Annotated in this window: 108 protein-coding genes, 2 pseudogenes and 1 riboswitch (1 of these 111 only partly in view); of the genes and pseudogenes, 59 read left to right on the top strand and 51 right to left on the bottom strand. The window is 63.0% G+C overall.

All coding sequences use genetic code 11. The features are described from left to right. From MVC20_RS16880 to MVC20_RS16850, 7 genes are all read right to left on the bottom strand, one after another. Positions 1–85, bottom strand: the 5' end (the start) of a protein-coding gene (locus MVC20_RS16880) for an iron-containing alcohol dehydrogenase (RefSeq protein ID WP_297543494.1). The gene continues 1,061 nt to the left of window position 1, outside the view; only the first 85 of its 1,146 coding nucleotides appear in the window; the start codon lies at positions 83–85; the stop codon falls past the left edge of the window. Beyond that, positions 82–1,464: an aldehyde dehydrogenase family protein gene (locus MVC20_RS16875; protein WP_297544233.1), complete on the bottom strand. Its 1,383-nt coding sequence runs from the start codon at positions 1,462–1,464 to the stop codon at positions 82–84. Before MVC20_RS16875 ends, MVC20_RS16880 begins: the two co-directional genes overlap by 4 nt. A 73-nt stretch (positions 1,465–1,537) precedes the next feature. Then, positions 1,538–2,893, bottom strand: coding sequence for a glutamine synthetase family protein (locus tag MVC20_RS16870; RefSeq protein ID WP_297544231.1), 1,356 nt, complete (start codon positions 2,891–2,893; stop codon positions 1,538–1,540). A gap of 118 nt (positions 2,894–3,011) precedes the next feature. After that, the gene (locus MVC20_RS16865; RefSeq protein WP_297543493.1) at positions 3,012–4,049 is read right to left on the bottom strand and encodes a TRAP transporter substrate-binding protein; all 1,038 of its coding nucleotides are present in this window, start codon (positions 4,047–4,049) and stop codon (positions 3,012–3,014) included. A 66-nt stretch (positions 4,050–4,115) separates the two neighbouring features. Continuing rightward, on the bottom strand, positions 4,116–5,438 hold the full coding sequence (locus MVC20_RS16860) for a TRAP transporter large permease subunit (protein WP_297543492.1): 1,323 nt from the start codon (positions 5,436–5,438) through the stop codon (positions 4,116–4,118). Next, on the bottom strand, positions 5,428–6,036 hold the full coding sequence (locus tag MVC20_RS16855; RefSeq protein WP_297543491.1) for a TRAP transporter small permease subunit: 609 nt from the start codon (positions 6,034–6,036) through the stop codon (positions 5,428–5,430). Before MVC20_RS16855 ends, MVC20_RS16860 begins: the two co-directional genes overlap by 11 nt. Next, positions 6,029–6,820, bottom strand: coding sequence for an N-formylglutamate amidohydrolase (locus tag MVC20_RS16850; RefSeq protein WP_297543490.1), 792 nt, complete (start codon positions 6,818–6,820; stop codon positions 6,029–6,031). The genes MVC20_RS16855 and MVC20_RS16850 overlap by 8 nt, the downstream gene beginning before the upstream one ends. 128 nt (positions 6,821–6,948) lie before the next feature. Here MVC20_RS16850 and MVC20_RS16845 point away from each other — a divergent pair, with 128 nt between their 5' ends. Continuing rightward, the gene (locus tag MVC20_RS16845) at positions 6,949–7,815 is read left to right on the top strand and encodes a MurR/RpiR family transcriptional regulator (RefSeq protein ID WP_297543489.1); all 867 of its coding nucleotides are present in this window, start codon (positions 6,949–6,951) and stop codon (positions 7,813–7,815) included. On the opposite strand, the gene bhcR is transcribed toward MVC20_RS16845, so the two are convergent. After that, positions 7,787–8,629 (bottom strand): HTH-type transcriptional regulator BhcR, encoded by an 843-nt coding sequence (gene bhcR / locus MVC20_RS16840; RefSeq protein ID WP_297543488.1) that lies wholly within the window; start codon positions 8,627–8,629, stop codon positions 7,787–7,789. The genes MVC20_RS16845 and bhcR overlap by 29 nt on opposite strands. A 214-nt stretch (positions 8,630–8,843) precedes the next feature. On the opposite strand from bhcR, the gene bhcA reads away from it, so the two are divergent. The 8 genes from bhcA to ugpC all read left to right on the top strand — a co-directional run bounded on the left by bhcA (position 8,844) and on the right by ugpC (position 17,547). Next, a complete protein-coding gene (gene bhcA, locus MVC20_RS16835) occupies positions 8,844–10,037 on the top strand; it encodes an L-aspartate--glyoxylate aminotransferase BhcA (RefSeq protein WP_297543487.1) in 1,194 nt (397 codons plus the stop codon). A 12-nt stretch (positions 10,038–10,049) separates the two neighbouring features. Next, a complete protein-coding gene (bhcB, locus tag MVC20_RS16830; RefSeq protein WP_297543485.1) occupies positions 10,050–11,018 on the top strand; it encodes a beta-hydroxyaspartate dehydratase BhcB in 969 nt (322 codons plus the stop codon). A 68-nt stretch (positions 11,019–11,086) separates the two neighbouring features. Beyond that, positions 11,087–12,250, top strand: a complete 1,164-nt coding sequence (bhcC, locus tag MVC20_RS16825) for a 3-hydroxy-D-aspartate aldolase BhcC (RefSeq protein WP_297543483.1) — start codon at positions 11,087–11,089, stop codon at positions 12,248–12,250. An 8-nt stretch (positions 12,251–12,258) separates the two neighbouring features. Continuing rightward, positions 12,259–13,263 (top strand): iminosuccinate reductase BhcD, encoded by a 1,005-nt coding sequence (bhcD, locus tag MVC20_RS16820; RefSeq protein ID WP_297543481.1) that lies wholly within the window; start codon positions 12,259–12,261, stop codon positions 13,261–13,263. Positions 13,264–13,401: 138 nt separating this feature from the next. Then, the gene (gene ugpB, locus MVC20_RS16815) at positions 13,402–14,715 is read left to right on the top strand and encodes a sn-glycerol-3-phosphate ABC transporter substrate-binding protein UgpB (protein ID WP_297543479.1); all 1,314 of its coding nucleotides are present in this window, start codon (positions 13,402–13,404) and stop codon (positions 14,713–14,715) included. A gap of 38 nt (positions 14,716–14,753) precedes the next feature. Further along, positions 14,754–15,635, top strand: a complete 882-nt coding sequence (gene ugpA / locus MVC20_RS16810) for a sn-glycerol-3-phosphate ABC transporter permease UgpA (RefSeq protein ID WP_297543477.1) — start codon at positions 14,754–14,756, stop codon at positions 15,633–15,635. A gap of 20 nt (positions 15,636–15,655) precedes the next feature. After that, a complete protein-coding gene (gene ugpE / locus MVC20_RS16805; RefSeq protein ID WP_297544229.1) occupies positions 15,656–16,492 on the top strand; it encodes a sn-glycerol-3-phosphate ABC transporter permease UgpE in 837 nt (278 codons plus the stop codon). Positions 16,493–16,497: 5 nt separating this feature from the next. After that, on the top strand, positions 16,498–17,547 hold the full coding sequence (ugpC, locus tag MVC20_RS16800) for a sn-glycerol-3-phosphate ABC transporter ATP-binding protein UgpC (protein WP_297543475.1): 1,050 nt from the start codon (positions 16,498–16,500) through the stop codon (positions 17,545–17,547). Between the two features lie 175 nt (positions 17,548–17,722). On the opposite strand, the gene pncB is transcribed toward ugpC, so the two are convergent. After that, positions 17,723–19,015 carry a nicotinate phosphoribosyltransferase gene (gene pncB / locus MVC20_RS16795; RefSeq protein ID WP_297543473.1) on the bottom strand — a complete coding sequence of 431 codons (1,293 nt, stop codon included), beginning with the start codon at positions 19,013–19,015 and terminating at the stop codon, positions 17,723–17,725. Positions 19,016–19,300: 285 nt separating this feature from the next. Between pncB and MVC20_RS16790 the strand changes: the two genes are divergently transcribed. The 6 genes from MVC20_RS16790 (at position 19,301) to MVC20_RS16765 (ending at position 24,983) form a co-directional block, all read left to right on the top strand. Next, positions 19,301–20,431 carry a TRAP transporter substrate-binding protein gene (locus MVC20_RS16790; RefSeq protein WP_297543471.1) on the top strand — a complete coding sequence of 377 codons (1,131 nt, stop codon included), beginning with the start codon at positions 19,301–19,303 and terminating at the stop codon, positions 20,429–20,431. Positions 20,432–20,509: 78 nt separating this feature from the next. Then, a complete protein-coding gene (locus tag MVC20_RS16785) occupies positions 20,510–21,094 on the top strand; it encodes a TRAP transporter small permease subunit (protein ID WP_037275850.1) in 585 nt (194 codons plus the stop codon). Continuing rightward, on the top strand, positions 21,091–22,509 hold the full coding sequence (locus tag MVC20_RS16780) for a TRAP transporter large permease subunit (RefSeq protein ID WP_297543468.1): 1,419 nt from the start codon (positions 21,091–21,093) through the stop codon (positions 22,507–22,509). Before MVC20_RS16785 ends, MVC20_RS16780 begins: the two co-directional genes overlap by 4 nt. Continuing rightward, positions 22,499–23,842 carry an amidase gene (locus MVC20_RS16775; protein WP_297543466.1) on the top strand — a complete coding sequence of 448 codons (1,344 nt, stop codon included), beginning with the start codon at positions 22,499–22,501 and terminating at the stop codon, positions 23,840–23,842. Before MVC20_RS16780 ends, MVC20_RS16775 begins: the two co-directional genes overlap by 11 nt. 15 nt (positions 23,843–23,857) lie before the next feature. Next, positions 23,858–24,016: a hypothetical protein gene (locus MVC20_RS16770; protein WP_297543464.1), complete on the top strand. Its 159-nt coding sequence runs from the start codon at positions 23,858–23,860 to the stop codon at positions 24,014–24,016. 1 nt (position 24,017) lies between these two features. Next, positions 24,018–24,983: a D-glycerate dehydrogenase gene (locus MVC20_RS16765; protein ID WP_297543462.1), complete on the top strand. Its 966-nt coding sequence runs from the start codon at positions 24,018–24,020 to the stop codon at positions 24,981–24,983. A gap of 26 nt (positions 24,984–25,009) precedes the next feature. Here MVC20_RS16765 and MVC20_RS16760 read toward each other — a convergent pair whose 3' ends face one another. The 6 genes from MVC20_RS16760 to MVC20_RS16735 form a co-directional block, all read right to left on the bottom strand. After that, a complete protein-coding gene (locus MVC20_RS16760; protein WP_297543460.1) occupies positions 25,010–25,474 on the bottom strand; it encodes a PTS sugar transporter subunit IIA in 465 nt (154 codons plus the stop codon). A gap of 46 nt (positions 25,475–25,520) precedes the next feature. Beyond that, a complete protein-coding gene (raiA, locus tag MVC20_RS16755) occupies positions 25,521–26,084 on the bottom strand; it encodes a ribosome-associated translation inhibitor RaiA (protein WP_297544227.1) in 564 nt (187 codons plus the stop codon). A 240-nt stretch (positions 26,085–26,324) separates the two neighbouring features. After that, positions 26,325–27,083, bottom strand: coding sequence for an LPS export ABC transporter ATP-binding protein (gene lptB / locus MVC20_RS16750; protein ID WP_037275844.1), 759 nt, complete (start codon positions 27,081–27,083; stop codon positions 26,325–26,327). Continuing rightward, positions 27,080–27,556: a lipopolysaccharide transport periplasmic protein LptA gene (gene lptA, locus MVC20_RS16745; protein WP_297543458.1), complete on the bottom strand. Its 477-nt coding sequence runs from the start codon at positions 27,554–27,556 to the stop codon at positions 27,080–27,082. Before lptA ends, lptB begins: the two co-directional genes overlap by 4 nt. A gap of 23 nt (positions 27,557–27,579) precedes the next feature. After that, entirely contained in the window at positions 27,580–28,194 is a 615-nt protein-coding gene (lptC, locus tag MVC20_RS16740; RefSeq protein ID WP_297543456.1) for an LPS export ABC transporter periplasmic protein LptC, read from the bottom strand. 3 nt (positions 28,195–28,197) lie between these two features. Beyond that, entirely contained in the window at positions 28,198–28,809 is a 612-nt protein-coding gene (locus MVC20_RS16735; protein WP_297543454.1) for a ribonuclease D, read from the bottom strand. Between the two features lie 209 nt (positions 28,810–29,018). Here MVC20_RS16735 and MVC20_RS16730 point away from each other — a divergent pair, with 209 nt between their 5' ends. The 7 genes from MVC20_RS16730 (at position 29,019) to mdoH (ending at position 38,598) form a co-directional block, all read left to right on the top strand. After that, complete coding sequence (locus MVC20_RS16730) at positions 29,019–30,641, top strand: thiamine pyrophosphate-binding protein (RefSeq protein ID WP_297543452.1); 1,623 nt, start codon at positions 29,019–29,021, stop codon at positions 30,639–30,641. Between the two features lie 10 nt (positions 30,642–30,651). Further along, positions 30,652–31,827, top strand: a complete 1,176-nt coding sequence (locus MVC20_RS16725; RefSeq protein ID WP_297543450.1) for a CoA transferase — start codon at positions 30,652–30,654, stop codon at positions 31,825–31,827. A 77-nt stretch (positions 31,828–31,904) separates the two neighbouring features. After that, positions 31,905–32,375, top strand: coding sequence for a DUF302 domain-containing protein (locus MVC20_RS16720; protein WP_297543448.1), 471 nt, complete (start codon positions 31,905–31,907; stop codon positions 32,373–32,375). 204 nt (positions 32,376–32,579) lie between these two features. Continuing rightward, entirely contained in the window at positions 32,580–33,956 is a 1,377-nt protein-coding gene (locus tag MVC20_RS16715) for a tetratricopeptide repeat protein (protein ID WP_297543446.1), read from the top strand. A 60-nt stretch (positions 33,957–34,016) separates the two neighbouring features. After that, the gene (locus MVC20_RS16710) at positions 34,017–35,225 is read left to right on the top strand and encodes an OpgC domain-containing protein (protein WP_297544225.1); all 1,209 of its coding nucleotides are present in this window, start codon (positions 34,017–34,019) and stop codon (positions 35,223–35,225) included. Further along, positions 35,222–36,727, top strand: a complete 1,506-nt coding sequence (locus tag MVC20_RS16705; protein ID WP_297543444.1) for a glucan biosynthesis protein G — start codon at positions 35,222–35,224, stop codon at positions 36,725–36,727. Before MVC20_RS16710 ends, MVC20_RS16705 begins: the two co-directional genes overlap by 4 nt. Next, the gene (mdoH, locus tag MVC20_RS16700) at positions 36,715–38,598 is read left to right on the top strand and encodes a glucans biosynthesis glucosyltransferase MdoH (protein ID WP_297543442.1); all 1,884 of its coding nucleotides are present in this window, start codon (positions 36,715–36,717) and stop codon (positions 38,596–38,598) included. Before MVC20_RS16705 ends, mdoH begins: the two co-directional genes overlap by 13 nt. A 3-nt stretch (positions 38,599–38,601) precedes the next feature. Here mdoH and MVC20_RS16695 read toward each other — a convergent pair whose 3' ends face one another. From MVC20_RS16695 to MVC20_RS16670, 6 genes are all read right to left on the bottom strand, one after another. Continuing rightward, positions 38,602–39,444, bottom strand: a complete 843-nt coding sequence (locus MVC20_RS16695) for a PHB depolymerase family esterase (protein WP_297543440.1) — start codon at positions 39,442–39,444, stop codon at positions 38,602–38,604. A gap of 97 nt (positions 39,445–39,541) precedes the next feature. Further along, positions 39,542–40,969, bottom strand: coding sequence for a sulfotransferase family 2 domain-containing protein (locus tag MVC20_RS16690; protein WP_297543438.1), 1,428 nt, complete (start codon positions 40,967–40,969; stop codon positions 39,542–39,544). A gap of 6 nt (positions 40,970–40,975) precedes the next feature. Beyond that, positions 40,976–42,676 carry a beta-1,6-N-acetylglucosaminyltransferase gene (locus tag MVC20_RS16685; protein ID WP_297543436.1) on the bottom strand — a complete coding sequence of 567 codons (1,701 nt, stop codon included), beginning with the start codon at positions 42,674–42,676 and terminating at the stop codon, positions 40,976–40,978. A 25-nt stretch (positions 42,677–42,701) separates the two neighbouring features. Further along, a complete protein-coding gene (locus MVC20_RS16680; protein WP_297543434.1) occupies positions 42,702–43,688 on the bottom strand; it encodes a glycosyltransferase family 2 protein in 987 nt (328 codons plus the stop codon). A 163-nt stretch (positions 43,689–43,851) separates the two neighbouring features. Further along, a complete protein-coding gene (locus MVC20_RS16675) occupies positions 43,852–44,403 on the bottom strand; it encodes an ActR/PrrA/RegA family redox response regulator transcription factor (protein WP_297543433.1) in 552 nt (183 codons plus the stop codon). Between the two features lie 75 nt (positions 44,404–44,478). Beyond that, a complete protein-coding gene (locus MVC20_RS16670) occupies positions 44,479–45,108 on the bottom strand; it encodes an SCO family protein (RefSeq protein ID WP_297543431.1) in 630 nt (209 codons plus the stop codon). A gap of 87 nt (positions 45,109–45,195) precedes the next feature. Here MVC20_RS16670 and regB point away from each other — a divergent pair, with 87 nt between their 5' ends. The 9 genes and pseudogenes from regB (at position 45,196) to MVC20_RS16625 (ending at position 58,296) form a co-directional block, all read left to right on the top strand. After that, complete coding sequence (gene regB / locus MVC20_RS16665; RefSeq protein WP_297544223.1) at positions 45,196–46,584, top strand: sensor histidine kinase RegB; 1,389 nt, start codon at positions 45,196–45,198, stop codon at positions 46,582–46,584. Between the two features lie 184 nt (positions 46,585–46,768). Then, a complete protein-coding gene (locus tag MVC20_RS16660) occupies positions 46,769–48,175 on the top strand; it encodes a PAS-domain containing protein (protein WP_297543429.1) in 1,407 nt (468 codons plus the stop codon). Between the two features lie 40 nt (positions 48,176–48,215). Next, entirely contained in the window at positions 48,216–48,701 is a 486-nt protein-coding gene (tsaE, locus tag MVC20_RS16655; RefSeq protein ID WP_297543427.1) for a tRNA (adenosine(37)-N6)-threonylcarbamoyltransferase complex ATPase subunit type 1 TsaE, read from the top strand. Next, the gene (locus MVC20_RS16650; protein WP_297543425.1) at positions 48,694–49,707 is read left to right on the top strand and encodes a phosphotransferase; all 1,014 of its coding nucleotides are present in this window, start codon (positions 48,694–48,696) and stop codon (positions 49,705–49,707) included. The genes tsaE and MVC20_RS16650 overlap by 8 nt, the downstream gene beginning before the upstream one ends. Further along, entirely contained in the window at positions 49,704–50,387 is a 684-nt protein-coding gene (locus tag MVC20_RS16645; protein ID WP_297543423.1) for a nucleotidyltransferase family protein, read from the top strand. The genes MVC20_RS16650 and MVC20_RS16645 overlap by 4 nt, the downstream gene beginning before the upstream one ends. Next, on the top strand, positions 50,380–53,319 hold the full coding sequence (gene addB, locus MVC20_RS16640; protein WP_297543421.1) for a double-strand break repair protein AddB: 2,940 nt from the start codon (positions 50,380–50,382) through the stop codon (positions 53,317–53,319). The genes MVC20_RS16645 and addB overlap by 8 nt, the downstream gene beginning before the upstream one ends. Continuing rightward, positions 53,316–56,687, top strand: a complete 3,372-nt coding sequence (gene addA, locus MVC20_RS16635) for a double-strand break repair helicase AddA (RefSeq protein WP_297543419.1) — start codon at positions 53,316–53,318, stop codon at positions 56,685–56,687. Before addB ends, addA begins: the two co-directional genes overlap by 4 nt. A gap of 59 nt (positions 56,688–56,746) precedes the next feature. Then, positions 56,747–57,067, top strand: a complete 321-nt coding sequence (gene trxA, locus MVC20_RS16630) for a thioredoxin (protein WP_297543417.1) — start codon at positions 56,747–56,749, stop codon at positions 57,065–57,067. A gap of 80 nt (positions 57,068–57,147) precedes the next feature. After that, positions 57,148–58,296 (top strand): annotated as a pseudogene (locus MVC20_RS16625) (amidohydrolase). Positions 58,297–58,305: 9 nt separating this feature from the next. On the opposite strand, the gene MVC20_RS16620 reads toward MVC20_RS16625, so the two are convergent. Then, positions 58,306–59,148, bottom strand: a complete 843-nt coding sequence (locus MVC20_RS16620; RefSeq protein ID WP_297543415.1) for a hypothetical protein — start codon at positions 59,146–59,148, stop codon at positions 58,306–58,308. 192 nt (positions 59,149–59,340) lie between these two features. On the opposite strand from MVC20_RS16620, the gene hslV reads away from it, so the two are divergent. Beyond that, positions 59,341–59,901 (top strand): ATP-dependent protease subunit HslV, encoded by a 561-nt coding sequence (gene hslV, locus MVC20_RS16615; RefSeq protein WP_297543413.1) that lies wholly within the window; start codon positions 59,341–59,343, stop codon positions 59,899–59,901. A 48-nt stretch (positions 59,902–59,949) separates the two neighbouring features. Here hslV and MVC20_RS16610 read toward each other — a convergent pair whose 3' ends face one another. Beyond that, positions 59,950–60,336 carry a DM13 domain-containing protein gene (locus MVC20_RS16610; protein WP_297543411.1) on the bottom strand — a complete coding sequence of 129 codons (387 nt, stop codon included), beginning with the start codon at positions 60,334–60,336 and terminating at the stop codon, positions 59,950–59,952. 167 nt (positions 60,337–60,503) lie between these two features. Between MVC20_RS16610 and hslU the strand changes: the two genes are divergently transcribed. Together hslU and MVC20_RS16600 are read left to right on the top strand one after the other, a co-directional pair. Further along, on the top strand, positions 60,504–61,811 hold the full coding sequence (hslU, locus tag MVC20_RS16605) for an ATP-dependent protease ATPase subunit HslU (RefSeq protein WP_297543409.1): 1,308 nt from the start codon (positions 60,504–60,506) through the stop codon (positions 61,809–61,811). A 161-nt stretch (positions 61,812–61,972) separates the two neighbouring features. After that, entirely contained in the window at positions 61,973–62,560 is a 588-nt protein-coding gene (locus MVC20_RS16600; RefSeq protein ID WP_297543407.1) for a hypothetical protein, read from the top strand. A gap of 33 nt (positions 62,561–62,593) precedes the next feature. On the opposite strand, the gene cobN is transcribed toward MVC20_RS16600, so the two are convergent. Beyond that, complete coding sequence (gene cobN / locus MVC20_RS16595; protein ID WP_297543405.1) at positions 62,594–66,301, bottom strand: cobaltochelatase subunit CobN; 3,708 nt, start codon at positions 66,299–66,301, stop codon at positions 62,594–62,596. Between the two features lie 92 nt (positions 66,302–66,393). Between cobN and MVC20_RS16590 the strand changes: the two genes are divergently transcribed. After that, positions 66,394–66,555 carry a hypothetical protein gene (locus MVC20_RS16590; protein WP_037270356.1) on the top strand — a complete coding sequence of 54 codons (162 nt, stop codon included), beginning with the start codon at positions 66,394–66,396 and terminating at the stop codon, positions 66,553–66,555. Between the two features lie 2 nt (positions 66,556–66,557). On the opposite strand, the gene MVC20_RS16585 is transcribed toward MVC20_RS16590, so the two are convergent. Then, positions 66,558–67,007 carry a GNAT family N-acetyltransferase gene (locus MVC20_RS16585; protein ID WP_297543402.1) on the bottom strand — a complete coding sequence of 150 codons (450 nt, stop codon included), beginning with the start codon at positions 67,005–67,007 and terminating at the stop codon, positions 66,558–66,560. Further along, positions 67,004–68,086: a cobalamin biosynthesis protein CobW gene (cobW, locus tag MVC20_RS16580; RefSeq protein WP_297543400.1), complete on the bottom strand. Its 1,083-nt coding sequence runs from the start codon at positions 68,084–68,086 to the stop codon at positions 67,004–67,006. Before cobW ends, MVC20_RS16585 begins: the two co-directional genes overlap by 4 nt. Before the next feature lie 71 nt (positions 68,087–68,157). On the opposite strand from cobW, the gene MVC20_RS16575 reads away from it, so the two are divergent. Continuing rightward, complete coding sequence (locus MVC20_RS16575; RefSeq protein ID WP_297543398.1) at positions 68,158–68,487, top strand: DUF1636 domain-containing protein; 330 nt, start codon at positions 68,158–68,160, stop codon at positions 68,485–68,487. 4 nt (positions 68,488–68,491) lie between these two features. Here MVC20_RS16575 and MVC20_RS16570 read toward each other — a convergent pair whose 3' ends face one another. From MVC20_RS16570 to MVC20_RS16560, 3 genes are read right to left on the bottom strand one after another with little or no spacing between them, the layout of a single operon-like run. Next, positions 68,492–68,980, bottom strand: a complete 489-nt coding sequence (locus tag MVC20_RS16570) for a hypothetical protein (RefSeq protein ID WP_297543396.1) — start codon at positions 68,978–68,980, stop codon at positions 68,492–68,494. A 55-nt stretch (positions 68,981–69,035) separates the two neighbouring features. Continuing rightward, positions 69,036–69,716, bottom strand: a complete 681-nt coding sequence (locus MVC20_RS16565) for a CbtA family protein (protein WP_297543394.1) — start codon at positions 69,714–69,716, stop codon at positions 69,036–69,038. A gap of 3 nt (positions 69,717–69,719) precedes the next feature. Beyond that, entirely contained in the window at positions 69,720–69,884 is a 165-nt protein-coding gene (locus MVC20_RS16560; protein WP_296637770.1) for a CbtB domain-containing protein, read from the bottom strand. A gap of 32 nt (positions 69,885–69,916) precedes the next feature. Next, a riboswitch (cobalamin riboswitch) is annotated at positions 69,917–70,142 on the bottom strand. A 187-nt stretch (positions 70,143–70,329) separates the two neighbouring features. On the opposite strand from MVC20_RS16560, the gene smc reads away from it, so the two are divergent. The 4 genes from smc to MVC20_RS16540 all read left to right on the top strand — a co-directional run bounded on the left by smc (position 70,330) and on the right by MVC20_RS16540 (position 79,379). Next, positions 70,330–73,809: a chromosome segregation protein SMC gene (smc, locus tag MVC20_RS16555; protein WP_297543392.1), complete on the top strand. Its 3,480-nt coding sequence runs from the start codon at positions 70,330–70,332 to the stop codon at positions 73,807–73,809. Between the two features lie 182 nt (positions 73,810–73,991). Continuing rightward, a complete protein-coding gene (locus tag MVC20_RS16550; RefSeq protein ID WP_297543390.1) occupies positions 73,992–76,187 on the top strand; it encodes a mechanosensitive ion channel domain-containing protein in 2,196 nt (731 codons plus the stop codon). A gap of 241 nt (positions 76,188–76,428) precedes the next feature. Beyond that, positions 76,429–76,854: a hypothetical protein gene (locus tag MVC20_RS16545; protein ID WP_297543389.1), complete on the top strand. Its 426-nt coding sequence runs from the start codon at positions 76,429–76,431 to the stop codon at positions 76,852–76,854. 143 nt (positions 76,855–76,997) lie between these two features. Further along, complete coding sequence (locus MVC20_RS16540) at positions 76,998–79,379, top strand: calcium-binding protein (RefSeq protein WP_297543387.1); 2,382 nt, start codon at positions 76,998–77,000, stop codon at positions 79,377–79,379. On the opposite strand, the gene MVC20_RS16535 is transcribed toward MVC20_RS16540, so the two are convergent. Beyond that, a complete protein-coding gene (locus tag MVC20_RS16535; RefSeq protein WP_297543385.1) occupies positions 79,366–80,199 on the bottom strand; it encodes a sulfotransferase family 2 domain-containing protein in 834 nt (277 codons plus the stop codon). The genes MVC20_RS16540 and MVC20_RS16535 overlap by 14 nt on opposite strands. Before the next feature lie 147 nt (positions 80,200–80,346). Here MVC20_RS16535 and MVC20_RS16530 point away from each other — a divergent pair, with 147 nt between their 5' ends. Continuing rightward, positions 80,347–81,399 (top strand): hypothetical protein, encoded by a 1,053-nt coding sequence (locus MVC20_RS16530; RefSeq protein WP_297543383.1) that lies wholly within the window; start codon positions 80,347–80,349, stop codon positions 81,397–81,399. Here the strand turns inward: MVC20_RS16530 and MVC20_RS16525 are convergent. Beyond that, entirely contained in the window at positions 81,389–82,180 is a 792-nt protein-coding gene (locus MVC20_RS16525) for an ABC transporter permease (protein WP_363320819.1), read from the bottom strand. The genes MVC20_RS16530 and MVC20_RS16525 overlap by 11 nt on opposite strands. 262 nt (positions 82,181–82,442) lie before the next feature. Between MVC20_RS16525 and MVC20_RS16520 the strand changes: the two genes are divergently transcribed. After that, positions 82,443–83,516, top strand: a complete 1,074-nt coding sequence (locus tag MVC20_RS16520; protein WP_297543379.1) for a sugar transporter — start codon at positions 82,443–82,445, stop codon at positions 83,514–83,516. Positions 83,517–83,529: 13 nt separating this feature from the next. Next, positions 83,530–84,204, top strand: coding sequence for an ABC transporter ATP-binding protein (locus MVC20_RS16515; RefSeq protein ID WP_297543377.1), 675 nt, complete (start codon positions 83,530–83,532; stop codon positions 84,202–84,204). Between the two features lie 46 nt (positions 84,205–84,250). On the opposite strand, the gene MVC20_RS16510 is transcribed toward MVC20_RS16515, so the two are convergent. The 15 genes from MVC20_RS16510 to MVC20_RS16440 form a co-directional block, all read right to left on the bottom strand. Continuing rightward, complete coding sequence (locus MVC20_RS16510) at positions 84,251–85,090, bottom strand: hypothetical protein (protein ID WP_297543374.1); 840 nt, start codon at positions 85,088–85,090, stop codon at positions 84,251–84,253. Between the two features lie 11 nt (positions 85,091–85,101). After that, positions 85,102–87,414, bottom strand: coding sequence for a glycosyltransferase (locus MVC20_RS16505; RefSeq protein WP_297543373.1), 2,313 nt, complete (start codon positions 87,412–87,414; stop codon positions 85,102–85,104). Between the two features lie 106 nt (positions 87,415–87,520). Next, positions 87,521–89,344 carry a glutamine--fructose-6-phosphate transaminase (isomerizing) gene (glmS, locus tag MVC20_RS16500; RefSeq protein ID WP_297543371.1) on the bottom strand — a complete coding sequence of 608 codons (1,824 nt, stop codon included), beginning with the start codon at positions 89,342–89,344 and terminating at the stop codon, positions 87,521–87,523. Next, the gene (gene glmU / locus MVC20_RS16495) at positions 89,344–90,699 is read right to left on the bottom strand and encodes a bifunctional UDP-N-acetylglucosamine diphosphorylase/glucosamine-1-phosphate N-acetyltransferase GlmU (protein ID WP_297543369.1); all 1,356 of its coding nucleotides are present in this window, start codon (positions 90,697–90,699) and stop codon (positions 89,344–89,346) included. The genes glmS and glmU overlap by 1 nt, the downstream gene beginning before the upstream one ends. Positions 90,700–91,153: 454 nt before the next feature. After that, positions 91,154–91,375, bottom strand: coding sequence for a 50S ribosomal protein L31 (gene rpmE / locus MVC20_RS16490; protein ID WP_297543367.1), 222 nt, complete (start codon positions 91,373–91,375; stop codon positions 91,154–91,156). 11 nt (positions 91,376–91,386) lie between these two features. Next, the gene (gene rplS / locus MVC20_RS16485) at positions 91,387–91,770 is read right to left on the bottom strand and encodes a 50S ribosomal protein L19 (RefSeq protein ID WP_297543365.1); all 384 of its coding nucleotides are present in this window, start codon (positions 91,768–91,770) and stop codon (positions 91,387–91,389) included. Between the two features lie 246 nt (positions 91,771–92,016). Then, positions 92,017–92,820 (bottom strand): tRNA (guanosine(37)-N1)-methyltransferase TrmD, encoded by an 804-nt coding sequence (trmD, locus tag MVC20_RS16480; protein WP_297543363.1) that lies wholly within the window; start codon positions 92,818–92,820, stop codon positions 92,017–92,019. Next, complete coding sequence (rimM, locus tag MVC20_RS16475; RefSeq protein ID WP_297543361.1) at positions 92,817–93,326, bottom strand: ribosome maturation factor RimM; 510 nt, start codon at positions 93,324–93,326, stop codon at positions 92,817–92,819. The genes trmD and rimM overlap by 4 nt, the downstream gene beginning before the upstream one ends. 34 nt (positions 93,327–93,360) lie before the next feature. After that, positions 93,361–93,990, bottom strand: coding sequence for a 5,6-dimethylbenzimidazole synthase (gene bluB, locus MVC20_RS16470; protein WP_297543359.1), 630 nt, complete (start codon positions 93,988–93,990; stop codon positions 93,361–93,363). An 18-nt stretch (positions 93,991–94,008) separates the two neighbouring features. Continuing rightward, positions 94,009–94,386 carry a 30S ribosomal protein S16 gene (rpsP, locus tag MVC20_RS16465; protein ID WP_037270315.1) on the bottom strand — a complete coding sequence of 126 codons (378 nt, stop codon included), beginning with the start codon at positions 94,384–94,386 and terminating at the stop codon, positions 94,009–94,011. A 48-nt stretch (positions 94,387–94,434) separates the two neighbouring features. Next, positions 94,435–94,731 carry a chorismate mutase gene (locus tag MVC20_RS16460; protein WP_297543356.1) on the bottom strand — a complete coding sequence of 99 codons (297 nt, stop codon included), beginning with the start codon at positions 94,729–94,731 and terminating at the stop codon, positions 94,435–94,437. Positions 94,732–94,795: 64 nt separating this feature from the next. After that, positions 94,796–95,326, bottom strand: coding sequence for a GNAT family N-acetyltransferase (locus MVC20_RS16455; protein WP_297543354.1), 531 nt, complete (start codon positions 95,324–95,326; stop codon positions 94,796–94,798). After that, the gene (locus MVC20_RS16450) at positions 95,323–95,889 is read right to left on the bottom strand and encodes a GNAT family N-acetyltransferase (RefSeq protein ID WP_297543353.1); all 567 of its coding nucleotides are present in this window, start codon (positions 95,887–95,889) and stop codon (positions 95,323–95,325) included. The genes MVC20_RS16455 and MVC20_RS16450 overlap by 4 nt, the downstream gene beginning before the upstream one ends. A gap of 73 nt (positions 95,890–95,962) precedes the next feature. Continuing rightward, positions 95,963–97,468: a signal recognition particle protein gene (gene ffh, locus MVC20_RS16445; protein ID WP_297543351.1), complete on the bottom strand. Its 1,506-nt coding sequence runs from the start codon at positions 97,466–97,468 to the stop codon at positions 95,963–95,965. Between the two features lie 155 nt (positions 97,469–97,623). After that, positions 97,624–98,172, bottom strand: coding sequence for a hypothetical protein (locus tag MVC20_RS16440; RefSeq protein WP_297543349.1), 549 nt, complete (start codon positions 98,170–98,172; stop codon positions 97,624–97,626). A gap of 120 nt (positions 98,173–98,292) precedes the next feature. On the opposite strand from MVC20_RS16440, the gene MVC20_RS16435 reads away from it, so the two are divergent. Next, entirely contained in the window at positions 98,293–99,174 is an 882-nt protein-coding gene (locus MVC20_RS16435; protein ID WP_297544220.1) for a LysR family transcriptional regulator, read from the top strand. Between the two features lie 8 nt (positions 99,175–99,182). Beyond that, complete coding sequence (locus MVC20_RS16430; protein WP_297544218.1) at positions 99,183–100,088, top strand: DMT family transporter; 906 nt, start codon at positions 99,183–99,185, stop codon at positions 100,086–100,088. On the opposite strand, the gene MVC20_RS16425 is transcribed toward MVC20_RS16430, so the two are convergent. Together MVC20_RS16425 and MVC20_RS16420 are read right to left on the bottom strand one after the other, a co-directional pair. Then, entirely contained in the window at positions 100,067–101,038 is a 972-nt protein-coding gene (locus MVC20_RS16425; RefSeq protein ID WP_297543347.1) for a glycosyltransferase family 61 protein, read from the bottom strand. The two genes, MVC20_RS16430 and MVC20_RS16425, sit on opposite strands and share 22 nt — an antisense overlap. After that, on the bottom strand, positions 101,028–101,363 hold the full coding sequence (locus MVC20_RS16420; RefSeq protein WP_297543345.1) for a metalloregulator ArsR/SmtB family transcription factor: 336 nt from the start codon (positions 101,361–101,363) through the stop codon (positions 101,028–101,030). The genes MVC20_RS16425 and MVC20_RS16420 overlap by 11 nt, the downstream gene beginning before the upstream one ends. A 147-nt stretch (positions 101,364–101,510) precedes the next feature. Between MVC20_RS16420 and MVC20_RS16415 the strand changes: the two genes are divergently transcribed. The 13 genes from MVC20_RS16415 (at position 101,511) to MVC20_RS16355 (ending at position 109,804) form a co-directional block, all read left to right on the top strand. Further along, the gene (locus MVC20_RS16415) at positions 101,511–101,924 is read left to right on the top strand and encodes a universal stress protein (RefSeq protein ID WP_297543343.1); all 414 of its coding nucleotides are present in this window, start codon (positions 101,511–101,513) and stop codon (positions 101,922–101,924) included. A 200-nt stretch (positions 101,925–102,124) separates the two neighbouring features. Further along, complete coding sequence (locus tag MVC20_RS16410; protein ID WP_297543341.1) at positions 102,125–102,466, top strand: AtpZ/AtpI family protein; 342 nt, start codon at positions 102,125–102,127, stop codon at positions 102,464–102,466. Beyond that, positions 102,456–103,238 carry a F0F1 ATP synthase subunit A gene (locus MVC20_RS16405; protein ID WP_297543339.1) on the top strand — a complete coding sequence of 261 codons (783 nt, stop codon included), beginning with the start codon at positions 102,456–102,458 and terminating at the stop codon, positions 103,236–103,238. The genes MVC20_RS16410 and MVC20_RS16405 overlap by 11 nt, the downstream gene beginning before the upstream one ends. Positions 103,239–103,338: 100 nt before the next feature. Next, positions 103,339–103,575, top strand: a complete 237-nt coding sequence (locus MVC20_RS16400) for a F0F1 ATP synthase subunit C (protein WP_008279665.1) — start codon at positions 103,339–103,341, stop codon at positions 103,573–103,575. An 84-nt stretch (positions 103,576–103,659) separates the two neighbouring features. Then, complete coding sequence (locus MVC20_RS16395; RefSeq protein ID WP_297543336.1) at positions 103,660–104,193, top strand: F0F1 ATP synthase subunit B'; 534 nt, start codon at positions 103,660–103,662, stop codon at positions 104,191–104,193. Between the two features lie 5 nt (positions 104,194–104,198). Then, a complete protein-coding gene (locus MVC20_RS16390; RefSeq protein WP_297543334.1) occupies positions 104,199–104,759 on the top strand; it encodes a F0F1 ATP synthase subunit B in 561 nt (186 codons plus the stop codon). A 349-nt stretch (positions 104,760–105,108) separates the two neighbouring features. Then, the gene (sdhC, locus tag MVC20_RS16385) at positions 105,109–105,492 is read left to right on the top strand and encodes a succinate dehydrogenase, cytochrome b556 subunit (RefSeq protein ID WP_297543333.1); all 384 of its coding nucleotides are present in this window, start codon (positions 105,109–105,111) and stop codon (positions 105,490–105,492) included. Between the two features lie 10 nt (positions 105,493–105,502). Further along, positions 105,503–105,874, top strand: a complete 372-nt coding sequence (sdhD, locus tag MVC20_RS16380; RefSeq protein ID WP_297543332.1) for a succinate dehydrogenase, hydrophobic membrane anchor protein — start codon at positions 105,503–105,505, stop codon at positions 105,872–105,874. A gap of 12 nt (positions 105,875–105,886) precedes the next feature. After that, positions 105,887–107,689 carry a succinate dehydrogenase flavoprotein subunit gene (gene sdhA, locus MVC20_RS16375; protein WP_297543330.1) on the top strand — a complete coding sequence of 601 codons (1,803 nt, stop codon included), beginning with the start codon at positions 105,887–105,889 and terminating at the stop codon, positions 107,687–107,689. Beyond that, positions 107,689–108,009: a hypothetical protein gene (locus MVC20_RS16370; protein ID WP_037270289.1), complete on the top strand. Its 321-nt coding sequence runs from the start codon at positions 107,689–107,691 to the stop codon at positions 108,007–108,009. Before sdhA ends, MVC20_RS16370 begins: the two co-directional genes overlap by 1 nt. Before the next feature lie 14 nt (positions 108,010–108,023). Next, a complete protein-coding gene (locus MVC20_RS16365) occupies positions 108,024–108,803 on the top strand; it encodes a succinate dehydrogenase iron-sulfur subunit (RefSeq protein ID WP_297543327.1) in 780 nt (259 codons plus the stop codon). Positions 108,804–108,816: 13 nt separating this feature from the next. Beyond that, positions 108,817–109,530, top strand: coding sequence for a divalent cation transporter (locus MVC20_RS16360; RefSeq protein ID WP_297543325.1), 714 nt, complete (start codon positions 108,817–108,819; stop codon positions 109,528–109,530). Positions 109,531–109,633: 103 nt separating this feature from the next. Further along, a complete protein-coding gene (locus MVC20_RS16355; RefSeq protein WP_297543323.1) occupies positions 109,634–109,804 on the top strand; it encodes a hypothetical protein in 171 nt (56 codons plus the stop codon). A 51-nt stretch (positions 109,805–109,855) separates the two neighbouring features. On the opposite strand, the gene MVC20_RS16350 is transcribed toward MVC20_RS16355, so the two are convergent. The 3 genes from MVC20_RS16350 to MVC20_RS16340 all read right to left on the bottom strand — a co-directional run bounded on the left by MVC20_RS16350 (position 109,856) and on the right by MVC20_RS16340 (position 112,472). After that, positions 109,856–110,203, bottom strand: a complete 348-nt coding sequence (locus MVC20_RS16350; protein WP_297543321.1) for a DUF2794 domain-containing protein — start codon at positions 110,201–110,203, stop codon at positions 109,856–109,858. 52 nt (positions 110,204–110,255) lie between these two features. Then, on the bottom strand, positions 110,256–111,902 hold the full coding sequence (locus tag MVC20_RS16345; protein ID WP_297543319.1) for a DNA polymerase Y family protein: 1,647 nt from the start codon (positions 111,900–111,902) through the stop codon (positions 110,256–110,258). Between the two features lie 303 nt (positions 111,903–112,205). After that, on the bottom strand, positions 112,206–112,472 hold the full coding sequence (locus MVC20_RS16340) for an I78 family peptidase inhibitor (protein ID WP_297543317.1): 267 nt from the start codon (positions 112,470–112,472) through the stop codon (positions 112,206–112,208). Between the two features lie 108 nt (positions 112,473–112,580). Between MVC20_RS16340 and MVC20_RS16335 the strand changes: the two are divergent. Then, positions 112,581–112,740: pseudogene (locus tag MVC20_RS16335) on the top strand (S-(hydroxymethyl)glutathione dehydrogenase); the annotation flags it as partial.

Here is a 112,740-nt window from a genome sequence, read left to right as displayed (position 1 = left end):
GCGCACAGGCGGCGGGCAGTTCGGCAATCCGGCCAGCGCCGAATTTGATCGCGGTCGGATAGGACCAGTTGGCAGTCAGAGTCATTTCGTCACCTTCTTGAGATGGTAGGATTTGGGGCGCGTGAGGTTGTGATAGCCGATCACCGAGAGACCGCCGCCGCGCCCGGTGTTCTTGCAGCCGGTCCAGCAGAGACCGGGATCGAGATAATCGGCACGGTTGAGGAATACGGTGCCGGTCTCGATCCGGTCGCCCACCGCCTGCGCGCGGGCGACGTCGGCGGTCCAAAGGCTGGCGGTCAGGCCAAATTCGCTGTCATTCATCAGCGCGATGGCTTCGTCATCCGAGGCGACGGGCATGATTCCCACGACGGGGCCAAAACTTTCGTCGCGCATGACGCGCATCTTGTGGGTTACATTCGTCAGGATTTGCGGCGTGAGATACGCCGCACCGTCATCCTCGGGCATGGTGGCGATGTGCGCCTTGGCCCCCATTTCGAGCGCCTCAGCCACCTGTGCGCGCACCTCTGCGGCAAAGCGCACATTCGCCATCGGCCCAATGGTGGTTTCAGCGTTCATCGGATTGCCCAGCTTGTAGGTGTTCACCAGCGCCACGGATTTCTCGACAAAGGCATCATAGAGGCTCTGGTGCACATAAATGCGTTCGATCCCGCAACAGCATTGCCCGGAATTGAACATCGCCCCGTCGATCAGCGTCTCAACCGCTGCGTCCAGATCGGCATCCTCCATCACATAGCCGGGGTCTTTGCCGCCAAGTTCCAGACCAAGCCCGGTAAAGGTGCCCGCTGCCGCCCGCTCCATCGCGCGCCCGCCACCGACCGAGCCGGTGAAGTTGATGAAGTTGAAGGCACCGCCTGCGATCAGCGCCGACGTGGTGTCGTGATCGAGAAAGACGTTCTGGAACACATCCTCGGGCACGCCTGCCTCGTGGAATGCGCGCGCCATGCGCTCGCCCACGAGGAGGGTTTGCGTCGCGTGTTTCAGCACCACGGTGTTGCCCGCGATGAGCGCGGGTGCCACGGTGTTGATCGCGGTCATGTAGGGATAGTTCCACGGCGCCACGACAAAGACCACGCCATGCGGCACACGTTTGATATAGCGCAGGAAGGTGGCATCTTCGCCCACGGCGATGTCGGCCAGCGCGCCTTGGGCAATCGTTGCCATATGGCTGGCGCGTTCGTTAAAGCCGCGGAATTCCCCACCATAGCGCACCGGGCGACCCATCATATGCGCCAGTTCCGGCACGATGTCGTCATTCATCGCCCCCACGGCGGCGACACCGGCCATCACCAGTTGGATGCGCTCTTGCAAGGGGCGCGCCGCCCATGCCGACTGCGCTGTGCGTGCCCGTTCAGCCGCCGCTTGCGCCGCAGCCAAGGACAGCACGGGACGCTCGGCATAGACCGATCCGTCGATGGGTGAGATACATTTCAATGTCTGCATGATCGCATCCTTGATCGCGGGCGTGACGCCCGTCCTTTCATCGTTCAACAAGTACTCAAGTCCGAGCGCGCGGCGCTCAGGCCCGCTCGAAACCGCGCGCCACCTCGTAATCCGTGACCACGCGGTCGAAATCCTCGATCTCGACCTCCGCGGCGCGGGCATAGTGATCTATGACCTCATCACCAAAGGTGTCGCGCAGGAATTGCGAGTCTTTCAGCGTGCGATAGGCATCGCGCAGCGTTTCGGGAATGCGGCCGCTCTCGCCGCTATAGGCATCCCCGGTCGCGGGCGGGGCCAGTTCCAGCTTGTCCTCGATGCCCTTGATGCCCGCCGCCAGCATCGCCGCCATGGCGAGATAGGGGTTGAGATCCGAACCGCCCACGCGGCATTCCACGCGCACCGCTTTGGACCCTTCGCCGCAAAGGCGGAACCCTGCGGTGCGATTGTCCACCGACCACAGGATGCGCGTGGGCGCAAAGGTGCCCTTCTGGAACCGCTTGTAGCTGTTGATATAGGGGGCGAGGAAATAGGTGTAATCGGGCGCGTATTTCAGCAGGCCAGCCATGTAATGTTTCATCAGTTGCGACATCCCGAGACTGTCCTCGGGATTGAAGAACGCCGGTTTGCCATCCTGCCAGAGCGACTGATGCACATGGCTGGATGAGCCGACGCGCCGGTGATCCCATTTCGGCAGAAAGCTGGCCGCGTGCCCCTGTTGCCACGCAATCTCCTTGATCGCGTGTTTGGCGATGGTGTGGTAGTCGGCGGTATCGAGCGCCGGGGCGTATTTGATGTTGAGCTCTTCTTGCCCTGCCTCTGCCTCGCCCTTGGTGTTTTCGATGGGCAGACCGGCGGCATGGAGATGATTGCGGATGGGCCGCATTACATGCTCTTCCTTGGTGGTCTGGAAGATATTGTAATCCTCGTTATAGCCCGCCAGCGGTGTGAGGTCGCGATAGCCGGATTTGCGGATTTCGTCATAGCTCTTCTCAAACAGGAAGAACTCGAGTTCCGTTGCCATCATCGCGTCAAAGCCCATGGCATCAAGCCGCGCCAATTGCCCCTTGAGCATGGCACGGGGACTATGGGGGACCGGCGCATGGGTGTGGTGATCGAGCACATCGCAGAGCACCATCACCGTGCCTTCGAGCCACGGCATCGGGCGCAGCGTGCTCAGATCGGGTTTCATCACATAGTCGCCATAGCCGCGCTCCCAGCTTGTGGCGGCAAAGCCCTCGGGCGTGGTCATTTCCAGATCGGTGGCCAGCAAGTAATTACAGCAATGGGTTTCTTCCCAGGCGCTGTTGACAAAATGGCTTGCGTGAAATCGTTTGCCCATGAGCCGCCCCTGCATGTCCACGAGACAAACGAGCACGGTATCGACCGTGCCGGCGGCAACCTTCGATTTGAGATCTTCGAGACTGAGGGCCATGGCGGCGTCCTTGTTTTTCATGCGGTATCGCGTCGGTATTACATCGGTATTCGGCGGGTGTCTTTACGTGACCCGGCCCCGCGTCTGAACGGGGCCGGGCGGTGTCATCGTGGGGCGATCAGCCGTTGGTATAGGGAGGACCGGCCTTGTTGATCACCTCGTTATACTCGCGGAAGATGCCGACGATCTTTGCCTCGATCTCGCCTTCTGCGGCGATCTCGGTCCAGAACTCCTTGGCGGCATTCTCGACTTCGGCCCATTCATCGGCGGGCACCGTGCGCAGTTCCAGCTTGTCGCCGCGCGCGCGCAGGCGCGCTTCGCCGCCCCAGTACCACTGGTTGCGGTAGGTGTGGCTGGCTTCGGTTGCGGCCATCACCAATTGCTTGAGGTGATCGGGCAGATCGGACCATTGCTTCTGGTTCACGAACCAGGACCCGATCCAGGCCCCCGAGATGTTGTTGGTCAGGAAGTAATCGGTCACATTGGCCCAGCCGACGGTGTAATCCTCGGTGATACCCGACCATGCCATGCCGTCCAGCTCGCCGGTTTGCACCGCCACTTCGGCATCCGCATAGGGGATGTTGACCGGCACGACGCCGAACTTGGCCAGGAACCGCCCGGCCGTGGGGAAGGTATAGAGCTTGAGCCCGTCAAGATCGGCGACAGACTTGATTTCCTTTTTCGTGTTGAAGTTGCAGGGGTCCTGTCCTGCCGAGGAAATCCACTGCACGCCAACCTTGGCGTATTCGTCGCGCCAGATGTCGGCGAGGCCGTATTGGTTGAAGAGCACCGGCACGTCGAGGATATGCTTGGTGGCAAAGGGGAAGTAGCCGCCGAACTGCCGCAGCGGCGTGGGCGAGGCCATCGAATCGTCATCGGAATGGACCGCGTCGATGGTGCCGCGCTGAAGCGCCTGAAACAGCTCTCCGGTGGGCACGATCTGATCGGCATAGAACAGCTCGATCTCCATCTCGCCATTGGCGACGGAATTGACGTAATCGACCATCGGTTTGGTCACGTGTTCACCCAAGGCGCCGCCGGCATAGGTCTGCATCCGCCACTTGATCGGGGCTTGTGCCTTGACGATGGCGGGGCTTGCCAGCGTCGCCGCGGCACCGATCCCGGCGGTGGTGAGAAACTTTCTTCTGGTGGTCATGTCTTGATACTCCTGTTGGTTGCTCTGTGAAGTTTGCTCCGTTGGTGGAGTTCTGGGGTTATTTCGTCATCCATAAACCAGCTGCGGCAGCCAGAGCGCGATCTGCGGAAAGATGATCACAAGGGCCAGTGCCAGCATCATGACAAGCACGAAGGGCAGGATCGAGCGATAGATGTCGCGCAGGGTGATTTCGGGCGGGGCCATGGCCCGCATCAGGAACAGGTTATAGCCAAAGGGCGGCGTCATATAGGCGATTTGCGTGGTGATGGTGTAGAGCACGCCATACCAGATGAGATCAAAGCCGAGCACGCCCACCAGCGGCACATAGAGCGGAGCCACGATCACGAGCATGGCCGTATCGTCGAGGAATGTGCCCATGACGATGAAGCTGAGCTGCATCAGGATCAGGATCACCCACGGATCAAGCCCAAGCTTTTCGGTGAACAGGCTCTCGATGGCCTTGACCGCGCCCAGCCCGTCGAACACCGCGCCAAAGGCGAGGGCCGCAAGGATGATCCACATGAACATGCAGGAAATGCCAAGCGTCATGCGCACCGAGGTTTCAAACACGGCCTTTGTCATCCGCCCCTTGAGCACGGCGGCCATGAAGGCCGTCATCGCGCCGATGGCCGAGCTTTCGACGAGGCTGGTCCAGCCGTTGACGAAGGGCACCATCATCGCCACGAAGATGAACAGCGGCAGCAGACCGGCGCGCAGCAGTCTCAGCTTTTCGCCGAGAGGCATGGTGCGCTCGTCCGGTGGCAGGACCGGACCAAGATGCGGCTGCACGCGGCAGCGCACATAGATGTAGATGACAAAGAGCGCGGCCATCAGCAGCCCCGGCATGATCCCCGCGAGCCAAAGTTGGCCCACGGGCTGTCGTGCGATCATCGCATAGAGCACCAGCACGACGGAGGGCGGCACGAGGATGCCAAGGCTCGACCCCGCCTGAATGACGCCTGTCACCATGATCTTGTCATAGCCGCGCCGCAGCAGTTCTGGCAGGGCAATCGTGGCCCCAATCGCCATGCCTGCCACGCTGAGGCCGTTCATGGCCGACACCAGCACCATGAGGCCGATCGTGCCGATGGCAAGCCCGCCGCGCACTGGTCCCATCCAGACGTGGAACATCTTGTAGAGGTCGTCGGCGATGCGGCTCTCGCTCATCACGTAGCCCATGAAGATGAACATCGGCAGCGTCAGCAGCGGATACCAGTTCATCAGCTTGATCGCCGAGGCAAAGGCGATATCGAACCCGCCCCGGTCGCCCCAGAGCAACAGCGCCGCGATGACCGCAACAAAGCCGATGGCACCAAAGACGCGCTGCCCGGTGAAGAGCATCACCATCATGGTCGCGAACATGAAGAGCGCGATCATTTCATAGGACACTTGGTACCTCCTCGCCGCGCAGCCGCAGAATGTCGCGACACAGCTCTGCCAGTGTCTGCAACAGCATCAGGAAAACGCCGAAGACGAGGATCGTCTTGATCGGCCAGATCACGGGGCGCCAGACGGTCGAGCTGCGCTCGAGCACGCCGATCTTGGCGCGTGCGGCCTCGAGGCCTTCGGTCAGGAGCGTTCGCAGGAGATCCCCGAAAAACGCCATGGGTTCGGTTCCGAAATACCCCAGGGAATAGGCGGTCGAACTGATCCCGCCATAGAGCAGGACGCCAAGGTAGAAGAGCAGAAAGAACACCGTGATCACATCGACCATGGCGCGCGTGCGGTTCGACCAATCGCCATAGAACAGGTCCATCCGCACATTGCTGCCCATCTGGATCGAATAGGGCCCGCCCAGAACGTAATAGGCGACCATCACGAATTGCGCTGTCTCCAGCGTCCAGAGTGCGGGGCTAAAGAATGTCTTGGAGACCGAGGACCACAAGAGCACCCCGACCAGCGCGAAAATCAGATACATCGCGATCCGCCCGATAAAGCGGTTCATCGCGTCGATGATGCGGATATAGGCGCGCATGGTTCTAAGCATGTGCGCCTCCTTTTGTCGTCTCGGCCAAGTGGCTGAGCGCCGGGCGCAGCAAGGTCAGCATCTCGTCGGCCATGCGCGCCTCGGCGGCGGCATCTTGCAAGAGGTCATTGCGGATCTCGATCATCACATTGGGCAGGTCATGCGCCAGCCCGTGCAGTTTCAAGGAGTGGGTCACGCCATCTTCGGGGCCATAGGGATCGTTGCGCCGGATCACCCGATGGGGCAGGCGGTGCGCCTCGGCCAGCATGGCATCGGCGAGCCGCGTGTCCTTGTCATGGAGGATGCCGATTTCGCAGGCGCGGGGGGTGCCGAACCAGACCGGGGTAAAGCTGTGCATTGTGATCAGCGCGGTGGCCAGCCCCGCCGCCTTGCGCGCGGCGATCACCTGACCGACAGCGCGGCAGAACGGCGCGTAGACCTGCGCTGCCCGGTCGGCGCGCTCTGCCTCGGTCAGGTTGCGATTGCCGGGCACCTCGATCAGTTCAGAGCGGTCCGGCATGGCGCTTGCCGCCTCGGGAGGGCGGTTGCAGTCGTAGACAAGGCGCGACACCCTGGCCGCCACCAGCGGCGCATTGAGCGCGCTGGCCAGGGTCAGCGCCACGGCCCGCGCGCCGGGGTCCCAGGCGGCATGGCTCTGCTGCGCCTCGGCGCTCAGCCCAAGGCCCTGAAACCGCGCGGGGATGAAGTTCGACGCATGTTCGCACAGGATCAACGCCGGGCCAGTGGCCTGCGCGTCGATCACTTCGACCACGTCAGAATCATCCCGGTGCAGATCGTTTGTCATGCGCCCCCCTGCGGCATTTGTAAAAATGTTTCCACATGAGGAAATTTGTGTCAATATATTTCCAGCGGGCATCCCCGGAATAAGATCCGGCCTGCCTGTTTCGACAGCACCCGTTCAGGAGCCGCGATGTGACCAAGCCTCCGACAACCGTGCGCGACCTGATCCGCGCGCATTACAGTGCCCTCACCCAATCCGAGCGCAAGTTCGCGCAGGCGCTCTTGGACAGTTATCCAGCGGCGGGCCTGGCCTCGATCACCATCGTCGCGGCGAATGCGGGTGTCTCTACGCCGACGATCGCGCGCATGGTGCAGAAGCTGGGCTTCAAGGGGTATCCGCAATTCCATCAGGCGCTGTTGAAAGAGTTGGAGGCCAAGGTATCCGGCCCGACGCAACGCCGCGCCAATTGGGCCTCCGAGGCGCCTGCCACCCATTCGCTCAATCGCTTTGCGCAGGCAGTGACGCAGAACATCGAACAGACCTTTGCCAATATCGACAGCGCGCAGTTCGACGCGGCCGCGCGCCTTTTGGCCGATACCGATGGGCGGCTCTATCTGGTGGGGGGGCGAATCACACGGGCCTTGGCCGATTACGCCTTTACCCATTTTCAGGCGGTGCGCGGTCGGGTCACGCATATGACCTCGTCTTCGGCGACATGGCCGCATTACGTGCTCGACATGGTCAAGGGTGACACCCTGCTGATGTTCGATATTCGTCGCTATGAAACCAGCCTGATGCGGCTGGCCGAGATCGCCACCGAACGCGGCGTGCGCGTGGTGCTTATCACCGATCAGTGGATGAGCCCGATTTCAGAGCTTGCCACGCATACCTTCAACTGTTGGGTCGAAATCCCTTCGGCATGGGATTCCAACATCTCGACCATGATGCTGTTGGAGGCGCTGATTGCCGCCGTGCAGGAAGAACGTTGGCCCGCAACCCGTGAGCGTTATGAGCAGTTGGACGAGCTGTTCAACGCGACCCGGCTGTTTCAGAAATAGCCACGACCTTGCCCGCGATCAGATGGGTGATCTGGGCCGCCGCCTGTGCCACGGCCGCGCCGAATTCCGAAATCTGCGCATCATGGAACCGGCTGCTGGGGCCAGAGATGGACACCCCGGCGCAGGGTTCGCCACGGTCGTTGAATATCGCGGCCCCGATGCAGGACATGCCGTCATACCGCTCGTTGCGGTCAAAGGACCAGCCGCGCGCGCGGGTTTCCGCAAGATCGTCGAAAAGCGCGCGCGGGGTGATCAGGGTTTCTTCGGTAAACCCCTTGAGGCCTGCGCCCTTGAGCAACGCCATCAGACGATCCTCGGGCAAGGCCGCCAGAATCGCCTTGCCGGTGCCGGATGCATGCATCGGGGTGCGTGATCCGGGCGGAAAGAAGGCGCGGATCGGGTTCTGAGTCTCGACCTGTCCGATAAAGACCACTTCGGCCCCGTCCGGCACCGCGAGATTCGCGGTTTCGCCGGTTTGCTCCATCAACCGGCGCATGACCGGGCGGCCCGCATCGGCCAGATTGGTGCGCTTGAGATAGGCAACGCCGGTGCGATAGGCCTCGATCCCGATGGTCCAATCCTGCCGCTCTTCGTCGAAGCGGACGAAATCGCGCTTTTGCAGGGTGGTCAGGATACGGTGCGTCGTGGCGGTGGGAATCCCGAGGCTGAGCGACAGATCGGTGAGGTTCACCCCCTCTTGCCGCGCCACGGCGGTCAGCACCGATAGCGCCCGATCCAGCGCCTGCATGGTGCCGGCGCTGCTCTCTGCGAATTGGGATTTCGGGCGGCCGCGCGCGCGCTTGGTCTGGATCATGGTGGTGATTCCCTTGCTGGTTCACTCGGTAGGCGATTGTATGCAGAATAAAAAATATTTTCACGCATTTCCTGAAAATGGATTTGGAAAAATGAAAATCAAATAAAATCATGCGCTTGAATATTTAATTTATAAAATGAAAATACCTTTCAAGAAAATTGCAAAGCGGGGTCGCGTTCTCCATATTACCATTATCTCAGAGGAGGATGGTGCAATGTCAGATCAGAACCCGGTTTTCATCCCCGGCCCCACGAATATTCCCGACCGGCTCCGTCGTGCCATGCAGGTGCAGACGCAGGATCACCGCTCGCCCGCTTTCGTCAACACGCTTGCCCCGGTTCTCAAGGGCTGCAAGACGGTCTTTGGCACCGACAAGGGTGAGATCATCACCTTTCCCGCGTCCGGCACAGGCGGCTGGGAGGCGGCGATCACCAACACGCTCAGCCCCGGCGACAAGGTTCTGGTGGCGCGTTATGGCATGTTCAGCCATCGCTGGATCGACATGTGTCAGCGGCATGGGCTGGATGTTCAGATCATCGAATGCCCTTGGGGCAGCGGCGCACCCGCGGACCGTTTCCAAGAGGCGCTGACGGCCGACAAGGACCACAGCATCAAGGCCGTTCTCGTCACCCATAACGAGACCGCGACCGGCGTCGTGTCCAACATTGCCGCCGTTCGGGCCGCGATGAAGGCTGCCAAGCACCCGGCGCTGCTGATGGTCGATTGCGTGAGCTCGTTGGGCTCGATGCCCTTCGAGATGGACACCTGGGGCGTTGATATTGCTGTCTCCGGCTCGCAAAAGGGGTTCATGCTCAACACCGGCATGGCCATCCTGGCCGCCAGCCCCAAGGCGCTGGCCATGATGGAAACCGCGAAATTGCCGCGCACCTTCTTTGATTTCCGTGATATGATGGGGTCGAATGCCAAGGGCGGCTATCCCTATACGCCGCCGCTGCAACTGATCTATGGTATGGCCGAAAGCCTGAACATGCTGTTCGAGGAAGGCTTGGACAATGTCTATGCGCGCCATGCCCGCATCGCAGAGGGTGTGCGCCGCGCGGTTGCGGCTTGGGGCTTGAAACTGGTGGCGCAGACGCCAGATCTGTATTCCGATACGGTCAGCGCGGTTTTCGTCCCCGAAGGCTTTGACAGCAACCGTCTGACCGAGCGCGTGTTCTCGACCTACGGCATGAGCTTTGGTGTCGGCTTGGGCGAAATGAATGGCCGCGCCTTCCGCATCGGCCACCTCGGCAGCCTGACCGAGTCGATGATGCTCTCGGGTCTCGCTACGCTTGAAATGGCCATGGCGGATCTAAATTACCCCGTTAAGATGGGGTCTGGCGTGATCGCGGCGCAGGAGTACTATCGCTCGACCGCCAAGCCCGTTTTGGCCGAAAAAGCCGCGTGAAAGGAAGACCAAATGCTGGATCAACGTAGTCCGAGCGACCTGACGATCGACGATGTGCGCGCCGCGCACGAGCGGATCAAACCCTATATCCACCGCACGCCCGTGCTGACCTCGTCTTATCTGAATGAGCTGACCGGGGCGGAATTGTTCTTCAAGTGCGAGAACTTTCAGAAGGCGGGCGCCTTCAAGGTGCGCGGTGCCTCGAACGCTGTGTTCGGGTTGACCGACGAGATGGCCAAGATGGGCGTGGCGACCCACAGCTCTGGCAATCATGCGCTGTCGCTCAGCTATGCCGCCGGGCGGCGGGGCATTCCCTGTCATGTGGTGATGCCCCGCACCGCGCCGCAGGCGAAAAAGGATGCGGTGCGCGGCTATGGTGGGATCATCACGGAATGCGAGCCGTCAACCTCCAGCCGCGAAGAAGTATTCGCCAAGGTGCAGGCCGAAACCGGCGCGGAATTCGTGCATCCCTACAATGACCTGCGCGTCATCACCGGGCAGGGAACCTGTTCGCTCGAATTGATGGAGCAGGTTGAGGGGCTGAACGCCGTGATCGCCCCCATCGGCGGGGGCGGCATGGTGTCGGGCACCTGTCTTACGCTGTCGAACATCGCGCCGCATGTCGAGATCTACGCAGCAGAGCCCGAACAGGCCGATGACGCCTATCGCAGTTTCAAGGCGGGCCATATCATCGCCGATGACGCGCCCGATACCGTGGCCGATGGTCTCAAGGTGCCGCTCAAGGAAAACACCTGGCATTTCGTGAGCCACAATGTGACCGACATCCTGACCGCCAGCGAAGAGGAAATCATCGACGCGATGAAGCTCACCTGGAAGCGGATGAAGATCGTGATCGAGGCAAGTTGCGCGGTGCCTCTTGCCACCATCCTCAAGAACCGCGAGGTTTTCGCGGGCAAGCGCGTCGGCGTGATCATCACGGGTGGCAATGTCGATCTCGACACGCTGCCGTGGATCAAGTGACCAATTCCAAGCGGCGCGCGACCCCCGCGCGCCGTAACTGAAAAACCCGAATTCTGGGAGGACCTCTGATGAAAGACACGATCAATCTCGACGCCTACGAGGTAGGCTATGACATCCCCGCGCTGCCCGGCATGGACGAATCCGAAATCCAGACGCCGTGCCTGATCCTTGATCTCGACGCGCTGGAGCGGAACATCAAGAAGATGGGCGATTGGGCCAAGGAGCATGGCGTGCGTCACCGCGTGCACGGCAAGATGCACAAATCCGTTGACGTGGCCAAGTTGCAGGAGAGCCTTGGTGGCGCCTGCGGCGTTTGCTGTCAAAAGGTCAGCGAGGCCGAGGTCTTTGCCCGTGGCGGGATCAAGGACGTTCTGGTCTCGAACCAGGTTCGCGACCCGGCCAAGATCGACCGTCTGGCACGCATGCCGAAACTCGGCGCGCGCACCATTTGCTGCGTTGACGATCTTAACAATGTCGCCGACCTGTCGGCGGCGGCGCAAAAGCATGGCACCCAGATCGAATGTCTCGTTGAAATCGACTGTGGCGCTGGGCGCTGCGGTGTGACGACAACCCCCGCCGTGGTGGAGATCGCCAAGGCGATCGACGCGGCACCGGGCCTTAAATTCGCGGGCATCCAGGCCTATCAGGGCGCGATGCAGCACATGGACAAGTACGAGGACCGCAAGGCGAAGATCGACATCGCCGTGGCCATGGTCAAGGACGCCGTTGATGCGCTCAAGGCCGAGGGGCTTGAGTGCGACATCGTCGGCGGCGGCGGCACCGGCAGCTACTATTTCGAAGGTAATTCGGGCGTCTACAACGAGCTTCAGTGCGGCTCTTATGCCTTCATGGATGCCGATTATGGGCGCATCCTCGACAAGGACGGCAAGCGCATCGACCAGGGCGAATGGGAAAACGCGCTGTTCATCCTGACCTCTGTCATGAGCCATGCCAAGGCTGACAAGGCCATTGTGGACGCGGGTCTCAAGGCGCAGTCGGTCGACTCGGGCCTGCCCTTCGTCTTTGGCCGCACGGATGTGCAATATGTCAAATGCTCGGACGAGCATGGCGTTGTGTCCGATCCCGATGGCGTGCTCAAGGTCAATGAAAAGCTGCGCCTTGTGCCGGGTCACTGCGATCCGACCTGCAACGTGCACGACTGGTATGTCGGCGTGCGGGGCGGCAAGGTCGAAAGCGTTTGGCCGGTGTCGGCACGCGGCCGGGCCTACTAAGGGCTGGCATGATGAATACCCAACAACAGGTGGCCGCCGACGGTTTCGTGATCGTCGGCGAGGAAATCTGCCAGAAAATCATCAGCCGGGCGGACGCCTTTGGCGCGGTCGAGGCGGTGTTTGCCGCGATGGCAAGCGGCGATGCCTATAACTTTCCGGTGGTCCGCGAGGCGATCGGTCATGCCGATGCGCTCTATGGCTTCAAGGGTGGGTTTGACCGCTCTGGCCTGGCGCTGGGCCTCAAGGCCGGGGGCTATTGGCCGGGCAATATGGACAAGGGGCTGACCAACCATCAGTCCACCGTGTTCCTGTTCGATCCCGATACCGGGCGGCTTTCGGCGCTGGTGGGCGGCAATTACCTGACCGCCATTCGCACGGCGGCGTCGTCCTCGGTCTCGATCGCCCATCTCGCGCGCAAGGACTCGAAAGTCTTGGGCATGGTCGGTGCTGGACATCAATCCACCTTCCAATTGCGTGCCGCCGTCGAGCAGCGCGCGTTCGAAAAGGTGGTGGCATGGAACCCGCATCCCGACATGCTGCCCCGTCTCGGTGCCGTGGCAAAAGAGCTGGGGCTGGAGTTCGAGGCGGTCACGCAAGAGGAGCTCGGTGCGCAAGCCGATGTGATCATCACGATCACCTCAGCCTTTGAGCCGCTGATGATGGCAGACTGGATCAAGCCCGGCACGCATATCGCCTGCATGGGCACCGACACCAAGGGCAAGCAAGAGGTCGATCCGGCGCTCTTTACCCGTGCCACGGTCTTTGCCGATGAGATCGCGCAGTCGATCACCATCGGCGAGGCACAGCATGCGGTGGGCAAGGGCCTGATTGCCGAAGGCGACATCACCCCCATCGGCGCTGTGATCAACGGCACCCATGGCGGGCGCGCGTCGGAGACGGAAATCACGCTCTTTGACGGCACGGGCGTCGGGCTTCAGGATCTTGCCGTGGCCTCGGTCGCGGCCAAGCTGGCGCGTGAACAAGGGCTGGTGACACCCATCACCCTGGGCTGATCCGGTTCATAACAGTTTGGTGAAATTTGCACAGGCAGCCGTTACTACGGTTGCCTGTTCGCGTTTTACGTGTAGCTTGACCGCGCAAGACGCGGCTGGACAGGATGATCCGGGCACGCGTTCCACAGGGAGGATCAGATGTCTAAATTCGCTTTTGGCGCCATTCTTGCGGCCACCACGGCCCTTGCCCCACTCACCGCCGCCGCGCAGACCGAGATTCAATTCTGGCACGCCTTCACGGGGCGGCTGGCCGAATTGCTCGATGAACAGGTTGCTGGCTTTAACGCCGGGCAGAGCGATTACAAGGTCACGGCCACGCCCAAAGGCAATTATTCCGAGGCGCTGAATGCCGGGATCGCCGCGTTCCGCGCGGGCGAACAGCCGCAAATCCTCCAGGTCTTCGAGGTTGGCACCGCAAGCATGATGGCTGCCAAAGGGGCAATCAAGCCGGTCTACGAGGTCATGGCCGAGTCGGGTCTGCCCTTTGATCCCAATGCCTACCTCTCTGCCGTTACCGGCTATTACACCACCGCCGAGGGGCAAATGCTCTCGCTGCCCTACAACTCTTCGACGCAGGTTCTCTATGTGAATCGCGACGCGCTGGAAGGGGCGGGGATCGACCCCGAGACGGACCTCAGCACATGGCAAAATGTCGATGTGGTGCTGGGCCAACTCAAAGAGGCGGGTCATGCCTGTCCCTACACCACCTCCTGGCAGAGCTGGGTGCATCTCGAGAGCTTCTCGGCCTATCACAATGTGCCGTTTGCCACGCAGGCCAATGGCTTTGGCGGTCTGGACACGGAACTTGTGTTCAACGGACCGCTCCAGGTGCAGCATATCTCGAAGCTGGGGGAATGGGCGCAGGACGGCAAATTCATCTATGCCGGTCGCCGCAACGAAGCCGGGGCCAATTTCCGCGCCGGAAACTGTGCCCTCTTCACCGAAAGCTCGGCAGGCTATGCCGGTGTGAAGGCCGAGGCACAGTTCGATTTTCAGATCCGTCCCTTGCCCTATTGGGATGGGGTTGAGGGTGCGCCGCAGAATACCATCATCGGCGGCGCGTCGCTCTGGGTGCTGGCCGGGCATGAGCCCGAGGAATACAAGGCCACCGCCGCGTTCCTCAACTACCTGTCCTCGCCCGAGGTGCAGGCGCAATGGCACCAGAACACCGGCTATCTGCCCATCACCTCTGCCGCTGCCGAGGTGACGCGCGCGGCGGGGTTCTACGAGGCCAACCCCGGCACGGATATTGCCGTGATCCAGATGACCAGCAAGGAGCCGACCGAGAATTCCAAGGGGTTGCGTCTTGGGTCCTTTGATCAGATCCGGGCGATCATCGACGAAGAGCTGGAGGCCGTCTGGTCCGGCGACAAGGACGCGCAGGCGGCGCTGGATACGGCGGTGGAGCGCGGCAATCAACTGCTGCGCCGTTTCGAGCAAGCCAATCGCTGAGACAAGGGCGGGGCCGGGCAACCGGCCCCTGACCGCGCATGGAAAAACGTGTCACCTTCAAGGGCTGGCTCTTGCCGCTCTGCCTGATCGCTCCGCAGGTGTTCATCTCTGCGGTGTTCTTCTTTTATCCGGCGGGGCAGGCGGTCTGGCAGTCGCTCTTTATTCCTGATCCTTTCGGCCTGTCGTCGCAATTCGTGGGGCTGGGGAATTTCGAATACCTGCTTGGCGATCCCTATTACCGCGCGTCTTTTGTGACCACGGCGGTGTTTTCCACGCTGGTCACGCTGGCGTCGATGATCCCGGCGCTCTTTCTGGCGGTCATGGCCGACCGGCTGGTGAAATCGGCGGGCACCTATCGCACGCTGCTCATATGGCCCTATGCCGTGGCCCCGGCCGTCGCGGGGGTGCTGTGGATGTTCATGTTCAACACCCGCGTGGGCGTGGTGTCGTGGTATCTGGGGCAACTGGGCTATGATTGGAACCATGTGCTGAACGGGACCGAGGCGATGGGGCTGGTCGTCGCCGCCTCTGCCTGGGGGCGGATCAGCTATAATTTCCTGTTCTTCTTTGCCGCGCTTCAGGCCGTGCCCCGCTCGATCATCGAGGCGGCTGCCATCGACGGCGCGCGCTTTTGGCGGCGGTTCTTTACCATCGTGCTGCCGCTCCTGTCGCCGACCACTTTCTTTCTCTTGGTGGTCAATATCGTCTATGCGTTCTTCGAGACCTTCGGCGTGATCCACACCATCACCGCCGGTGGACCGCAGCAATCCACGACGATCCTCGTCTACAAGGTGTTTTCCGATGGCTTTGTCAGTCAGGATCTGGGGTCCAGCGCCGCGCAATCGGTGATCCTGCTGGTGGTCGTGGGCCTGCTCACGGTGCTGCAATTCAAATACATCGAGAAACGGGTGCATTACTGATGGCGCGCGAGATCACAGGCATGGTGGAGCGGCGCGGTCTGGGTTTGTGGCTGACGCATCTGGGGATGATCGCGGGGGTGCTCGTGATTTTCTTTCCGATCTGGCTGGCTTTCGTTGCCTCGACCGTGACGCAGCCGGAAATCGTGCGCCCGCCGATGCCGCTCTGGCCCGGCGACCAGCTGATCGAGAATTACACCGCTGCCCTTTTCTCGGGTGTCAATGTGCCGGTGCTGAGCATGTTGGGCAACTCGCTGATCATGGCGGTGGGGATTGCCGTGGGCAAGATCATCATCTCGCTCACCTCGGCCTTTGCCATCGTCTATTTCCGCTTTCCGGGGCGCAATATGTTCTTCTGGCTGATCTTCCTCACCTTGATGCTGCCTGTCGAGGTGCGCATCGTGCCGACCTATGAGGTGATCGCGGGCTTTGGCATGCTCAACAGCTATCAGGGGCTGATCTTTCCGCTTGTCGCGTCGGCCACGGCGACGTTCCTGTTTCGCCAGTTCTTTCTTACCGTGCCGGATGAGCTGGCCGAGGCGGCGCGCGTTGATGGCGCCAGCCCGATGCAGTTCTTTCGCGATATCCTCTTGCCGATGAGCCGCACCAATATCGCCGCGCTTTTCGTGATCCTGTTCATCTATGGCTGGAACCAGTATCTGTGGCCGCTTCTGATCACCACGGATCCGTCGATGAACACCATCGTCATGGGCATCCGCCAGATGTTTCCATCGGGCGATGACGTGGCCGATTGGCCGGTGATCATGGCCACCTCGATCCTTGCGATGATCCCGCCGGTGGTGGTGGTCATCTCGATGCAGAAACTCTTTATCCGCGGCCTCGTGGACAGCGAGAAATAGACCCAATGGCAACCGTAACCTTCGACAATATCAAGAAACGCTTTGGACCGACCGAGGTGATCAAGGGTGTCAGCCTCGACGTGGCGGATGGCGAGTTCATTGTTATCGTCGGCCCTTCGGGCTGTGGCAAATCCACCCTCCTGCGCATGGTCGCGGGGCTTGAGACGATCAGCGAGGGCGAGTTGCGCATCGGCAATCGCCGCGCCAATGATCTGGAGCCGATGGATCGCGACATCGCCATGGTGTTTCAGAACTACGCGCTCTATCCGCATATGAGCGTGGCGCAGAACATGGGCTATGGCCTGAGGATCGCGGGACTGCCCAAGGCCGAGATTGCGGCCAAGGTGCAGGATGCGGCCAAACTCCTGCAACTGACCGAGTTGCTGGATCGCAAGCCCCGGCAGCTTTCGGGCGGTCAGCGCCAGCGTGTCGCCATGGGGCGTGCCATCGTGCGCGCGCCGTCGGTGTTTCTCTTTGACGAACCCTTGTCCAACCTCGATGCCAAGCTGCGGGTTCAGATGCGTCTGGAGATCCGCGAGTTGCAGGCCAAGCTCGGCATCACATCGCTCTATGTCACCCATGATCAGGTCGAGGCGATGACCATGGCGGACCGCATGATCGTGATGAATGCAGGCCGCGCCGAACAGATCGGCACGCCTCTGGATGTCTACGAGCGTCCTGCCACGCTCTTTGCGGCGCAGTTCATTGGCAGTCCGTCGATGAATGTGCTGGAAGGTGAGGGGCGGGAGGGCGCGCTCTGGCTGGGGGCGGCCCGGTTGCCCAATCCGACGGGTCATCGGGGGCCTGTGATGCTGGGGCTCAGGCCAGAGCATCTTGTGCCCGATCCCGAGGGGCCGATTGCGATGCAGGTGCAGCTTGCCGAGCCTCTGGGGGCCAACACGCTGTTGCACGGCAAGCTGGAAGCGGGCCAAGGGTTTACCGCAAGCCTGCCTGGCGTCCATACGGTTGCGCATGGTGGAGAGATCCTGCGCCTCGGTATCAAGCCCGAGAACATGCACCTTTTCGATCGCGCCACGGGCCTGCGATTGGGGTGATCGGCCGACAGGTGGCGGGGCTCATCCGTCCTTGAGAATGGCCTGCGCTGCCTCTCGCCCCGCCAGAACCGCGCGTCGGCCCAGCCGCCGGGTCATCGCATCTGCCACTGGCGCGCAGGCCTTTGCATTCGTGTTCTGTGGCAGAGGTCCATGCGCATTACCTCCGTGTCAGACGTCAGACGATAACCTCGAACTCTTCCTGTGCGCCGAGGCCAAAGACGCGCTGGTAGCGGGCGATCTGATCGGCCGGTCCCATCGCCTTGCGCGGGTTGTCCGACAGCTTGACCGTGGGACGCCCGTTTGCGGCGACGGCCTTGCACACCAGCGAAAACGGGGCCAACGCATCATCCGGCGTGAGCCCTCGGAAATCATTGGTCAAGAGCGTGCCCCAGCCGAACGAGCAGCGCACCCGCCCCGAAAACCGCTGATGCAATGCGATGATGCGGTCCACATCCAGACCATCGGAGAAGATCACCATCTTCTGTCGCGGATCCTCGCCGCGCGATTTCCACCAGTTTATCGCGGTTTCCGCCCCCTCTTCGGGCGCGCCGGAATCGATGCGGATGCCGGTCCAGCCCGCCAGCCAGTCCGGCGCCTTCTCCAGAAACCTCTTGGTGCCATAGGTGTCGGGCAGGATGATGCGCAGGTTGCCATCATGCTCTTCATGCCAGTCGGACAGAACCTCGTAGGGTGCGCGCGCCAGTGCTGCATCATCCTCGGCGAGGGCGGCATAGACCATGGGCAGTTCATGGGCGTTGGTGCCGATCGCCTCGAGATCGCGGTTCTTGGCGATCAGGCAATTCGACGTGCCGACAAAGCGGTTGCCCAACCGTTCGCTCATCGCCTGCACGCACCAATCCTGCCACAGGAATGAATGCCGCCGCCTTGTGCCGAAATCGGCGATGCGCAGCCCCTCGATGGGGCGCAGATGTTCGACCTTTTCCCAAAGCTTGGTCATGGCGCGGGCATAGAGCACCTGAAGCTCGAATTTCTTGAGGTGATGCAGCACCGCGCGCGACCGCAATTCCATCAGCACGGCCAGCGCCGGGATTTCCCAGAGCATCACCTCGGGCCACTTGCCCTCGAATGTCAGCTCGTACTGCCCGTCGCGTTTTTCCAGGTGATAGGGCGGCAGGCGCAGCGCCTCGAACCAATCCATGAATTCGGGCGTGAACATGCTGCGCTTGCCGTAGAACATGTTGCCGCGCATCCATGTGCTCTCGCCGCGCGAGAGCGACAGGGACCGGATATGATCCAGTTGTTCGCGCAACTCGCCCTCATCCACGAGGTCGGCCAAACGGATCGCGCTGCTGCGGTTGATCAGCGAAAAGGTGACGGTTGTATCGGGGCGCCGGCGAAACACCGATTGGCACATCAAGAGTTTGTAGAAATCGGTGTCGATCAGGGATCGGACAATCGGGTCGATCTTCCATTTGTGATTATGCACACGGGTGGCGATATCGACCATGGGTGGCCTCCGGCGGGACAATTGCAGCGGTTAAATCAAAGCGGGCGGGGTCGTGCAAGGCGCATCGGCGCGCGTGGTCCATGGGCTGGCCCGCAAAACTGTCTTATTGAACAGGAAATCAAGCCAATTTGGTAAATTAATCTTACCAGAATGCTTGCCTTTGCTCACATAAGCGTTACGATTGGGCGCGTGTGGCGGAAACAGGGCTTCGAATCGCCCGTGGGGGATATGCTTTGCCCGCCATCCGATGCGAACAGACGCAACAGATTTATTGGGAGGACTACAATGACAAGCAAGTCGAAGATGGATCGGCGCTCGTTCCTGCGCCGCGCGGCGGTCGGGGCGCCGGCCGTTGCTGCGGGCGCGCTCGCGGCTCCGGCGGTGTTGGCACAAGCGCCCTTGGTGCTCAAGATGCAGACATCCTGGGGATCGGGCAATATCTGGCAAGAATTTGCACAGGATTACGCCGACCGGGTTGAGGAGATGTCCGGTGGCCGCCTGAAGATCGACGTGCTGCCCGCGGGCGCGGTCGTGGCTGCATTCCAGGTGCTCGATGCCGTGAACGACGGCGTGCTCGACATTGCCCATTCGGTGCCTGTGTACTGGTACGGCAAGAACAAGGCGGCCTCGCTCTTTGGCACCGGGCCCGTGTTCGGCGGCTCGGCCACCACGATGCTCAGCTGGTTCTACGAAGGTGGCGGCAAGGCGCTCTATGACGAGCTGGTGAACGATATCCTCGGCATGGAAGTCGATGGTTATCTCGGCTTCCCGATGTTCGCGCAGCCCTTTGGCTGGTTCAAGGGTGAGGTCAACACCGTCGCCGATCTGCAGGGCTTCAAGTATCGCACCGTCGGTCTTGCGGCTGACCTTTTGCAGTCGATGGGCATGTCTGTGGCGCAGCTTCCGGGTGGCGAGATCGTTCCCGCGATGGAGCGTGGCGTGATCGACGCGTTCGAATTCAACAACCCGTCGTCGGATAAAGACTTCGGTGCGCATGACGTGGCCAAGAACTACTACCTGTCCTCGTACCACCAGGCGTCCGAGAGCTTTGAATTCCTGTTCAACAAGCTCACCATGGAAGACCTTGATCCCGATCTGCGCGCGATCCTGAAATATGGTGTGGAGGCCGCTTCGACCGCCAACACCGCCAAGGCGATGCGTCGCTACTCGGCCGACCTCAAGTGGCTGCAGGAAGAGGCAGGCGTCACCGTGCACCGCACGTCCACGGACATCCTGAACGGCCAGATCGAGGCGTGGGACAAGCTGATCCCGGTTCTCGAAGAAGACCCGTTCATGAAGAAGTGCCTCGACAGCCAGCGTGCATGGGTTCAGGACGTGACGTTCTACGAGTTGATGAACGCACCCGATTACGCGCTTGCTTACGATCATTACTTCCCCGGCAAGCTCAAGTTGTAATCACGGTGTAACAACCGGAAAATCCAGGGCCCCGGCGCAGGAAACGCCGGGGCCGCTTTCAAACAGAGGGGGCTCCGTGTGATCGGTTTCATACGTTTCGCCGACAACCTGTCGGCCTGGTTCGGCAAGGCGTTTGCCTGGCTGATTGTGCTGATGGCCTTTGGCACCGGCTATGAAGTGGTGGTGCGATATGTCTTCAACAACCCGACCGCGTGGTCGTTGGATGTGTCTTTCATCATGTATGGCACGCTCTTCATGATGGGCGGGGCCTATACCCTGTCGCGCGGTGGACATGTGCGGGGTGATTTTCTGTATCGCCTCTGGCAGCCACGCAATCAGGCCAAGGTCGATCTGGTTCTCTACATTCTGTTCTTCTTTCCGGGGATCATCGCGCTCATCGCCGCGGGCTGGAAATATGCCGCGCGGTCATGGTCCTATGCCGAGGTGTCCGTGAACAGCCCCGCAGGCATCCCGATCTATCAGTTCAAGACCGTGATCGTCGCCGCCGGAATTCTTCTCTTCATCCAGGGCATTGCCCAAGTGTGCCGCTGCATTCACTGCATGCGCACGAATGAATGGCTCAAGGCCGATGAAGACGTCTTCGAGACCGAAGACCTGCTGATGCAAAAGGCCGCCGAGGCCGAAAAGGACGCACATCCATGACCGATCCGCAAATCGCCCTGATGATGCTGGGCCTTTTCCTTATCTTCGTATTTCTGGGCTTTCCCATCGCCTTTACCCTCATGGCCATGGGGATCGGCTTTGGTTACTACGCCTATTTCGACGCTGGCCGCATGTGGCGCAGCTTTAACCGGCTGGGCGAGGATGCCGGAGCCTGGGACCAATGGAGTCTCTGGTTCGAGGGGTTCTTCAACAACCGAATATTCGACCTCTTCGTCAATCAGACCTATACGGTGATGTCGAACGAGGTTCTCACCGCCGTGCCGCTGTTCCTGTTCATGGGCTACATCGTCGAGCGGGCGAATATCGTGGACCGTCTTTTCTCGACGCTCAATGTTGCCGCCAAGAACATGCCGGGCTCGATGGGCGTGGCGGCTCTTGTGACCTGTGCGCTGTTTGCAACGGCCACCGGCATCGTGGGGGCCGTGGTGACGCTCATGGGTCTTCTGGCGCTGCCTGCCATGCTCAAGGCGCGGTATAATCCGTCCTTTGCAAGCGGGATCATTTGCGCCGGTGGCACGCTGGGCATTCTCATCCCGCCCTCGATCATGCTGATCGTCTATGCGGCGGCGTCCAACGTCTCGATCGTCAAGCTTTACGCGGCGGCGCTCTTGCCGGGGCTCACGCTCGTCGGGCTCTACCTGGTCTATGTGATCGGTCGGGCGATCCTTCAGCCGTCCGTGGCGCCCAAGCCGAGCAAAGATGAAATTCCTGACATCCCCAAGATGCAGCTTTTCCTGATGATCGTGACGTCCTTTGTGCCGCTGGCCTTTCTTATTCTCGCGGTTCTTGGGTCGATCCTGTTCGGTCTTGCGACCCCGACCGAAGCGGCGTCGATCGGCGCGTTGGGTGGTATCTTCCTCGCCTTCGTCTATCGCGCCATGACCTGGCAGCGGATGCGCGAGAGTGTCTATCTCACTGTGCGCACCACGGCGATGGTCTGCTGGCTTTTCGTCGGTTCCTACACCTTCTCGGCGGTGTTCTCCTATCTCGGTGGCGAGCATATCATCTCTGACTTCGTGCAGGGGCTGAACCTCTCGCCGCTGGCCTTCCTGCTGCTGGCGCAGCTCATCATCTTCCTGCTGGGCTGGCCGCTTGAATGGTCCGAGATCATCATCATCTTCGTGCCGATCTTCTTGCCGCTTCTGGCATTCTTCGAAGTGGATCCGCTCTTCTTCGGCATTCTGGTGGCGCTGAACCTGCAGACCAGTTTCTTGACACCACCAATGGCGATGTCGGCCTATTATCTCAAGGGGATCGCCCCGCCAGAGATCAAGCTTACGCAGATTTTCTCGGGCGTCATGCCGTTCCTCTTCTGCGTCTTCATCTCCATGGCCCTGATGTATATCTTCCCGCAGATCGTGTTCTATCTGCCGGAGCTGATGTATGGCAATTAAGGCCGATATCCTGATGCTGGATGCGTGCGCCCTGCGTGCGCGTCTGGCCTCGGGGGCGCTGAGCGTGGTCGAGTTGGTCGAGGCCTGCATCGCCCGGATCGAGGCGCGCGAGCCCGAGATCAGGGCCTGGGCGTGGTTTGATGCGGATTTTGCCCGTCAACAGGCCAAGGCGCTTGATGCACAAAGACAGGCCGGGCGCCCCATCGGGGCGCTGCACGGCCTGCCGGTGGCGCTCAAGGACATCATCGACACCGCGAAAATTCCGACGGAGAATGGCTGTCCGCTGGATGCGGGGCGCATCCCCATCAAGGACGCTGCCATCGTTGCGCGGCTCAAGGCGGCTGGCGCCGTGATCATGGGCAAGACGATCACGACGGAACTTGCCTATATGCATGCCGGCCCCACCCGCAATCCGCTCAACCCCGCCCATACGCCCGGCGGTTCGTCTTCGGGCTCTGCTGCGGCAGTAGCGGATGGCATGGTGCCGCTCGCGGTTGGCACGCAGACTGGCGGCTCGGTGATCCGCCCGGCGTCCTATTGCGGTGTGACAGGGTTCAAGCCCAGCTTTGGCGCGATCCCGCGCACAGGCGTTTTGATGCAATCGCCCACGCTTGATACGCTTGGGGTGTTTACCCGCACGCCCGCCGATGCGGCGCTATTGGCTGAGGTGCTGATGGGCCACGACGCGGGCGACCCTGCGACCACGCCTGCCCCTGTGCCGCCGCTCTTGTCGGTGGCCACCTCCGCGCCGCCGCTCAAGCCGGTATTTGCCTTTGTCCGCCCGCCGGGCTGGGACAAGGCCGATCCGCAGTTGCACGCGGCCTTTGACGAGCTGATCGAGGCGTTGGGCGAACAGGTGTTCGAAGCGCCCCTGCCCAATGCCTTTGATGAGGCGGCAGAGGTGCGGGCGCGGATCAATTTCGCGGAAATGGCGAAATACTATTACCGCTATGGCAAATCCATCGACGCGCTTGGGCCGCGCACGCAAGAGGCGTTGAAAACGGGCAATGCCACGCTCGCCCGCGACTATCTTGCGGCACTCGACTGGGCCGATGTGCTCTATGCCGGGCTGGACGAGATTTTTGAGCGCTGTGATGCGATCCTCTGTCCCGCCGCCACGGGCCCCGCACCCGAGGGGCTGGAGTATACCGGCGATGCCATTTTCAACGGGCTTTGGACGTTGACCGGCACGCCGGCGATCACGGTGCCTGCCTTTACGGCGGAGAATGGCCTTCCGATGGGCGTGCAACTTGTTGCCGCGCGCGGCAATGACGCGCGGCTCTTGCGCAACGCAAACTGGTTCACGGGCTGGCTGTCCGAGGCCACAGCATGAGAAAAGGATGACGACATGAACAGAATTCTGGCGATCTTTGCCTTCGCGGTCCTGGCCGCTTTTCTCTACATCCTCGCGGCAAAGGTCGGCACGCTGGATCTGTGGGCCGTGGTCATTCTGACCGCAGGGCTTGCCGGCTATGACTTCGTCACATCGAGCAAGAACAAAAGCTGACATGACGACCAAGAAAGTCCTCTGGATTCCGCGCCGTCTTTCGGACGCCACGCTGGCCCGCGCGCGGCGTGATTATGAGGTGATCGTCAACGAAGCGGATACCCCTGGCACCGCCGCAGAGATCATCGCCATGAGCGCCAAGGTTGACGGGATGATCCCGTGCCACTCCGAGCATTTCAGCGCCGAGGTGGTGGCGCAGCTCGATCCGAGGCTCAAGATCGTTGCCAACCACTCGGTTGGGGTCGATCATTGCGATCTGGCGGCGCTCAAGGCCGCTGGAATCGTCGTCACCAACACGCCAGATGTGCTGTCCGACGCCACCGCCGAGATTGCCATGCTCTTGATGCTGGGGGCTGCACGGCACGCGGTCGCAGGAGACCGGATCGTGCGGCAGGGGCAATGGGATAGCTGGTCGCCCTCTTTCATGGTGGGCAAGCAGATGACCGGCGCACGGCTGGGGATCATCGGCATGGGGCGTGTGGGCCGTGCCTTTGCCGCCAAGGCGCGCGGCTTTGACATGGAAATCCATTATCACAACCGCACGCGGCTTGCGCCTGACGAGGAACACGGTGCCGTTTTTCATGCCGATGTGGAGAGTCTGCTAGAAGTGGCGGATTTCCTGTCGCTGCATTGCCCGGCCACGCCCGACACGACCAATCTGCTGAACGCTGAGCGCCTTGCGCTGTTGCCTGCGGGGGCTGTTGTGGTCAACACCGCCCGCGGCGCGCTGATCGACGAGGATGCGCTCTTGGCGGCTCTGAAATCCGGCCATATCGCCGCTGCCGGTCTTGATTGCTTCAAGGTAGAGCCGGGCGGCAACCCGGCCTTTGCGGCGCATGAGAATGTCTTCATGCTGCCTCATATCGGCAGCGCGACCCGCGCCACGCGCGATGCCATGGGCTTTCGTGCGCTCGACAATCTCGATGCATTTTTCGCGGGAAAAGAACCGGGCGACCGGCTGGTCTGAGGGCGGCCGTTCGCCCGAGACAGGCGTCAGGCGGCTTGCACCGCCTGCGCCTCGGTGACGATGGTGTAGAGCGTCAAGGGATCGGTGTTGGAGCGCAGCTTGGCCCGCAGACCTGGGTCGCGCAGGGTGCGCGACACCAGCGCCAGCGCCTTGAGATGCTCAACGCCCGCATCAATTGGTGCAAAGAGCGCAAAGGCCAAATCCACCGGTTGCCGATCCACCGAGTCGAAGTCGATCGGTTTTTCCAACAACGTCAGAACGCCCACCACCTGATCCAGCCCATCCAGCCGGGCATGCGGGAGCGCGACGCCATGGCCGACACCTGTCGGACCAAGGCTCTCACGCTCCAGCAGGGCCTCGACGGCTGCGGAATGGGACACGCCATAGGCGGCTTCGGCAATATTGCCGAGTTCATGTATCAGACGCTTCTTGCTGGTTGCCCCTGACAAAACGCGCACCGCCTCTGGCTTGAGGATCATCGGAAGTTCCATGAATTGAGCCGCTCAGACAAGCGTGTCACCGCCTGCCACCCTCTCGTTATGGGTCAATCCAGCCGATGTTGCCGTCTTCACGGCGATACACGACATTGACCGTATCCTTGCCTTGTTTGCGGAAAACCAGGACAGGTGCACCCGCCAGCTCCATTTGCATGACCGCCTCACCAACCGAGAGCGATGGAATCTTGGTCTCCATCTCGGCGACGATGATCGGTTGCAGGCTGTCGGGCTCTGATTCCGTTTCCGCGCTATCTGCGGCGAGGATATAAGTGGACGCTCCAAAGAGTTCAACCGGTTCCGACCGCTCGCGGTGATGGTCCTTGAGCCGCCGTTTGTAGCGGCGGAGTTGCTTCTCCATCTTCTCGCAGCAGGCATCGAAGGCGGCGTAGATTTCGTGCGCCTTGGCGCTGGCCTGCGCCGTCAGGCCCGTAGAAAGATGCACGATGGTTTCACAGACAAATTCGCTGGCGCTCTTGGAAAAGACGACCATCGCATCGGTCGGACGTTCGGCGTATTTTGCAACGGCCGTGCCCAGTTCCTCTTTCACATGCGTTTGCAGGGCCTCGCCAATGTCGATCTGCTTTCCACTAATTTGATACCGCATCTCATCTCCTTCGATTGACAAGCCGGGGCCATGCGCGGCGCAAGCGCCGCGGGTCTGGTTAATCCCGGATGCTGAAAACTGACAGGTGGTGAAAGTGTTCCAAGACAGGCCCTTGTCGCGGGGGCCATTCAGGGAACAGCACGAGATCAACACATGTCATACTTCAATTGACGCGCTTTACGCGCATCTTGTCAATCTGATTTGAAGGGTAGGGGCATGGATTTGCCGCCGATGTCGCAGTCAGGAAATGCGAAAGCTGTCGCCCAGATAGACGCGGCGCACATTCTCGTTTTCCACCACATCGCGCGGGCTGCCGGACATGAGCACTTTGCCGTCGTGCAGGATATACGCGCGGTCAACGATTTCGAGCGTTTCGCGCACATTGTGATCGGTGATCAGCACGCCGATGCCCCGTTTCTTGAGGTCGGCCACCAGATGCCGGATGTCGCCCACCGAAATCGGATCGACCCCGGCAAAGGGTTCGTCCAGCAAGAGGTAACGCGGATTGGCGGCCAGACAGCGGGCGATTTCGACCCGCCGCCGTTCCCCCCCCGAGAGAGCAAGAGCGGGCGCGCGTCGGAGATGCTCGATCGAGAAATCCGACAGCAGTTCTTCGAGGCGCTCGCGCCGCTTGTGCCGGTCCTTTTCTGCAATATCGAGGATCGCCAGAATGTTATCTTCGACCGAAAGGCCACGGAAAATCGACATTTCCTGCGGCAGATACCCGATCCCGAGCTTGGCCCGGCGATACATCGGCAGTCCGGTCACGTCGCGCCCGTCGATCCGGATGTGCCCGCCCTCTGGATAGATCAGCCCGGCGATGGCGTAGAATGTCGTGGTCTTGCCCGATCCGTTCGGCCCCAGGAGTGCCACGACCTCGCCTTGGCGCAGGGAGAGCGTGACATCGCGAATGACCAGACGCTTGCGATAGCTCTTGCGCAGGTTCTCGACCACCAGACCGGTGCTCTCATGCGCCAGTGTCAACGCCGGGCGGCTCATGGTGTGGTCCCCGGTTGCAGGATGGTCTTGACCCGGCCGCTGACCTGCGCCGTGCCCCCTGCGGTGTCGACCAGCACGGTTTCGCCGGTGATGGCATTCGTCCCCTGCACCAAGAGCACATTGCCGCGCAATTCGATCATGCCGGTTGAGATGTTGTAATCGGCGCGCTCGGCCTCGGCGGCATCCTCGCCGCTGACCAGTGTCACGCCGCCTGTGGCCTCCAGGCTCTCGATTCCGCTGCGGTCGGGAAGGTAGACCACAAGCACCCGAGGGGCCGCCAGCCGCATCTCGCCTTGACCGATCACCACATTGCCGGTGAACGTGGCGGTATTGTCGGCCTGATTGACGCTGAGGTTGTCCGAGGTGACTTCGACCGGCAGGTTGCGGTCCGCCTGGGTCTTGCCAAATGCGACCTGCCCGGCCTGTGCCCACGCGCCCACAGGCAAAACGGCCAATGCGATGGCCGCGATCATTCTGGAAACTCTTGGCACCGGTCTCATTCCCCCGCTTCCCCTGGCTGGTATATCAGCTTGACACCCTCGGTGAAAAGCAATTCCGGCTCACCGCTCTCGGCATTGTTATGCAGCAGCATCTGTCCGGCGGTCAGCGCGCCAAGGGGGCCGGTCGCCGTGACCTGTCCCGGCGTTTCGGCATAGACCTCGTCCAATCGGGAATTCAGGCGCTCGGTGTCGATGACATAGCCGGTCGAGGTGGTGATCTGCACCTCTCCCATCAGGCTCGCGGTCATTTGCCCCTGCTGCATCTGCGCCTGACCCGATGTTATGTCGATCACGGTTCCGGCGCTCAACCGTATCTGCGCCGTCACCCCGTCCGCGATCAGATGCTCGGGCGTGTCCCGATCCGGGCGCGCGAATTCAGCGGCGAAACGGATCTCGTCGCCCTCTCGTGTGACCCCGGCAAAGCGCGGGTTGGTCGCGCCCAGATCCTGCGCGCGCTGCTCGAGGTCGATCTGCGACGAGGGCACAGAGAGCGTGGGGTCTACCGTGCGCGAGAAGAGGAACAGCGTCGAGAGCAGCCCAAGCGCGCTGAGTGGCAGGATGATCTTGATCCAGGCCACGATCCGTGAGTAGGTGTTCTTCGCGCGGGCCATCCGTCAATGTGCGAAAATGTCGATCTCGGGCCAGCCCGCCAGATCGAGCAGCGCCCGCTGCGGCAGAAAATCGAAACAGGCCTGCGCCAGGTCCATCCGACCCTCGCGGATCAGCCGCGCGTTCAATTCTTCGCGCAAGCGGTGCAAGTAGAGCACGTCGGACGCGGCATAGTCGAGCTGCGCGGCGCTGAGGCTCTCGGCGCCCCAATCCGAGCTTTGCTGCTGCTTGGAGATGTCGACGCCCAGCAACTCTTGCAACAGATACTTGAGGCCATGACGGTCCGTGTAGGTGCGGATCAGCTTTGACGCGATCTTGGTGCAATAGACCGGGGCCGCCAACGCGCCGAAGGCGTTGTGCATCGCGGCAATATCGAACCGGCCAAAGTGAAAGAGTTTGAGCACGTCGGGATTTTCCAGCAACCTGGCCAGATTGGGCGCGCGCGTCTGCCCCTTGGCCACCTGCACCAGATGCGCATGCCCATCCCCGCCCGAAAGCTGCACGACACAGAGCCGGTCGCGGTGCGGGTGCAGCCCCATGGTTTCGCAGTCGATCGCTACGACAGGACCCAGATCCAGCCCGTCGGGCAGGTCGTTCTGATAGAGGTGGTTTGCCATTGGAAATCCTTGTGGCCGGTGCGAGGCAGACCGGTGAACCTAAGTGAATTGCCTTGTGATTAGGCGCTTTTGTGCGGCCCCTCAACCCGGATTTAGGCTTGGACAGGGCGGAAAACCAGTGCCGCCCCGGTCTTTGTGCCGCGAAGCGGGCTTGCGGTTGCCCTGACGCTCGGCCACAAAGTCGGCAGAACGACAGAGGAGCCCGCCCCGTGAGCGATACCCAACAAACGCAGAACCGCGCCGCCGACTATCTTGCACGGCGTCTTTACGAGGCGGGGTGCCGTCATGCGTTTGGCATGCCCGGTGGTGAGGTCCTGACCGTGATGGATGCGCTGGCGAAAGCCGGAATCGAGGTGACGTTGGCGCGCCATGAGAATGCCGCGGCCTTCATGGCCGAGGGGGTCTGGCACCGCACCGGCGCGCCCGGCATCCTGATTGCCACTTTGGGGCCGGGGGTGTTGAATGGCGTGAACGCCATTGCCAATGCCCATCAGGACCGTGTGCCGTTGATCGTTCTCTCCGGCTGTGTCGATGCCGATGAGGCGCTGACCTATACCCACCAGATTCTGGATCATCAGGCGGTATTGGCCCCGATCACCAAGGCCACATTCCGCCTGACCGCCCAAGGGGCCGACATTATCGCCGACAAGGCCATCGGCATCGCAACCGAGGGCCGTCCCGGCCCCGTGCATATCGACGTGCCGATTTCCGTGGCGGATATGCGCGTGACCCCGCCCCGCCTGCGCCGACGCCCCGATGCCGTGCCGATGCAGCCCGCTGCGCCGCAAGCGGCCCGCGACTGGCTGGCGGCGGCCGAGCGCCCGGTGATGATCGTGGGTCTTGATGCGGTCAACGAAGGGGCGAGCGCCACAATCCTCGAGACTGCCGAGCGCCTGAACATCCCCGTCGTCACCACGTACAAGGCCAAGGGGATCATCCCCGAAACCCACCCGCTCTGTCTGGGCGGCGCGGGTCTGTCGCCTTTGGCGGACGGCATCCTCGTGCCGCTGGTGCAAGCGGCCGATCTGATCCTCTGCGTGGGCTATGACCCCATTGAAATGCGCCCTGGCTGGCGCGAGATCTGGGACCCGGCAGAGGTCAGGGTGATCGACATCGCCGCCGTGCCGAACGACCAGTATATGCATCAAGCGACGATGAATATCGTGGGCGCCTGCGCGCCCTCACTCGCGGCCATTGCCCAGGGTGTCCCCCCTCGCGCCACTTGGGCCGGGGGCGAGGTGACGGCGGCGCGTGCGGCGCTGGCGCGTGCCTTTCCGACCGAGGACGACTGGGGTGCCGCCGGGGTCATCGCCGAGGCGCGGGCAGTGCTGCCCGAGGATACCATCGCCACCGTCGATAGCGGTGCGCATCGCATCCTGCTGTCGCAGATGTGGACAAGCCACATCCCGCGCGCCTTGCTGCAATCCACCGCGCTGTGCACGATGGGCTGTGCCGTGCCGTTGGCGATGGGGGCCAAGCTGGCATCGCCCGAGGCGACGGTGGTCAGCTTTTCGGGGGATGCCGGGTTCCTTATGGTCGCCGGCGAACTCTCGACCGTGGCCGAACTCAAACTTCCGGTGATATTCATCGTGTTTGTCGATGCCAGCCTCGCGCTTATCGAAAAGAAGCAGCGCGAGCGGCAGATGGTCAATCTGGCGGTCGATTTCGGCCATCACGATTTTGCCGCCATCGGGCGCGCCTTTGGCGGGCATGGCGTGCGCGTGACCAACCGCGCCGAATTGCGCGCCGCGTTGCAGGCCGCACAAGAGGCCGACACCTTTACCGTCATCGCCGCCGAGATAGATCGCGGCTCCTACGACAACCGTATCTGAGGAGATGCCCATGCCCGGCCCGCTCGATGGTCTCGTTATCCTCGACCTCAGCCGTATCTTGGCGGGTCCCACCTGTACGCAGCTCCTGGGCGACCTCGGGGCAGAGGTGATCAAGATCGAGAGCCTAGAAGGCGACGATACCCGCCGGTGGGGGCCGCCCTTTGCGCTGGATGCCGAGGGCAATCCCACCGATCTATCGGCCTATTTCATGTCGTCCAACCGCAACAAGAAATCCGTGGCGGTGGACCTGACCGACCCCGAGGTGCAGCGCCTGCTGCATGACCTCGCTGGCCGCGCCGATGTGGTGATCGAGAATTTCAAACCCGGCGGCTTGCGCAAATACGGTCTTGATCACGAAACGCTCTGCGCCGCCTATCCCGGCCTTGTCTATTGCTCGATTTCCGGTTTCGGCCAGACCGGCCCGAACCGTGACAAGCCGGGTTATGACCTCATGGCGCAAGGCTATGGCGGCATCATGTCGATCACCGGCGAGGCCGGGGGAGAGCCGATGAAGGTGGGCGTGGGCGTGGCAGATGTGGTCTGCGGCCTCTATGCGGCGACCGGGATTCTGGCGGCGCTGCGTCACCGTGACGTCACCGGCGAGGGCCAGCATATCGACATCGCCCTGGTTGATGCCACGATGGCGTGGCTGGTCAATCAAGGGCTGAATTATCTCACCTCCGGAGTCTCGCCCACGCGCGCGGGCAATGCCCATCCCAATATCGTGCCCTATCAGGTCTTTGCGACCCTTGATGGCCATGTGATCGTGGCCGTGGGCAATGACAGCCAATATGCCCGCTTTTGCGATTATCTGGGCCGTCCCGATTGGGCCACCGATCCGGCCTATGCCACGAATACCGCGCGGCTTGCGCATCGCGATACTCTTGTGCCGATGATCGCCGAGGTGTTGGCCGCGCGCACCACCGCGCATGTCATCGACGGTCTCGAGGTGCGCAAGGTGCCTGTGGGGCCGGTCAACACGATTGGGCAGGCGCTGGAAACCGAGCAGGCGCAGGCGCGCGGCATGACCATCACCATGCCTGCGCCGGATACCGCCAAGGGCACGGTGCGTCTCATCGGCAATCCGCTGAAGTTTTCGCGCACGCCGGTCAGTTATCGCTCTGCTCCGCCTGCGACCGGGGCGGATACCGAGGCGGTGCTCGCACCACTGAGGCGCGACCTGTAACCTCACCTCGCGGCCACGTGATTTGCCGCGACTCGGGCGATGCCTTACCCCTCCGGGTGCAGCCGGAGGGCCATTTCATGCACCGTTTTATCGCAAGTCTAGGCGTTTTTCTGTTTCTGTCCCATGCCGCGCAGGCGCTGGAACCGCGTGAAGGCTGGGTGATCCACGACACCGACAAAGGCTTTGACGCATTGGTCGAGGCCGTGCGCGAAGCGGTCAAGACTGCGCCCATCGCGATTGTCACACAGGCGAGCGCCTCGGATGGCGCGCGCGGGCAGGGGATCACCATCCCGGGCAACCGTATCTTTGGCCTTTATCGCAACGACTATGCGCGCCGGATGCTGGCCGCCAGCATTGCCGCGGGAATCGAGGCCCCGATCCGTCTATATGTGACCGAAGATTCCGACGGCACCGCAACCCTCAGCTACAAGACGCCGACTGCGGTTTTTACACCCTATTTCGACGAGGGCGGCGATGACCTCCGGGCGCTTGCGTCTGAACTGGATGATGTTTTCAAAACCGTCGCCGAAACAGCCATCGCTGAATGATTTTGAGGCGGGGCGGCCGACCGTGATCCTCACCTAAGCGAAATTGCGCCTATTTTCCGGTGCATTACGTCTATTGCCCTGCCACTTGGTGGTCACAATCGTTAAGCTGGCGATAACGACTTGGTGAGGTGGGAGGTGGATGTGTTGCCGCTTTCATATTTTGCCGAAATAGCTGTGGTAAGAGCTACAAAAGGATATCGGGTCATGCTTTCAGATCAATTTGGGTACGAGTTGACCATATCATCCCCCACCGCTGTCGAGGCGTGGGACAAGATGGTATTGGCCTTTCTCGCCCATGCCGCCAAGACCCCGGAATATCTGGGTGCCGTCCTCAGCCAAGAGCCGGATTTTGCCATGGCGCACGCCACAAAGGGGCTGTTTTTCCTCATGCTGGGGCGGCGCGAATTGAACGAGACCGCGCAGGACGCCTATCGCAGCGCGACAGATGCCAGCCTGCGCAGCACCCCCAATGCGCGTGAGGCGGGCTATGTCCGCGCGCTTGGCGCATGGCTCGAGGGGCGTCCCTCCGACACCGTGCGCGAGATGGAGGCGATCCTCACGCGCTGGCCCGAGGATGCGCTGGCCATGAAGATCAGCCATGCCACCCGTTTCATCCTTGGTGATGGCAAGGGCATGCGGGCGTCGATCGAGGCGCTCTTGCCCGCATATGATGCCAAGAATCCGGCGCGCGGTTATCTCTTTGGCTGTCATGCCTTCTCGCTCGAAGAAACCGGCGATTATGCGCGCGCGGAAACCGCTGGTCGTCTTGGCCTCAGTCTCTCGCCCGATGATGCCTGGGGTCTGCATGCGGTTGCGCATGTGTTCGACATGACCGCCAATGCGCGCGCCGGGCTCAACTGGCTCGAGGGGCGCGAGCATGCCTGGGCGCATTGCAACAATTTTCGCTATCACGTCTGGTGGCACAAGGCGCTGATGCATCTCGACCAAGGCGAGATTGACGCGGTTTTCGACCTCTACGACACAGAGATTCGCCGCGACAAGACCGACGATTTCCGCGACATTTCCAACGGCACCTCTCTCTTGATGCGGCTCGAACTTGAAGGGCATGACGTCGGCAACCGCTGGGAAGAATTGGCCGAGATTTCCGAGCGGCGTAGCGAGGATGCCTGCCTGATCTTTGCCGACCTGCATTATTTGCTGGCGCTTGTTGGTGACAACCGCGACATGGCCGTCAAGGGGATGTTGGCGCGGATGCACCGCGACGCAAAACAGACCAATGCGGGCGAACTGATGGCGCGTATGGCCAATCCCGGTCTGTCGGCGGCCACTGGGCTCGAGGCCTTTGGTGAAGGCGATTACAAGACTGCCTTTCTCAACCTTGGCCGCGCGCGCCGCTCGATGCAGCTTGCGGGGGGAAGTCACGCGCAACGCGATGTATTCGAACGCCTGACCATCGACGCTGCCATTCGCGCCGGTTTTCTCGACGAGGCGGAAAATATCTTGCAAGAGCGCGCCACGCAGCGCGCGGGCCGTCTTGATTCCTATGCCAATACCCGTCTGGAACTTATCTCGCGCTCGCGCGTTGACTGGGACGACGCGGACCGTTTGCCGGCGGAATAGGTCTCGACAGATATACGAAGAGGAGTCGGCACCGTTATGACGAGTGTTGCAGATCCGTCCATGACGCATGGCCAAACCACCCATGCAGCCGTCAAGCCGGTCGCCAGCACGCGCGACATCCGGCTGGATTTCTTTCGCGGGCTTGCGATGTTCATCATCCTGTGTGCCCACACCCCGCGCAATTTCTTCACAAGCTGGATTCCGGCGCGTTGGGGTTTTTCGGATGCCACCGAGATCTTTGTGTTCTGCTCTGGCATGGCCTCTGCCATTGCCTTTGGTCGAACCTTTGACCGCGCGGGCTGGGCGCTGGGCACCGGGCGTGTGGGTTACCGCGTCTGGCAGGTTTATTGGGCGCATATCGGGATGTTCTTCGTCATCGCGACGATGCTTGCAGCTTTCGACATCCTCGGCGGTTTTGACAAAAGCTATGTCAATGGCCTGAACCTCCAGAGGTTCTTTGCCGATCCCGGCCCGCAGCTTCTGGGTCTGTTCACGCTTACCTATGTCCCCAACTATTTCGACATTCTGCCGATGTATATGGTCATCCTCGTGATGATGCCGGTCATCGTGGCGCTCAGTCGCATCAGCCTATGGGCCGTGGCGGCGGCGATGGGTCTGACCTGGCTCATGGCGCAGGAGTTTCTTCTCGACTCACTGGGCCTCGGCCAATGGCATCTGGCCTTTCCGGCAGAGCCTTGGTCGAATCGCGAATGGTTCTTCAACCCGTTCGGCTGGCAGTTGATCTTTTTCACCGGCTTTGCCTTCATGCGCGGCTGGCTGCCCAAACCGCCGGTAAACCGCGTGTTGATCGGCATCGCGGCAGCGCTTGTCATCGCGAATATCCCGCTTTCCAACATCGGCGTGCGCGAATTCGGCTTTGATTGGGCCCGCGACTGGCGCGGCGCAAACAACGGGCTGTTCAACAAATCCGATTTCGGAATCCTGCGCTATGTACATTTTCTGGCACTTGCATATCTGTGCTGGGCAGCGGCCGGAGAAGGTGGTATGCGCCTGCGCGCCACTGGCACTGGCGTCATCTCATATGTGTGGGGAGTTCTGCTCAAAATGATTCTGAAGGTCGGGCAGCAATCGCTGGCGGTCTTCGTCTTCTCCATGGTGTTCGCCCGCTTTTCGGGCTTTGTCATGGACCAGATCGGACGCACTACCTGGAACATAACGCTCGCGAATTTCATCGGGTTCGGGGCATTGATCGCGGTGGCTTACATCGCGGCCTGGTTTAAATCTCATCCATGGCGGGTCGCGAAATGATCCGCCGAGATGTTCTGAAATCCATCGCGGCACTTGCGCTTTGGCCCGGAATGGCCCGGGCCGAGGGTGGCGTGACCTTTTCCGAAGCAATGCTGCACGAGTTGGCCCGCCAGATCGCGGCCAATCCCTATGCAGAGCGCCCATTCGTGCCCGACGCATGGCGGGAACTGACCTATGATCAGTATCGCGGTATTCGCTACGATACCGACAAGGCGATCTGGGCGGGCACTGACACCACGCTTGAATTCGACATGTTCCCGCCGGGCCTTTATTTCCCGCATGCGGTTGAGGTCAACATGGTCGAGAATGGCGTCGCGCGCAGACTGCCGTTCGATTTTTCACTCTATGACCTGCATGAGATCGTGCCGGAGCTACCCGTGGACGACGCCTTGGGCTATTCCGGGATCCGCCTGCGGGCAGAGATCGAAAAGCCGGGCTTCTTTCAGGAATACGCCGTGTTCCAGGGGGCAAGCTATTTCCGCGTGATCGCGCGCGATCTGGCCTATGGGCTTTCGGCGCGCGGCTTGGCGCTCAACACCGCCTCGCCCGATGGCGAGGAGTTTCCGGATTTCACCCGCTTCTGGATCGAGAAGCCGGCACCGGGGGTCACCGAGCACAAGGTTCACGCCCTGCTCGAGAGCCCCTCTGTCACAGGCATCTATCACTTCACCCTGCGGCCCAGTGGCACCACGACAGAGGTCGATGTGCGCTGCACCCTCTGGCCGCGCACGGAGCTTGCGAATGTCGGCATCGCGCCGCTGACCTCGATGTTCTATTTCGACGAGACCAACCGTGGCCGGTTCGATGATTTCCGCCCCGCCGTGCATGACAGCGACGGGCTCAGCATCCACAACGGCAATGGCGAGTTGATCTGGCGGCCTTTGGCCAACCCGACCTTTATTCAGATTTCCAGTTTCGTCGATGATAACCCCAAGGGTTTCGGCCTGGCACAGCGCGAGCGCGCTTTTTCCAACTTCGAGGATCTCGAGGCGCATTACCATGAGCGTCCCAGCCTCTGGATCACGCCCGGCGAAGACTGGGGACAGGGTGCGGTTACGTTGGTCGAAATCCCGACGGACAAGGAAATCTACGACAATATCGTGGTCTATTGGAAACCCCGCACACCTCTTGCGGAAGGCTCTGAACACGCGTTCAGCTATCGCATGACCTGGACCGACCAGATCGAGGCGACCAAGCCGGTGACGCCGGTGCTGAATACCCGCCTTGGCAAGGGCTTTGCTCATAATGATCACAAGGTCGTGGTCATCGACTTTGCCCCGCATCCCGCCTTGCCCGATGATTATGAGGAGTTGGTCGCTTACGTCAGGGCCAACACCTTTGAAACGTCCGTCCCCCAAATTCAGCGCAATCCGGAAACAGACGGACCACGGCTGGTGTTTTCCTTTGATCCCGGCGATGTCGAGGCGTCGGAAATGCGTGCGCAACTCTATCACCAAGGACAGGCCGTGTCCGAAGTCTGGCTTTACCGATGGACAGTCTGACCCCCTTTCCCGGCACCGGGCTGATGCCCGCGCCTGCGCCTCTGGCCCATCCGGTCCAGAGCCTGCGTCACGCCTATCGAGACCCCAGTGCGCCGGTCTGGAAACCTTCTGCCGTGTTCCAGTGGCGGCGTCTGGCGGCGTTTCTGCCGGCCGTCATCACGACGGGGGCCCTGGCCTGGGCCTTTGGAGATTGGTTGTCGACCAATGGCATCTGGTGGCTGGAATGGGTGCTGCTGGCCTTTGTGGTCGCCACCTTCTTTTGGATCGCTCTGGCGATGGGCACGGCGACGCTTGGCCTTGCCGTTCATCTCAAACAGAAAGGCACCCGTATGGGGGCCACGCCCGCGCCGCTGCGCGTGGCGCTGCTTGTGCCGATCTACAATGAGGACACTGCCGAAGTCTTTGGCAATGCCAGCGCCATGATGAGCGCCTTGCGCGCGGCGCGCAGTGCGCATCGGTTCGAGCTCTTTATCCTGTCCGACACGCAGGACAGTGACATCGCCCTGAGCGAGCAGCGCGCCTACGCCACGCTGCGCGCCACCATGCCGCCCGATGCCCCGGTCTGGTATCGCAGGCGGGTGCAGAACACCGAACGCAAGGTGGGCAACATCGCGCAATGGCTGGAAAACTGGGGCGGTGCCTATGAGGCGATGCTTGTCCTCGACGCCGATAGCCTGATGAGCCCCGAGGCGGTCATCGCCCTCTCTGACGAGATGTCGCTTGATCCGACCGCAGGGCTTATTCAGTCGGCCCCGCTGGTGGTGGGGTCTGACACGCTCTTTGGCCGGATGCAGCAATTCTCGGCCTCCGTCTACGGGATGCTTCTGTCTCAGGGGCTGGCGGGTTGGACAGGCTCCGAAGGCAATTATTGGGGCCATAACGCCATCCTGCGCACCCGCGCCTTTGCGGATTGCGCGGGCCTGCCGCGCATGCCGTCGCTGCGCGGCAAGGGCGGTCTGATCCTCAGTCATGATTTCGTCGAGGCGGGGCTTTTGCGCCGTGCCGGCTGGGCGGTACGGTTCCTTCCGACCATTTCCGGCAGCTTTGAAGAGCCGCCCGCAACCCTGATCGACTATGCGTTGCGCGACCGGCGCTGGTGCCACGGCAATCTTCAACACCTCAGCCTCCTGGGAACGCGCGGCCTGCATCCGGTCTCACGCTTCCACCTTTTCCACGGCGCCATGAGCTATCTGCTCTCGCCCGCCTGGTTCGGTCTTTTGGTCATCTGGGCGATCCTGGGTAACGGACAGGACAGCGTCATCACCTATTTCTCGATGGAAAACCCGCTCTATCCGGTCTGGCCGGAAATGAGCCGGGTCAGTTCCGTGCTCATCCTGCTGTTCATGTATGGGATGCTGCTTGCGCCCAAGATGCTGGGCGCGCTGTCGCTCGGCCTCACCGAGCAGAAAATGCAGCGCTATGGCGGGCGGGCGCGGTTTGCCATGTCGCTGCTGGTCGAAGTGCTGCTGTCCATCCTCTTCTCGCCGATCATGATGGTGCAACAGGTGGTTGCGGTGCTGCGCACCGTGATCGGCATTCGTCCCACTTGGTCGCCGCAGGCGCGCAAAGGCGGCGATTACAGCCCGCGCACCGTGCTCAAGTTTCATGCGCTCGAAACCGTCAGCGGTGCGCTTCTGGTGCTCGGTATGGCGGCGGGGGTGGTGTCGCTCTGGCTTTTGCCGATTGCGGTCAGCTTGGTTGCCGCCGTGCCGCTCTCGATGGTGTCGGGCCTGCGGCTGGATCAACGACGTGGCCTTGCGTCCCTGATGGCCACGCCCGAGAGGGTCGATACCCCACCGATCCTGCAATTGGCCCGCAATCACCGGATGATGTTCCGCCATCCCGAGAGCCCGCCCATCGCCGCCGAGTAACCGCTACTGGCCCGGTCCCTTGAGCGTCTCGAACCAGTCGAGCGCCATGCTGGACCAGCCTTTCGGCACGCCATGCCCCCCGTCGAACAGCGCGAACTCGAGCGCGGAACCGGGGGTGCAGCGGGTCCAGCTGCGGCGCAGGAAATCACCTGTCGTCTCGAACCTGTCTGCGCGGTAATTGTCGCAGCCATTGGCGGCGCGCCACAGGCTCATGGCATGAAACACGTCACCCTGGGCAAAATCACGCCCCATGACCTGACGGATCACGCGCCCCTCGAGCGGCACCACTTCGTCGCGCCAGCCATGCGTATGCAAAAGCCGCACAGGCCCGGCGCAGCCAGTCGGATGCGGTCGCCAAAAGCTGCCGGACACCGGGGCATAGGCGCTGAAGGCGTCCGGCGTCGCGCAGGCGATATAGCTGGTGAGAGATCCGCCGATCGAAAACCCAGCCAGGAGACTGCGCTTTGGGTCGATATCAAAGCGTGCGGCGGCATCCTGCATCACCTCTTGCAGGAACGCCGCCTCATCGCGCTGTCCCGGAAAATCCGGGTGGAAATTCCAGCTGGGGCGTGTGCGCCCCATACGGATCAGCCCGTTGGGCGCGATATAGGCATAGCCGCGCGCGGTGGCATCCCGTGCGGTGGCACCCTCGACCATCGGTCCGCCGCGCCCGCCATGCCCATGCAAAAAGACCATCACCGGATGCGGGCCGGGTCCTTTGGGCAGGGCGATGTGATAGCTGCCTGTCGCTGTCTCGCACGGCGTGTCGGGATCACCGCAGGGCTGGGCGGCCTCTAGCGGCCCGGCGAAGAACAGGCAGAGCGCGAGAGCAGAAACAAGGCGCATCGGAGGCTCCAATCAAAGGATTGCTGCACCAAGTTTCCCATATTCCCCGGCCCCTGCACAGGGCACCGGCGTCACCCTTGCGTGAGGCTTGGCGCATTTACGCCCAATCGCCGAAGCCAAAGGTCATGTAGTCGCGCAAATAGGCTTCGCGCGTCAAAGCCTCGATTTCGGCATCGTAGATCTCGGCCAGTGGAAAGGGTGCGGTGTCGCGCGCGTCGGCTGGGGCAGGAGCCTTGGAATAGCCGAGCTGCCGGGCCAAGGCGGTCAGATACCCCGCCATCTCATTCTCTCGCACCACCATGTCGGGCGGGGCAAAGTCCGCCAATCCCTCAAGTACGGCGGCCTGAGTCGCCCAATGGGCATCCACCCTGATGCCGGTCTGTCCCGCGAGATTTGCCTTGAGAAACCGCAGAAAGGCGGCAAACGCCTCTCGATGCGCGGCGCGGTCATAGCTTGCGTCCAAATCGCCTTGCGGGATTGGCAGCTTGTGGAAATTGCGCAGCGTGCGGCGAATGTCGCGATAGCATCCCGGCCCCTTGATCAGGATCTTGTCGCAAAAGGCGGCATGTGCGCGCGCCACCGGGTGCCTGAGCACGGTAAAGCGCCGATGCCCCGGCTTGCGCCGCATCCATTGCCGCAGCGCCTTTTGATTGAGCTTGGTGGGCAATGTCTCGACCGGCACATTGTCCAGCGCCGCGAGCCACGCACAAACCTCTGCCTCGGGGCCGGAGCGCACCGGCATATAGAGCAAGGGCGCGCGTGCCGCGCTGACGAATCCGGGCACGGCCGCGCCGCGCCGCGGTTCGAAATTCGGGGTGCGCGTCAGGTTGAACGGATCGAGCCCTGCCAGCGCCCGCTCCATTTCCGCGAAATTCTCGACCTTGCTTTCCAGTGGTTCGGGGTTCTGCTTCTTGAGCGAGGCGTCAAGCGCCTCGAGCCGCGTCTCGCAGCCCAGGTAGCGCGCCAGACCGTTTATCACCTCGAGGCTTTGCAGATCCTCGTAGGCCACGTAAAACGCCGTCTGCCCCGCGGCCTGTAGCCGGTTCAGCAGCAACACCTGAAACGCCTGCAACCGGCCCACATGCAGCTCGAACTCGGTCGGATCAAACGTGATCTTGCTGTCGCGTCGGCGTTTGACATTGGTCAGCTTCCATTGTCCCGTGGCCTGCGCAATCTTCCACGACACATAGCTCTCGACGGGGTTACGCGTCAGGATGATCTTGGCGCAGCGCGGATCGTCGAGCATCAGATCCAGAATGCGCGGGTCGTGGTCGTGGAAATAGCGAAACCCGCCAATGCCCGGCGACTGCCCCTTGATCGCGCCGATCAAGCGCTCTGGCACCTCATCCCGCTCAGCCTGGGTCAACCCCAAGAGCTCTGTCTTGTTGGGATAGCCGATGAAATGCGGATTGAAGGCCTCGCCGTGACAGTCGATGCCGTCAAAAGCGTTGAGGTTGCTTTCAAGAAAATTGGACCCGGTGCGCATCTCTGCGAACACCACGAAATAATCAAAATTGCCTGTCATTCGACCTTATCGCACAAGATAGGGTTTGCGGGGATTTGCCGGCTGCTCGTTCATCCCCTGTTCGACCGGGAAATCCCCCATCAGATAGGGGTGCATGCCCTGATTCTTGAGATTTTGCAGGAACTGGCCAAAGCCGGTCAGGTCCGACATGCGCGGCACCTCGGCCAAACCGCGCAGGTTCTGCTGGCCGATTTCGTCGATGATAGATTGCAGCGGCTCCATCGGGGCCTCGATGAATTCCGCCATGGTCCAGATTCGCACCCGCGCCTTGATCCATTGCGAACGCAGCACCTCCAGATGCTTGCTTTCGACCCGCTGCAATTGCGCCGCCTCGCGCCGGATGTCAGAGAAATTGGCATTGGATTTGAAGAGCGGAACCGCCCAAGCCCCCGAAATCACCGAAACCTGCGCGTTGGGGTCGCGGACAATATCCCACTCGATATCCGTCAGCACATCGCGTGGTCCCATCTGGAAACATTGCCGCTCGCCGCGCGTGTTCCAGATCAGATTGGCCAGAAAGGCGCGCGGGTTGTAGTCGCGCAGCGCGGCACTGTCCGACAGCGCCCCGTTCATCACCGTCTGCCCATCCGAGAACTCGGCGCGTTCCGGCGCAAAGAGATGGCCATGCACCCGCATGCCGGTCATCCGCGCCAGCCACGGCTCGAAATTCTCGAAAAGATCGCTGAACCCCTCGAACACCGAATAGGGTGCGCAGGTCAGCCCGTTTTCGCGCCCTTCGACGGGAAACCGGCTCTGCATATAGAGGCCGGGGCGCCCGCGCGTGCGCCGCTCCACCGCCTTGGCGAAAATGCGGTCGATCTTGCCGGGGTTCGGCTCTGTCCGCTTCATCGCGCTGGCCTGATCGGTCAGGAATGCTTCGTAGAGGCGATCGGCAAAGGGCCATATCTTGCGCGCGACGAAACAGTCGGACCGCCGCAAGAGTTGCAGGTGGTCATCGTAGAAAATATGCGGCTTGCCCTGATAGTCGAATTTCGACAGGGTCAGCGACCGGCTCTCGATCTGGCGGGAATATTGCCGCGCGAGGGTCTGGAAATAGCTCTCGTCGGGGATCCAAACCTTGGAAAAATAGCGGTCATAGACCCGCCTGTCGGGGTCCTCCAGAATGGCCGAGAGCGTCTGGCGTGTCAGGCACCACCACTGGCTGCCCATATGCGGCACGATGCCGTTGGGGATGCGCCGCTTGAAGCGCATCAGACGTTGCAGCGCGACGTATTTGTCAAAGAGATAACGATTCTTGCGCCATGAGAATGGAAAGCGCAGCGTGAACCGCTCTTGATCCAGGCCGCCGATGGTCCATGGCACATCCGCTGTCGTGGCGCTCTCGATGAAATCGGTGTGCGGGCGCTTGCCCAGATAGTCGATCAATTCCTGCACCGGGCGCAACGGCAGGCACGAGCCAGAGGCAAGATAGACATGCCGCACCGTCTTGAAATCGCGCAGCATGATCTCTGCGGCCCCCTGCGTTGCCGCGACCAGCCCCCAGGTGCCCCATTCACAGCGATGACGCGGGGCAAAACGCACGTCGCTCATGTCCGACAGCGCCTGCACAAAGGCATTGTAGGTCTTGCGCGGGACCGCCTTGTCGACATGGATCACCAGCGGGCAGCCGGACGCGGCCCAATGGCGCGCCACCTGTTCGGCGCGGCCAAAGGCCGTATGAACCAGCATGATGATGCCGACGCTCATTCTGTCCCTGTTCCTGTTCCCGCGCTCATGCCCAGTTGCCCTTGGACATCAAGCCGAGAATTTCTAATTGTCGCCAGTTTATATATTTCTCCGACCATTTGCACCAAAGTTCGGGGTTGTCCTTCACGACCTCCGCATAGGCCTTGTATTCGACGCTGCCGGAATAATGCTGGCGGCGGGTCAGTTCCTCGGCCGCCTTGACGGTAAAGGTGTCGAGAAACTTGGCATGGAGCAGGATGCCGCTCGCCTTTTCGCCGCCCCATTCGTCATAGGTCAGGTTCAGGCCGCGCGGCAGGATCATATGGGTCGAGCTTTCGTAAGCATAGCGCCTGTCCCACCGCACCAGCGGTGTCTTGTTCAGCGCCGGTGCCTTTTTCGGGTTGTCCGGGAAAAACACCCGCGCCCGCGGCCCGCCCTGAATCCAGAGATTGCCGTAAAACTTGTTCTTTTCGATGATGTAATTGCCAGGATCGAACCAGGCGGCAATCTCCATCGGGTTTTGCCCCGGCTGATAGGGCACCGCGTCGATGCGTCCCTTGGGATACATATCGAGCAGCATCGCGCCAAAGGATTTGACCTGAGAGGTATCCAGCCAGTCGGTCAGCGCCCGAATGGGGCGCGTATCGCAGAACGGGTAGATGAAGAATTCATCGGGATCGACCACCAGTGTCCAATGGCCATGGCCATATTTTCCCTGGAGCCAGTTGAGCCAATCCACCCCGAACCGCGCGCGTTTGTAGCTCGACTTGGTGGACCAGAGCGACACATCCTCTTGCGCTGCCAGATATTCCGCGCCGCCATCGGTGCTGTCATTGTCCACGATCAGGAAATGCGAAATCCCCAGCTCGCGGTAGTAGCGCAGGAAATACGGCAGGCGGACATGCTCGTCGCGCATGGTCGAGAACAGCAGAACATCGCCCGGCTTGATCTGATGGGTCCGATTGACCACCGGATTGAGCGAAAAATGCTTGCGAAACGCGCGAATCTTGGCCCGTTTGCGTCGCAACCGCATCCGATATGACTGCCATGCCCCCAAAAATCACGTCCTGTTACCTGCCCGGAACGGCCTTAAATTATCCCTCAACATTTAATACGGGGTTTTGAGAAACAATCTTAGCCAATTTTATAATCTGTCGACATGAAATGATCAAATCACGTCCTGAGGCGGTGCAAACCTACTTGGGCGAGCGTTTGGCAAGGATGCGCTGAAGGGTGCGCCGGTGCATGTTGAGGCGGCGCGCGGTCTCGCTCACGTTGCGATCGCAAAGCTCGTAGACACGCTGGATATGCTCCCAACGCACGCGGTCCGCGCTCATCGGGTTCTCGGGGGGTGGCGGCAGGTCGGCACCATTGGCCAAGAGCGCGTTGGTGATGTCAGTGGCATCCGCGGGCTTGGACAGGTAATCCGTGGCCCCGATCTTGACCGCTGCAACGGCGGTGGCAATCGCGCCATAGCCCGTCAGCACCACGATCCGGCTGTCGGGACGCTTTTCGCGGATCACCTCGACCACGTCGAGCCCGTTGCCATCCTCGAGCCGCAAATCGCAAACCGCGTAGGCGGGGGGGCGCGCCGTGGCAATCGCGCGACCGGCGGCGACAGATCCCGCCGTTTCAACCTCGAACCCGCGCTTTTCCATGGCCTTGGCCAGACGCTTCAGAAACGCCTCGTCGTCATCCAAAAGCAGAAGCGACCTATCTTCACCGATATCCTGTATCTCGTCGGCCATGCCGTCCCTCCCGCTCCGCCAGTCTGACACAGGTTCTAGCCCGCAGCCTTACTTGCGTCAAACAAACGCGCTATTCTAGCGAGCGTCAAGAAAACATTGAACGCGATCAGCCATTTGCTCTGCGGTCACATCACGGCGGAAAAACTCGACAAAGCCATGCTCGGGAAGGGACAGATAGGTCATCGTCGAGTGGTCCACGAGATAGAAATCCTCTTCGCCCTCGGTCGGCTGATGCGCCTGGAAAAACGTGCGATAGGCCTTTGAGGCGGCACGCACCTGTTCTTCGCTGCCGGTCAGGCCCAGCAGGCGGGGGTGCACATAGTCGGTGTATTCCGCCATGACCTCGGGCGTGTCCCGCTTGGGATCAATCGAGATGAACACCGGCTTGACCATTTCACCACGGTCCTCCAGCAGGTCGACCGCCTCGGCATTGCGCGTATTGTCGAGCGGGCAGACATCAGGGCAGAACGTATAGCCGAAATAGATCAGCGCCGGCTGGTCGATCACCTCTTTTTCGGTCACGGTCTCGCCGGTCTCGCTGACAAGTGTAAACGCACCGCCGATCTGCGACACCCCGCCAGCGACATTCGACGCCCGGCACTGCGCAAACTGGTCGTCGTCTCCCTTCATCATGGTCATGGCATAGGTGATCCCCAGCCCGAGGATGGCGGCTAATCCAGCGGCAATGGCGATCAATCGGGTCATGGGATGTCCTTGCGTTCGTGGGGTCAGAGTGCGACGCTGCCTATGTATCATCCCACCTCTCGCATGCAATGGGACGCAGGCGCACATATGGTTGAACTCTCGCCAGAACCCTTGAAATCCCCGCAACGCGGCAACTGGATTCGCCTGCGCACGCTGGTGCTTTTGCGTTGGTGGGCCATCGTGGGGCAGGCGACCGCCCTCATCATCGCCCAGCGGGTCTATGGGCTCGATCTCGAAATCGGCCTGTGTTTTCTGGTGATCGGTGTTTCCATCGTCAGCAATCTGGTGGCTTCCTTCGTCTTTGCCGAGAACAAGCGCCTGTCGGAACATGATACTTTTCAGGTCGTGCTTTTCGACATGCTGCAACTGGGATTGCTGCTCTATCTCACCGGCGGGCTGCACAATCCCTTTTCGATCCTGATCGTCGGTCCCGTGACGGTTTCAGCCTCGGCGCTCTCGGGGCGCTCCACTGCCTTTCTGGGGGCAATGGCCATCATGATCGTCACGCTCTTGATGCAGTTCTACTTGCCGCTGCGGCTTGGGGATGGCTTCGTTCTGGCGATGCCGGATGTATTCCGCTTTGGCAACTGGGTGGCGATTGTCATCGCGGTGATTTTCCTCGGGGTCTATTCGCGTTGGATCGTGCAGGAAATGCGCGCCATGTCCGACGCCCTGCAAGCGACGCAGATGGCCTTGGCGCGCGAACAGAAACTGACCGATCTGGGCGGCGTGGTGGCCGCCGCCGCGCATGAGCTGGGCACGCCGCTGGCCACAATCAAACTGGCCAGTGCCGAATTGGCCGAGGAGCTCGCCGACTACCCGGACCTGCGCGAGGATGCACTCCTCATCGTGCAGCAAACCGATCGCTGCCGCGACATCCTGCGTTCCATGGGGCGCGTGGGCAAGGATGACCTGCACCTGCGCAGCGCCCCCCTCACCGCGCTCATCGAAGAGGCGGCAGAGCCGCATGTCGCGCGCGGCAAACACATACATTTCGACCACGGGCCAGAGGATTTGACCAGCCAACCCACGGTGCTACGCCGACCCGAGGTGATCCACGGCCTGCGCAACCTGATCCAGAACGCCGTGGATTTTGCCCGTGACAATGTCTGGGTCGAAAGCGGCTGGACAGAGGATACCATCACCCTGCGCATCATGGATGACGGGCGCGGCTATCCGCCCGACATGCTGGGGCGCATCGGCGATCCTTTCATCCGCCGCCGCGCCCCCGCCAACGACCCACAGCGCCCGGAATACGAGGGCATGGGCCTAGGTCTATTCATCGCCAAGACCCTGCTGGAACGGTCAGGCGCCGATCTCACCTTTGCCAATGGCTCGGATTCCTTTCGCAAGGAGGCCAGCCGTGCCGCGCGCACCGGTGCCTTGGTCGAGGTGTCCTGGCCCCGCGACGCGCTCGAGGCCCCATCCGGGGCTCTCACCCCCGCCCTGGGCCTCAATCAGCCTTTGCGCGGCTAATACAAGGTCGGCGTTAATTCCCTCTTAACCACTCTGGGCCAAGCTTGTACTCGTAACCCGGCTGCGAGGGATGTAAATGTTTGCCATAACTGTTTCGGATGTTGCTCTTCTTTTTCTGCCAGCGTTTGTCTTGTCGTTGGGTACTCTCTGGCTGATGGGCCGCCACCGCCCTCTTGTCAGGCGCATGCAGGGGGAATCGCGTCCGCGCGACGTGGCCTTTCTCTTTCGCGATGGCGTGCTGGTCGATCACGATGCCTCCAGCCTGTCCTTGCCCGATGCCGCGACTGAGGTCAGCGATTGGTCGCGTTTTTGCGGCTGGATGGGCTTTCGGTTTGGCGATCTGCCACAACATCACGACGACATATGTGCAGGCCAGAGCATCCGCTTGCAGGCCGAGGATGGCGCGACCCTCGCTCTGGTTCATCAGGGGGATAGCCTGCGCGCCGTGCTGCACGACACGGCCCCCGTTGACGCCGCCGCCTGCCACGCCGCCGCAAGCGAGCGTCACGATCTCCTCTCGCGGAGCTTGGCAGCCGAGCGTGCGCCCACCCCGATCTGGATCATGGATGGCGCCGGTTCCATCCTCTGGCAGAATGACAGCGCCCGCGCTGTGCCGCCCGCCCATGTTCCGCATCTGACCGCGCGGCCCGACTTTCCGCCGGATGTGGGCGACACCTCCTGTGCGCGGCTCCGTCTTGCCGGCGAGTCGGGCGATCAGGATTACGTCTATGACCTGCATGTAACCCGCACCGCGATGGGCTGTGTCCACCACGCGCAGGACATCACCCGCCTTGTTCGTGCCGAAACGCTGCAACGCGAGTTTGTCCAGACGTTGAGCAAGACTTTTGCCGACCTCACCACCGGCCTTGTGGTGTTTGACCGGGCCAAGATGCTTGCGGTTTTCAACCCGGCGCTCACGGATCTCACGGGTCTGCCCCCTGAGTTCCTCAGCGCCCGGCCCAGCCTTTTTGGCTTTTTCGATGCCCTGCGCGACCGGCTGGTGATGCCCGAGCCCAAGAATTACGCTAGCTGGCGCAGCCAGATCACCGATATGGTCAAGAGCGCCGCGGGCGGTCTCTATCACGAGGTCTGGACCCTGCCTTCGGGCCAGACCTACCGCGTTACCGGGCGGCCCCATCCCGATGGCGCCGTGGCCTTTCTGTTCGAGGATATCTCGCTTGAGGTGTCGACAACCCGGCGTCACCGGCTGCAGATGGACCTGCGCCAATCCGTGATCGACCGTCTGGAGGAGGGCATTGCCGTGCTCGCGCAGGATGGCCGCCTGCTCTTTTGCAACACCGCATTTGCCGAGATGCTGGGGGTTGACCCGGATTCGAGCTTTGCCGAGATGGGCCTGCATGATGTCATCGCCGCCTGCGCGGCGCGCTACCCCGATCCCGGCCTTTGGCCCGAGGTCGAGGATCGCATCGCAACCCGGCGTCTGGTTGCAACCCTCCATGATCGCGCCGTGTCGCCGGGTCAGGCCGGGGCTGACCTGCGTGTCGTGCCGCTTGGGCGGGGGCAATCCATGCTCTGTCTCAAGGATCGCGCCATCGCCGAGGCCGACCGCGTGGGCCTGCCTCTGCGCTGAGACGGGTTGCGGGCAGGCGCGGCGCGTGTAGTGTCGGGGCATGTCCGATCCCTGCGCCCAGATCCTCCTTGCCAGCCCCGATGCGACCTGCGCCTTTGCGCAGGTCTTGGCACACCGCCTAAGGCCGGGCGATACGCTCCTGCTCTCGGGCGGTGTCGGCGCGGGCAAGACGCATTTCGCGCGCTGCCTGATCCAGGCCCTGCTTCTGTCGCCCGAGGATGTGCCTTCGCCCACCTATACGCTTGTGCAGACCTATCAGGGGCAGGGCGCCGAGATTTGGCACGCCGATCTCTATCGCCTTGGCGATGCGATGGACCTGATCGAACTGGGGCTGACCGAAGCCTTCGCAGAGGCCATCTGCCTGATTGAATGGCCTGACCGGTTGGGGGATATGGCCCCGCCCGGTGCCCTCTGGCTGGAGTTTGAACCGCTGCCAAACCCCGGTGCAGAGGATCAACGCCTCTTGCGGATCACTTGGCAGGATGACAGGTGGGCACAGCGACTGAAGGAGGTTCTGAATGACTGACCGGAGCGCCTTGATGCAGGCGTTCATCGCCGCGACCGATTGGGCCGGGGCGGCGATTGCCCCGCTGGCGGGGGATGCCTCGAACCGGCGCTATCTGCGGCTCACCCATACCACAAGCGGCGGCACCGCCGTGTTGATGGATGCCCCGCCCGAGCGTGGCGAGGATGTGCGCCCCTTTCTCCATATCGCCCGCTACCTCACCGGGCTTGGCCTCAGCGCGCCGCAGATTCTGGCGCAGGACGAGACGCGCGGCTTTCTCATTCTCGAGGATCTGGGGGATGCGCTCTTTGCTCGCGTGATCCCCGGCGCGCCGCAGATGGAAGACCCGCTTTACGCAGCGGCCACCGATGTCCTGATCGACCTGCACCGGGCCCGTCCGCCCGAGGGCCTCAAACCCTATGGGCCAGAGACCATGACCGACATGGCGGCCTTGGCCTTTGACTGGTATCTCACGGGCGCTACCGGGGATAACAGCCCGCAGCGTGCCGAGACGCTCGCCGCGCTGCACCGGCTCTTGCGCCAGCACGCCGCGACCACCGATGTGATCGTCCTGCGCGATTATCACGCGGAAAATCTGCTCTGGCTGCCAGAACGCATCGGCGCGGCCCGCGTTGGCCTGCTCGATTTTCAGGACGCAATGACCGGCCACCGTGCCTATGATCTGGTCTCGGTGCTGCAAGACGCGCGCCGCGATGTGCCCCCCCTGATCGAGACTGCGATGATCGCACGCTATTGTGCCGCGACTGGCATTGATCAGACCATCTTCGAGGCGGCCTATCACTGTCTTGGCGCGCAGCGCAATCTGCGGATCCTCGGCGTCTTTGCCCGGCTCTGCCTGCGTGATGGCAAGGCGCATTACGTCGACCTCATGCCGCGCGTCTGGGATCATCTGCAACGGGATCTCGACCACCCGACCCTATCGCCGGTGGCCGATCTCCTGCGCGCCGCCCTGCCTGCGCCGACATCCGCCATCAGAGAGCGCCTTCGCGCGCACTGCGCGTCATGAGCCTGCCGCTGATGTTGTTTGCTGCCGGGTTCGGCACGCGCATGGGGGCGCTGACCGCGACCCGGCCCAAACCCCTGATCGAGGTGGCGGGTCGCCCGCTCATCGACCATGCGCTCGATCTTGTGACCGCGCATGGTGCCGGCCCGGTGGTGGTCAACCTGCATTACCTGCCCGATCAACTGGCGCGGCATCTGGCGGGGCGTGACATCCGCCTTTCTCATGAAACGCCCGAGATCCTTGAGACTGGTGGCGGGCTGCGCGCCGCCTTGCCGCTGCTTGGCCCCGGCCCGGTCTTTACCATGAATACCGATGCGGTCTGGCGCGGTCCAAACCCGCTTGATCACCTGGCGGCGCTCTGGCGCCCCGCCGAGATGGATGCGCTCTTGCTGTGCATCCCGCGTGCGCAGGCCGTGGGCCACAGCGGTGCCGGGGATTTTCAGATTGCCCCGGACGGGAGGGCGACACGTGGCGCGGGCTCTGTCTATTCCGGGCTTCAGATCGTGAAACCCGACCTGCTCCAGACCATTCCCGAACGGGCCTTTTCCCTCAACCGCCTCTGGGACATGATGCTTGCCGATGGCCGGCTCCATGCCGCAGATTACCCGGGCCAGTGGTGCGATGTCGGCCGCCCCGAGGGAATCGCGCTGGCCGAAACCCTGCTTGCCGCTCCCGATGTTTGATCGCTCGGACACCCCCCGCTTCTACGGCTTGCCCCCCGGCGTGGATTTCCCCCGTGCGTTGGTCGACGGCTTGCGCGCACGTCATCTGGGCCAACCGCCCGAAACCCTCGCGCGCGTGCAGCTCATCGTCAACACCCGCCGCATGGCACGCCGCATCCGCGAGCTGTTCGACGAGGGCCCGCCGTGCCTCTTGCCGCGCATCAGCCTTCTGACCGATCTCGGAGAGCTTTGGGATCTGGCCCATATCCCCGACCCGGTGCCGCCCCTGCGCCGCAGGCTGGAGCTGGTGCAGCTGATCACCACGCTTCTCGACAATGCCCCCGATCTCGCCCCGCGCAGCGCGATCTACGACCTTTCCGATAGCCTTGCCGGGCTGATGGATGAAATGCACGGCGAAGGCGTGGTGCCACAGGCTATCGAGGCGCTCGATGTCAGTGACCAATCCGGCCATTGGGCGCGGATCAAATCCTTCCTTGGCATCGTCCGTCATTATTTCGAGGCAGGCGGTGCCGCCCCCGATGTGGAAACCCGTCAGCGGCTTGTCATCGAGCGGCTGGCGTCCCTCTGGGCCGAAACACCGCCAAGGCACCCTGTGATCCTTGCGGGCTCGACCGGGTCGCGCGGTGCTACGCAATATCTCATGCAGGCGGTCGCGCGCCTGCCGCAAGGGGCGGTGGTGTTGCCCGGCTTTGATTTCGACATGCCCGGCGCGGTCTGGGAGGCGCTGGGCGACGCCATGCTGTCCGAGGATCACCCGCAGTACCGTTTTTGCCGTGTGGCGGCGGGGGGCGGGATCACGCCCGCGGAGATCCGCCCCTGGTCCGACACGGCTGCCCCCAATCCGGCGCGCAATGCGCTGGTGTCGCTCGCCCTGCGCCCTGCGCCTGTGACCGATCAATGGCTGCGCGATGGCCCGCATCTGGCGGACATTGCCGGGGCCATGGCCGATGTGACCCTGGTCGAGGCCCAATCGCAGCGCCAAGAGGCGCTGGCCATCGCCATGCGCCTGCGTCAGGCGGCCGAGGACGGGCGCACCGCCGCCCTCATCACCCCGGATCGGACCCTTACCCGTCAAGTGACCGCCGCTCTCGACCGCTGGGATATTCTGCCCGATGACAGCGCGGGTTTGCCGCTGCACCTTTCGCCGCCGGGGCGCTTTCTGCGCCACGTCGCCGATCTCTTCCGCAATCGGCTGAGCGCCGAGTCGCTTTTGACCCTGCTCAAGCATCCTCTGGCACATCAGGGGGCAGAGCGTGGCCCACATCTGCGCCTCACGCGCGAGCTGGAATTGCACCTGCGCCGCCACGGCCCACCCTATCCGACCGAAGACAGCCTGCGCGCCTGGGGCACCGGGCAAAAGGATTCCCTCGCTCCCGATTGGGTGAACTGGCTCTGTGCTTGCTTTGTGAACAGGGACTATTCCGGCGAAATGCCGCTGCAAACCAGCGTTGCGGTGCATCTGGAGCTGGCCGAAAAGATCGCCCAAGGCTGCCGGGGTAAAGGCTCGGGCACGCTCTGGCTCAAGGATGCAGGCCAAGAGGCGCGACAGGCCGTGACCGAGTTGAAGACCGAGGCCCATCACGCGGGCGCGCTCAGCGCCAGTGACTATTCCAGCCTGTTTCACAAGATTCTCAGTAGCCGCGAGGTGCGCAATCCGGTTGATCCGCACCCCCATATCCTGATCTGGGGCACGCTGGAGGCGCGCGTTCAGGGGGCGGATCTCTTGATCCTTGCCGGGCTGAACGAGGGCAGTTGGCCAGAAAGCCCCAAACCTGACCCATGGCTCAATCGCGCCCTGCGTCATCAGGTGGGTCTCTTGTTGCCAGAGCGGCGCATCGGCCTCTCGGCGCATGATTTTCAACAGGCGATTGCCGCGCCCGAGGTCTGGCTCACCCGGTCCGTGCGCTCTGCGGATGCCGAAACCGTGGTGTCGCGCTGGCTCAACCGCATTCTGAACCTGCTCTCTGGCCTGCCGGATCAGGGCGGGCCAGCGGCGATTGACGCGATGCGCGCGCGTGGTCGCCTCTGGCTCGACCGCGCCGCGGCCCTTGAGGACCCCGGCGTTGTGCCGCGCGCCGCGCGTCCGGCACCCGCACCTCCCGCCCCCGTGCGCCCCGATCACCTGAGCGTGACCGAGATCAAGCGTCTGATCCGTGATCCCTACGCCATATATGCCCGCCATATCCTCAACCTGCGCAGGCTCGATCCGTTGATGCGTACGCCAGACGCGCTCTTGCGCGGCACGGTGCTGCACGAAATCCTCGAAGGCTTCATTCGCGAAACGCTGGAGCATCCGGCACGGTGCAATCACGCCACCCTGATGCAACATGCAGAGACTGTTCTGGCCGAAAACGTCCCTTGGGCCGAGGCGCGCGCGCTCTGGCTGGCGCGGCTGGAACGGGTGGCCGACTGGTTCATCGAGACGGAATTCGCCCGCCGCGCCCGCGCCCGCCCCGTCGCGTTTGAGGCCAAGGGCCGCGCCACCCTGCCCGATCTGGGTTTTACCCTCTCGGCCAAGGCTGACCGGCTCGATCTCGATGATCTGGGGCAGGTGCATATCTATGATTACAAGACCGGCACGCCGCCCACGGCCAGGGAACAGACCAGTTTCGACAAGCAATTGCTGCTTGAGGCGGCGATTGCCACGCGTGCGGGTTTTGCCGATATGGGGCCAAGCCGCGTGGCCCGCGCGGTGTTCATCGGGATGGGCAGCTCTCCCAAAGAGATCGACGCGCCGCTCGATGCCGAGCCGCCAGAAAAGATCTGGTCCGAGTTTCACGCGCTGATTTCAGCCTATTTAGACCCTGATAAGGGCTATACGTCCCGTCGTGCACCGCGCACGACCGATGAGGACGGCGATTACGACCAACTCGCCCGTTATGGCGAATGGGATCTGACGGATCGCCCCCAAGTGACCAAGGTGGGCCAATGACCGCCCGTGACGCCGCCACCCAAGCCCAGGTCGAGGCCGCGCGCCCCGATCTTTCGACATGGCTCGCGGCCAATGCAGGCTCGGGCAAGACGCGCGTTCTGACCGACCGGGTGGCCCGGCTCTTGCTTGACGGGGTCGATCCGCAGCACATCCTGTGCCTCACCTATACCAAGGCCGCCGCGAGCGAGATGCAAAACCGCCTCTTTCGCCGCCTCGGCGCTTGGGCAATGCTGGCCGATGACGCGCTCAAGCAGGAATTGGACATCTTGGGCCACGAGGGCGAGATCACGGATCGAACATTGCGCGAGGCCCGCCGCCTCTTTGCCCGCGCGATCGAGACGCCGGGTGGGCTCAAGATCCAGACGATCCACTCTTTTTGCGCCTCTCTCCTGCGCCGCTTTCCGCTCGAGGCCGGTGTCACACCGCAATTCACGGAAATGGAGGACCGCACCGCCACCCTCCTGCGCGCCGAGATTGTCGAGGAACTGGCCGCCGGGCCGCAGGCCGCGACATTCTATGCGCTTGCCAGACACTATTCCGGCGAAACTCTGGAAAAACTGACCGCCGAGATCGTGCGCTACCGCACCGGATTCTCGCAACCGCTGAGCAACGCCGACCTCGCCGCTCTCTTCGATCAGCCCGAGGATCTCAGCCCTGAAACGATCGGGGACCGGGTGTTTCTGGGCAACGAGCAGGCGCTGCTTGATCACCTCCTGCCCGCCCTTCGGGCCGGGTCTACCAATGACGTTTCGGCAGCTGCCAAACTGGTGCGGATCAGCGCGCTCGATGTCGGCGCCCTGCCGCTTCTCGAGGATGTCTTTCTCACCGGCAAGAGCGCCAAATCCCCATTCTCCGCCAAGTTAGGCTCTTTCCCGACCAAGGCGACCCGAGGCACCCTCGCCCATATCATGCCGCAGATCGAGCAATGGATGCTGCGCGTCGAGGATACGCGCCCCGCGCGCCTTGCGCTCCTGGCCATGCAGAAAACCCGCGCCCTGCATGATTTCGCCCGCGCCTTTCTGCCCGCCTATGAGCGCGCCAAGCAGGTGCGCGGCCTGCTCGACTTCGACGACCTGATCCTGCGCGCCCGTGATCTCTTGACCGACCCGGCGGTCGCCGCGTGGGTCCTCTACCGCCTCGATGGCGGCATCGACCATATTCTCGTGGACGAGGCGCAGGATACCAGCCCGGTGCAATGGCAAGTGATCGAGCGTCTGGCGCAGGAATTCACCAGCGGCGAAGGCGCGCGCGCCGATGTGGCCCGCACCATCTTTGTCGTGGGCGACAAGAAACAGTCGATCTACTCTTTCCAGGGGGCCGATCCGCGCGAATTCGACCGCATGCAGCATGAATTCGGCCTGCGTCTGGGGGCGACCAACCGTCCCTTGCAAGCGCGCGTGCTGGCCTACTCGTTTCGCTCGTCGCGGGCGATTCTGACCACCGTCGATTGCTGCTTCGACCAGAGCAGCGAGAGCGGCTTTACGCCGGAAGAGGGTCACAAAGCCTTTTTCGACACGCTCCCCGGCCGCGTCGATCTCTGGCCGGTTGTCGCAAAGCCGGAGGAAGAGGAAACACCCCCCTGGCACATGCCGGTGGACATCCGCGCCTCCAATGACCCCGCCATCCTGTTGGCGCGGCAGGTGGCGGCCGCCATGCGCGACATGATCGCCGCGCGACAGGCGATCCCCGATCCGAAATCGCCCAGCGGCTTTCGTGCCGTGCAACCGGGTGATTTCCTCATCCTCGTGCGCCGCCGCTCTGCGCTCTTTCACGAGATCATCCGCGAATGCAAGGCGCAGGGCCTGCCCATCGCCGGGGCCGACCGTCTCAAGGTCGGGGCAGAGCTTGCCGTGCGCGATCTCGAGGCGCTCTTGTCCTTTCTCGCCACGCCCGAGGATAGTCTGGCGCTCGCCACCGCCCTGCGCTCACCGCTTTTCGGTTGGTCCGAGGCGCAGCTTTACGACCTCGCCCAAGGGCGCGACCATTCCTACCTCTGGGAGGAGTTTCGCGCCCGCGCCGCCGACTATCCCGAGACCATGGCGATCCTGCGCGACCTGCTCGACAATGCCGATTTCTTGCGCCCCTATGACCTGATCGAGCGTATCCTGACCCGCCACGATGGCCGCCGTCGCCTGCTTGCCCGTCTGGGAACCGAGGCCGAGGATGGCATCGACGCGCTTCTGGCGCAGGCCATGGCCTATGAACGCCGCGCCGTCGATAGTCTCACCGGATTTCTCGTCTGGATGGAGACCGACGATCTCGAGATCAAGCGCCAACTCGACAGCGCTGGCAACCGCATCCGTGTGATGACCGTGCACGGGGCCAAGGGGCTTGAGGCACCCGTCGTGATCCTGCCCGAATGTGGCGCCTGGGGCAGTCCCAACGTGCCGCAGATCGTGACGCAACAGGGCCACGCCCTCTGGACCGGGCGCGTCGATGATATGCCTCCGACCCTGGCCGAGGCAATCGACGCCGAACGGCGCGCGCTTCTGGCCGAACGTGAGCGTCTTCTCTATGTCGCCATGACCCGGGCCGAGACATGGTTGATCGTCGCCGCCCATGGCGATTTGGGCAAGCAGGGCGATACCTGGTATGACAAGGTGCAGCGCGGGATGCTGGCAGCGGGCGCGCAGCCCCACAGCTTTGCCAATGGCCCCGGCCTGCGTCTCGATCATGGGCTATGGGCTGAAACAGAGACTGAAACAGCATCTTTTGCACCCCCTCAGGCGGTCGCCCTCGATCCGCTCTTTCAGCGCCCCGCTCCGCTCCCGGAGCGCGTCAAGACCCTGAGTCCCTCCGACCTTGGCGGGGCCAAGGCGCTGCCCGGCGAACGCGGGCTGGATGAAGAGGCCGCCAAACGGCGCGGTCGCCAGATCCACCGCCTGCTCGAGTTCCTGCCCACCGTGCCTGCCGCGGACTGGCCCGCCACCGCCGCGCGGCTCCTCTCCAACGGCAGCGATGCCGCGACCGGCGCAGAGCTCGCGCTGCTGCGCGCCGAGGCGGAAAAGGTGCTGACCAAGCCCAGTCTGACGGCCCTCTTCACCCCGACGGCCCTGACGGAGGTGGCGATCACCGCCAATCTCGCCTCGCTTCAGGGGCAGCGCATCCATGGCGTTATTGACCGGCTGATCATCGAAGATACGCGTATCCTGGCGGTGGACTTCAAGACCAACGCGCTGGTCCCCGACACCGTAACCGATTGCCCCGATGCGCTTTTGCGGCAGATGGGGGCCTATGCCCATGCGCTCGCACAGCTTTACCCGGATCATCGCATCGAGACTGCAATTCTCTGGACCCGCACCGCGACGCTCATGCCCTTACCCCACGATCTTGTGACTGCGGCGCTGGAATCCACCACCATCGCTTGACGTGCCGCGCCCGGCTTCTTAGGTTCACGACCGAAACCCTGACCACTAGGAGACATATCATGGCCACCGTTGCCGTCACCGACGCCACATTCGACGCCGAAGTCAAGAAATCCGACATTCCCGTCGTGGTGGATTTCTGGGCTGAATGGTGCGGCCCCTGCAAACAGATCGGCCCGGTTCTGGAAGAACTGTCGTCCGAGATGTCCGGCCGCGTGAAAATCGTCAAGGTCGACGTGGACAGCAATCCCAATTCCGCCGTCGCCATGGGCGTGCGCGGTATCCCGGCGCTCTTCATCTTCAAGGATGGGCAGGTTGTGTCGAACCGCGCTGGTGCCGCCCCCAAGGCCGCGCTCCAGAGCTGGATCGAAGACAGCATCTGAGACCACGCATATACCTCGTGGAAGGGGTCGCGCCTGTCGCGGCCCCTTTTCTTTGTCCATAAAACCCGCATGATCCCCCCATGACCCTGACCAATGCCGATATCACAGAGCTGACCGCCCTGCGCCGCCTGTTGCACCAACACCCCGAAGTGTCGGGGCAAGAGCAGGGCACCGCCGGGCGCATCACCGACGCGCTCTTGGGGTACTCACCCGACCGGCTCTTGACCGGGCTTGGCGGGCATGGCGTGGCGGCGGTCTATCAGGGCCAAGACCATGGCCCCACGATCCTCTTTCGCTGCGAACTCGACGCGCTGCCGATCACCGAACAGGGCAATCTGCCCCACCGCTCGACCGTGCCAGGCACGGGCCATCTCTGTGGCCATGACGGGCATATGACGGTGCTTCTGGCGCTCGCGCGCCTCTTGTCGCGTCAGCGTCCTGCGCGGGGTCGCATCGTGCTGCTCTTTCAACCCGCCGAGGAAACCGGCGCAGGCGCAGAGGCCGTGTAGAGCGATCCGGATTTCGAGACTATTTCACCCGATTATGCCTTTGCCCTGCACAATATGCCCGGTCTGCCGCTCGGTCATGTGGGCCTTATTCCCGGCCCGGTCAATTGCGCCTCGCGCGGCATGGCCGTCACCTTGACCGGCAAATCCGCCCATGCGTCAGAGCCGGAAAATGGCCGCTCTCCAATGCACACATTGGCGCATCTCATGCCGGCGCTGACGGCCCTCAGCCACGGCACGCCCCAAGACAGCGATTTCACGCTGGCCACGGTCACGCATGCCCAGATGGGGGCCCCCGCCTTCGGCATCGCGCCGGGCGATGCGACGTTCTACGTCACGCTGCGCACGCTGACCGACGGCGGTATGCAGGCGCTCTGCGATGCCGCGACGACGCTGGTGATGGATACGGCCACGGCGCAGGGGCTGACGACCGAGATCACCTATCACGACATTTTCGCCCATTGCGAAAACCACCCCGAGGCGACCCTGATCTTGCGCCGCGCGCTCGATGCGTTGCAGGTGCCCCATGACGGGCGCGGTCTGCCGATGCGCGCCTCCGAGGATTTTGGCCGCTTCGGTCATCGTGCCAAGGCGGCGATGCTGTTCCTTGGCGCGGGCACCGCGCATGCCGCGCTGCACAATCCCGATTACGATTTCCCCGATGATCTCATCCCCATCGGTGCGCGGATCTTTCATCAGGTCGCCCGCGACATGCTGGGGTGAAACCGGCCACTACTCCAATGGCCAGCCAAGCGCCCTCAGCCGGGCGGCGATCTGGTCCGATGCCTCTGGCGCACCGGCGTTGATGGACGTGAGCTTGAGAAACCAGAGCAGATATTTGTCCCAATCCGGGGCATGCCCCGCGACCAGATCAAAGGCCTTGTCCACGCCAATCCCGGCCACGTTCAGCGTGACGTGATGAAAATCTATCTTGGCAAAAACAATCGCGGGCTTGCGAAAGAACATAGCCATCAGCGCGACCGACGAATTTTCAGTCACCACGAAATCACAGTCGCGCAGATGCGTCTCCATCCCGCCTGTGGTCACCTCCAACAGCGGATGGGCGCGGCACAACTCCTCCAGCTTGCGCATGTCCGAGCCCGAGTAATGCTCCTTGGGATGCAGCCCCGCGATCACCCGCCTGCCGTCTGCCCGGCGTAGCGTTTCGCGCAGCATGTCCAGCGGCGACATCACCTGAAACGAGCGCCGCTCGTCGATATGTCCCTGCAGAGCAACATAGATTATCCCGTTGCGTCGGATGTCGTCTGGGCCAAGGTCAAACTTTCGTTTGGCCCAGTACTTGGCAAAGCGCGCGGCCTCTGCCGGATCAATCCGGCTGGGATCAAACGCCGCCTGGGCGACATCGAAATTCCACCGCTCTGCCGTTCGCTCGATCCGCCAGAACGGCATGAGATAGGCAACCCGCAGGCTGAGCCCCCTGGCATGCGCCGGTTCCTGCATCAGGAAGAGGGCGTATTCGTCCGCGTCCGCCGCCACCAGCGTATCAACCGGGCCAGCCGTGCAAATGTCCAGCGACCACCCCGACCGCGCCAGCGCCTGTTGCAGTTTGTTCACGAAATTATGGTCGCCCGCCCTGGCGCGCTTGTCCATCGGATTAGGAAAATACAATCGCGCGCGCCGAGCCTGCATCATGGCGCAAAACCTAATCCACGCCGCCCTCTCGCTCAAGCGGCTTGAAAGCCGGGCAAAACTTGTAAACATCAGGCGTGACAGTCATATAGGGCCGCGAAACGGAAGGAACATCATATGTCCGAGAGCAAATTTCCCGGTTGGCATGGCACCACCATCATTGGCGTGCGCAGGGGCGGCGAGGTTGTCGTTGCCGGTGACGGTCAGGTCAGCCTTGGGCAGACCGTGATCAAGGGCACTGCCCGCAAGGTGCGCCGCCTCTCGCCCGGTGGTCATCCGGTTGTGGCGGGCTTTGCCGGGTCAACGGCGGATGCCTTTACCCTGCTTGAACGGCTCGAGGCCAAGCTCGAGGCGACACCGGGTCAGTTGCAGCGCGCTTGCGTGGAACTGGCCAAGGACTGGCGCACCGATAAATACCTGCAAAAGCTCGAGGCGATGCTGATCGTCACCGATGGTGATCAGCTCTATGTCATCACCGGCGCAGGCGACGTGCTCGAACCAGAACATGACGTGGCCGCCATCGGATCGGGTGGCAACTATGCGCTTGCCGCCGCGCGCGGCCTTGCCGAAAACCCCGACCTGAGTGCCGAAGACATCGCCCGCCGCGCCATGGCCATCGCCGCCGATATCTGCGTCTACACCAATGGCAATCTGACAGTCGAACGGATCGGTGGCTGAAGGCGCGCGCCATCAGCCACCTTTACACACATCACTCGTTATCGCACATCAATGCAACGTCGCCACACCCAAGGGCACGTTGAACTGTTCACACCAGATCCAGACCTCGTTGACCCCCTCGACAGACATGCTGGCGGGAATCTCATAGCGCTGTTCCCCAGAGTTTGAACGCAGCGCGCCGAGCACGGTGGATTTGTCATACCCGTTGCGACCCAAGGCCACCTTGGGATCCGGGGCGCCGTCGAAGGCGAAATCAGACTGCAAAACGACATAGGTTTTGCCGCCCACTTTCGTGAACGTTACCCCACCGCTTGTCACATGATCGCTACGGCCTTTGAACGTGCCTTTGCGGCTCTGCCCGGCAAGGGCCGGCCCGGCCATCATCACGGCTCCGAATGCCGCCGTGGCAGCCATGAAATTGCGGCGATTCTGCATCTCGTTTTCCCTTCCATCGATTACAGTGCGCCACAACTAAGTACCTCTGCGGGATTAAAAAACCGGCCTGACCTCCTCGTGATCCGCTGTTAGAGTTTCGTGTACCCGGTTGCGTTTTTCGCCATGGCGTATACCTACCTGTAAAGTGATCCGCAGAAAGGCCTGCCATGACCGACCTGACCCCGCGCGAGATTGTCTCGGAGCTTGACCGCTACATCATCGGCCAGCGTGATGCCAAACGCGCCGTGGCCGTGGCCCTGCGCAATCGTTGGCGGCGCAAGCAGCTTGGCCCCGACCTGCGCGACGAGGTTTACCCAAAGAACATCCTGATGATCGGCCCGACCGGCGTCGGCAAGACCGAGATCAGCAGACGCCTCGCCAAACTCGCCCGCGCCCCCTTCATCAAGGTCGAGGCGACCAAATTCACCGAGGTGGGCTATGTCGGCCGCGACGTCGAACAGATCATCCGCGATTTGCTGGATAGCGCCATTGCCCAGACCCGCGACTGGATGCGCGAAGATGTCAAGGCCCGCGCCGAACATGCCGCCGAAGAGCGCGTGATCACCGCCATTGCGGGCGAAGATGCCCGCCCCGCCACCCGCGACATGTTCCGCAAGAAGCTGCGCGATGGGCTCCTGAACGATACCATGATCGACATCGAGGTGGCCGATACCTCAAACCCCCTCGGCATGATGGACATCCCCGGCCAGCCCGGCAGCCAGATGGGCATGATGAATCTCGGCGATCTGTTCGGCAAGGCGTTCGGCCAGCGCACCACCACCAAGCGTGTCAGCGTTGCCGACAGCTACGCGCTGCTCGTTGGCGAGGAGGCCGACAAGCTTCTTGATGACGAAACCGTCCATCGCTCGGCACTTGAGGCGGTCGAACAGAACGGCATCGTCTTTCTCGACGAGATCGACAAGGTCTGTGCCCGGTCGGACGCGCGCGGGGCCGATGTCAGCCGCGAAGGCGTGCAGCGTGACCTGCTGCCGCTGATCGAGGGCACGACCGTCAGCACCAAATATGGCCCGGTCAAGACCGACCATATCCTCTTCATAGCATCCGGCGCCTTCCACATCGCCAAGCCGTCCGATCTGCTGCCCGAACTGCAAGGCCGCCTGCCCATCCGGGTGGAGCTGCGCGCCCTGACCGAAGGTGATTTCGTCCGCATCCTGACCGAGACCGACAATGCCCTCACCCGCCAATACACCGCCCTCATGGGCACCGAGGAGGTGACGGTCGACTTTACCCAGGACGGCATCGCGGCCCTCGCCCGCATCGCGGCAGAGGTCAACCAGTCGGTCGAGAACATCGGCGCCCGGCGGCTCTACACCGTCATGGAACGGGTGTTCGAAGAACTCTCCTTTACCGCCCCCGACCGCGCGGGCGAGAGCGTGACGGTCGATGCGGGCTTCGTCGAGGCGAATTTGGGCGAGCTGATGCGGTCCGCGGATTTGTCGAGGTATGTTTTGTAGGGGGCAAAATTGTAGGGTGGGTATTCATACCCACCACACCACAATGACCGTCACAGCGGGCCTGCCTTCCTGCCGGATAATTCACCTTACCGGCGAGAGTGGCCAGATGATTGAGTGTTCCCCCAGTTCCCCCTCCCCATCCCCCGCGCTAAACACCTCTCATGGTTGTTCCGGTTCTGATCCTTACCCTCTCCCTGATCGGCGTTGCCGTGGCGCTGATGCTGCCCGGCTATGGCGATCTGATCCTGCTGGCGGGGCCTTGCACCGTTGCGGCGCTGATCCTGCTCCTGCGCGCGCTCGTTGCCCGGATCACGGCCCCGCCCGAGCCCGAGGCAGAGCCGAACCGCATCCTGATCGACGGCTCCAACGTCATGCACTGGCGCGACAACACCCCGCAGATCGCAACGCTGCGCGAGGTCATCGCGCATCTGCGGCAGCTGGGCTATGCGCCGGGGGTGATCTTTGACGCCAATGCGGGTTATCTGCTGACCGGCAAGTACAAGCATGACGACGCCATGGCCGGGTATCTGGGGCTGGCCGAGGATTGGGTGATGGTCGTGCCCAAGGGCACGATCGCCGACAGCTACCTCTTGACCGTCGCGCGCGACGTGGGCGCGCCCATCGTCACCAATGACCGCTACCGCGATTGGGCCGATGCCTTTCCCGAAGTCACCGAACCGGGGCGACTTATCCGGGGTGGGTATCGCGATGGGGCGCTCTGGTTCGAGGGGCTGGGCCTGCCGACGTGATACCGACGGGGGTTTTGCCCTGTTTTCAGCGCACTACCGCCCCCGCGCCGCCTCGATCCGGGCGCGGGCGGAATTGGAGCGTGGCTGCCACAACCCCCGCTCCACCGCCTCCGCCAGCCGCTCCGCCAGTTCGCGCAAGGCCGAGGGGTTATGCGCCGCGATGAAGTCCCGCGTGTCGTCATCCTCCAGGAATGCCGCCTCGACCAGATCAAAGTGATGCCCCCGCACGGCGCCAGTTGTTGCTGCAAAAGCAAAGAGATAGTCCACCGTCGCGGCAATCTCGAAGGCGCCCTTGTAGCCGTGCCGCTTGACCCCTTCGATCCATTTCGGATTGACCACGCGAGAGCGCACCACCCGCCCGATTTCATCCTCGAGTGTGCGGATCACCGGGCGTTCGGGGCGGGAATGGTCATTGTGGTAAACCGGCCGGTCGCGCCCCTGCAAGGTGCTCACCGCCGCCGCAGCCCCCCCCTCGAACTGATAATAGTCATCAGAATCAAGGAGATCATGCTCGCGGTTGTCCTGATTCTGCACGATGGCGTCGGTCTGTTTCAGCCGCGTTTCAAAGCCCGCGCGATCCGGCGTGCCCGCCTCCTTGGCACCATAGGCATAGCTGCCCCAAGTGAGGTATGCCTCTGCCAGATCGGCCTTGTCCGCCCACAGCCGCTCGTCGATCATCGCTTGCAGACCCGCGCCATAAGCCCCCGGTTTTGATCCATAAATACGCGGTGCAACGCCCTCGCTCCGCGCTCTCGCGGCGGCGGGATTGTTGTCCTCGGTCTCGTCCAGCCCCTGCACGGCCCGCGCCGCGCTGTCGAACAGCGCGATGAGTTGTGGAAAGGCATCGCGGAAAAACCCAGAGATGCGCAGGGTCACATCCACCCGTGGCCGCCCCAACACACCCTCGGGCAGAATTTCGAATCCGGTCACGCGCCGGTTGGCGGCATCCCATGTCGGCTTGACCCCCATCAGCGCCAGCGCCTGCGCGATGTCATCGCCACCGGTGCGCATGTTGGCCGTGCCCCAGGCGGTGATCAGCAGGGCGCGTGGCCAATCGCCGTGGGTTTGCAGATGCTTTTCAATCAAGAGGTTGGCGGATTTCCACCCCAAGGCCCAAGCGGTCGGTGTGGGCACGGCGCGGCTGTCGACGCTATAGAAATTGCGCCCCGTTGGCAGGGTATCGAGCCGACCGCGCGTGGGGGCACCCGACGGTCCGGGGGCGATTGCCTGTCCGTCCAAGGCGCGCAAGAACCCCGCGCCCTCGCCCGGCCCACAGGCCGCAATGGCAGGGCGGATGCGCGCTGCAATCTCTGCCAGAACCGCCGCAGTATGCGGTCCGGCCCCTTGATCGCCCTCCGTCAAGAGGCGTTGCGCCATCAGCTCCAACCGCTCGACCGTGTCGCCATTGCTGCGCCACGGATCGGCGCTCAGATCGCGCAGGGCTTGCGGTTTTTCAGCCGCCGGGGCCGCCATGTCGCAATCGAGCGGATCAATGCTCAGGCCATGGTCCAGCGCCAGCGCCCGGATCAAGGACGCATCGCCCCCCTTGCCGTGCCCGCGCGGCACACGGGCCAGGGCGATGGCCAGATCAGCTTCCAACCGGCCCGTCGGCGACTGCCCGAACACATGCAGCCCGTCGCGGATCTGCGCCTCTTTCAATTCGCAGAGATAGGCATCGAGCCGCGCCAGATCGCCCGCCTCATCCGTGCCCGACATGCCCACGTCCTTGTCGAGCCCGGTGGCAGCACTCAGCGTCAGGATCTCGCGGCGCAGATGGGCAATGCGGCGTGGATCAACCCCGGCGGCCTCATAGTATTCGTCCACCAGCGCCTCCAGATCGCGCAGCGGACCATAGGTCTCGGCGCGGGTGAGGGGCGGGGTCAGGTGGTCGATGATCACCGCCTGCGCGCGCCGCTTGGCCTGCGTGCCTTCGCCGGGATCGTTGACGATGAACGGATAGACATGCGGCATTGGCCCCAGCACCGCCTCGGGCCAACATTCGGCGCTGAGAGCGAGCGCCTTGCCCGGTAGCCATTCGAGATTGCCATGTTTGCCCATATGCACGATCGCCTGCGCGCCGAAATGGTGGCGCAGCCAGATATAGAAGGCGAGGTAATTGTGCGGCGGCACCAGATCGGGGGAATGATAGGTCTCGGTCGGGTCGATGTTATAGCCCCGCGCCGGTTGCAGCCCGACTACGATATGCCCGAAGGTCAGGATCGACAGGGCAAAGGCGGGGCCGTCGGAGTCGCGTAATTCTGGAACGATGAAGGGATCGTCTTCGGGGGCACCCCAGCGGGTAATCATCGCTTCGCGCAGGTCCCAAGGCAGGGTGTCGAAATGCTCGCGGTAGATATCGAGCGACAGCCTCTCGCCCCCCTCGCGGTTGGCGCGATCCGTCAGCCAGTTGGTTGGCCCCGCCATCACCGCCCGCATCAGGGCATCGCTATCCTCGGGGGGATTGGTGACGGTATAGCCCGCCTCGGCCATCAGGCGCAGGGCATGGACCGTGGCCGCAGGCGTATCGAGCCCAACCCCATTGGCCAAACGCCCATCCTTGTTCGGGTAATTGGCAAGGATGAGTGCGACCCGTCGCATGGGCGCGGGCGTCTGGCGCAGCCTGGCCCAGTTGGCGGCCAGTTGCGCCACGAAATCTACACGGTCGCCCACGGCGCGATAGGTGGCGATTGGGCATTCGGTGGCTTCGTCGAAAAACGCCTCGCCCTTGAAGCTGATGGCACGGCTCAGGATGCGGCCATCTACCTCGGGCAAGGCCACGTTCATTGCTATATCGCGCCCCGACAGACCGGTCAGCCCCTTGGCCCAGGTCTCTTCGGTCGATCCGGCCAAGACCACTTGAAACACCGGCGCGCCATTGGCGGCGGGCATGGAGAGCGGGTTGTCGGGGCTATCGTCGCCCGCGTGCGGCGAGCCTACGGCAAAGGAGGTGCAATTGAGGATGACCGATGGGGGGGCAATGCCGAACAGATGCTCCAGCGTTGCCACCGATACCGGGTCCTTGAGCGAGGCGACAAAGATCGGCAGCGGATTGAGCCCGGCGCGCAATAGCGATTTCACCAGCCGGTTGATCGGGTGCAGCCCCGCACCCTGCACCAAAGCGCGGTAGAAGATCACCGGCACGACGGGCTGATCCGCCTGCCACGCCTCTTGCGCGGCGCTGAGGCCCGCGACCCCGGCCCCCGGCCAATAGACGCCCGCACGCAACAGCGGGCTGGCGGCGGCAGGGCGCTCGCCCCCGTCCAGCATGGTCTTTGCGTAGCGCAGAAAATTCCCGGCATTCTCTGGCCCGCCCTCGACCAGATAGGCCCAAAGCGCATCGTAATCCGCGTCCGAGACCGTCGACAGACCGCGCAGTTCCGCATCCGGCTTGTCATCTCCGGGCAAGAGCGCCAGCGGCACACCCGCCTCGTGCAGGCGCGCGGCGAATTGTTCTGCCCCGTATTTCCAATAACCGACACCGCCCAGAACCCGCGCGATCACCAGCCGTGATTTCGTGGCGCATTGATCGAGATGCAGATCGACCGACATCGGATGCTGCAAATGGCTGAGGTTGGCCAGCCGCAAACCGGGCGGCTCTGCCAGTTCACCGCGCGCCTCGCTCAGCGCTGCAAGCTCTGTATCAGCGGCAGAGACAAAGATCACATCGGCGGGCGTCTGCCCCAGATCGACCGGCTCTTTGCCATCCTCGATGGCGCCGGGGGTAGCGGCGAGCAGATGCATCAGGTGGTTCCAGCTTGAACGAGGCTGCGATTTGCGGCAAGAGCAGCGTCACAGCTGCCCCTGTCGGGGCGTATCGCCGAAAGGGCAGAGCCATGGATTACAACGCATTGGGCGCCTCCAAGAAGGGCAGCAAGATCCCGCGTCACAAAGAGCATAACGCACCGGGCACGGACAAGAATCCGTTCGGCAAGCGCCCTTCCAAGGAAGAACTGATCGCCCGCCTCAAGGCGAAGGCCGAGAAAGCCACGAAATAGGCTCATAGCCGCTTTTCCATGAAGATGGACGAGGGGGCGTCGGGATACTCTCCGAAGGGGCCCCGTCTCGCAAAACCGTGCCGCTCATAGAGTTTGTGCGCTGCGTGTAGTAAATTCCCGGTTTCCAAACGCAGGCAGGGCAGGGCGTGCGCGCGCGCTTCGTCCTCGATCTGGCGCAGCAGGGCGTCTGCCGCGCCCTGTCCCCGCGCCGCTTCGGCTACGAACATGGACTTCACTTCGCCATAGCCCTCGCGGAGCGCAAGCGCGCCGGTGCCGATGATCGTGGCACCGCTGCGCGCGGCAAAAAAGCGGATGTCGGGCGCGCAGAGCGCGTCGATGTCGAGAAAGAAGTTATCCTCGGGTGGAAAGAGCGACTCCATCAGCGCATGGCTCGCCCGCAAGAGCGCACTGGCCTCAGGATGCTTTGGGTCTGCCGCTTCGACGATAATCATGCCAAAAGCGCGGCGGTGATCGCCGCCCGATCCAGACCCGCCTGACCAATCACCACCAGCCGCGTCTGGCGCGGACCGGCGCCGTATGGCTGGTCGAAGTAGCTGTCCACGCGCGGCCCGACGGCCTGAATTGTCAGGCGCATTGGCTTGCCTGTCACCGCGGCAAAGCCCTTGAGGCGCAGAATGTCATGGGCGCGGATCACCTCTGTGACCTGACGGGCAAAGCTGACCGGATCGCCGATCTCGGGCCGCGTCACGACAAAGCTCTCAAAGGCGTCGTGGCCATGATCGTGATCGTGGTCATGATCGTCGTCCTCGTCGTCGTGATGATCGTCCTCGTCATGATCGTGGTGATGATGGTGCAGCTCGTGCCGCGCCTCCATATCCGCCTCGGCCCCGATACCTTGCCCCAACAGCACCTCGATGGGCAGGGCCCCCATGGTCGCGGTCACAACCTGAACGCCATTGCGCGAGTCCTTGCGCAGCCGCGCTGTCAGCGCGGCACGCTCGTCTTCGGTCAGCAGGTCGGATTTGTTGATCACGATCATGTCTGCGCAGGCCATCTGATCTTCGAAAAGCTCCGACAGCGGCGTTTCGTGGTCAAGGTTCTCATCCAGCTTGCGCTGAGCATCCACCGCCGCCACGTCATGCGCAAAGCGGCCTTCGGTCACGGCCTTGCCATCAACCACCGTCACCACACCATCGACCGTCACCCGCGTCGAAATCTCGGGCCAGTTGAAGGCCCGCACCAGCGGTTGCGGAAGCGCCAGACCCGAGGTCTCGATCACGATGTGATCGGGCGCACGCTCGCGGTCCAGGAGCTTTTGCAGGGTAGGGATGAAATCTTCTGCCACGGTGCAGCAGATGCAACCGTTCGACAGCTCCATCACATCCTCTTCCGAGCAGGTCTCGATCCCACAGCCCTTGAGGATATCGCCATCCACGCCCAGATCGCCGAATTCGTTGATGATGAGCGCAATGCGCTTGCCGCCCGCATTTTCCAGCATGTGCCGGATCAGCGTGGTCTTGCCGGCCCCGAGAAATCCGGTAACGACGGTGGCGGGGATCTTGGCTTGCATGTCTTGGCTCCTTCAGGGGCTTGCATCGGGCGGGGCGGCTGGCCTAAGCCCGGCGGAAAAGGGGATCGGCGATGGTGCACCGGGTTGTGGTCTGTTCTACGTGCGAGGGCACGGATGGCAAGGGCTTTGCGGCCCGTTTGCGCGCAGCTCTCAGCGAACGGGGGATGGAGTTTACCGTGCAGGACCATGACTGCATGTCCAATTGCGGCCGCCCGCTCAGTGTGGCGTTTTCTGCACCGGGCAAGGCCACGTATCTCTTTGGCGACATCGACCCGATGAGTGATCTAGAGGATACGCTGGCCTTTGCCGCGCTATATGTTGCCTGTGCCGATGGCTGGATCGAGGATGCGCGCCCCGCTGGACGGCTCCGGCATTGCCTGATCGGGCGCGTGCCGGGCTGAGCGGTCATTCGATCACTACCTCAATCTTGGCCTCGATGGGCATCCCGTCCTTGGCCAGTTGTGTATGGTCGTTGGCATTCAGCGTCACGCGCAGCTCATGTGTGCCCACCGGCAGCGCATCCAGTTGCATCCACGGCCCATAGGCCCGCGCGACCTTGACCCCGTTGAGGTAGAGATGCGCATGCCCGCGCCCCGGCACGACCGGCCCATTCACCCCCTCGGGATCAAAGGTGAAATTCTCCACCCCGATATGCAAATTGCGGCTCTGCGCCCCGTCGGGGTGCAGGGTGAGGGTCAGCACTGGCGCGGGCGTGCCCGCCTCAGTCAGGGCCGTGTGTGCGGTGCCATGGTCATGCGCCGCGTGGTCATGCACCGCCGCGCCGTGGTCGTGGTCATGCCCTTCAAGCTGCGCGCCAGATGTGGCGGCAACCAGAAAACCAAGTCCCGTGCCGAAAAAGAGGCCGATTCCGAGAAAGGCAAGTGGTTTGGCCATCGTTCCTGTCTCCTGTCGGATGACCCCGGCGCTGTGGCGCCGGGGCGGTTGCATGTCAGGCTGTCGCGTTCTCGCGACGCCAGAAATGACCGGCCAATGCACCCAGGCAGACCCAGGCCGCGAGACCCACGCCAAGCGCGCGCGAGGCAAAGAGCGCGGCCAGTTCCGGCGGCACCGGGCCGGTAAAGGTCTCTGGTTCGGGCGCACCGATCAGATGCGGTGCCGCCAACAGCGCAACCGCAACCGCCAGCATCACCGGCCCCTTGCCAAAAGCGATCAGGCCCAGCCCTGCCGCCGTTGCAATCACCGTGCCCCACCACCAGATTTGCCGTGCGGTGATGTCGGTATAGGCCACGCCCGGCACTTCGGGCGGCAGAGACACGGCAGGTGCGAAATGCAGCGCCACGAATCCGGCGACACCCCAGATCACGCCGCTACGCGCGTCGATGCCTACGCCATATTCCGCAGCCAATCCCATGCAGGCCACCAGAACAAGCCCGTAGCCGACATAGATCAGCGCCGAAAAGAGGACGCTCAGCCCATCACGCATCATGTCAAAGCCTGGCAATTCGGGCGTGGCGCTAACGGCCTCTGCCCCGAAATGCACAAGACTGCCCCCTTCATACAGCTCCGCATGCAACAGCACCGGCTGAATGAAAACGATCTGCAACAGGGCGGCGATCAGCCCTGCACAGAAACCAGCGAACAACGCGCTGGTCGCGATTTTAGAGAACATGACTTAGTGGCAGGGAAAGCCGGTCGAATGGCGCACGTCATGCGCGGCGTCATGCAGCGCCGAGGCTTGCACGTGGCCGGCAACGGTCACGATGCCGAGGCCCAGAAACAGGGCTGCGACGAAGGGCAGGACGGTGGATTTTGCAGCGGTTTGAACCAATGCGGTCATGGCGGTATCTCCTTTGCGCCTCTCACCCGAGGCGGGATTGACGAACGCAGGGCTGGTCTCCTGGCTCGCGGGTCGTCGCCTGTCTGCCGCCTTCCCAAGGATTTTACACCTCAGTGGCATCTGGCAGGGGCTCGCCGCTTACAGTCGCGGGGGCGGCTGACGCATGGGCGCCCTGATTGGGTCCACCGGCACGTCATTCCCATTTCATCCTCGAGGCGCTTTGCGCCCAAACGAGGAACCTTGCCTCTTTGGTATGCAGGCTGTGCGTCACCCCGTCAAGGAGGATTGCGACCGCTCAGGAGCAGTCTGCGGCATTCTTTTTGCAGGGACTGGCGGGGCTCCGCCCAATATCATGTGGATAAATCCCACAGCCGCCCCATATCCTGTGGTTGATCGTTGACAGGCCTGCCCCTCACCCCTCACAATTTCATGACAACGGAATCACATGGCACAAAGGGCGCGCGCGCAGGTGCAGTTCTCGAAACTCAGATTGACCGGCTTCAAGAGCTTTGTCGACCCGACCGATCTGATCATCGCGCGCGGTCTGACCGGCGTTGTGGGTCCCAATGGTTGTGGCAAATCCAACCTGCTTGAGGCGCTGCGCTGGGTGATGGGTGAGAACCGTCCCACCGCCATGCGCGGCGACGGGATGGAGGATGTGATCTTTGCCGGGGCCGCCACGCGGTCCGCGCGCAATTTTGCCGAGGTGGTGATCCATCTCGACAATTCCGACCGTCTGGCACCCGCCGGGTTCAACGATGCCGATCAGCTGGAGATCACCCGCCGGATCACGCGCGATGTGGGCAGTGCGTACAAGGTGAACGGCAAAGATGTACGCGCCCGCGACGTGCAGATGCTCTTTGCTGATGCCTCGACCGGCGCACATTCGCCCGCTCTGGTGCGCCAGGGGCAGATTTCCGAACTGATCAACGCCAAGCCGAAATCGCGGCGGCGGATATTGGAGGAGGCCGCCGGTATTTCCGGTCTCTATCAGCGCCGCCATGAGGCCGAGTTGAAACTGCGCGGGGCCGAGACCAATCTCACCCGCGTTGACGATGTGGTCGAGCAATTGGCGAACCAACTGGCGCAATTGGCGCGGCAGGCCAAGCAGGCGGCGCGCTATCGGCAGATTGGTGAAGAGCTGCGTCTGGCCGAGGGGCTCTTGCTCTATCGCCGCTGGAAAGAGGCGGATTTGGCCCATGCCCGATCCGAGGACGAATTGCGCGAACGCATCACGGCTGCCGCCCGTGCGGAATTGGCGGCGCGCGAGGCGGCCAAAGCCCGGTCCAAGGCCGAAGAGGCGCTGCCGAAGCTGCGCGAGGAAGAGGCCATCGCTGCGGCGATCCTGCAACGGCTGAGCGTGCAGCGCGACACCCTGACCGAGCAAGAGGCGACCGCCCGAGATCGCATCGCCACCCTGCGCAGCCGAATCGAGCAGCTCGTCCGCGACATGGAGCGTGAGGCGGGGTTGAACCGTGATGCAGGCGATACCATCGCCCGGCTAGAGTGGGAGGCCGGCGAGCTAGCAAAGGGCGCCGAGGGCCACGACGCCCGGCTTGAGGCGGCTCAGGCCGAGGCGCGCGAGGCGGCGCAAATCCTGCAGCAGCGCGAGAACGATCTCAGCCAGATGACCGAGGATATGGCCCGCCTTGCCGCCCGTCATCAATCCGCGCAACGCCTGCTGGAGGACAGCCGCAAGACCCTGGCCAAGAGCGAGGCCGAGGCCGAGCGCGCCCGCGCCGCGCAAGCGGACCTGCGCGCCGCCCTGACCCGTGCCGAAGCCGACCACGCCGCCGCGCATGAGGCCGAGGCCGAGGCGGTTGCGCGCGCGGAGGCGGCAGAACAGGCTCTTATCGCCGCCGACGAGGCCCGTGCCGAGGCACAGGCGCAAGAGGCCGAGGCCCGCGCTGCCCGCTCTGAGGCCGAGGGCGAGTTGGGGGCCCTGCGCGCCGAGGTGACGGCGCTGGCCAAGCTGGTGCAGCGCGACACGGCTGAGGGCGGGCAGGTGATGGATCGCCTGCAGGTGCAGCAGGGTTTTGAAAAGGCGCTGGGCGCTGCCCTTGCCGATGATCTGCGCGCCCCCGAGGTCGAGACCGATGGCCCCTCTGGCTGGACCGTTCTGCCTGCCTATGCCACGCCGCAGCCCCTGCCCGAAGGCGTGACCGCGCTCAGCCGTCATGTCTCGGTTCCCGAGGTTCTGGCGCGTCGGATGTCGCAAATCGGGCTGATTGATCCCGAGGATGCCGCCCGGCTGCAACCGCTCTTGAAGCCCGGTCAACGTCTGGTCAGCACCGAGGGGGATTTGTGGCGTTGGGACGGTTTTCGTGCCTGGGCCGAGGATGCGCCCTCTGCGGCCGCGCTGCGTCTGCAACAGCTCAACCGGCTGGAGGAACTCAAGCAGCAGCTTGAGCACACGACGGCGCGCGCGGAAGGGGCCGTGCGCGGGCACGAGGCCCTGCGCGAGGCGTTGATCCGCCGCACCGAAGAGGACCGCGCCGCCCGCGAGGCGCGCCGTGCCGCCGATGCCGCCGTCAACGAGGCCAATCGCGCCCTCAGCCGGGCCGAAGCGGATCGCAACCTCGCCGGATCGCGGCTCGAGTCGCTGGGTCTTGCCGTCACGCGCCATGACGAAGAGGCGATGACCGCCCGGCAAAGCCTGTTGGAGGCGGAAAAGGGGTTGGCCGGTCTTGGGGATCTGGGCGCCGCGCGTGCCGATCTCGAAGACATCAAGATGGCCGTCGAGGCCGCGCGCATGACCATGATGACCAAGCGCTCAGGGGCTGATGAACTGCGCCGCGAGGGCGAGCGGCGCACCCGCCGCAGCCAGGAAATCACCAAGGAAATCAGCGGTTGGCGTCATCGTCTGGAGACCGCGGAGCGCCGTATCGCCGAACTGGTCGAGCGCAAGGAAGAGTCGGAGGACGCCTTGGCCGATGCCAGTGCCGCGCCCGAACTTCTGGCCGCCAAGCGCGCCGAACTGGGCGAGGAGATCACCCGCAGCGAGGCGCGCCGTGCCGCCGCCGCCGATGCGCTCTCGACCGCCGAGGGCGTGGCGCGTCAGGCCGCGTTGGACGAGCGCGAGGCAGAGCGGCTGGCCTCTGAGGCGCGCGAGATGCGCGCCCGCGCCGAGGCGCGGCTCGATGCGGCGCGCGAGACCCGCGATTATGCCGCCGAGCGGATACATGAAACGCTGGACCAGACGCCCGAGGCCCTCTTGCAGAGCCTCGCGGTCGATCCTGACGCGATGCCCGCCTCGGACGCGATCGAGGCCGATGTGAACCGGCTCAAGCGTCAGCGCGATGCGTTGGGCGCGGTGAACCTGCGCGCCGAAGAGGACGCCAGGGAGGTTGAGGCCGAACATGCCAGCCTGATCAAGGAAAAGACCGATCTGGAAGAGGCGATCAAGACCCTGCGCAGCGGCATTGCCAGCCTCAACCGCGAGGGGCGCGAGCGGCTGTTGACGGCGTTCGAGACGGTCAATTCCAATTTCAGCCTGCTCTTTCGGCATCTCTTCGGCGGTGGCGAGGCCAGTCTTGTGCTGGTCGAGAGCGATGATCCGTTGGAGGCCGGTCTGGAGATCATGTGCCAACCGCCCGGCAAGAAGCTCTCGACGCTCAGCCTCTTGTCGGGGGGGGAACAGACGCTGACAGCGCTGGCGCTGATCTTTGCGGTCTTCCTTGCCAATCCCGCCCCGATCTGTGTGCTGGACGAGGTTGACGCGCCGCTTGACGATGCCAATGTCACCCGCTTTTGCGATCTCTTGGACGAGATGTGCCGCCGCACGGAAACCCGCTTTCTCATCATCACCCACCATGCCGTGACCATGAGCAGGATGGACCGGCTCTTTGGTGTGACCATGGCCGAGCAGGGCGTGAGCCAGCTTGTCTCGGTGGATCTCAAGAAGGCGGAACAGATGGTCGCCTGAGCGGGGCGCCATCGGCCCTTTGCGTGGCGTAACCCCTCCCAAACCTTGACCCCGGCGCATATACCAATAGGTATTGATGCCCTGACGCCAATTGGCGCGGTGTGCTGTGCAAGGATCGCGGTGCGCCCTCGCGGGCGCTTGTCTGTGCCCAAATACAGAACGGGACATGGAGAGCCGTTGTTATGATACGATTTTTTGCGCAGTTTCTTGTTGCCTTGTTTTTGACCGTCACCGTGGCCACGGCACAAGAGCCCGGGCAGGGTGCAGCCGATCCCGCGCTCGCGCGCTCCAGCGTAGAACTGCTGATCGACGTGATCGAGGATGATGCCGCGCGGGCCGAACTTGTCGAGCGGCTCCGCGCCGCAGGACTGCCGGACGAGGCCGAGAGTGTGGCCCCCACCAATCCGCCGCCCGAGGATCTGTCCTTTGGCCGCAGGGTTGCTCTGGTCACGCAGGCCGCCGCCGAAGATTTCGCCGAGTGGACGACGGGCTTGGCCCGCCAGATCGCCCGCGCGCCTGCCGTGCTCGATGGGCTGAGCGGGGGTGAGGCCGCCGTCCTGATCGACGCTTTGACCGAACTTGCGCTGGTGATCGCGGGAACGGTCGCGGCCTATCTGCTGCTGCGCGGCTTTGGCAAGTCGCTCTATGCCCGCATGAGCCGGTCAGCCCGTGATGGTGGGCTGGCGCGAACCATCCTGCTCTTTCTTGCCTCCGCCGTTACGGATGCGATGATCGTGCTGATCGCCTGGGCGGCGGGCTATGCGCTTGCCATTCTGGCCTTGGGCGAGTTTGGCCAGATCGGCATCCGTCAGACCCTCTATCTCAACGCCTTTCTGCTGGTGGAAATGGCCAAGGTCGCGGTCAGGCTGGTGCTGTCACCATCCGCAACCGCGCTGCGCCCGCTGCCGATCCCTGATCGGGCGGCGTCCTATCTGTCGACGCGGATCAACCTCATTGTCGGGATCGTGGGCTATGGGCAGTTGCTGATTGTGCCGATCCTCAACAGCAATGTGTCCTTTGCCGCCGGGCGGGCCGCTTCGGCGCTGATTGCCATGGCGGTTCTGATGCTTGCCATCGGGCTGGTCTTGCGCAATCGCCGCACCGTCTCTGACTGGTTGCTGGGTGCGCAGACCGAGGATGGCGCGCGGCCCAAGGGGGCGCTTGCCTATCTTGCCCGCCACTGGCACTGGCCCGCCTTGGCCTATCTTCTGGCGATGTTCCTCGTCGTGCTGATCCGCCCCGGCAACGCGGTCTTTCAGGCCTTTCTTGCCTCTGGTCAGGTGCTGGTCGTGGGGCTTCTCGGGTTCTCGGTCGCGACCTTTCTCAGCCGCGTCATGGCGCGCGGCGTGATGCTGCCGCCCAGCATGTCGGCGCGGGTGCCGCTGTTGCAGGGGCGCGTCAATGCCTTTTTGCCCAAGGTTCTCTTTGCGCTGCGCGCAGTGATCTTTGCGGGGGTCGTGCTGCTGGCCTTCAACGCGATTGGCGTTATCGACCTGCGCAGCTGGATGGTCAGCCAGTTCGGCCTGCGCCTGACGGGCATGATCCTGTCGGTGTCGCTGGTGCTGCTGGTGGCCTTCTGCCTCTGGCTTGCGCTGACGTCCTGGGTCGATTACCGGCTCAATCCCGAGTTCGGCAAGGTGGCGACCGCGCGCGAAGAGACGCTGCTCACGCTGTTGCGCAATGCCGCGACGATCGCGCTTGTTGTCGTCACCCTGATGTTCGTGCTGGCCGAAATCGGGCTCGACATCGCGCCGCTTCTGGCCTCGGCCGGGGTGCTGGGCCTCGCCATCGGTTTTGGTGCGCAAAAGATGGTGCAGGACATCATCACCGGCATTTTCATCCAGTTCGAGAATGCGATGAACGTGGGCGATGTGGTGACGGTTGGCGGTGTGACCGGCACGGTCGAGCGCCTGACGATCCGCTCTGTCAGCCTGCGCGATGTGCAGGGTGTCTATCACATCATCCCGTTTTCGTCGGTCGATATGGTGTCGAACTATGTGCGCGATTACGGCTATTTCGTCTGCGATATGGGCGTGGCGTATCGCGAGAATGTCGCCGAGGTGAAACAGGCGATGCTTGATGCCTTTGACGAACTCAGAGGCGATCCCGATCAGGCCAGCGGCATTCTCGACGATCTGGAGTGGTTCGGCGTCAACAGCTTTGGGGACAGTGCCGTGGTGCTGCGCGCCCGGATCAAATGCGTGCCGGGGCGGCAATGGGGTATCGGACGGGCGTATAATGGCGTGCTGAAAGAGGTCTTTGACGCCCGCAACATCGAAATCCCCTTTCCGCATCAGACGATCTATTTCGGCGAGAGCAAGGAAGGCCGCACGCAGAGCCTCCGGGTCGATATGGAGGCAGAGGGCACCGCGGCGTGATCGGTATGTCATGGGTCAAAGGGCGATCACGAAACGTGATAATCCCGGATGACATATCGCCCTGACAAGAGAAATTTCGAACAGGACACGCGGCGGGATCCCGCCGCGTGATGTGATTCAGACCTGTTGGCTGTTTGAAAATATTGATGAAACCTGTGGATACGGCGGATTCTTGCGGCAGCCTCTCTGATTGAACAAATTGGAGCGAAAATGACTTCCACCGAAGTCCTGCGCCTGTCCAATGGTAAGCTTCCTCAGCTTTGAAAATTCATTTGAAACCAGTTTCCCCGCCGGGACGACAGAGAACTTTCAGACTGTCACGCTCCATGATCCGTCCGGCGTGCGCATCGGAGAGTTGCTGCGCCGGCGTGTCGGTGAACTGCCGGAGGCAGAGGTAGGGCTCTATCGCAACCGCGTCGAATTCACGATTGCGCAGCCGGATGGCGGTGCCGTCATCTATCTGAACGAGAGCACGGATGGCCTTTGCGCTCCCGAAACCGGGATTGAGAACAGCAACAACGGCGGCAATGGCCTGGCGGGGTTCGTGGACGCGATGAAAATCGTTGATGTAGAGGGCGGCGCGCAGATGACCGTGAATGGCAACACGATCCTTGTCGAGGGCATCGCGGTGTCACAACTGACCGTGGACGATTTCCAGGTCCTGTAATCGACACCGGCCACCGCGCCGCGGCCTGTTTTCTTTTAACTTTCGGTAAATGCCGCAAGGCTGCCATGATTTGTTAAGCGCATGGCAGCCTTGCCTTGCCACCTTGGGTCTTGCGTGGGGACGCGGGAAAGGGGTGGATATACATGGCGGTCAGTCTGGCCCATGTCGGGACGAGTCGCGCGGCGACTTTCGAGGTTGCGCGTCCGGTGGTGGCGATCATGCCCCTGCTGGACGGGGGATTCATGCTGGCGGATTTCGCGGCCGGTCAGAGCCGGGTGGCGCGTGCCAGTGCCGCCGGCCCATTGCTCGACACGCCGTGGTTTCACGAGGCATCACCCCGCATTGCGGTGACGGTCGGGGACAGGCAGGGCGCGCTGCCCTCGGGTCTTTTGTCGGATCTGCTTGTTGCCTTGGATGCCGGGCTGCGCAGCGGCGTGCCGGGGTTTCTGGGGCAGGGTGCGGTGCAAACGCAGGCTGCCACCCTTCTTGCTGGCCGGTTCGGGGGGCGAGATCTCTTGCTTGTTGCCGCCTCTGATGGCGCGGGTCTTTCGAGCCTTGTCCTTGGTCCCGATCAGAGCGTGCAGGCAGGCATCACGGTGGCGGATACCGATACGCTCTATCTGCGCGCCATTTCCGACATCGCGGTGATCGAGAGGGCTGGCGAGGTGGTCGTCTTTGCCGCCTCTGCCCGGGAACACGGCATAACGGCCCTGCGTCTCTTGGAGGATGGTGGGCTGGAGCCCGTGACCAGCCTTGGGCGCAATGACAGCCTGCCGGTGCAGACGATCACGGCGCTCGCCCCGGCCGAGATTGCCGGGCGCGCCTTTCTGATCCTCGCGGCTGCGGACAGTTCCAGCCTGACGGTGCTTCGCGTTGGCGCCGGGGGCACGCTTGATGTCGTGGATCACGTGATCGACGGACTTGCGACGCGGTTTGCCGGAGTTTCCCATCTCGAGGTGGTGACCGTTGAGGGGCATGTGTTCGTGCTGGTCGCAGGCCGGGATGCGGGGCTGAGCCTTTTGCGCCTGACCGCAGAGGGGCGGCTTTTGCATCTCGATACGCTTGCGGATGAGGCGGCCTTTGCCCTCGACGGTGTCTCGGGCCTTGCGGCGCAGGTCCGGGCGGGCGGGATCGACATTCTGGTGACGGCGGCGGGAGAGGCGGGGTTGAGCCTTTTTCGCGTCGATCCCGGTCCTTTGGGGCTGGTTCTGCGCGGCACGGCCGCGCGGGTTGACGGCGGGGCGGGCGATGATCTCTTGTCGCGCGATGGCATGACAGGGGTGCTCGACGGCGCAGAGGGCGACGATACGCTGAGCGATGGCCCTGGCGCGGATACGCTGATTGGGGGCGCGGGGGCCGATGTCTTTGTTCTCAGGGCGGATGGGCAGCGCGATGTCATTGCCGATTTCACCCTTGGCGAGGATCGGCTTGACCTCTCGCTCTGGCCGATGTTGCGCAACCTCGGGCAGTTGGACTTTGCCGCGACAAGCGGCGGGGGCGTGCTGCGCTTTGGGCAAGAGGAATTGGAGCTGCGCAATGCGGCGGGCGGCCCCCTTGCGGTGACGGACCTGTCCAATCTGCTCTTGCCTTTGGTCTCGCATCTCGATGTGACCCTGGGGCCGGTGCAGGTGGCCCCACCTCAGGTGAGCCTGCCCCCCGTGCCGCCATCCGTGGTGCCCGGCGTTGCGCCGCGTCTGCTTGTGGGGGGCGCGGGCGACGACCTGCTCGAAGGCGGAACCGAGGCCGACACATTGGCGGGCAATGCGGGCGATGACACCCTGCGTGGCAATGCGGGCAACGACCGTCTGGCCGGGGGTGACGGGAATGACCAGATCGACGGGGGCGCGGGCGATGACAGTATCGGCGGCGGCCGGGGGGCAGATCGGCTCGACGGGCAGGCGGGCAATGACACGATGGGGGGCGGTATGGGCGACGACATCCTCTTTGGCGGCGACGGCGCCGATATTCTGAGCGGCGGGCCGGGTCTCGACCTGCTCGAAGGCGGGGCGGGCAATGACCGGCTCGCGGGCAGTTTCGACCATGACACGGTGCGCGGCGGCAGCGGCGATGACCGTATCGGCGGCGGTCCGGGGCGCGACCTGCTGGATGGGGGCGAGGGCAACGATGCGCTGGGCGGCGGCGAGGCCGACGACACCGTGTTGGGGGGCGCCGGGGATGATTTTCTGGCAGGTGGCGGGCGCAATGACCTGCTGGATGGAGGGCCCGGCGATGATACGCTCAACGGCGGTGCTGGTCACGACCGGCTGATCGGCAGAGAGGGGGCCGATGTCTTTGTGTTCAACGACTTCACCGCCGGTGAACGTGATGTGATCGTCGATTTTCAGGTGGGAGAGGACCGCTTACGCCTGGCCGGGATCGAAGGGCAGGGGTTGACCGGGCGCTTTCTCGCGCTTGATATTCAGGATACCGAGGTGGGCGCGCTCTTGCGCCACGGGGGCCATGAGATCCTGCTGGATGATGTGACGGCCGCCAGTCTTTCCCGCGACGATTTCATCTTCCTGTAAGGCGCCCCAGGGCTGGAAAGGTCCGGTTCAGCACACCGGCCCATCCGGTGCCATGAAACCCCTCTCGCGGGTCGAGCGGATAGCCCAGCGTCTTGAAATCAATGTCGTAAATGCCTTGGATCGTCGCCAGTGTTTCCGGCGAAATGAAATTTTCGTAGTTGAATTTCATGCCGCTCAACTGGCGCGCCGAGAGCTTGCCAAGATAGCCCTCGACCGGGGTTTCCGGCAGTCGGGTGCGGTTGAGCACGCGCGGTGTATGCCGCAATCCCAGTTTGCGCGCGACCCGTGACAGTTCCACATCCAGCCGCTCGACATGAACCACGTAATCATAGTGGATGCCCACCTCCTTGTAGAAGGCGGGCACCTGCGTTTCCCAATGCCCGTTGATCAGGTTCTCGGGGCGCGGACGGCTGGCATGCAGATGCGCGATCGTGTCCAGAAACGCCTCGAAGGACATGCTGTTGTCCTGCGCATCCGCCCCGGTGCGCGCGCAATAGACATCGTGGAGGTCCTGCGCAAAGGGCTCCAGGTCCGCGCGGCAGAGCAGTGGCCTGCCGCGATAGATACAGAACTTGTTGAAATAGGCGCTGATGACCCGTGTCACCGGATGCCGCACGACGATCACCGAGCGATAGTTGCGCGTCACAAGCGCCTCGGCGCAGCCGCGAAAGGGGGCGCTGTTGGCGTGAAAATACTGTTTCTGGGCCGGGCGTGACGGCATGTTATCGGCGATAAAGTTGAACAGCGTGGTGCAGGCCGCCTTTTGCGACCAGAAGAACACGGTTCTGCTGTCATCGTGAATGTAGCCGCGCCAGCCCATGCGCTCTGCCTTTGACCCAGGGTTCGTTTCTCACGGCTTAATGCGCGGGGCCTTGCTTGGCAACGCGCAGCTCGGGTTTTTGCGCCTTGTCTCGCGCGGCGTGGGTCACTAGGTTGCCCCCGATTGACTGGAGGGCATTTGATCATCATGGCCAAGCGCCTTTTTCTGCATGTCGGAATGCCGAAATGTGCCACGACGTCGATTCAGGCCTATCTTGCGGAGCATGCCAACGATCTGGCCGCGCGCGGGCTGCACTATGACTTTGCCCCCGGCGCGCGCGCTCCTGAGCAGGGGAACGCCAGCCATCTCGCCAATGCCCTGATCACGGGCGACCCTCGGCGGGGGTGGTCGCTTCTCGATCATTTCCTGCGTGCCGAAGGCGATGTGATCCTCAGTTCCGAGTATCTTTTTGGCGTTTCCCGCGGATCTGTCGCGGAGGATCTGGTTGCGCGTATCCGCCAGGCCGGTTTCGATGTCAGCTTGATCTGTTATGTCCGCCGTCAGGATCTGTGGATCGAGTCCGACTACAAGCAGCATGTCAAAAGCGGTGCCGACTGGCGCCGGGGAATTGTGGCGCTGCTGGACGAGCGGGTCGAGAAACAGGTGCTGAACTATAACGCCATGCTGATGAACTGGTCCCGCTTCGTGGGGCGGGACAATGTGATCGCGGTGCCCTTGCGGCCAGAGCAAGGGCCCGACTATGCGCTACGCCGGTTTCTTGAGGTGCTGGGTGTTGCGGATATGCTGCCACAGGGGGCCGCCGGCCCCAAGCATCACAATGTCAGCCCGCCGACCGGCCTCATAGAGCCGGCGCGCTATCTCAAGCGTGCAATGCTGGATCGGGGCATCTCGATGCCGCTTGTTCAGCAAGAGGTGGACCGCTTCCTTGACGTGGCCCCACGGCTGGTTTCCGTCCCGAAGCGGCGGTTCCTGCTGACCCATATCCGGCGGCAACGTCTGTTGCAGAATTGCGAGACCTCGAATGCCGCGCTCGCGCGCAATTTTCTTGGGGGTGTTCCGGCGTTCGACATGGTGCCGGAATACGACGCGCCAAGCGAAAACCCGCTCGGGGCAGAGGCCGCGGGCATTCTTGCGGCCTATCACGTCGACGGCCAAACCAGCCTGCGCAGGCAGAGCCGCGTTATGCTCGGCCTGAGCCGCCTCAAACGCTCGGTTACGGGATCACGTATCAGAAGTTGACGATATCCCGGTGATACCGGCGCAACAGCAACAGCCCAAGTGCCAGTGTGATGCCCGAGACCGCCAGCACGTAAGCCGACGAGACATAGGTGGCGTCATAGGTGCTGTAAATTCCCCGGCGCACCAGTCCGACGGGATGGATCAACGGATTCCACCACATCCAGTCCCGGTAGGGCAAAGGCACGGTATCGATCAGGACGATGACGCCGGAAACAATGAACATAGGGCGGTTCAAGACCGCCCATGCCCGTTCCCAGATCGGAAAGACCGAAAGCAAAAAGCAATTGATCGTCCCGACACCTGCCCCGAGTGCAAACGCGAGCGTGTAACCCAGGGCAATGGCCTTGATGTCGACGATGACGTTGATGTCATAGAAAATGATGATCATGGGCAGGAGGGTCACTGCAATCATGATGCTTGTCATCGCGTTCAGAAGAAAGCGCGCAATCAGCGCGTCGGTGTAGGTGACGCCAGGATAGAATAACAACTGCTTGGAATACCGCAGCGCCACCGACATCTTGTTGCTGATGTCCATATAGGCCATGAACGGCAGAATACCCGTTGCAAAGAACAGCGGAAAACTGGTGCCGAGACTTGGACTTCGGAAGGCCAGGGAAAAGATGAAGGTCAGCAGGAAAATACCCGCCACGGGCTCCAGAATGGCCCAGAGATACCCCAAAGACGAGCGCCCGTAGGTCGAGGACATTTCGCGCAGCATGAGCGCGACCACCGTCTGGACGGTGCCTGTCTGCTTGCGCGGAAGGGCAGGGGGAAAGGTCATATTTGTCATCTTGACGGATGGTGTATCACCCTGTCCTTTGATAGAAAATCCCCATCCGACAGATGTGATCGGACAACAACAGACCAAAGAGCACGATTTGAACCAGTCCAATTCTCCCGCGGAAAAAGTGGCCCAACCCTCTGAACAGGGGGCCGCCCCAAAAACAGGGCCGGGTCCGAACGTGGTTCAGGCCCCGTCCCCCCAGACGCCCGTGCGGCCACCTGCCAAACCGGCGAGTCTGCGCCGGCGGCACATCATCATTATGCTCAGCTTTGTTCTGTGGTTTGTCCTGCCTGTGGCGGTGTCGGGCTGGTATCTCTACACTATCGCGCGCGACCAATACGCAAGCCATGTCGGCTTTTCCGTGCGCACAGAGGAAATCGGCTCTGCCATCGAGCTCTTGGGCGGCATCACAGAGTTGTCGGGGTCCAGTTCCTCGGACACGGACATTCTCTACGAATTCATCCAGAGCCCGCAAATCGTGCGCGCCGTGAACGATCAGCTCGACATGGCGGAGATTTACCAGCGCCCCGGCGATCCGGTATTCACGCTCGGAGAAGATACAAGGATCGAGGCGCTGCTGTCCTACTGGCAGCGCATGGTCAAGATTTTCTATGACCGCAGCAGTGGGCTGGTGGAAATTCGCGTGCTCGCCTTCGATCCGCAGGATGCCAAGGCCGTGGCCGAGGTGGTGTTCACCGAGAGCAGCAACATGATAAACGAGCTGTCGGCCATCGCCCGCGCCGACGCCATGCGCTATGCCGAGGAAGAATTGGCACGCGCCGAGGAGCGGCTCAAGGTTTCCAACAGGTCTCTCACCAGCTTCCGCAATCGGACACAGATCGTCGATCCGGCGGCGGATGTTCAGGGGCAGATGGGCCTTCTGAACTCGCTCAGCGCGCAGATGGCCGAGGCGCAGATCGAGCTGGAGCTTTTGCTCGACACTGCCAATGAGAGCGATCCCCGTGTCAATCAGGCCAACCGCAAGATCGCGGCGATCCAGAAACTGATCGACGACGAGCGCTCGACGTTCGGGGGGTCCTCTCGCGTGTCCGGGGTTCAGCAGTATTCCGAGTTGCTCGAAGAATATCAGGCCCTCGAACTCGAACGGCAGTTCGCCGAAAAGAGCTATCTCTCGGCCCTCGCCGCCCGCGATGTCGCCTTTGCCGAGGCGCAGCGGCAATCGCGCTATCTCGCCACTCATATTTCGCCGACCCTGGCCGAAACCGCAGAGTATCCGCGGCGCGAACTGTTGCTTTTGATGATCGCGGGCTTCTCGCTATTGTCCTGGTCGATTCTTGTGATGGTCTATTATTCCCTGCGCGACAGGCGCTGAGCGGACGCGTCCGATGATCGAGATACGCAACCTGTGCAAGACCTTCGTGCTCAACGGGCGCCACAAGGTGGTTGCGGACAACATCTCTGCCGTGTTCCCGGATCGCACGGTGGTGGCCATTCTCGGGCGCAACGGCGCGGGCAAATCGAGCCTGCTCAAGATGCTGTCGGGTTCCATGGACCCTGACAGCGGCGAGGTGATCAGCACAGGCACGATTTCCTGGCCGGTGGGCTTTGCCGGGAGCTTTCATCCCGAGATGACCGGGCTACAGAATGTCCGCTTCATCGCGCGGGTATATGGCGTGGACACGGCGGAACTGGTCGATTTCGTCGTGGACTTTGCCGGGCTGGGGCAACATTTCTACCTGCCGGTGCGCACCTATTCCTCGGGGATGCGCTCGCGCCTCGCCTTCGGGGTGTCGATGGGCATACACTTCGAAACGTATCTTGTGGACGAGGTGACAGCGGTCGGCGACGCCGCCTTTCGCGAGAAATCCGAACATCTCTTTGCGGAGCGCGTCACGCAGAGCGGGGCGATCATGGTGACGCATAACATGGCGCAGGTCAAACGGCTCTGTAATCGTGCCGGTGTGCTCGAGGATGGATGCCTGACCCTCTATGACGACGTGGACGAGGCCATCGCGCGCCATAGGGAATTGATGAAAACAGGCAAGGCAAACTCCGGCTGATACCTCGTCTGGCGGGGCCGGTGGCCTCTGCCCGACCCTGGGCTTTTCAGACCTCGACGTCGCGGCGCACCGGCGCGCGGTTGTCAAAGCCGAACTGTGTCAGCAGAGCCTCGTTATGCGGGCGAAACTGCTCTTCCAGCCATGCGATCCGCTCTGGGCTGCGGCCCATGTCCGGCTCTTGCGTGTGGTGAAACGCGGTCGTGAACATTTGCCGGATGTCGTCATCGGCACAGGCCGGATCGAGCATGGCAGCCGCGATGATGTCGCAATCCTGCATCCGCAACGAGGGGTTGGTATGGTGGTGCGGCACCTCCCAGTTCATGCCCTCGGGATGGCCCAGAACCGCGCCGAGCACGGGTTGGATATTGCGGTGACTGTCCAGAATGATCGGCAGGTCGGGAAACAGCTTGCCCCAGTTCGTCAAATAGGTGGCGGGCTTCATCGTGTCGATCCGGCGCTTGGCGAAAGTCTCGAAATCGCGCCCGCCATAGGGTTTGCGTTCTGCCAGGAAGGTATCGAAAAACTGCTTCATGAATTGCGAATAATCGCCAAACACGAAGTCACTGAACGGGCGCAGGAACACCAGAAGTTGCACCGCAATCCCGGCCTCCTTGGCGATCTCTGAAAGCGCAATGCCCCGTTTCGAGAGCGCATAGAGATCCTCGTGGCTCAGCACGACGGTGTGCACACCATCCATGAACATGGCGGCCACTTCGGCTTTGGTGATGTCGGCGATATCACCGGCATTGCCGGGATGCGTTCCGGGCGGCGCGGGATAGTGAATGCCGTGCTGCAACAGCGTCTCGGAATTCTGTAGCATCACGCGCTGGAGATAGGTCGAGCCACATTTGGGCGAGCCGATATGCAGGATGATCTTTTGGGTCATGTGGCAGGCTTCTAGGGCCGTGCAAGGCGTGTGGCAAGCCGATTGGCAAGATGGTCGATCATCTCCTCCGGATGGCTGCCAAGATCGCGCAGATCAATCTCGCGCTCAGATTTGCCCACCGGGGCGGCGTGCCACGCTGTGCTGAGGGCATCGGCCAGATCCGGTGCCGTGGCAGGCACGGAGAGGATGGCGGGGCTCAACCGGCTCAGGTCCTTGGGGCCAAAGCCGTTGGTGACAACCCGCACCCCTGCGGCCGCCATTTCCAGCGGTGGGTGGCTGGGGTGCGGCGAATACATCAGCGACAGGCCCAGATCGACCGTGCCCAGATAGTCGGGGTAATCCTCCCACGGCAGTTTGCCGAGACTCCGAAGCACATGCCCCGCTGGCAGGGTGACATCGCCGTGATGCTGTCCGATGGATATGAGTTCGATTTCCTCGGGGCGCAGATTCTCTCGGGTGACGAACCGTGCGAGCGCCTCGATTGCGGTGGCATACATATTGCGCGGCACGTCGGGCCGCCCATAGAGCGCCAGGCGGCGCGGGCCATTGCCCGCCTCGCGGCGCGCGACATGGCTGTAGCGCGCGATGTCGATCGACGGATGAAATGCCAGAGCATCCCCTGAGGCAAACCCGAACCCTTGCTGGTCGAACCAGTCACGCAGCAGGGTCGTGTTGAACACCGGATCGAAATCAAAGTGATAGCTGGCCATGGCATCGGCGAATTCCGGACCCCAGGCATAGAAATGCGGCTCGTAATCCTGAATGAGATAGAGAAACCGTGCCTGTGCCATCTCGTGACGCCGGATCAGCTTTTCCGCTACATGCGCGCTCCACCAGGCGGTCGCCATGAACATATCCCCGGGATGGAGCGAGAGCGTTTCGCTCTGCACGCCGCAGAGAAGGCTTATCCGTGCTGCGACCGCCTCGAGGTGCTGCGCCTGTCCAAGACGCCCCAGCACGAAGCTCCGCGACGTGCCCGGAGAGGACAACGGCAGATCGGTGGCGATGAACCGCACGGCATAGCCGCGCACCGCAAGTCCAAGCCCGATGTCGAGCGCGGTGGCAATCCCGGCAAAGATTTCGGTCGGGTTGAGTGTCGGCACAAGGATGTTCAGCGCGGCATGGGGTGCCGTGAACTCTGGCACAAAGCGCGGTTCCTTGCGCAGATCGACAATGGACTCGTGCTTGACCGGTGCCTTTGCCGGACCGGAGAAACTCTGGGGTGGGCGCGGTGACATGCCCGGTGACAGCGAATAGAGCCGCGTATCAAATGCGTCGATAGCATTTCGCAGCCCCGGTCCAAGCGCTTCCCGCAGGCTCCAGATGGCGCGTCCGGCGCTGACCACGGTGAATCCGGCCGCGATCCGCGCCAGCCCTGCGTGCCCCTGAAGCCCCAGGGCGAGGGCATCGCGCAGATGTATGCCCATCCCGCGCATGCGGCGCAGATAGGGGCGCAGCGGCGCGGTTTTGGCCTCGCCATGTTTCAGGCGGCCGTCGGTGACGGCATCGCTCAGCCGGTTATAGGTCGACTGCCCGAGGTAGCGTGCCAGCGCATAGGCGGTGGCCTCTTTGCGCATCCACATGGCGTCGGGGCGCTTCCAGCGTGGTCCTTTGGCCTGGCTGCGGTCAATCGCCCCCATCACGTTGCTCTGATGCTGGCGATAATCCACCAGAGGCGCGTCGATCAGATGCACCCCGCCCGTGGCCGAGGCCAGGAGGCCAAGCCAGAGATCATGGTAGAAATGCACCCCGCTCTGCGGTGGAAAGGGCAGCGCCAGCCGCACCAGCCGGGGCCGCATCAGCATGGTCATGCCGGTGATATTGTTGCGATACAGCAGGCCACGCAGGCCGGGCCTCTTCTTGCGCCGCTCAAACGCGAACATCGAGCGGTGCAACTCGGTCGTCCCATCCGGCCCTACAAGGCGTGCATCGCTGTGAACAAGATCCGCACCGCTGGCCGCAAGCGCCGCAACCCCGCGCTCCAGTCGATCGGCATGCCAGATGTCATCCTGATCGCAGAGCGCGATCAACGCCGCGTCCTCGTCCAGCCCCTGGGCGTCGATCAGGTTCAGCGCCTCGCTCAGCCCCGCCTCGAAGGCCCGCACCGCGTCGAGTGGAACATCGCTGGGAATTACCGTCAGGGGCAGGTTCGGGGCTGCGGCCGCTGCTGTCGTCGCGACCAGCGCCGCAGAACTGGTGTCGGCAATCACCGCCACCAGATGACGATCCTCATGGCTCTGATCCGCAAGCGACCTCATCTGCGCCGCCAGATACTCAGGCTCTGGCTGGAACACGGCCATTATGATGAATATGCGCGGCGCCATCATGTCCTGAGTGATCAAAATACCGCTAGCGCTCTAACCGAGCGCTCCTGCCAATGCAAGCCGGGTGCGCCCGGCACATGGTCTCGGGCCCGTGTCGCCCGCCGTGTCATTCAACCGTAACGGATTTCGCGAGGTTTCTGGGCTGATCCACATCGGTCCCTTTTGCCACGGCGGTGTGATAGGCGAGCAACTGCGCGGGCAGGGCATAGAGGATGGGGGTCAGCATGGCGTCGGTATCGGGCAGGGTGATGGTCTGCCAGACGCAATCACCCGCCTGCATCACGCCCCGCGCATCCGAAACCAGCACCATTCGCCCGCCGCGCGCCATGACCTCTTGCATGTTCGAGACGGTCTTGTCGAACAGCGCATCACAGGGGGCCATGACAACCACCGGCATCGTCTCGTCGATCAGCGCGATCGGCCCGTGCTTCAACTCGCCCGAAGCATAGGCCTCGGCGTGGATATAGCTGATTTCCTTGAGTTTCAGCGCCCCTTCCAGCGCCAAGGGATACATCAGGCCGCGCCCGAGAAAGAGCGCGCTTGGGGCGGTCGCGAGCTGCCGCGCGATAGCTCTGATCTGGTCGCTGCACTCCATCGCGGTGTTGAACGCGGCGGGCAGGGCGCGCAGCCCGGACAGAAGATCGGCCAGACGTTCCGACCCGATATGGCCCCGGTCCTGCGCTGCCTTGAGCGCCAGAAGAAAGAGCACGGTCAACTGACAGGTGAAGGCCTTGGTCGAGGCCACGCCGATCTCGGCTCCGGCATGAATCGACAGGACGAGATCGCTCTCGCGGGCGATGGAACTCTCTGGCACATTGACCACCGACACGATCTGCGCGGCGCGCCCCTGCATATAGCGCAGTGCTGCCAGCGTATCGGCGGTTTCCCCCGACTGGCTGACAAAGACCGCCACGGTGCCGGGGCTCACGGGGGGCTCGCGATAGCGAAACTCCGAGGCGATATCGACCTCGACCGGCAGGCGCGCCAATTGCTCGAACCAGTATTTCGCGGTGAGGCAGGCATAATAGGCGGTGCCGCAGGCGACGAGTGTCAGCCGCTCGATCTGGGCAAAGTTCGGCACACCTTCGGGCAGGGTCAGGCTGGTGCCGTCGCTGCTCAGATAATGCCCGAGGGCTGCTCCGATGACCGAGGGTTGCTCGGCGATTTCCTTGGCCATGAAATGCCGATGCCCCGCCTTGTCGACACGGGCTGCCTCGATCTCGATGGTCTTGATGGGGCGGTTGGCCAGATGACCATGGATGTCCGTTATCTCGAGGCTTTGGCGCGTCACAACCGCGATGTCGCCCTCTTCCAGATACGTGATCCGGTCGGTCATCGGGGCCAGCGCAATGGCGTCCGAGCCGACGAACATCTCGCCCGTGCCATGGCCCACCGCCAGAGGGCTGCCACGCCGCGCGGCGACCAGCAGATCGGGCTCATTCTCGAACAGGAAACAGAGCGCATAGGCCCCTTCAAGACGGCCAACCGTGGCGCGGGCCGCCTCGACCGGGCTCATGCCGCGCTGCATGTAATGATGCGCCAGAAGGGCCACGGTCTCGGTGTCGGTCTCGGTCTCATAGGCAATGCCATGGGCGGCCAGTTCGGTCCGCAGCGCCCGGAAATTCTCGATAATGCCGTTGTGGACCACCGCCACGGGCCCGGAGCGGTGGGGATGGGCGTTTGCCTCGGTCGGTGCGCCATGGGTGGCCCAGCGGGTGTGTCCGATCCCCGCCTTGCCCGCCAGCGGATGATGCACCAGCAGATCGGCCAGGTTCACCAGCTTGCCCACCGCGCGGCGACGATCCAGACGCCCCTCGTTGATCGTGGCGATCCCGGCGCTGTCATAGCCGCGATATTCCAGCCGCTTGAGTGCCTCAACCAGCAGCGGCGCCGCCTCGTGATCCCCCAGAACTCCGACAATTCCACACATCAGTTTGATCCTTTGTCGCGTTTTCCGGCACGTGCCTTCAACAGATCGAAGAGTTTGCGTGCCCGGCCCGGCATGTCCACCTGCGGTGCGCGGGCAATGGCCAGCGCATCAGGAGCCACATCGTGCGTGATCACCGATCCCGATCCGGTCATCGCCCCGTCGCCCAGTGTCACCGGGGCCACCAGCATGGTGTTGGAGCCCACGAAAACGCGCGCGCCGATCACCGTCTCATGTTTGCTCACGCCGTCGTAGTTGCAGGTGATGGTGCCCGCGCCGATATTGCTCTCGTCGCCTACGCGCGCATCCCCGATATAGCTCAGGTGGTTGACCTTGGCCCCTTCGCCGATCAGCGCGTTCTTGACCTCGACGAAATTGCCGATGCGGGCGTGTTCGGCCAGTTCGGTGCCGGGGCGCAGCCGGGCATAGGGGCCAACCACCGCGCCGCGCGCCACATGGCAGCCCTCGAGATGCGAAAACGCGCGGACATGCGCGCCGGTCTCGATGGTCACGCCGGGGCCAAAGACCACATAGGGCTCGATCAGACTGTCGCGGCCCAGCCATGTGTCATAGGCGAAGTGCACCGTGTCCGGCGCGACGAGGGTCACGCCGGTTTCCAACGCCTCGGCCCGTTTGCGTGCCTGAAACGCGGTCTCTGCCCGCGCCAGTTCGGCGCGTGAATTGATACCCATCGTCTCGGCTTCGGCGCAGGTGACGGCGGTGGCCGACAGCCCCCGCGCGCGGGCCAGCCCCACGATGTCGGTCAGATAATATTCGCCCGCTGCATTGGCATTGCCGACCTCTGCGATGAGGTCGAACAGCAAAGCCGCAGGTGCCAGAACCACGCCACTGTTGCACAGCGTCACGGCGCGTTCTGCGTCGGTTGCGTCCTTGAACTCGACGATCCGCAGCAGGGTGTCGCCATCTGTTACCAACCGCCCGTAGCGGCCCGGATCGTCAGCCTCGAACCCCAGCACCACGATGTCATGAGCCGCGCGCGCGGCCTGCATCCGCTCCAGCGTGTCCGGCTGGATAAAGGGCGTGTCGCCATAGAGCACCAGCGCATCACCGCCATAGCCCGCGAGGCGCGGCGCGGCCTGCGCCACCGCATGTGCCGTGCCCAGTTGCTCGGTCTGGATCACGATTTCCGCGCTTTCGTCAAATTCGAGAGCGGCGGCACGCACCGCCTCGGCGCCATGTCCGGCCACGACGATCACCTGATCGGGTTCCAGCGTCGCGCCCGCCTGCATCGCGTGCCCGAGCATCGGCGCGCCGCCGATCGGGTGCAGCACCTTGGGGAGATCGGAATTCATCCGCGTCCCCTGACCCGCGGCCAGTATGATCAGTGCCGTCGCCATTCTGTGCCCTCTGCCCCGTTTGCGTCTGTTTTATCTGGTTGCGGCACAGGTGCAAGGGTAGCGGTCAGCCCGGCCAGCGATCGCTGGGAATTTCGACAATTTTAACCATTATTTCATGCCATTTTCCGATTGTCGGCTTGCTGCAACCCATTGCAGCGCAAGGAGGTGAGGAAACTGAGAGAAACCGAATTTCGGAAATGGATGGTTTTACGAGCAGCGGGGACGCTGCTCGTCGGGATCATCCGGCTCTTGATGGGGCTCTAATCCCCTGAAAGAAAAGACCCTGCGGAGCGCCAACTCCGCAGGGTCACGTTTTCGGTGAGGACACTGAAAACCGATTTTCGGATGTCCTGTTTATACCCCAATTCCTACCAAAAAGTAAAGCTGCGCCTGTGTCCCATGCAAAACGCCGCCCCGGGGGGCGGCGTTTGTCGTATCCGTCCGGAAGCAGGCTTTAGAAGCCCAGACCGGCGTATTTGCTCTTGAACTTGGACACACGGCCGCCGGCATCCATCAGACGCGAGCTGCCGCCGGTCCAGGCGGGGTGCACCGACGGGTCGATGTCGAGCGACATCGTATCGCCTTCCTTGCCCCAGGTCGAGCGCATTTGAACAACGGTGCCGTCGGTCATCTTGACGTCGATGACGTGGTAATCGGGGTGGATGTCTTTTTTCATCGTACCAATCCTTACGCAGAAGTGCCCGACAGGGTCTTGTAGTTGGCGTCCTCGGCGATGCGGGCCGATTTGCCACGACGCGAGCGCAGGTAATACAGCTTGGCGCGGCGCACGCGGCCACGGCGCACAACCTCGATGCTGTCGATATTGGTCGAATAGAGCGGGAACATACGTTCGACGCCTTCGCCAAAGGAAATCTTGCGGACCGTGAACGAGCCGGCGATGCCCTTGCCGTTCTTGCGGCTGATGCACACGCCTTCAAAGTTCTGAACGCGGCTGCGGGTGCCTTCGGTCACTTTGTAACCGACGCGGATCGTGTCGCCGGCTTTGAAGTCGGGAATGGTCTTCCCGAGGGCGGCAATCTGTTCCGCCTCCAACTGAGCGATAATATCCATCGCTTCTCTCCTGATTTGCTTGCGGTTTTTCCGCAAAGTGTCTCGCGTCCTAAGAGCTCTTGGTCTTCTTCCGGGTTCGCAGATGCGCCCGCCAGAGATCAGGTCGTCCTTGTCTGTGATCCGTTTGCCGGGGCTGCCGCAGGCGACCGAAGAAAGTCTGGCGGAGGAAGTAGCCAATAACAAACGTGCCCGGAGCCGCCAAGCGATTCCAAGCTAGGCGGTGTATAGGAGGAAGTGCCGGACGGATCAAGCCTTGTCAGATTGGGCGCGGCGGTGTTTTTCCCACAGATCGGGGCGCCGTTCGGCCGTCAGGCGCTCGGACATCTCGCGCCGCCATGTCTCGACCTTTGCGTGATCGCCGGAGGTCAGCACTTCGGGGATAACGCGGCCCTTCCATTCGGCGGGGCGGGTATATTGCGGATGCTCCAGCAACCCGTTGGAATGGCTTTCCTCGGCCGTGCTCTCGGCATTGCCCAGCACGCCTGGCAAAAGGCGCACGGTGGCGTCGATCAACGCTTGTGCTGCAATCTCGCCGCCGGTCATCACGAAATCGCCCAAGGATACCTCTTGAATGCCGTAATGCTCGATCACGCGCTCATCGAGCCCCTCGAACCGGCCGCAGATCAGGGTCACACCGGGGCGCTGCGACAGCTCTTGCGCCATCGCCTGATCAAACCGCCGCCCCCGCGGGCTGAGGTAGATCAGGGGCCAGCCGGGCGGTGTGCCTGCCATCGCCTCGTCAATCGCGCGGCCCATGACATCGGCCCGCAGAACCATGCCCGCGCCGCCGCCCGCAGGCGTGTCATCGACATTGCGATGCCGCCCCTCACCGTAGGGGCGCAGGTCGATCGGATTGAGCGCCCAGAGACCGTTCTGCAACGCGCGTCCTGTCAGGCTCTCGCCTAGAACGCCCGGAAACGCTTGCGGCAGCAGGGTGATCACCCGCGCTGTCCAGACGCCCGCCAGTTCCGGCGTGGGCGTGATCAATTCGCGTGGGGTCATGGTGGCGCGGATGGATTTGCGCCCATGCGAGCGGGGGGTGTCGCTCATGTCAGACCATCGGGCGGATCGGCGATGATGCGGCCAGAGGCCAGATCGACGGTTGGCACCGCCTCTTTGGTAAAGGGCAGGAGGATGGTCGAGGAAAGCCCCGGCGCGTGGATTTCCAGAATGTCCGACGCACCATGGTTGAGCACCGCCTTGACCCGTCCCAGGATCGCGCCGCCGGTGTCAAACACCTCGAGGCCGATCAGGTCGGCGTGATAGAATTCATCATCCGGCAGATTGGGCAATTGCGCCCGCAGCGCATAGAGCCGCGTGCCGCGCAGGGCGTCGGCGGCCTCTTTGGTGGTGACGCCCGACAACTGCGCGGTGAAGCCATTGGTGGTCTGGCCCGTCAGGGTCACGTCGAAGGTGCGCGCGCCATCTTCGGTGCTGAGCGGGCTGTAGGCCGCGATATCCTCGGGCATGGCGGTAAAGCTCTTGAGCCGCACCTCGCCGCGCACGCCAAAGGCGCCGCCAATGGCCCCTACGCAAATGCGGTCACTGTCGCTCATCGGCTTGTCTCCGTTTGTGCGGATAGGGGCATGATCAGCGCACCTCGGTCGGCAGAGTGGGCCGGCGGCTCTCCCATCCGGCCAGTTCCAGTTCGGGTGTTTCGCTCGTGGTTTCGGGCCAGCCGACGCAGAGATAGGCCACGAGGGCCCAGTCGGCGGGCACATCGAGATCGCGTGACAATTGCGCGGGATCGAGGATGGACACCCAGCCCACGCCCAGCCCCTGTGCCCGCGCCGCCAGCCAGAAATGGGTGATCGCGCCCACCACGGAATAGCGCCGCATCTCGGGCATCGTGCCTGCGCCCAGACCAGCCCCCTTGTCGGTCGCCTCGTCGCAATAGATCGCGAGTTGCACCGGGGCCTCTTGCATCCCCGAGAGCTTGAGGCCGCTGTAAATGCGCGCCTTGTCACCGTCATACCCCGCCAAGGCCTGTGCATTGGCGGCGGTGAAATTCTCCAGCGCCGCAGCCCGCGCGCCGGGCGATTGCACCCGGATCACGCGCCACGGCTCGCTCAGTCCGACAGAGGGCGAGAGAAGGAAGGTGTCGAGGCAGTCTTGCAAGACAGCCTCGTCCACCGCGTCCCGGCGAAAGCGGCGCACATCGCGCCGCCATCGCATGAGATCGCGCAGGCCAATCTGGAAGTCCTTGGAAAATTGCGACATTCCAGCGCCTTTCCGGTCTTATTCCTCGGCGGCTGCCTCTTCGGCAGGGGCGTTGGCGGCCTCGGCCTTGGCGGCTTTCTCGGCGGCGCGCTCTTGCGCCTTCTTGCCGGGAACGGCCTTTTTCAGGTTGGCGCGCTCTTTCTTGGCGATGACGCCAGCGGCTTCCAGCATGCGGCTGATGCGGTCGGTCGGCTGTGCGCCCTGCGCCAGCCAGTGCTGCACGCGCTCGACGTTCATCTTGACGCGGTCTTCGCTGTCCTTGGGCAGGAGCGGGTTGTAGGTGCCCAGCTTTTCGATGAAGCGGCCATCGCGCGGCATGCGGCTGTCGGCTGCGACGATCCGGTAGGAGGGACGCTTCTTGCTGCCACCACGGGCAAGACGGATTTTCATGGCCATTTGATTTTCTCCTTTAATGGCGTGGGTTTGATGGGGTTTGATCCCACCTTACGATTGGTGTTGCTGGTGATGCCGGATCACCTCGGCGATGATGAAGTTCAGGAACTTCTTGGCAAATTCCGGGTCCAGATCGGCCGTTCTTGCCAATTCTTCGAGCCGTTCGATCTGTTGCGCCTCGCGCGTGGGATCGGACGGGGGAAGGTCGTGTTCAGCCTTGAGTTTCCCCACGGCCTGCGTGTGCTTGAACCGCTCCGCCAGAGTAAAGACGAGGATTGCGTCAAGGCGGTCGATGCTCTTGCGATGTTCCTTGAGCAGCTGAGCGGCAAGGGCAGTTGTATCCGTCATGCAAGCCTCCGGCGTGAACAAACCCTGCGGTTTGTGGCGTGAAACGTAAGGTCCGGGCGGTGGGTCATGCGGCCACCTCGCCGGATTTCGGATGCCGCCAGACCTGACAGCTTGCGCCGAGCAGCGTGCCCTCACGCTCAAGGTCTGCGCCCAGACGTCGGGCGAGGGCCTGAGAGCGGGCATTGTCCGGCGCGATATAGGAAATCACACCGTCGAGGCCGAAATTTGCCGCGCCATGGGCGCGTGCGGCCTGCGCGGCGCGATAGGCGATGCCGCGCCCTTCGTATCCATCCCAGACCTGCCAGCCGAGTTCCGGCTCGTCCCAGCCTTCGCGATAGATGAAACCGCAAACTCCCATCGGGTCGCCCGTGCCGCGATCCGAGATCACCCACATGCCATAGCCGCGCAGCGCCCAATGCCCAAGGTTGCCCGCGATCAACCGCCAGCATTCCGCCCGCTCCAGCGGTCCGCCGACAAAGTGACTGCGCGGGCCGGCATAGAAGGTTGCCAGCGGATCAAGGTCATCCTCGCAGATCGCGCGCAGAATGAGATCGCCGCTTTTGACCTCGGGGATATGCAGGGCGAGGGTGGTCATGCGTAGGCCTCGACCGAGCCGTCATCGTCGTCGCGACCCAAGGCGACATCGGGGCCGGGGTGACGGTAGAGCAGGTCGCGGCCCATGTGGATGTTGTCATATTCCCGCTCGAACCACGCGCCCAAGCGTTCGGCAAGTGCGACCGAGCGCGCATTGCCCGGCACGATGTTCGAGGTCAGCGTGTCAAAGCCCAGGTCCTCATAGGCATAGCGGCGCGCGCGATGCGCGGCTTCATAGGCGATGCCGCGGCCTTCAAAACCGGCATAGAGCGCCCAGCCCAATTCCGGTTCAGGCCAGCCTTCGGGATTCCAGATGCCGGCGATGCCGGCTGTCTCGCCGGTGTCCTTCATCTCGATGGTGAAATAGCCATAGCCGTGGATATGCCAGTGCCCGACGTTGAGCGTGAACCAGCGCCAGGCATCGCCCCGGTTGGGCGAAGAGCCAAAGCCCTCGGACCGGTCCCGGTCGAGCAGAAAGGCGATGGTCGGCTCGATGTCGCGCGGCTCGGGCCCGCGCAGGATGAGGCGCGCGGTTTCCAACACGGGGGCCTGGGTGAGGGTCATGGCCGGTCCCCCCGCTGGCGGGGTGCCGGTTGCACGGTCGGATCCGAGTATTTATGCCAAGAAGAAGCCATGGTCACTTCTTCTTGCCAAAGCCCGAGAGGCCGGGGGGCAGGCCCATGCCGCCGCCAAGCCCCGGCAATTTGCCGCCCAGGCCACCGGACAGCTTGCCGCCGAGGGCCTTGGCCGCCTCTTCCATCGCCTGCGGGTCGTTCATGTCGGGCATGCCACCCTTGCCGAACATGCCCTTCATGGCCTGTTTCAGCATGCCGCCTTTGCCCATCTTGCCCATTTTCTTCATCATGTCCGCCATCTGGCGGTGCATCTTGAGCAGCTTGTTGAGGTCGGACACCTCCATGCCCGACCCGGCGGCGATGCGCTTTTTGCGGCTGGCCTGAAGCAGCGCGGGATTGGCGCGCTCTTTCTTGGTCATCGACTGGATCATGGCGATCTGGCGGGTCAGCATCTTGTCGTCGAAGCCGGCATCCTCGACCTGTTTGGCCATCTTGCCCATGCCGGGCATCATGCCCATGAGGCCCTGCATGCCGCCCATCTTCTGCATCTGCTCCAGCTGGCCTTTGAGGTCGTTCATGTTGAACTGACCCTTGGCCATGCGGCGCATCATCTTTTCGGCCTCGGCCGCCTCGATGGTTTCCTGCGCCTTTTCCACCAGCGCCACGATATCGCCCATGCCGAGGATACGGCCCGCGATACGCTCTGGCTCGAAGGTTTCGATGGCGTCCATCTTTTCGCCGAGACCGACAAAGCGAATGGGCTTGCCGGTGATCGCGCGCATCGAGAGGGCGGCACCGCCACGCCCATCGCCATCCATCCGGGTCAGGACCACGCCGGTCACGCCGATCTTGTCGTCAAACTCTGTGGCGACATTGACCGCGTCCTGACCGGTCAGGCCATCGACCACCAGCAGCGTCTCGCGCGGTTGCGCCACATCGCGCACCGCCGCCGCCTGCGCGATGAGTTCCGCGTCGATGTGCAACCGGCCTGCGGTGTCGAGCATGTAGACGTCATAGCCGCCAAGCGCCGCTTGGGTCTTGGCGCGTTTGGCGATGGCGACCGGGTCTTCGCCCTTGACGATGGGCAGGGTATCGACCCCGATCTGTTTGCCCAGGATCGCAAGCTGTTCCATGGCCGCCGGGCGGTTGGTGTCGAGCGACGCCATGAGCACGCGCTTGCCCTCGCGGTCCTTGAGCCGCTTGGCGAGTTTGGCGGTGGTGGTGGTTTTACCCGAGCCTTGCAGGCCGACCATGAGGATTGGCGCAGGCGGGTTGTCGATCTTGAGCGCGCCGGGATCGCCCGCGCCGCGCAGGGTCTCGACCAGTGCGTCATGCACGATCTTGACGACCTGTTGGCCGGGGGTCACGGATTTGGTGACGGCCTGCCCGGTGGCGCGGCTCTCAACCGTCTTGATGAAATCGCGCGCGACGGGCAGCGAAACGTCGGCCTCGAGAAGCGCCACGCGCACTTCGCGCAGGGCGGTCTTCACATCCTCTTCGGAAAGCGCGCCCTGCTTGGTCAGCCGGTCAAAGACACCGGAGAGGCGTTCGGATAGATTTTCAAACATCGCTCAGGCTCCTCTGCCGGTTGCTGACATGTCACCCCAACATAGGGGCAACGGTTCAAACGATAAACGCCCCCGTGGGCGCAACGCGCTGACGGGGGGCGATCCCGACGCAGGGCCGGGACCGGAAGCATCGGCCTCCGGGGATTGGGGGGCGTTTAGCGCGCGGGTGGCGCGGAGTCAAGCGTGGGGTCGGAGCCGCGCAGCTCGGCGAGCCATTGGTTGATCGCGCGCACCGCCCGCGCCGAAGAACGGCTGCTGTCATAGATCTCGGTGATCGGGTGCAAGAGCGGGGGGCCGCCCGCCCCGTCGCGCAGCACGAGCGTGGGGCGATGCACGCGGCGGCGTACACGCGACGGATCGGTGCTGGTATCGCCGCCCGACAGCGTGCTCTCGCCGGTGGCGCGGATCAGGTCCGAGAGGTCAAAGACCGTTTCGCGGTGGCGAAAGATGGTGCGGGAGCGCAGGGTGACACGGCCCGTGCCCGCATCAAGGATGAGTTGCAACCGCTCGACAAAGACCCCGATGCCCGCGATCCCCAAGCCGCCGCCGACGAACAGGAACACCAGCCCCCCCACCAGCGTCTGCGACAGGACCAAGAGCCCGATCGCCGCGAATGCGAGGGTAAAGAGGCTGAGCATGATCGCGATGAACCATGGCATCTCTTCGAGGATCAGCAAATCCGGGCTGTTCTGCGTGACTTTCATCGGGGTTCTGTTCCGGGCGCGGGTTTCGCCATGCTACGCGCATTGCGGGTGATTGCAACCGCCGCGCCGCCGCAGCATAGTTGCGCGGCATTGAGGCGGCCGGGCGGGGTGATGGATATGATGGAGAATTGGGACGAGGTGCGCACCGCCTATAACGTGGCGCGGATCGGCACCGTGAGTGGCGCGGCAGAGGTGCTGGGCGTGCATCATGCCACCGTCATCCGCCATATCGACGCGCTGGAAGAACGGTTGGGCGTCAGGCTGTTTCAGCGGCATGCGCGGGGCTATACGCCCACCGAGGCGGGCGAAGACCTGCTCCGGGTGGCGCAGGCGACGGATGATCAGTTCAACCAGTTGGCCGGGCGGATCAAGGGGCAGGGCAATGATGTGTCGGGCGAGCTGGTCGTGACCTCGGTCGGCGGTCTGAGCCATCTGCTCGTGCCGGTGCTCGCCGCGTTTCAAGAGGCATACCCGGCGCTGGTGGTGCGCTATCTGACCGGGGACCGCCTGTTTCGGCTGGAATATGGCGAGGCGCATGTGGCGATCCGGGCAGGCTCGGTGCCCGATCAGCCCGACAACGTGGTGCAGCCCTTCTTTCAGCAGCAATTCACCCTTTATGCGAGCGAGGGCTATGTGGCACGCCACGGCCTGCCCAAGGGGCCCGAGGATCTGGCCAGGCACCGGTTCATCGGGGCCGATGACCCCAAGACCCGCGCGCCGTTCCTGCGCTGGCTGCAAGAGAATGTGCCCGGCGAGGCCATCGTCTTTCGCTCGGGCGATGTTCATGCGCAGCGCAACGCCATTCTGGCCGGGGCGGGGATCGGATTCACCTCGGTCCTGCAGGCGGCTGAGATGCAGGGTCTCATTCAGGTGATGCCGCCCCGACCGGAATGGGCCGCGCCCCTCTGGCTGGTCACGCATATGGACCTGCACCGCACCACCAAGGTGCAGGCGTTCTTGACCCATCTCAAGGAACGCGCGGCAGCATGGCCAGTGGCATGAGCGCCGGCATGACCCCGGCGCTCAAGGGGCATCTGGCGATGCTCTGTTTTTCCGGGCTTGTGGCGGGGTCCTTTGCGCTGGGCTCGATGGCTGCGCAGCATATTGCGCCCGCCGCGCTCAACGCGCCGCGGTTCCTGCTGGCTGCCGTGATCCTTGGCTGTGGCGCGATGCTGGGCCGGGGTATCCCGCGCAGCACATGGGCATCGCCCTGGCGCTACCTGCTGCTTGGTGGCACGATGGGTCTTTACTTCGTGATGATGTTCGAGGGTCTCAAGACCGCAGCGCCGGTGTCGGCGGCGGCGGTCTTTACCCTCACGCCGATCATGTCCGGCATTGCGGGCTATGTCCTGTTGCGCCAGATCACCACGCCACGCATGGCGCTGGCGCTGGGCGTCGGGGCGATGGGCGCGCTCTGGGTGATCTTTCGCGCGGATGTGTCGGCGCTGGTGGCCTTCGAGGTCGGGCGGGGCGAGGCGATCTATTTCTTCGGCTGTGCGGCGCACGCGATCTACACGCCGCTGGTGCGCCGTCTCAACCGGGGCGAACGGCCCGTGGTGTTTTCCTTTGGCACCATGCTGGGCGCGGCGTTTCTGATCACCGCGGCGGGCTGGGGCGATATTCGTGCAACCGATTGGGCGAGCCTGCCTGCGATTGTCTGGATCACCATCGTCTATACGGCGGTCTTTGCCACGGCGATGACCTTTGTGTGCCTGCAATACGCCAGCCTCAACCTGCCCAGTGCCAAGGTGATGGCCTATACCTATCTCACGCCCACCTGGGTCACGCTCTGGCAGGCCGCGCTGGGGCATCCGCTGCCGCCGGTGATCGTCTTGATGGGGGTCGGGCTGACCGTGGTGGCGCTGGTGCTGCTGCTCAAGGATGAGAGCCTGCCTCAGATGAAACCTGCCGCCTGAAGATCGACGCGCAGGCCCAGCATTTGCGGCGGCCGCGGGCCATCCTCGGCGGTGGGTGCAAAATCCGACAGGGCGTCAAAAGTGGTGAGGTTCACATCGGAAAAGCCGGTGATCTGCCGCGCGATGGCGTCGAATACATCCCGCCGCGTGCGGCGCTGGATAAGACCGACCCTGGCGCCGGGGGGCATCACGAAAGCGGCCAGATGAAAGGCCGATCCATCGGGGCCAAGAATGACCTTGGCGGCGCGATAGACAGAGATCTGTTCGGGAATCGTCAAGCGCTCGGGATGCACCACGGCATAGCCCGCCTTGGCGGTCCAGCGCTCCAGCAGGCGCTCACGCGGCACCTGCTTGTCCGGATCCTTGAGCCGCCGCCGCGAGATATAGATGCGCCCGGGCCCGTCTGGCGGTGGCCCGGCGCAGAGGTGGCGGCGCATATAGGCGCGGGCCTCGGGCGTGCCATGGCCCCAGTGCAGATGACCGAACCCCTGAGAGGGGAGCACCAGCTCATCCACGCGCGTCGGATGCTCGATCAATCGAATGGGCAGGTTCTGGCCCAGTTGCGCCATCAGCGGGCCAAGACGACGGCGCAGAATAGCGGCGATGTCGCGTCCCGGCAGGGGCAACAGGACGATGCCCGCGACCGGGTCTGCAAGATGGTCCAGCGCCCAGAGGCGCGGCGTCGCCTCCAACAGGAAATGCCCGAAGTGATGCCGCCCCACCCCGGCAAAGAGCCACCTGCCCGGCAAATGCGCCGGCGCTGCCGTGGGCGGAGCCGGATCGGTCGTGAAGCGCGCCCCCGACAAGAGCGTGCGCGCCATGGGCAGCGGCCTGCCATCCGGGCCAAGCGCCCCACAGCTCAGCTCGTCCCCGGCGGTCGGCGGTATCAGGATCGCATCCGCCACCCGTTCAATCCGCGCGTCAGGCAGAGGGCAGGTATCAGCCCTCATCCGGCAATTCCGTCTTGAGAAACCGCTCGAACGCATCCAGGTTGATCGCCTCGAACTGACCAAAGCCCTGCATCCAGATCGAGGCATCGCGCAGCGCATCCGGCTCGAGCTTGCACCAGGTCACGCGCCCGCGGCGTTCCTGCGTGATCAGCCCGGCGCGGCCCAGGATGACCAGATGCTTGGAAATCGCGGCCAGGCTCATCTCGAAGGGTTCGGCCACATCCGTCACCGCCATGTCATCTTCGAGCAGCATCGACAGGATCGCGCGCCGGGTGGGATCGGCGAGGGCGGCAAAGACCATATCGAGGGCGGGCGTAGTGTGCATGCCCTTCATAAGCCCAAGCGTACGCCCTGCGTCAACGGCTGATCCATGGCGCAAGGGCTGAAATCGGCCTTGATCTGTGACAAGGTGGCGGCGCGCGTCCGCTGATAGTCTGGGCAGACGCGAAACGGAAACACGAAAGGAAAGACCATGTTCTCGACAATCCTGGTTCCGGTCGATCTGCTCCACAAGGACACATTGGCCAAGGCGCTCGACGTGGCGGGGGATATCGCCAAACGCCACGGTGCCCGCATCATAGTGGTGGGCGTGGGCGGAGAGCTGCCCAACGAGCTTGGCCATAACGCGGACGAGTTCACGCAGACCCTTCATCGGTTTGCCGATGAACTGCGCGACAAATATGCCGTCACGGTCGACGCCGAGCCGATTATCAGCCATGATCCCGAGGTCGAAACCACATCGGCGCTGATGCGCGCGATCGAGCAGACCGGTGCGGATCTCGTGGTGGTGGCCAGCCACGTGCCCGGCTTTCTCGAGCATATCTTTGCCTCGCATGGCGGCTATATCGCGGCTCATGCCAAGGTCTCGGTTCTGGTCGTGCGTTGAAAACTCAACCAATCGGTTGAATATGCCAAACCGCCGTCACGCGGCCCCGGGACGGTTGCGGCAGAATGGCCGCCCTGTTTCTTCTTGGGTAAAATACTCAATAAAACAGTGGCTTACGTCAGCTCTGCCCATGCCCTTGGGGTGCTTGACTCAGGCGCGCTCAGGCCCTAGCACAAGCGCAACATTCTGAGGGGGCTTTCGTGACCGATCCCGAGCAGCGCGCGCAACTGGCAGAGCTGGAAGCGAAGATCGCAAGGCTCAAGGCGAAGGACGCGCCCAAGCCTCATCAGGAAGAGCATTATTCCCAGGCCCAGATGGCCTGGCGGATGGTGATCGAGCTGGTGGCCGGTCTTTTGATCGGTTTCGGCATGGGATACGGGCTTGATATCCTCTTGGGGACGATGCCGGTGTTCCTTGTCATCTTCACGTTGCTGGGGGTGGCCGCGGGCGTCAAGACGATGATGCGCAGCGCCGCCGAGATCCAGCAAGGCATGGACAAGCCCGCGCAAGGCGGGGATGAGAGGGCAAAGAATGGCGACTGAAGCGCACGGTGCCGGGGAACCCGGTCTGGTTTTCCACCCGATGGATCAGTTCATGGTCAAGCCGCTCTTTGGCGACGGTGCCGTGGGCGTCTTTACCCTGACCAATGTCACGCTTTGGATGGCGCTGACGGTTCTGGCGATCATCGCGCTTCTGGTCATGGGCACCTCGCGCCGGGCAACGATCCCGACGCGCACGCAATCGGTCGCCGAGCTTCTTTATGATTTCGTCCGCAAGATGGTCGAGGATGTCGCGGGCAAGGACGCGCTGGTGTTCTTCCCCTATATCATGACGCTGTTTCTGTTCATCCTGTTTGCCAACTTCCTCGGCCTTCTGCCGATGGCCTTTACCACCACGAGCCATATCGCGGTGACGGCGGTGATGGCCGTGATGGTGTTCCTGACCGTGACCATCGTTGGCTTTGTCAAGCATGGGGTTGGCTTTCTCGGTCTCTTCTGGGTCAGCTCCGCACCGCTGGCGCTGCGCCCGGTGCTGGCGCTGATCGAGGTGATTTCCTACTTCGTGCGCCCCGTCAGCCACTCGATCCGTCTTGCCGGTAACATGATGGCCGGTCACGCCGTGGTCAAAGTGTTCGCGGCCTTCGCGCCGATGATCCTGATCTCGACGGGGATCGGCATCGTGGTGACGCCGCTTTCGATCCTTGCCATCTCGACCATCTATGCGCTCGAGGTGCTGGTGGCCTTCATTCAGGCCTACGTCTTTACCATCCTGACCTGTGTCTATCTCAAGGATGCGCTGCATCCGAGCCACTGACAGGAGGCGGTGGGTTTCACCCACCCTACGAAACGACGGCGGGTTCGCCCGCCTCACGACCAACCGACCAATGCCAATTCCAACGTAAGGAGACATCACTATGGAAGGCGATATCGTTCAAATGGGTGCATATATCGGCGCTGGCCTGGCCTGCATGGGCATGGGCGGGGCTGCGATGGGTGTGGGCAACGTTGCCGGCAACTTCCTCGCAGGTGCGCTGCGCAACCCGTCGGCCGCTGCTGGCCAGACCGCGACGCTGTTCATCGGCATCGCCTTTGCAGAAGCTCTGGGGATCTTCTCGTTCCTCGTCGCGCTTCTGCTGATGTTCGCTGTCTAAGTCTCTCGGGTAGCTGATCCTTACGGCTGGGGGGTGGCGCACTGCCACCCCTCGGTGACACGGAACTTTCCCTAGGAGGACGACATGGCAAGCGAAACGCATGACGCCGCTGGTCACGCCGCATCCACGCCGGGCCTGCCCCAGCTGGATTTTTCGACCTTTGGCAACCAGATTTTCTGGCTCCTCGTCACGCTGGTCGTGATTTACTTTGTCCTGTCACGCATCGCGCTGCCGCGCATCGCGGCCGTGTTGGCAGAGCGTAAGGGAGCCATCACAAACGACCTCGCCGCTGCCGAGGACCTCAAGGCCAAGGCGGTCGAGGCCGAACAGGCCTATCTCAAGGCGCTGGCCGATGCCCGTGCCGAGGCGCAGACCATCGTCGGTCAGGCCAAGGCCGAGATCAAGGCCGAGCTGGACGCCGCCACCGCCAAGGCGGATGCCGAGATTGCCGCCCGCACGGCAGAAGGCGAAAAGAAGATTGCCGATATCCGCGCCAATGCCATGGACAGCGTCAAGGAAGTGGCCGTCGCGGCCGCAGCCGAAATCGTTGCCGTCATGGGTGGCAAGGCCGACGACAAAGCCGTCACGGCCGCTGTTGCCGATCGGATGAAGGGATAACCGCCATGCAAAAGACGCTTCTGACCATGGTCGCCGCCCTTATCGCCAGCCCCGCGCTGGCGGCTTCGGGTCCGTTCTTCTCGCTCGCCAATACGAATTTCGTTGTTCTGGTCGCGTTCCTGCTCTTTGTCGGCTTCCTGGTTTACGTCAAGGTGCCCGCGCTCTTGGGCAAGAAGCTCGACGAGCGGGCCGACAATATCAAGGCCGAACTCGACGAGGCGCGCGCGCTGCGTGAAGAGGCGCAGACCCTGCTTGCCAGCTATGAGCGCAAGCAGAAGGATGTGCAGGCGCAGGCTGACCGTATCGTGGCGCAGGCCAAGGAAGAGGCCAACGCCGCCGCCGAAGAGGCCAAGGACGAGATCAAGGCTTCGATTGCCCGCCGTATGCAGGCCGCCGAAGAGCAGATCGCCAGCGCCGAAGCGCGCGCCATCCGCGACGTTCGCGATCAGGCTGTTGTTGTGGCTGTCGCTGCGGCACGCGATGTGATCGCCAAGCAGATGACCGCCGCTGATGGCAACGCGCTGATTGACGCCGCCATCGCGGATGTCGAAGCCAAGCTGCACTAAGCAGCCATATGTCACGGAATTGGCCCGGGTCGGAAACGCCCCGGGCTTTTTCATGTCTGGTTGGTTTTTGTGATCACAAAAATCCGGATCGGTCCGGCGACTCTGTTCGACTTTTGAGAGTTTCATCCAGAGACTCAGGCAAACCCACCCGGAAAACCTGATTCCCATTAACCTTATTTGTGATCACACGATTATTTTCGTGATCACAAACGCAAGATTTTTGCGGCCAATTGACCCAAAACCGGGGTTTTGACGCGTCGGGCAGGTGACATGCCTGAGAAAAAGTATAACAAGAAACCCAGCAAAAGACGGCTGTCGCGCCGCCCGCCATCTGCAAAGGAGTTGCTCCATGGCTGAAACCAAACCGGTTGAACGCCCGCTTTCGCCGCACCTGCAAATCTACCGCCCGCAACTGACCTCGATCACCTCGATCCTGACCCGGATCACCGGCAATGCGCTGATCGTGGCGGCGCTATTGATCGTGTGGTGGCTCTTGGCGGCCTCGACCTCTGACGCCTATTTCGCAATGGCCGATGCGGTCGTCACCTCCTGGTTCGGCGATCTGGTCCTGTCGCTTTCGGTCTGGGCGGTGTGGTATCACTACCTTGCCGGTTTGCGGCACCTGTATTTTGACGCGGGCAAGGGGATGGATATTCCCACCGCCGAGAAACTCGGCTGGGGCTGCATCATCGGTTCGGTCGTTTTGACCGTCATTACCCTGCTTCTGGTCTGAGGAGAGCATCATGCGATATCTGACCGCACGCAAACGCGCCGAGGGCAAAGGCGCTGCTGGCACCGGGACCGAGCATTTCTGGTACATGAAACTGTCGGGCGTCGGCCTTGCCTTGATCATCCCGGTGTTTCTGGTGGCCTTTGGTCGCGCCTTGGGCGGCGACCGCGCCGAGGTGCTGGCCGCGTTTTCGCATCCGGGGATGGCCATTCTCACCGGCCTCGTGATCTTCTTCGGCCTTCGGCACTTTGCCAGCGGCGCGCAGACGATGATCGAGGATTACAGCCACGGCAGCACACGCCGCGGCCTGATTATTGCCGTGACCGTTCTGTGTTACGGGCTGATCGCCACCGGGCTTTTCGCCCTCGCCAAGATCGCGCTTTGAGGACCTGAACAAATGGCTGCTTATGAATACGAGACGCATGATTATGACGTCGTGGTTGTGGGCGCGGGCGGAGCGGGGCTGCGGGCCACGCTCGGCATGGCCGAACAGGGCCTGCGTACGGCCTGTGTGACCAAGGTTTTCCCGACCCGCTCGCACACTGTCGCCGCACAGGGCGGCATCGCCGCAAGCCTTGGCAACATGGGCCCGGATAGCTGGCAGTGGCATATGTATGACACGGTCAAGGGCTCGGACTGGCTGGGCGATACCGACGCGATGGAATATCTCGCGCGCGAGGCGCCCAAGGCCGTCTATGAGCTCGAGCATTACGGCGTGCCGTTTTCCCGCACGGAAGAGGGCAAGATCTATCAGCGCCCGTTTGGTGGCCACACCACCGAATTCGGCGAAGGCCCGCCCGTGCAGCGCACCTGTGCTGCCGCCGACCGCACCGGCCATGCCATTCTGCACACGCTCTATGGTCAGAGCCTCAAGCAGAAGGCCGAATTCTACATCGAATATTTCGCCATTGATCTGATCATGACCGACGGGGCCTGCACCGGCGTCGTCTGCTGGAAGCTCGATGATGGCACCATCCATGTCTTTAACGCCAAGATGGTCGTGCTGGCCACGGGCGGCTATGGCCGCGCCTATTTCAGCGCCACGTCCGCCCATACCTGCACCGGCGACGGCGGCGGGATGGTGGCGCGCGCCGGTCTGCCGCTGCAAGACATGGAATTCGTGCAATTCCACCCCACGGGCATTTTCGGTGCCGGTTGCCTCATCACCGAGGGCGCGCGCGGCGAGGGGGGATACCTCACCAATTCCGAGGGCGAGCGTTTCATGGAACGCTATGCGCCCAATTACAAGGATCTCGCCCCCCGCGACTATGTCAGCCGCTGCATGACCATGGAAATCCGCGAAGGGCGCGGCGTGGGGCCGGATGGCGATCACATCCACCTCAACCTCAGCCACCTGCCGCCCGAGGCGCTGCATCTGCGCCTGCCCGGCATTTCCGAATCCGCACGCATCTTTGCGGGTGTGGACGTGACCAAGGAACCGATCCCGGTTCTGCCCACCGTGCATTACAACATGGGCGGTGTGCCCACGAACTATTGGGGTGAGGTGGTCAATCCCACCAAGGACGATCCCCATGCCGTCGTGCCCGGTCTCATGGCTGTGGGTGAGGCGGGCTGCGCCTCTGTGCATGGCGCCAACCGGCTTGGCTCCAACTCGCTCATCGACCTTGTGGTCTTTGGCCGCGCCGCTGCCATTCGCGCGGGCAAGGTCGTGGATCGCGACGCGGCGGTGCCCGCCACCAACAAGGCCGAGGTGGACAAGGCGCTCAGCCGCTTTGACGGGCTGCGTCATGCCACAGGTGCGGTGCCCACCGCCGAATTGCGGCTCGAGATGCAAAGGACCATGCAGGCGGATGCCGCCGTGTTCCGTACCTCGAAATCGCTCGCTGAAGGCGTCGAGAAGATGAAGGCCGTCGCCGCCAAGATGGGTGATCTCAAGGTCACGGACCGTAGCCTTGTGTGGAACAGCGACCTGATGGAAACGCTGGAGCTGACCAATCTCATGCCCAATGCGCTGGCCACGATCTTTGGGGCCGAAGCCCGCAAGGAAAGCCGCGGCGCGCATGCGCACGAGGATTTCAGCACCCGCGACGATGAAAACTGGCGCGTTCACACGATTGCGCGGGTCGAGGGCAATTCCGTCGATCTGAGCTATCGCCCGATCATCACCGATCCTCTGACAACCGAGGACAAGGGTGGCATCAGCCTCAAGAAGATCGCACCAAAGGAACGGACGTTCTGATGCGGATCCTCTTGGCCTGTCTTGCGCTTGCGACGCTGGGTGCCTGTGACGCGACCAATCAGGTCGCCGACACCCTCGCGCGCGAGCGGGCCAAGAGCGTGGTCAACACGGTCGTCGCACAGCGGTTTCCCGGCCTCAACGCCGCCCCGATCACCGATTGCGTGATTGATGCCGCCTCTGCCGGAGAGATCATTCAGATCGCAAGCGCCAGCGTGGCCGGTGTCACGCCTGAAACCACGCAGCAAGTGATCGCAATCGCACAGCGCCCCGAGGCCGTGCAATGTATTGCCCAAAATAGCCTGACCCTCTTGGGCGGCTGACAAGGAGTAGCAAGATGGTTCAACTCACACTCCCCAAGAATTCGCGCATGACCACGGGCAAGACATGGCCCAAGCCCGAGGGTGCCAAGAATGTGCGCAAGTTCCAGATTTACCGCTGGAACCCCGACGATGGCAAAAACCCGCGCGTGGACACCTATTTCGTGGATATGGACACCTGCGGCCCGATGGTTCTGGACGCGCTGATCAAGATCAAGAACGAGATTGATCCCACGCTCACCTTCCGCCGCTCTTGCCGCGAGGGGATTTGCGGCTCTTGTGCGATGAATATCGACGGGATCAACACGCTGGCATGCATCTATGGCATGGACGAGATCAAGGGCGATGTGAAAATCTACCCGCTGCCGCATATGCCGGTGGTCAAGGATCTGATCCCCGACCTCACCCATTTCTACGCGCAGCACGCCAGCATCATGCCCTGGCTCGAGACCAAGACCAACCGCCCCGCGAAAGAGTGGCGGCAGAGCATCGAGGACCGCGAGAAACTCGACGGGCTTTATGAATGTGTGATGTGCGCGTCGTGCTCTACCTCTTGCCCGTCCTATTGGTGGAATGGCGACAAATACCTTGGACCGGCCGCTCTTCTGCATGCCTATCGCTGGATCATCGACAGCCGCGACGAGGCCACGGGCGAGCGTCTGGATGATCTGGAAGACCCGTTCAAACTGTATCGTTGCCACACGATCATGAACTGCACCAAGACCTGCCCCAAGGGTCTCAACCCCGCCAAGGCCATCGCCGAAATCAAGAAGATGATGGTCGAGCGGCACGTGTAAGCGGGCAGGGGTCATGGCAGGCGAAGGATTATGGTCCGCGCTGCTCTTGGCCCTGATCGCGGGCGCGGCCATGCCCCTCGGGGCGGCGCTCGCGCTCTCTGCAACCTGTCGGCGGCTGCCCGCGACGGCGACCCATACCATCGTGGCCTTTGGCGGTGGCGCGCTCTTGGCGGCCATCGCACTGGTGCTTGTGCCGCACGCGCGCGACACGCTCTCCGCCCCGGTCGCGCTCTCGGCCTTTGCGGCGGGCGGGGTGGCGTTCTTTGCGATTGACCGCGCGCTCGAGTCGCGGGGCGGGCGCGGCGCGCAACTCATGGCGATGCTGCTCGATTTCCTGCCCGAGGCCATGGCCATCGGCGCCATGCTCACGGCGCAGGCCGACCGCGCCGTGCTGTTGGCGGGGCTGATTTTCCTGCAGAACCTGCCCGAGGGCTTTGCCGCCTTTCGTGACATCCGGCGCGGCGGGGCGGTCCGGGGCTATCGGATCGTCTTGCTCTTTGCCGGACTGGCCCTGCTTGGCCCGGTCTGCGCGGGTCTTGGCTTTTCCTTCCTGTCGCAAATGCCTCAGGTGCTTGGGGGGATCATGATGTTTGCGGCGGGTGGTATTCTCTACCTGATCTTTCAGGATATCGCGCCTGCGGCCCATGCCCGCCGCAGTTGGCTGCCGCCCCTCGGTGCGGTCTTTGGGTTCACGCTCGGTCTGGCCGGGGACATGCTGATCGGGTGAGGGTCGTGCCTTGCACCGGGCGCATGGCGAGACTGCGTCCTTGGCGGTTTATGCCGCAGCGCAGAAGACTATCTAGGTGTCATGGAAATATGGAGATAAACCCATGGCTTACCCGGTTAAAACCCCCGCCGCCCCCGATCCAGCGCCGGCGCCGATCACACCCGATTGGGTCGCGGTCTATTACACGCCCGAGACCCCCGCCAACCTGCCCCAAGCGCCCCAAGCCCCCGGGCTGGATGCGCTCGAACAGATGTATGCCTATTACGAGGCGTGATTGGCCCGGCGCGAGTTGGGGCAGGGCCTTATGCCTTGCCCCGGCTCTGCTCTATTCGACGGCGCGGATCAGCTTGCGCTCGAGCACCCGCAGCACGGTGCGCAGGTCATGGCCGCGCTTGAGCACCTGGCCATCCATGCCGATCACCGCATATTGCCCCTGTTTGCCCTGCAATTTGGGCCGTTTTTCGATCCGGTAGAGCGGATGCTCTGCCGTGCGCCGAAAGACTGAAAAGACCGCCACCTCGCGCAGGCAGGATATGCCGTAATCGCGCCATTCCCCCGCTGCGACCATCCGCCCATAGAGCGACAGGATCACGCCCAGTTCGCTGCGCTGGAACGCCACTTGTGGGGCCGAGGGATGCGCGCCCGCAAGCGGGCCAAGGCTTTGCAAATCCATAGTTCCAGAGTTGCGCCAATCCTGCGGCAAATCAAGCGCTTTCCGTGCATCCTCAGGCAAAGCGCCCCTGACAGAACCACCCGCCCGAGATTTGCCCGCCATGGGCGCGAAAAAGCCAGAGCCGCTCGCCGCGCGTCGTCACCACCTGCCAGTAATCGCGCACCCCGCTGCGCCACTCCGGGTCCTCCAGCCACCACTCCGGCGCAATCCGCTCTGGCCCGATGGCACCCACCACCTCATGCGCCCGCCCGCGCCAGCGAAAGGGCAGCGTGGCCTCTCCCGGTTCGGGCCGCATCACGGGCTCTGGCGGCCAGATCAGCAACGGGCGGCGTGTCTCGGGCACGGGCCAGGGGCCGCGGGCGGGGTCTGACCAGGCCGCCGCAAGGGTCAGCGCGGATTTCTCCGGGATATGGCTCTCGGCGGGATGGCGGCGGGTGATCGCCTCCAGCCCGATGCGCCCGCCCAGCCGGGTGATCAGATCGGCCAGCGCCGCCTCTTGCGCCCCGGTCCCCCGCGCCCGGCCCAGGCCGCTCTCGCCCTGCCGGGTTTCCATCCGCGCGGTCACAACCGCTTCGAGCCGCAGCATGTCGATGCCGAACCCGGCGTCGATCCCGTCAAGCTGCATGTCCAGAAGTGGGCGCATCGCCTCGGGCTGGTCCACCGCGCGCGCCAGCCGCACCTCGACGGCCTGCAGCCCGCCATCGGCGCGATACGCCTCCAGCCGCAGGTGCCGCGCGCCCTGTCCCTTGCCCTGCAAGAGCTGGCAGAGCCGTTCGGTCAGGCGGCAGAGTGCGGCGTCCATATCGCCCCGCAGCCCGATCGGCTCGGGCAGGCTCAGCCGGGTGGCAAAGCGGGGGGCTGGGGCAGAGGGCGACATCGGTTCCGGCACATGGCCCAGCGCCTGATCCAGCCGCAACATCACCTCGGGGCCAAAGCGGCGGCCAAGGCTGGCGCGCGGTTGCGCCGCCAGCTCGCCGATCCGCCGCAGCCCGAGCCGCGCCAGATCCGCCACCAGCGCGGGCGGCAGGCGCAGCGCCGCCACCGGCAGGGGGGCCAGCATCGCGGGCAGATGCCCGGGCGGGGCGATCTCGGCGGCCTCTGCCGTGACGGTCACCGCAGGCGCCGCGCCGCCCCGCTCCCAATGCCGCCGCTTGACGGCGCGCGACCGGGTGGCGCGGGCCTCTTGGTCGATGGCATCGCCGGAACGGTGCGCGGCCACCCCTTGCCCGGCATAGCGCGCCAATGCCCAGGCCCCCCCCACCGTATCGGCCAGCCCGCAGCGCAGGCTCAGCCCCAGATCCCCCGCCTCGGCGCGCAGGGTGGCGATCAGCCCGGCCTCGCCGCCAAAGAGATGCGCGCAGCCGGTGACATCCAGAAGCAGGCCTGCCGTGCCCTCGACCCCCACCAAGGGCGAGAACCGCCCCGCCCACCGCCCCAGCGCCGCCAGAAAGGCCGCCTCTGCGGCGCGGTTCTGTGGCCGGGTGATGAGATCGGGGCAGAGCGCCTGCGCCGTCCGTAGCGGTTGCCCCGGCCTGAGCCCCAGCGCCTCGGCGCGCCGCGACACAGAGGTCAGCACCTGATCCTGCGCCTCGGCACTGACCACGGCAAAGAGCCGCGCGTCCGGGTCCGTCACCCGCCGCAGCAGGCGCTCGGCCCCGAGCCGGGGAAACCAGATCGACAGGATACGGCGGGTGGGCATGGCGGGGTTTGTTCTCTATTTGTTCTATAACAAATAGAGCGGGGGCTGGGCGGAGTCGAGTCAGCAGCAGCGCGGATTGCTGGGCCGGGGACTAGCGAAGCAGCGGCACCGTCTTGCACTTTATGCCCGCAAAGTTCGTGTGATCCCACAGCATAGCGCTCCCTCTCCAAATCGCTAGGCCGCGGGACGGCCCAGCGATCCGCGCGGCGGCGCGTGCCGCGCCTTGTTCCGCGCGGGGGATAGCCGACACCGCCGCACCGCGCTGATCAAAGCTGTCACATCGAATTTCGACGTGGTGCCCCCTCACCCGCAGGCGATCCGCGTGATCACCCCGTCTGTGTCATGTTCGACATTCAGCCGGTCGGGGCGGTAATCCATCGTCACCATCGACCCCGGCGGCAGGATGCGCACCGCAGCGTGCCCGCTGAAATCCTGCGCCGCGACCGGCGTGCCGATCAGCGCCTGCATCTGCGCCGCGCCGCAGGCGGTCTCTTCGGGGGATGTGTCCTGCGGGCCGATACAACCCGTCAGCGCCCCGATCATCAGGGCGGTGCCAAGGATTTTCTTCATGTTTTCGCCTCTCTTGCCGCAGTCTGGGGGTCGCGTGACGCTCTCGATATTGAATCACCGCGCAACATGGCGCAAGACTGCCGCAAATTTTCAAGGAAAGGACAGATCATGCGCACACGAGCGGCGGTTGCTGTTGAGGCGGGCAAGCCGATGGAGATCATGGAGGTGAACCTGGAGGGCCCGAAGGCGGGCGAGGTTCTGGTTGAGATCAAGGCGACGGGCCTGTGCCACACGGATGATTTCACGCTCTCTGGGGCGGATCCCGAGG

Source organism: Roseovarius sp. (assembly GCF_027019125.1).
Taxonomy (GTDB): Bacteria; Pseudomonadota; Alphaproteobacteria; order Rhodobacterales; family Rhodobacteraceae; genus Roseovarius.
The sequence above is the reverse complement of the archived record's forward strand: the minus strand, read 5'-3'. Positions and strand labels throughout refer to the sequence as shown.

What these genes read in the sequence shown, in the direction of transcription:
- rplS (WP_297543365.1), bottom strand. Translation starts at nt 91,770, where the DNA reads ATGGATATTATCGCTCAGTTGGAGGCGGAACAGATTGCCGCCCTCGGG.
- MVC20_RS16395 (WP_297543336.1), top strand. Translation starts at nt 103,660, where the DNA reads ATGGCAAGCGAAACGCATGACGCCGCTGGTCACGCCGCATCCACGCCG.
- MVC20_RS16520 (WP_297543379.1), top strand. Translation starts at nt 82,443, where the DNA reads ATGCTCAGCTTTGTTCTGTGGTTTGTCCTGCCTGTGGCGGTGTCGGGC.
- rpmE (WP_297543367.1), bottom strand. Translation starts at nt 91,375, where the DNA reads ATGAAAAAAGACATCCACCCCGATTACCACGTCATCGACGTCAAGATG.
- MVC20_RS16760 (WP_297543460.1), bottom strand. Translation starts at nt 25,474, where the DNA reads ATGGAACTTCCGATGATCCTCAAGCCAGAGGCGGTGCGCGTTTTGTCA.
- MVC20_RS16400 (WP_008279665.1), top strand. Translation starts at nt 103,339, where the DNA reads ATGGAAGGCGATATCGTTCAAATGGGTGCATATATCGGCGCTGGCCTG.
- lptB (WP_037275844.1), bottom strand. Translation starts at nt 27,083, where the DNA reads ATGAGCCGCCCGGCGTTGACACTGGCGCATGAGAGCACCGGTCTGGTG.
- MVC20_RS16670 (WP_297543431.1), bottom strand. Translation starts at nt 45,108, where the DNA reads ATGACCCGATTGATCGCCATTGCCGCTGGATTAGCCGCCATCCTCGGG.
- MVC20_RS16570 (WP_297543396.1), bottom strand. Translation starts at nt 68,980, where the DNA reads ATGGCCAAACCACTTGCCTTTCTCGGAATCGGCCTCTTTTTCGGCACG.
- MVC20_RS16340 (WP_297543317.1), bottom strand. Translation starts at nt 112,472, where the DNA reads ATGAAGAAAATCCTTGGCACCGCCCTGATGATCGGGGCGCTGACGGGT.
- MVC20_RS16450 (WP_297543353.1), bottom strand. Translation starts at nt 95,889, where the DNA reads ATGACCCTCACCCAGGCCCCCGTGTTGGAAACCGCGCGCCTCATCCTG.
- MVC20_RS16790 (WP_297543471.1), top strand. Translation starts at nt 19,301, where the DNA reads ATGACAAGCAAGTCGAAGATGGATCGGCGCTCGTTCCTGCGCCGCGCG.
- MVC20_RS16690 (WP_297543438.1), bottom strand. Translation starts at nt 40,969, where the DNA reads ATGACAGGCAATTTTGATTATTTCGTGGTGTTCGCAGAGATGCGCACC.
- MVC20_RS16345 (WP_297543319.1), bottom strand. Translation starts at nt 111,902, where the DNA reads ATGCCCACCCGCCGTATCCTGTCGATCTGGTTTCCCCGGCTCGGGGCC.
- ffh (WP_297543351.1), bottom strand. Translation starts at nt 97,468, where the DNA reads ATGTTTGAAAATCTATCCGAACGCCTCTCCGGTGTCTTTGACCGGCTG.
- MVC20_RS16590 (WP_037270356.1), top strand. Translation starts at nt 66,394, where the DNA reads ATGGATTACAACGCATTGGGCGCCTCCAAGAAGGGCAGCAAGATCCCG.
- MVC20_RS16545 (WP_297543389.1), top strand. Translation starts at nt 76,429, where the DNA reads ATGGTAAGCTTCCTCAGCTTTGAAAATTCATTTGAAACCAGTTTCCCC.
- MVC20_RS16680 (WP_297543434.1), bottom strand. Translation starts at nt 43,688, where the DNA reads ATGCGGTTGCGACGCAAACGGGCCAAGATTCGCGCGTTTCGCAAGCAT.
- sdhA (WP_297543330.1), top strand. Translation starts at nt 105,887, where the DNA reads ATGGCTGCTTATGAATACGAGACGCATGATTATGACGTCGTGGTTGTG.
- MVC20_RS16865 (WP_297543493.1), bottom strand. Translation starts at nt 4,049, where the DNA reads ATGACCACCAGAAGAAAGTTTCTCACCACCGCCGGGATCGGTGCCGCG.
- MVC20_RS16585 (WP_297543402.1), bottom strand. Translation starts at nt 67,007, where the DNA reads ATGATTATCGTCGAAGCGGCAGACCCAAAGCATCCTGAGGCCAGTGCG.
- MVC20_RS16425 (WP_297543347.1), bottom strand. Translation starts at nt 101,038, where the DNA reads ATGAGGGCTGATACCTGCCCTCTGCCTGACGCGCGGATTGAACGGGTG.
- MVC20_RS16775 (WP_297543466.1), top strand. Translation starts at nt 22,499, where the DNA reads ATGGCAATTAAGGCCGATATCCTGATGCTGGATGCGTGCGCCCTGCGT.
- MVC20_RS16420 (WP_297543345.1), bottom strand. Translation starts at nt 101,363, where the DNA reads ATGCACACTACGCCCGCCCTCGATATGGTCTTTGCCGCCCTCGCCGAT.
- mdoH (WP_297543442.1), top strand. Translation starts at nt 36,715, where the DNA reads ATGGACAGTCTGACCCCCTTTCCCGGCACCGGGCTGATGCCCGCGCCT.
- bhcC (WP_297543483.1), top strand. Translation starts at nt 11,087, where the DNA reads ATGAAAGACACGATCAATCTCGACGCCTACGAGGTAGGCTATGACATC.
- MVC20_RS16660 (WP_297543429.1), top strand. Translation starts at nt 46,769, where the DNA reads ATGCAGGGGGAATCGCGTCCGCGCGACGTGGCCTTTCTCTTTCGCGAT.
- glmS (WP_297543371.1), bottom strand. Translation starts at nt 89,344, where the DNA reads ATGTGTGGAATTGTCGGAGTTCTGGGGGATCACGAGGCGGCGCCGCTG.
- MVC20_RS16705 (WP_297543444.1), top strand. Translation starts at nt 35,222, where the DNA reads ATGATCCGCCGAGATGTTCTGAAATCCATCGCGGCACTTGCGCTTTGG.
- MVC20_RS16550 (WP_297543390.1), top strand. Translation starts at nt 73,992, where the DNA reads ATGATACGATTTTTTGCGCAGTTTCTTGTTGCCTTGTTTTTGACCGTC.
- MVC20_RS16430 (WP_297544218.1), top strand. Translation starts at nt 99,183, where the DNA reads ATGACCCCGGCGCTCAAGGGGCATCTGGCGATGCTCTGTTTTTCCGGG.
- MVC20_RS16540 (WP_297543387.1), top strand. Translation starts at nt 76,998, where the DNA reads ATGGCGGTCAGTCTGGCCCATGTCGGGACGAGTCGCGCGGCGACTTTC.
- MVC20_RS16515 (WP_297543377.1), top strand. Translation starts at nt 83,530, where the DNA reads ATGATCGAGATACGCAACCTGTGCAAGACCTTCGTGCTCAACGGGCGC.
- regB (WP_297544223.1), top strand. Translation starts at nt 45,196, where the DNA reads ATGGTTGAACTCTCGCCAGAACCCTTGAAATCCCCGCAACGCGGCAAC.
- MVC20_RS16720 (WP_297543448.1), top strand. Translation starts at nt 31,905, where the DNA reads ATGCACCGTTTTATCGCAAGTCTAGGCGTTTTTCTGTTTCTGTCCCAT.
- MVC20_RS16455 (WP_297543354.1), bottom strand. Translation starts at nt 95,326, where the DNA reads ATGACCACCCTCGCCCTGCATATCCCCGAGGTCAAAAGCGGCGATCTC.
- trmD (WP_297543363.1), bottom strand. Translation starts at nt 92,820, where the DNA reads ATGAGCGACACCCCCCGCTCGCATGGGCGCAAATCCATCCGCGCCACC.
- addA (WP_297543419.1), top strand. Translation starts at nt 53,316, where the DNA reads ATGACCGCCCGTGACGCCGCCACCCAAGCCCAGGTCGAGGCCGCGCGC.
- MVC20_RS16870 (WP_297544231.1), bottom strand. Translation starts at nt 2,893, where the DNA reads ATGGCCCTCAGTCTCGAAGATCTCAAATCGAAGGTTGCCGCCGGCACG.
- sdhD (WP_297543332.1), top strand. Translation starts at nt 105,503, where the DNA reads ATGCGATATCTGACCGCACGCAAACGCGCCGAGGGCAAAGGCGCTGCT.
- bhcB (WP_297543485.1), top strand. Translation starts at nt 10,050, where the DNA reads ATGCTGGATCAACGTAGTCCGAGCGACCTGACGATCGACGATGTGCGC.
- hslV (WP_297543413.1), top strand. Translation starts at nt 59,341, where the DNA reads ATGTCCGAGAGCAAATTTCCCGGTTGGCATGGCACCACCATCATTGGC.
- MVC20_RS16610 (WP_297543411.1), bottom strand. Translation starts at nt 60,336, where the DNA reads ATGCAGAATCGCCGCAATTTCATGGCTGCCACGGCGGCATTCGGAGCC.
- MVC20_RS16350 (WP_297543321.1), bottom strand. Translation starts at nt 110,203, where the DNA reads ATGGATTTGCAAAGCCTTGGCCCGCTTGCGGGCGCGCATCCCTCGGCC.
- smc (WP_297543392.1), top strand. Translation starts at nt 70,330, where the DNA reads ATGGCACAAAGGGCGCGCGCGCAGGTGCAGTTCTCGAAACTCAGATTG.
- MVC20_RS16355 (WP_297543323.1), top strand. Translation starts at nt 109,634, where the DNA reads ATGGCTTACCCGGTTAAAACCCCCGCCGCCCCCGATCCAGCGCCGGCG.
- bhcD (WP_297543481.1), top strand. Translation starts at nt 12,259, where the DNA reads ATGATGAATACCCAACAACAGGTGGCCGCCGACGGTTTCGTGATCGTC.
- trxA (WP_297543417.1), top strand. Translation starts at nt 56,747, where the DNA reads ATGGCCACCGTTGCCGTCACCGACGCCACATTCGACGCCGAAGTCAAG.
- cobW (WP_297543400.1), bottom strand. Translation starts at nt 68,086, where the DNA reads ATGCAAGCCAAGATCCCCGCCACCGTCGTTACCGGATTTCTCGGGGCC.
- MVC20_RS16715 (WP_297543446.1), top strand. Translation starts at nt 32,580, where the DNA reads ATGCTTTCAGATCAATTTGGGTACGAGTTGACCATATCATCCCCCACC.
- MVC20_RS16510 (WP_297543374.1), bottom strand. Translation starts at nt 85,090, where the DNA reads ATGACCCAAAAGATCATCCTGCATATCGGCTCGCCCAAATGTGGCTCG.
- cobN (WP_297543405.1), bottom strand. Translation starts at nt 66,301, where the DNA reads ATGCATCTGCTCGCCGCTACCCCCGGCGCCATCGAGGATGGCAAAGAG.
- MVC20_RS16770 (WP_297543464.1), top strand. Translation starts at nt 23,858, where the DNA reads ATGAACAGAATTCTGGCGATCTTTGCCTTCGCGGTCCTGGCCGCTTTT.
- MVC20_RS16535 (WP_297543385.1), bottom strand. Translation starts at nt 80,199, where the DNA reads ATGGGCTGGCGCGGCTACATTCACGATGACAGCAGAACCGTGTTCTTC.
- MVC20_RS16560 (WP_296637770.1), bottom strand. Translation starts at nt 69,884, where the DNA reads ATGACCGCATTGGTTCAAACCGCTGCAAAATCCACCGTCCTGCCCTTC.
- bhcR (WP_297543488.1), bottom strand. Translation starts at nt 8,629, where the DNA reads ATGATCCAGACCAAGCGCGCGCGCGGCCGCCCGAAATCCCAATTCGCA.
- ugpC (WP_297543475.1), top strand. Translation starts at nt 16,498, where the DNA reads ATGGCAACCGTAACCTTCGACAATATCAAGAAACGCTTTGGACCGACC.
- MVC20_RS16645 (WP_297543423.1), top strand. Translation starts at nt 49,704, where the DNA reads ATGAGCCTGCCGCTGATGTTGTTTGCTGCCGGGTTCGGCACGCGCATG.
- MVC20_RS16765 (WP_297543462.1), top strand. Translation starts at nt 24,018, where the DNA reads ATGACGACCAAGAAAGTCCTCTGGATTCCGCGCCGTCTTTCGGACGCC.
- MVC20_RS16505 (WP_297543373.1), bottom strand. Translation starts at nt 87,414, where the DNA reads ATGGCGCCGCGCATATTCATCATAATGGCCGTGTTCCAGCCAGAGCCT.
- MVC20_RS16600 (WP_297543407.1), top strand. Translation starts at nt 61,973, where the DNA reads ATGGTTGTTCCGGTTCTGATCCTTACCCTCTCCCTGATCGGCGTTGCC.
- ugpA (WP_297543477.1), top strand. Translation starts at nt 14,754, where the DNA reads ATGGAAAAACGTGTCACCTTCAAGGGCTGGCTCTTGCCGCTCTGCCTG.
- lptC (WP_297543456.1), bottom strand. Translation starts at nt 28,194, where the DNA reads ATGGCCCGCGCGAAGAACACCTACTCACGGATCGTGGCCTGGATCAAG.
- addB (WP_297543421.1), top strand. Translation starts at nt 50,380, where the DNA reads ATGTTTGATCGCTCGGACACCCCCCGCTTCTACGGCTTGCCCCCCGGC.
- raiA (WP_297544227.1), bottom strand. Translation starts at nt 26,084, where the DNA reads ATGCGGTATCAAATTAGTGGAAAGCAGATCGACATTGGCGAGGCCCTG.
- MVC20_RS16530 (WP_297543383.1), top strand. Translation starts at nt 80,347, where the DNA reads ATGGCCAAGCGCCTTTTTCTGCATGTCGGAATGCCGAAATGTGCCACG.
- MVC20_RS16440 (WP_297543349.1), bottom strand. Translation starts at nt 98,172, where the DNA reads ATGAAAGTCACGCAGAACAGCCCGGATTTGCTGATCCTCGAAGAGATG.
- MVC20_RS16365 (WP_297543327.1), top strand. Translation starts at nt 108,024, where the DNA reads ATGGTTCAACTCACACTCCCCAAGAATTCGCGCATGACCACGGGCAAG.
- lptA (WP_297543458.1), bottom strand. Translation starts at nt 27,556, where the DNA reads ATGATCGCGGCCATCGCATTGGCCGTTTTGCCTGTGGGCGCGTGGGCA.
- sdhC (WP_297543333.1), top strand. Translation starts at nt 105,109, where the DNA reads ATGGCTGAAACCAAACCGGTTGAACGCCCGCTTTCGCCGCACCTGCAA.
- MVC20_RS16575 (WP_297543398.1), top strand. Translation starts at nt 68,158, where the DNA reads ATGGTGCACCGGGTTGTGGTCTGTTCTACGTGCGAGGGCACGGATGGC.
- MVC20_RS16780 (WP_297543468.1), top strand. Translation starts at nt 21,091, where the DNA reads ATGACCGATCCGCAAATCGCCCTGATGATGCTGGGCCTTTTCCTTATC.
- MVC20_RS16850 (WP_297543490.1), bottom strand. Translation starts at nt 6,820, where the DNA reads ATGACAAACGATCTGCACCGGGATGATTCTGACGTGGTCGAAGTGATC.
- pncB (WP_297543473.1), bottom strand. Translation starts at nt 19,015, where the DNA reads ATGGTCGATATCGCCACCCGTGTGCATAATCACAAATGGAAGATCGAC.
- MVC20_RS16695 (WP_297543440.1), bottom strand. Translation starts at nt 39,444, where the DNA reads ATGCGCCTTGTTTCTGCTCTCGCGCTCTGCCTGTTCTTCGCCGGGCCG.
- MVC20_RS16525 (WP_363320819.1), bottom strand. Translation starts at nt 82,180, where the DNA reads ATGACCTTTCCCCCTGCCCTTCCGCGCAAGCAGACAGGCACCGTCCAG.
- MVC20_RS16360 (WP_297543325.1), top strand. Translation starts at nt 108,817, where the DNA reads ATGGCAGGCGAAGGATTATGGTCCGCGCTGCTCTTGGCCCTGATCGCG.
- bluB (WP_297543359.1), bottom strand. Translation starts at nt 93,990, where the DNA reads ATGTCGCAATTTTCCAAGGACTTCCAGATTGGCCTGCGCGATCTCATG.
- rimM (WP_297543361.1), bottom strand. Translation starts at nt 93,326, where the DNA reads ATGAGCGACAGTGACCGCATTTGCGTAGGGGCCATTGGCGGCGCCTTT.
- hslU (WP_297543409.1), top strand. Translation starts at nt 60,504, where the DNA reads ATGACCGACCTGACCCCGCGCGAGATTGTCTCGGAGCTTGACCGCTAC.
- MVC20_RS16435 (WP_297544220.1), top strand. Translation starts at nt 98,293, where the DNA reads ATGGAGAATTGGGACGAGGTGCGCACCGCCTATAACGTGGCGCGGATC.
- MVC20_RS16415 (WP_297543343.1), top strand. Translation starts at nt 101,511, where the DNA reads ATGTTCTCGACAATCCTGGTTCCGGTCGATCTGCTCCACAAGGACACA.
- glmU (WP_297543369.1), bottom strand. Translation starts at nt 90,699, where the DNA reads ATGGCGACGGCACTGATCATACTGGCCGCGGGTCAGGGGACGCGGATG.
- MVC20_RS16710 (WP_297544225.1), top strand. Translation starts at nt 34,017, where the DNA reads ATGACGCATGGCCAAACCACCCATGCAGCCGTCAAGCCGGTCGCCAGC.
- MVC20_RS16405 (WP_297543339.1), top strand. Translation starts at nt 102,456, where the DNA reads ATGGCGACTGAAGCGCACGGTGCCGGGGAACCCGGTCTGGTTTTCCAC.
- rpsP (WP_037270315.1), bottom strand. Translation starts at nt 94,386, where the DNA reads ATGGCCATGAAAATCCGTCTTGCCCGTGGTGGCAGCAAGAAGCGTCCC.
- MVC20_RS16650 (WP_297543425.1), top strand. Translation starts at nt 48,694, where the DNA reads ATGACTGACCGGAGCGCCTTGATGCAGGCGTTCATCGCCGCGACCGAT.
- MVC20_RS16675 (WP_297543433.1), bottom strand. Translation starts at nt 44,403, where the DNA reads ATGGCCGACGAGATACAGGATATCGGTGAAGATAGGTCGCTTCTGCTT.
- MVC20_RS16735 (WP_297543454.1), bottom strand. Translation starts at nt 28,809, where the DNA reads ATGGCAAACCACCTCTATCAGAACGACCTGCCCGACGGGCTGGATCTG.
- MVC20_RS16855 (WP_297543491.1), bottom strand. Translation starts at nt 6,036, where the DNA reads ATGCTTAGAACCATGCGCGCCTATATCCGCATCATCGACGCGATGAAC.
- MVC20_RS16370 (WP_037270289.1), top strand. Translation starts at nt 107,689, where the DNA reads ATGCGGATCCTCTTGGCCTGTCTTGCGCTTGCGACGCTGGGTGCCTGT.
- MVC20_RS16685 (WP_297543436.1), bottom strand. Translation starts at nt 42,676, where the DNA reads ATGAGCGTCGGCATCATCATGCTGGTTCATACGGCCTTTGGCCGCGCC.
- ugpE (WP_297544229.1), top strand. Translation starts at nt 15,656, where the DNA reads ATGGTGGAGCGGCGCGGTCTGGGTTTGTGGCTGACGCATCTGGGGATG.
- ugpB (WP_297543479.1), top strand. Translation starts at nt 13,402, where the DNA reads ATGTCTAAATTCGCTTTTGGCGCCATTCTTGCGGCCACCACGGCCCTT.
- MVC20_RS16390 (WP_297543334.1), top strand. Translation starts at nt 104,199, where the DNA reads ATGCAAAAGACGCTTCTGACCATGGTCGCCGCCCTTATCGCCAGCCCC.
- MVC20_RS16565 (WP_297543394.1), bottom strand. Translation starts at nt 69,716, where the DNA reads ATGTTCTCTAAAATCGCGACCAGCGCGTTGTTCGCTGGTTTCTGTGCA.
- MVC20_RS16460 (WP_297543356.1), bottom strand. Translation starts at nt 94,731, where the DNA reads ATGACGGATACAACTGCCCTTGCCGCTCAGCTGCTCAAGGAACATCGC.
- tsaE (WP_297543427.1), top strand. Translation starts at nt 48,216, where the DNA reads ATGTCCGATCCCTGCGCCCAGATCCTCCTTGCCAGCCCCGATGCGACC.
- MVC20_RS16725 (WP_297543450.1), top strand. Translation starts at nt 30,652, where the DNA reads ATGCCCGGCCCGCTCGATGGTCTCGTTATCCTCGACCTCAGCCGTATC.
- bhcA (WP_297543487.1), top strand. Translation starts at nt 8,844, where the DNA reads ATGTCAGATCAGAACCCGGTTTTCATCCCCGGCCCCACGAATATTCCC.